The following is a 115,343-nucleotide window of genomic DNA, read 5'->3' on the forward strand; positions in this document are numbered from 1 at the left end:
CACCGACTGGGTGAACTCGGTGGCGTTCGACCCGGACGGCAAGCGCCTGGCCGTCGCCGGTGACGACAAGACGGTACGGATCTGGGATGCGGACACCGGCGGCCTGATCCGCACCCTCACCGGCCACACCGACTGGGTGAACTCGGTGGCGTTCGACCCGGACGGCAAGCGCCTGGCCGTCGCCGGTGACGACAAGACGGTACGGATCTGGGATGCGGACACTGGCGGCCTGATCCGCACCCTCACCGGCCACACCGACTGGGTGAACTCGGTGGCGTTCAGCCCGGACGGCAAGCGCCTGGCCAGCGCCGGTGACGACAAGACGGTGCGAATCTGGAACGCGGACACTGGCCGCCGCCCGATCCGCACCGACACCGGCCACCAGGGGGCCGTGTACTCGGTGGCGTTCGACCCGGACGGCAAGCGCCTGGCCACCGCTGGCTACGACCACACAGTGCGGACCTGGGATGTGGACACCGGCCGTCAAATCGGCGCCCCCCTCACCGGCCACACCAGCCAGGTGGTCTCGGTGGCGTTCAGCCCCGACGGCAAGCACCTGGCCAGCGCCGGTGACGACAAGACGGTCCGGATCTGGGATGTGGCTATCGCCCGCCCCATCCGTACTCTCACTGGTGGCACTCGCCCGGTGCGGTCGGTGGCGTTCAGCCCGGACGGCAAGCACCTGGCCGCCGCCGACGACGGTGATGGGACGGTGCGGATCTGGAACGCGGACACCGGCGGCCAGATCAGCACCCTCACCAGCAACAACGACTGGGTGTCCTTGATGGTGTTCAGCCAGGATGGCAAACGCCTGGCCACCGTCGGCGTCTTCAACACGGTCCGGATCTGGGATGTGGCCACCGGCAACCTGGTCCGTACCCTGACCGGCCACACCGGCGATGTGGAGAGTGTGTACGCGGTGGCGTTGAGCCCTGACGGCAAGCGCCTGGTCACCATCACCAACATGAGGGTGCGGCTCTGGGATGTGGCCACCGGCCGCCTAAACGGCGTCGAAGTGGCCTCCATCCGGGTGTTCTCGGTGGCGTTCAGCCCGGACGGCAAGCACCTGGCCGTCGCCGGTGACGGTGATGGGACGGTGTGGATCTGGGATGTGGTCACCCGCGGGACGGTGAGCTGGGTAGCGGACACTGGCTTTCCGACCCGCAGCCTCACCGGCCACCAGGGCGTCGTGCACTCGGTAACGTTCAGCCCTGACGGTAAGCGCCTGGCCAGCGCTGGCGCAGACCAGACGATGCGGATCTGGGATGCGGACACTGGCGGCCTGATCCGCAGCCTCACCGGCCACACCGGCGCGGTGAACTCGGTGGCGTTCGACCCTGACGGTAAGCGCCTGGCCAGCGCTGGCGCAGACCAGACGATGCGGATCTGGGATGCGGACACTGGCGGCCTGATCCGCAGCCTCACCGGCCACACCGGCGCGGTGAACTCGGTGGCGTTCGACCCTGACGGTAAGCGCCTGGTCACCGTCGGCGCAGACCAGACGATGCGGATCTGGGACGTCGCCTTGCCGCCTGATCTTCTTCGAGCGGTCTGCGACATCGCGGTTCGTTCGTTCACGCGTCAGGAATGGCAGCAGTACATCCCCGATGAGCCATACCGGCCCAGCTGTCCCGCTTCCTGAAAGGGCGAAGGCCGTTTGGAGTTCCAGCCGGCCGGCTTCGGCGGCGGCATCGTTCTTGACGCGGTCGAGCAGGGCGATGTCCAGCCGCTCGGCACCGGTGCGGACGGCCCGCTGGCAGCCACGGTTGATGAGGGTCATTAGCGAGCCGATGTGGCCGGTGCTGCGGGCGAACAGGTAGTCAGAGAGGTCATCGGCGATCATTCCGGGGTAGTTGTCGGCGAGCACCACGCGCTGCTCGATCGCCAGCAGGGTGTCCCGCCAGCCTTGGCGACCTTCCTCGGTGTTGATGAGGAACGGGTCCATACCCAGACGGGTGGTCCGTCGTCCGGTCTGGGCGAGGACGGCGTCCTCGTAGCTGTCGCCCTCACTGAACAGGCCCTTGGACTCGAGCCCGACTCCGGCCATCAGCAGGGTGATGGGGAACTCGTTGGCGATGAATTTGAAGTGGTTACTGACCTCGATCCCGTTCTTGTTCCGCCATTTCAGGAAGTGGAGGTCGTCCACGATGAGGACCTTCGCCTCGCAGGAGACGATCGTATCGAGGGCGTAGTAGCCGAACTCGGCGGCGGTGCCCCGGCGGCGTCCTGGGTGTCCGTAGAACTCTAGGACGGCCCGGTTGAAGTCGCGCATGCTGGTGTTGCTGGTCAGCCCGACCCGGCAGACGGGCCACCGTTCGTGGCCCGCGTCGGTGAACCCGCCGTTCTCGGCGATCTCACGCTTGTGAAACTTCTTGGCGAAGGTGAGCATGGCGGTCGTCTTACCCAGGCCGGGGAAGGCGTCGATGGCGATGCCGCCCTTGACCTTGTCGCCGTCCTGGTCGTTGCTGTCGACGATGTCCCAGAGGTCCTCCAGCAGTTCGTCCATCTGAGGGGTGGCGATCGGTCCGATATTGGCATGCAGTTTCCGGCGCAGCTGGTTGTGTTCGGCGAGCGCGGCCTCGCTCAGCGCTTTCAGCTGCTGTCGCGTCAGATGGTCGGGCTGCCGACGGGCCGGAGCCTCGACCAGCCGTTTGAACCCCTCCTTCCGGGACAACGTCAAGTGATCGAGCTTCAACCGCAGATCGGCTTCCGCAGCCGAGGTGGAGCCCAGCTCAGTCATCGGCATCCTTCCGGGCAGTGGCGTAGAAGTCCTCGTCGAAGTCGGCCAGGCTGCTGTCGTCGGAACGGACGTCTTCGATCCCGTCCCAGGCCCGCTGCGCGTGCGGGACCAGGTCGAGCTCGATCTCGTCGTCGTCATCACCGCCGATAGCGGGTTGAGGCGCATCGGGTTCCGGTTCTTCGGCGCCGAGTGCCTTGCGGACCGACGCGAGTTCGGAGACGGCCGGCTCCTTAAGCTCCGGCAGGTTGATGGCGGCCTGCTTCCGGGCCAGCCGCAGTGCCATCCGCCGTTCTGTCCGGTCGAGATCCAGGCCCATGTTCCAGCGTTTGAGCAGGTCCGCAATCGCAAGCCTGTCGTCTGGATAGGTGTACTTCGCGGCGGCGAGCCGGCGAGAGAACTTCAAAGCCTCGAGGCTGAACGGGGTCTCCAGCATGGGGGCGTGTTCCCAGTCCAGCTGATGCCAGGTCCGGGTCTCCGGATGCCGGAAATAGATCTTGGTGATGTCGTCGAGATCGATGTGGACGGGCCAACGGCCCTTGGCGGCGCCCAGGTAGGGGCTGGTCTTGCCGCGAAAGTCGTTGATGCCGTTGCCGTTGTAGCGGCATCTGTTGATCTCCACGCCGTAGCGGTGGATCGGTACGTACTCGACTTTGAGGAACTCAAATCCCAAATCCCGGTCCCGAGGAACCTCGACATATCCCGAGCGGGCGCCCCCTGCTCGAACATCATCGCGGGCGACAACTCCAACCCAGGCAGCCGCGGATCGACCAGGCCACGGTGGGGCCGGTGGTGATAGATGACCGCCACCCATTCCCGGATGATCGCCTCGAGCTCGTCCAAAAAGAAGAACGCTTCTCCTGCCGGGTTGAGGCCGCGCGAGTAGACGTCCGGGCCCTTGTAACCGGGAAGCGCCTCCAGCAGGCTCTCTCGCATCGTCCGGAAGAACCGCTCGATCGGACCCTTGTCCCGGCCCGTCCGCAACCGGGCTGGCTGAATCGAGATGCCCATCCGCCGGCAGACACTGGTCACGTGCTCGGAGACATAGACCTTGCCATGATCGATCACGATGGTCTCCGGCACCAGCGCTGGGCCCGCCAACTGCGGCACCTCGTATCGGCTGTAGGCGTCCCGGTCCACCAGCACCCCGCGCGGAACGCCGTGGTCGGGCCAGAGCGCGTGGGCTGGCCAGCTCTTGTCCGCCGCGCGCGGCCGGAACGTCTGGAAGAGGCTCGCGCTGACGTCAACGGCCTTCGTCGAGACCGGCGTGACCCGCAAACCCGTGATGCAGCGGGTGTACCAGTCCATCGCCACCGTGATCTCGGCCTGCACCCACCTCAAGGTGATCGGGTCCAGTGCGAACACATCCGAACGCGTCGTGTCCAACAGCAGATACTCGCCCGGCCGGGTGGGTCGCAACCGGTCGTAAGCCGAATCCGGCTGGTCTGCGGCCTCCCGGCGTCGCTTCGCGCTGCCCCGGAACGTTGGAACCCGCCGGTCCAGCTCCTCAAGCAGACGGTAGGCCGTGGCCCGGCTCGGCATCTTCACCGTATCGGCCCCGAACCGAGTGGTCAGACGAGCCGCGGTGCGTTCGATGATGATCGCCTGCGTCGGACGCGACTGTTCGGTGTGCTCGGCCATGATCTCCAGGGCCATCTCCACCCAGCGTGGATCAGCACGCTCCAATTGCCCCTCGCGGCGGGGCTGCATGCCCGCTGCCAGAGCGGCCGGACCGAGATCCTTGTATTCCGAAACCCATCGCTCCAACGTCCTGCGCGTCACGCCCAGTTCGGCAGCTTTGGCGGCGTAGCGACTGGTGATCGGCAGGTCCGGGTCGAAGCCCTCGCGGGGCTCGCCGAGGCCAGCCGACTCGGCCGAGCCCAGCCGATACCCCGTTAGGACTTCCTCCAGGTGCGCGGTCTTCTCCTCGACCTTCGCGCTGAGCCGGGGTGAGCCTGGCCAGCACCGCCGCGACGGTCTCATAGGGGTCGCTCGCCGAGGGACCGTCATCGTCCGGAATGATCCGCGCTCTCCCGGAGAACAGCAGCTCACGCTGGGATGCGCGCCGAACATTGCCGCGGGCGTCCTTCAAGACCAGTTCGTTGCCGGTTCTGTGCGGCACCAGTTCCACGACCTCGAACGTCTCCCCGTCCCAGATGAACCGCGTTCCGACTCTGAGGCGTGCCCCCGCACCACTCACTTGATCCTCCCCAGGACATGGTCGCCGCTCAATACCGAGTCCAAGTCAACGATGCAAGTCTGGTTCCAGAGCAGATGCAGAAGGTGGGCACGAACCAGCCGCTCTGGCCAGCCGGCGATTGCTTCCAACGCTTCGTTGAACGTCCCACCTGCGAGATCGGCGGAGGTCAATGCCCCGAGCAGGTCCCGGTCGAACAACCACTCCCGCCGACGGCAGACCGTACCGAAACCCTGGCCGGACCAACCGGACGAACCGTGGCAAGATCAACGATCACATTGTGGACCGTGCCAGACCAATCAGCCCCGCCGCAGGTAAATGATCAAAGAAGACGACGCATGGCGTGAGACGGAAATGACACCGAGACGACACTCAGCCTGAGAAAATGACACTCAGATTGAGACGCTACACGAAGACCACGGGGCGGTCAGTTCGTCCGGGTGTTGGGGAGGTGCTCGCCCAGGTAGCCGATCCAGATCTTGCCGGTGGTGCCGCCGGAGTCGTCGTGGAAGTACATCCGGGGCGCGGGATAGCCCACGGGCCGCAGCTTGACGTGGGACTCCATCAGGACCTGCCCGCCGGGGTTCACCTCGGGCGGGACGGCGAAGGTCCGGCGATCGCTGAACTTGGCGCGGGTGACCACGCTCTTCGACTCGCGCATGGACAGCATCCCGGTGGGGATGGTGAGGCGCCCGGGGGAGCCCTGGGCGCACCAATCGTAGAAGCCGCCCGCGAACTCCCCTCCGGACCGAGCCCTCGCGAAGTCCTCCAGGGCGCGCAGGGAGTCCCAGGCCTTCGCCGCCCAGGTCCGCGACTGGGCCGGATGATCCAGGTCCAGCCGGGCCGCCGGACCGTCGGTGTCGCCGACGACGATGTGGCGCAGGCTCTGGCGGGCCTCGATCAGGACCTCGATCAGGCTGGCGGGTTCGAAGACGGGGACCTCCGCGTTCACGCCGTACACGGGCTGGCCCGCCTCCGCGAGCCTCGCCTCCAGCCAGCGGACCCGCTCGGTGAGCTTCCTCGCGTTCGTGACGGCCTCGGCGTACTCCTCGGTGAGCAGCCGGTGCTCCTCGCGCAGGCTCCCGGTCTCCGTGGCCGGTCGCTCGCTCCCCTCCTCCGCGAGGGATCCATCGCCGCGACGTCCGTTGATGTGACGTCCGTTGATGTGCCCCCGGGATTCGACGACGTCGCCGTGCCCTCCCGTGCTGTCGCTCCGGAGGTGCGTGAGGTCGCCATGCCGTCCGGCGACGATGTCACGCTGTTCCGCGACGATGTCGCGCAGGCCGGAAAGGTGCGCGCCGAGCGCGCGGATCTCGCGCAGCACCCTGTCGGAGTCGGCGCCCGCGGCCTGTGACGACGTGGCGAGCCCCAGTGCCGTCTCCAGCTCCCCGCGCAACTCCTTGACCACCATGTCCGCCACCACCTGGGCGATCTCCTCCGTACCTGACGCAGGGATTCCCGCTGAGGTGGCCGTTCCTGTCTCCTCGGGCTCCGTGGTGGCGGTGGGCTCCTCCGAGCGGGGACCGGGTGCGGAGCCCTCGGCGGTCCTGGCGACCGAGGCGGGGGTGGCGGGAGCGGGGAGCGCGACGGGCGCGGGACGCCGGGTCATCGCCATCATCCGCCGCCGCAGCTCCTCACGGGCGGCATCGGCCCTCGCGGGCCGGGGTGCGGCGGCCTCGGCGATCTCACTCAGTTCGGCGCGTCCGGCGAGCACGCGGTAGACGACGCTGAGCGTCCGCCGGATGTCGTCGGGAAGCTCGCGACGGGCGGTCGCATCGACCGCTCCGGTGGCGATCAGGTCGAGGGCGGCATCACCCTGTTCCCGGATCATGGCGGCGCCCATGGGCGGATGCCTGCGGGGGTAGGGCTCCCCGGCGGGGTCGAAGGGGGCGAGATAGGTGCGAATCCCGCCGCCGAACACCCCCAGCTCCTTGCCCATCGCCTTGTTGAACCGGTTCTGGGTGTGCAGGTCGGCGAGCCGTACGACCAGGCCCGCACCGGTGACCGCGCCGGCCAGATAGTCGGCATGGGCCCGCGCGGCCTCCGGGTTCTGCGGATCCACGGAGAGGACGAGGATCGGCGCCCTCCGGAGAGGCTCGGTCATCACCGGGACGAACCGGTCCAGGTCGTCCTCATGGAGAACCAGCGGGCCGTCCTCCAGGTGGATGCCGCCGTCGCTGATCCGCGCGGTGCGCAGGTACGCGGGGAGGAACCCGGGCACGCTCGCCGTCGGCGGTTCTCGCCTTTCCGTTCGCCCCGGATCGCGCTTTCCGTTCTGGTACGCCCCTGGTTCATGTCGCCCTTTTTCGGGTTTTCCATTCTGCTGCGACACCGGTTCATGTCGGTCCGTTGCGTGCTTTCCGTTCTGGTACGGCGCCGGCCGGTGCTCTTCCTGGTCGCGTCCCTCGTGCCGGTCCACGGTGACGATCACCCACCCGGTCATGCCCGCCACCGACTCGGTGTAGGTCACCCGGGTCTTCAGGTGTCCTTTCCCGTACGGCTCGTCCAGCGTGTATCGGCCGCAGTCGCCGCGCCGTTCCATCGTGAGCCGTGCCCGGCCGGCCTCGGCCTCGACCATCGCCCGCGCGGCACCCGGGGGCGGAAACCCCTTCTGCTCGACCCACTCCGAGAAGGTGCGGCGCAGCCGGATCGAGATCGGGGCGACCGGGTCGCGCAGCACCGCCTGGTATAACCGCGTTACATTCGACGCCATAGTCACGACACCTCATATGTCATCAACCTGGGGGATGTACGGCTCACTTCCGATAAAAGGACGTCAGTCGTACGGGGTTGGATGTCAGCCGGGCTCCGCAGGTTCCAGCGGGGGCAAAGTGTGCCGTAAATGCTGTTTTAATGCGGAATTAGGCTGTATATGACGTAAATCGGGTTCAAGGGCTTCGCGCGCTGCCGCAATCAACCGACTTTGTCACACCTCAGTGTGACGACATACTGACGCGGTGTCGCGGCCTTTCCCGAGGTCGCAGCTGAGCGACCATCCGGAACGGCCGCCCGCGCGGGGCCTTTTCCCGGTCGAGAAGAATCCAAAACGGACCCCGCAGTTGGCGGCATGGAAACCCATCGGGGCGCGGACCGGAGCGGGCTGGTCTGATTTGTGCTGGCCTGACCAGGCTGAGCTGGGTTCCAAGTGATTCACTGGCGGGGGCGGCGCCGTTCCAAGCGCACGCCAAATCGCTCGTGACACTCTCCGTCGAAGCGGCGAAAAGTCCGTGGAGACAATGGCCGGAATCCAACCTCTCTTGCGCCGGAATGTCGCGGACCGTAGGAAAAGGCTCCGGTCGCCGGCCAACGAGCTCACATCGGGATTCCGTGTGCCGTCTCACGTTCGTGAAGGGAGTTCGATGCGGGTATCGAAGATGGTCTTGGCGGCCCTGGTCGCGGGGTTGGCGGCCGGTGCGGTGGTGGTGCCGGTGCACGCGGCCGGTGCCAGTGCCGGTGCGGTCGTGGCCGGTGCGGGGGCCGTGGTCTCGGCGTACGACGGTGAGAGTGTCTACCGGGGGCTGATCCTGGGGATCGGGCCGGTGGCTGAGAGGTTCCCCGAGATCGTGCGTCCGGCCGGTGGGGTGACGGCCAAGCAGGAGGAGTTCGCCTCCGCGGTGGTGGCGGCGATCTCGAAGAAGGACCCGGCCTTCCTCGAATCGTTCGGCAGGGAGATGACCAGCGGCGACCGGGTCAGGATCGACCGGGCCTTCACCAGGGCGCAGAACCTCACCAAGGACGTGCTGGCGGAACGGTTCGGCTTCAAGGCCGACGCCACGGCCACCGACCAGGTGAACGGCCTGGCGGTCTTCGTGTACATGGTCTACCTCGGCAACGTCTACGAGATCGTCAACGTGTACAAGATGGCCAACGCCGTCCGCGAGTCCAATGTCTACGAGATCAGGCACTGGACCGAGGCCCTGGTGAGCGACGACCTGGCCAGGCTCGACCGCGAGCGTTTCGTGGACCTCGTCGCCGAGCGGCTCGCCGCCTGATCTCCGGCCCCCGCGCCCGGTTCCGCGCCGCATCCGGCGCGGAACCGGGCCTTGAGAATCCACGGAGATTCCGTTGACCGAAACCGCCATGGCCAGGCGCCTCGGGTGGGCGCTCGTCGGCATCGTCGCCTTCTGGGGATCAGTGATCTTCTACGTGGTGCACACCCAGCTGCCGAGCAACGCCCTCTCACTTCCCGGGCAGGAGCAGCTGAGGCTGACCATCACCACCCTCACCCCGCAGGGGTGGGCATTCTTCACCAAATCGCCGCGCGAACCGCAGATCGGCGTGTGGCAGACCGCGGGCACCGGTGGCTGGCAGGACGCGCGACTCGGCCCGCACTCGGAACCGCGCAACGTGCTGGGCTTCAACCGGCGCTCCCGGGCACAGGGGCTGGAACTCGGCATCATGCAGACCTCGGTTCCCGCCGACGGATGGGTGGCGTGTGACGGCGGCGACGTCGCCTCATGCCTCGACCGCGCCCCCAGCGCCGTGACGATACGCAACATCGCGCCCAACCCCATCCACTGCGGCTCGGTGGGCCTGATCCAGCGCGAGCCGCTGCCGTGGGCGTGGGCCGGGAGCGAAACGGCCATGCCCGCCAGGGTCGCCCGATTGGAGGTCACATGCTGACCAGAGCCGGTCTCGCCGTCGCGCGCCTCGCGCGGGTCTCGCCATGGACGAACGTCTACGGCCTGGCCCGCACCCTGATGGCGCTCGGCACGCTGGGAACCCTCCTGTTCAGTCACAGCACCTCGCTCTTCCGCCCCGCGCAGGGAATGTCGGGCTTCCCCAACTGCTCGGGCATCGCCCAGGTCAGCGTCTTCTGCGTGGTCCCGAGCGACCAGCTGGAGATCGCCCGTTTCCTCTCGATCGGCCTGCTGCTTCTCGTGGTCATCGGCTGGCGTCCGAGGTTCACCGCCCTGGGCCACTGGTGGGTCACGGTCAGCCTGATGGCGTCGGCCACCATCCCCGACGGGGGCGACCAGATCAGCGCGGTCGTCACCCTGCTGCTGCTTCCCGTCGCGCTGCTGGACGGGCGCAGGTGGCACTGGGGCCCGCCCGTCGACGTGAGCGGACGCCCGGCCCTGTCGTTCTTCGCCTGGACGACCTTCTTCGTGATCCGCCTGCAGGTCGCGGGACTCTACTTCCAGGCGTCGGTGGCCAAGCTGAGCCACGCGGAGTGGGCCGACGGCACGGGGCTGTGGTACTGGCTCACCGACCCGTTCTTCGGCATGCCGAGCTGGATCAAGCCGTTGCTCACCCCGATCCTGATCAACCCGATCGGCGTCACCCTGATGACGTGGGGGCCACTCGTCATCGAGTTCGCGATCGCGCTCGGAATGATCGCTCGCCGACCGGTCCGGCCGTACCTGCTCGCCGCGGGTGTCGCCTTCCACATCTCGATCGGGGTGCTCATGGGCCTCGGAAGCTTCATGTTCGCGATGCTCGCCTGCCTGGTGCTCCATCTGCGCCCGGTCGACGTGCCGTTCCGGCTGCCCGGCCGCCTGCGGGTCCTCGCCCGGCTCGACCGCGTACGGTCGACGTGGCCGGTCCTCGCGCGCCGTACGGGCGCGACCGCGGGTGCCGCCTCCGCCGTTCCGGATGAGGTGACGGCCGTTCCCTCACCGCAGGAGGCAGGGGTCGCACCACAGGAGGCGGTGGTCGGCGCCGCGTCCCCGGAGGCGATCACCGCTCCCGATCTCCGGGACGAGGCCGGGCGGGCGTCTCCCGGCCCCGCTCCGGCCCATGCGGGCCCGGCTCCCGAGGGGCGGCCGTGATCCCGGTGGGAACGCCCGCCCGCTTCCTGGTCTACGACGGCGACTGCGGATTCTGCGCGAACGCGCTGCGCACCCTGCGCCGTGTGCTCCCTGACTGGCCGGACACCTTCGCCTGGCAGGCCCTCGACCTCGCACATCACGGGCTCTCGCGGGAACAGGTGGCCGGGGCCGCCTGGTGGATCGAGCAGGGGAAGGCTCCGGCCGGTGGCGCGCGGGCCTTCGCCGCCCTGCTCGTCTGGCAGCGCTCGCGCGGGTGGCGCGTGCTCGGGAGGCTCATGTCGGTCCCCCCGGTGTCCTGGGCGGCACACCTGGTCTACGCGGTGGTGGCCAGGACGCGGCACCGCCTGCCCGGTGGCACCCCTCTGTGCTCGGTACGCGGCGAGAGCCCGGAGTGGCGGGCCAGCCTGTCGGCGAGATCGGCGTCAGAGCGCCCCTCGCGCCGCGAAGAACGGTCGTGACCGGGCCGGGCGTTGCCGACCCGAGTTCGAAGGGGCCCTGTTCCGGCCGGTCGTACCGGCCGGAACACGAGTGGGTTCCAGGCTGAGCCCGGCGGGCCCCGGTCGCGGCGCGAGGTGCGTTCGCCGCCGGGGACCGCTCCGGTCTCACGACCGGGTTTCATCCATCGTTCACGTTTGTGGAAGGAGTTCGATGCGGGTGTCGAAGGTGGTTCTGGCGGCCCTGGTCGCGGGGTTGGCGGCCGGTGCGGTGGTGGTGCCGGTGCACGCGGCCGGTGCCAGTGCCGGTGTGGTCGTGGCCGGTGCGGGGGCCGTGGTCTCGGCGTACGACGGTGAGAGTGTCTATCGGGGGCTGATCCTGGGGATCGGGCCGGTGGCTGAGAGGTTCCCCGAGATCGTGCGTCCGGCCGGTGGGGTGACGGCCAAGCAGGAGGAGTTCGCCTCCGCGGTGGTGGCGGCGATCTCGAAGAAGGATCCGGCGTTCCTCGCCTCGTTCGGCAGGGAGATGACCAGCGGCGACCGGGTCAGGATCGACCGGGCGCTCACGGCGGCGCGGAACCTCACCCGCGACGTGCTGGCCGAACGGTTCGGCTTCAAGGCCGACTCCACGGCCGCCGATCGGGCGAACGGCCTGGCGACCTATCAGATCGCCCCGATGGCGGGCTATGTCTACGAGATCGTCGCCGTCTACCAGGTCGTCAACGTGTACAAGGTTCTCAACATGGTCCGGGAGTTCGGCGACACCGCCGGGCAGGAGGGGAACGCGCTCGTGCTGGACCCGGACATGGCCCGGCTGCAGCACGAGCGTTTCGTGGATCTCGTCGCCGAACGGCTCACCGCCTGAGCGGCGTGCCCTTCGTCCTATCGTCCCCTTGTCGCCGCGTGACTCGCCCTGCGGGTCTGCCTGAGCGGCTTATGGCCTGAGCGGCTCACTGTCTCGGGCGGCTCATCGACCGAACGACGGCCCCACCCGCCGGGCAGCGCCCAGCGGGCCCGGGGCCGTTCCCGCCTCGCCGTTCCCTCGGGACAGCGCCGCCGCCCGGTCCCGCCAGGCGGTGAGCCCGTTCCTGTCGGCCTGCCCGGCCAGGCTCAGGAGATGCCCGGCGGCGCTCTCGTGCTCGCCCAGCGTCGAGGCGAGCAGGGCGAGGAACCAGTCCACCGGGCCCGCCAGGGCGATGGCCGAGCCCACCGCGATGCTCCCGCCGTGCGGCAGTAGCGCCGCGTAGCTCTCCCGGCAGGCCGGCAGGTCGCCGACCGCGGCTCGGGCCTCGCTTTGCAGGCAGGTCATGGTGAGCCAGGACCAGTCGCCCGGCGGCTTGGGCCAGCCGTTCTCGACCGTTCGCGCGGCCTCCTCGACGCGGCCCTGGGCGCACAGCCGCAGGATCCCGGCGTCGTGGTCCATGGTGGTGTGGATGCCGGTGATCGAGTCGATCAGTGACTCGGCGTCGGCCATGGAACCGCGCCGGTGATGCAGCAGGATGCGTCCGGTGGCCACCACCGCGCCCGCGTACCACATGCCGAGCCGTCCGGCCTGCCGCTCCGCCTCGTGATACAGCGCCTCGGCATCGTCGAAACACTCGGCCAGGACCAGCCGGTTGGCGCGCCACATGGTGTGCTGGAAGCGTGGCCAGGGCAGCGGCAGCCGTTCCAGCATCGCGTCGCAGCGGAGGGCGGCCTCGTCCGCGCCGGCCACGTCGAACAGCTGCAGCCTGTGATGGGTCAGCAGGATCCACCCGAGCAGCTCGTACTCCGGCATCCGGGTCCGCACGGCCAGTTCGACCAGCTCGGTGGCGATCTCGATCAGCTCGTGTGGGTGGGCCGCCTGGGGCAGCGATAGCTGGCGGGCGTTGAGCATCCGCATGAGCAGGTGCGGATCCCCCAGCCTGCGCGCCATCGCGACGGCCTCGGCGGAGAAGGAGTCGCAGCGCGGGTCGTCGCTTCCGTCGTAGAGCTCCTGCGCGAGCCCGCCGAGCAGCCGCGCCCGCTCGGGACCGTCCTCCTCCGGCAGCGACCGCAGGGCCACCTCGAAGCGGTGCACCAGCCGAAGCTCCACCTCCTCGTACGGGTTGCGCAGGGTCCAGGCCGACGGGGCGTCCAGCGAGGTCAGCACGCGGGCGATCAGCGTGGGGCCGCCCCGATCGACGGCGCGGTCGGCGACGCGGATGGCCCGTGCCCGCGCCTCGCGGGCACCGAGTGGGTCCCCGGCCTGCAGCAGTGCCTGGATCTGCCGCAACAGGAGTTCGACGTGGTCGAGCGGGTCGCCGGCGGAGGAGCCGTGGGCCTCCACCGCCCGGCCCCACCACAGGGCCGCCTCCTCGTACGCGAGCCGGAGGGACGCCTGCTCCGCCACGGCGCGGGCCCACCTCGTCGCCTCACCGTACGCGGCGGGACCGGCCTCGATCGCGTGATGGGCGATGACGGCCACGTCCACGGCGGGGCGGGCGGCGAGGGCCTTCATCACCTCCCGGTGGATCCTCGCCCTGCGCAGCGGGGGGATGTCCTCCAGGAGGGTCTCTCTGACCAGGTCGTGCGCGAAGGCCATGCGACGGTCGCGGGCCAGCAGCAGCCCGGCGTGCGCGGCCCTGTCCAGCGGGTCGTACACCTCACCCCGGCATGCCTGGGCGACGACGTCGGGATCGAAGTCCCGGCCGAGCACCGCCGCCCTCCTGAGCACCGTGCCGACCTGCGGGCCGAGCGCGGCCACCCGTCGCCGGATCAGGTCGGCGACCGCGCCGGGTACCGCGTCCAGGGTGCCGCCCTGGGCGAGCATCCGCACGGTCTCCCTGACGAAGAAGGGGTTGCCGCCGGTGCGTTCGGTCAGCGCGCGGGCGGCGCCCCCGTCGATCTCGACACCGATCTCCGCGGCGATGGCCCGTACGGTGTCGGAGCCGACACCGGTCAGGCGCAGGCGGAGGGGGTTGTGGCGGGCGAGCCGACCCAGCACGCCGTCGAGGGGGAGCAGGTCCGCACCCTCGCGGAACGCGGTGACCACCATGACGGCGGCACCTCTCGCCGCGTGGCTCCCCGTGTCGTCCCCCGAGCCGCTCCCCATGTCGTTCTCCGCGTCGCCGATGAGCGTGACCAGGTCGCCGAGCAGGCCGAGCGAGGCCGCGTCGGCCCACTGCAGATCGTCCAGGACGATCACCGTGGGCCGGGTCCGCGCGGTCTCCCTCACCCAGTCGGCGACGGCCTGGTGGCGGCGGAGCCGGGCGGCCTCCGCCGAGCCCGTGGGCGTCTCGTCGTCCATCAGCCCGGCGAGGGCATCGAGGTCCGGCGGGGGGCAGACGCGGGCGAGTGCCCGCAGGATCTGTAACCACGGCCAGAGCGGCGGGGCACCCTCGGTCTCGGGACAACGGCCCCACAGCACCAGACGGCCGGACTCGGCGTACCGGTCCCTGAAGGCTTCGAGCAGCCACGTCTTGCCGATGCCGGGCTCACCGCTCACCGTGGCGATCGCGAGACCGCCGTCCCGCGCCGGCAGGCCCTCCAGGGCGGCGAGCTGCCGGTCCCTGCCGTGCGGGACCCGGCGGGCAGGAGAGATCGGAACGGGAACCTCGGGGGTGGAGGGGAGCAGGAGCCGGTCGGACTGCCGCAGGATGTCCGCCTCCAGCGCCCGCAGCCCGGGACCGGGATCCAGGCCGAGCCGTTCGGCGAACAGGTCCCTGACCCGGCGCAGCACGGCCAGCGCGTCGGCCTGCCGCCCGGTGCGGTACAGGGCCAGGGCCAGCAGATGCCAGAGCCGCTCGCGCAACGGGTTCGCGTCCGCCTCGGCCTCCAGGCCGGTGATGACGGCCTGCGGACGGCCGAGATCCAGCCGGGCCTGGGCGTGCCGCTCGACCGCGACCAGGCGCAGCTCGCACAGGCGGTTGACCTCACCGGCCGCCCACAGCTCACCGTGGAACTCGCCGTACGGCAGGCCGCGCCAGAGCCGCAGCGCCTCCTCCACGCGGGTGAGCGTCTCGGCGGCGGGACGTGACTCCGTCCCGGACACCAGCTCGGTGAACCGGACCGCGTCGACGTCGGTCGCGGCGAGCAGGTAACCGGGCGGCCGCCCGACGAGCAGTCGAGGCGGGGTGCGCGGCGGGCGTTCCGGCTCGATGATCCGGCGCAGGTTGGACACGTACGCCTGGAGGGTGGCCACCACGCTCGGCGGCGGGGCGTCACCGTACAGATCGTCGATCAGGGTATCGGTGGAGACGAGCGCGCCACCCGCGACGAGCAGCCGCGCCAGCACCGCCCGCTGACGTGGACCGCCCAGTCCCAGGCGAGCCTCGTCATGATGAACCTCCAGCGGGCCGAGAACCCGAAAATCCATGCCTACCGCCTTCTTACGGTTGGCACAGCAGGTGCGGACCACTGTGACAGGAACGCGAACTGGGGTACATCGAACATCGTTTACCCCCAGTCGGCAAACCGGGTCCGATACCTAGATAAATCATGAAATGTCGGCAGGGTATGGAGGCTCGCCTTGTCCGGCCGCGCGATGTCGCGAACGCCCAGGTGATCGCCCGCGTCCGGTCCGGGGTGTTGTCCGGAGGGGATCGTGGCCGGTTCCGGGTGGTGTCCGGTGGAGATCACGTCCGGTTCGAGGTGTTATCCGGCGGAGATCACGGCCGGTTTCCCGGAAGCCTCCCCGCGGCGATGCCGTCGGTCAGACCGTCGACCAGCTTCCCGCCGATCGTCCCCGCCTCTCGCAGTGATCGCTCGAAGGCGGTGAGCCGCCGGAAGGCCTCGCCGTAGCGGCGCTGCTCGTCGAGGGGAAGCCGCAGCACCTGCAGCCTGCGGACGTCGATGCGGGAGGACGTCGAGGCGTGGGTGCCCGCCTGCCTCGCGTTGGCCGGGGCGCGCAGGCAACCGGCGAGGAACCAGGGATCGAGGAGTGCCGGATCGGCCCGGAGAGCGTACAACTGAGAACCCAGCACCGTGGGGGCGTCGGTCTCGACCCAGGCGCCGAACGCCCGATGGGCGCCGACGACCACCACCTCCCCGGGTGCGGTCAGGGTGAGGCCGCCCGCGTTCTCTCCCGCGGAGGCGTCGGGCGCGGTCAGCCAGCCGGACGACCTGCCTCCGGCCAGCACGTCGGCGACGGTCAGCACGCGTACGGCGTCGTCGGGGGCGTCGCCGGTGCGCACCACGCCGTCGGCCGGTTGCTGCCCGGCTCGCATCGTGAGCGCACCCGCCCTGAGCAGGTCGCCCACGGTCACCGTGCCCTGGCCCGCGGGCTCCTCGCCGCTCAGTTCGAGGGCGGAAAGGGTCGCGGTCAGATCGCGCAACTCGTGGAGGAGGGTACCGAACCGGTTCCACGAGCGCCGCAGGCCCAGGTTCGCGGAGGTCGCCTTCTTCGGGACGTGCCGCGCGGGGGTGAGGTCCACCTCCTCGTCCAGCAGGTCGATCACCGGGACCACGGCGTGATCGGCCGGCCGGTCCCCGTCGGCGTTTCCCGCCGGAGCCCCCGGAGCCGTCTGGGGTGCCTGGCCCGTCTGGGTTGTCTGGATCGTCCGGAGCTCCTGGACGGCCGACACCACGCGCCTGTGCAGGAGGGGCCAGTCGATCGCCGCCCTGCCCGCTCGCTGCGTTCCCCCCGACGGCTCCTGCTGGACGTCGGCCGCGTCGACCAGGAGCACCCCGGCCCCCGCGTCCGTTCCGCCCTCGGCCGGTGCCCGCAGGACCCACAGGTGCAGCGCGACGCTGTGCGGGGGCGCGGACCCCGGAGGCAGGGCGACCACCGCGCGCAGCACGCCGCTGCGGAGCAGCCCCGCCCGGACCCGGCGCCCCGCCCTGCGGGAGGCGACACCGGGCGGCAGCAACAGCACGGCCGTCCCGCCGGGTGCCAGGCGGCTCAGCGCGTGCTGCGTCCAGGCGAGTTCCGGTTCGGTGCGGGGAGGCAGACCGTACGTCCAGCGGGCGTCGGTGGCGAGTTCCTCGTATCCCCAGTCGCGTTCGTTGAACGGCGGGTTGCACAGCACCACGTCGGCGCGGACATCGGGATGGGGATCGGCGCGCAACGTGTTCCCCGCCCGTACGTCGACCCCCCAGGCGCTCTCACGCTCCGGGGAGCGGCCGGCGAGCAGGAGCCGTACGGCGGCGAGCGCCGCCTGGGTCGCGTCCACGTCCTGGCCGAGCAGTCTCAGCGGGGCACCCGAGGCGGGCAAGTCCGCCGTACCGGCCCACTGCCGGGCGGCGGCGAGCAGGAGACCGCCCGTGCCGCACGCGGGGTCGAGCACGGTGCCGACGTCACCGGCCTCGCCGCCGCGCGACAACTCGGCGACCTCGGCCATCAGCGCCGCCAGCGGGGACGGCGTGACATTGATCTGCCGTACGTGGGTGTCGAGCCAACGGCCGAGCAGGAAGTCGAAGGTGTCCCGGGCGCCGTGCTTCTTCGCCAGGCCGACCGCGCGTTCCACCAGGGACCGCTGAGCATCGGAGAGGTCGGTGCCGCCGGGAAGCCATCCGGCGCTGTCATCGGGTCCCGCTTCCTTATCGGTGAGCCTCGCGAGCCGGGCACCGGCGACGGCGATCGCCCTCCCCATCGCGTCGCGGTCGCCGAGCGCCTCGAACTCCGGCCACAGCCGTTCCCGGCTGCCGACCTCGTCGAGCTTGCCCTGCCGCCTCAGCCACTCCTCCACCTGCGACAGCGCGAACTGCGGGCTGGTGTCCGTACCGCCGACCGGCGCGGGGAAGCTGTCGTGGCGGCGGCGCCAGTTGCTGACGGCCGCGCGCCCGACACCGGCGATCCTGGCTATCTCCGCCAGAGTGACGGAGACGGTTGGGTCGGCAGAAGGAGGCATCGTGTCTCCGGGTGAGGGCCAGAAAGGTGACGACCTGGCAGGAAAGCGCGATGACGGCATGTGCCCAGGTGGGCGGCCCCGGCTTTCCAGAAGGTCATTTTGGCAGCCTATCCGTTGACTCAGTTCACCGTGGAGCCAACCCGACCATGGAGGCTCAGCCAAGGGTAATGCCGAGGTCCTCTCCGGCCCATCCGGTTTCGTCCCTCCAGATTGTCGTGATGGTGGAGGCTGCGGACGGCATCCCCGGAGCCCGATGTGACCCCAAAGGTTTCGGCCGACTCGGACCCCGCGCGGGAAGCCCTTCTCCGACATGGGCTTGTGGTGGGCGTTGCTCCGTCGATCGGCTGTGCGTTGATGGCAAAGAGTGAGGTGATGGAAGCTCTGGGTGACGTGAAGTTCGGCGAGTGCTCTTCGCCTTCGTCGATGAAAGCTGTCGCATCCGTCAGGATGACGACTGCGTTTATGTCCTTGCCGCGGTCCTTCTGCCGACGGAGAAACCAGACCGGATCAGGGCGACGATGGATGCCCTGCGGTACGGCAAGGCGCCAACTGTTCACTGGAGGACGGAGCGGGTCGCACGCAGGCATCTCATCGCTCAGGCGGTGGCCTCCTTGGAGTGTGCGTCAGTGGTCGCCGTCAGCCTGTACGGCGCTGCGAGCCGCTCGGAACGCGCCAGGCGTCATGCGCTACTCCGACTGCTGCCTGAGTTGTCCGAACGTCAAGTGGGGACAGTGGTCTTCGAGTCGCGCCGGGAGCAGGACGCAGGCGACAAGGCGATTCTTACGGCTCTGCGCCGAAGTGGGCGTATCGCCACTGAGATGTCGGTCAGCTGGGAACGAGCCAGCTCGGATGCCGCGCTGTGGACGGCCGATGTCGTCGCGGGGATCGTGACCGGATGGCTGGGTGGAGATCAGCGATGGTGGCCGCTGTTTGAAGGCCGCGTCACATTCCTGGAAGCGTCGGAGACGTGAGGGAAGAAAACGCAAGCGCCGGGCTCCCGATTCCATCGGGGGGTTCCCGGCGCCACTTCCGTGCCCCAGAGGACACGACACGGTCAGTATCCGCCCGCTGCCCCTCAGTCGTCAAGCCGGATGATGTGATCAAGGGACAGGGTGAGTCCGGCCTATCGCGCCAGTTCCTGAAGTAGGGCGATCCACACGGTCTGCTTCGCCGTAGGCGGGTCATCGCGCAGGTGGTGGCCTTGCAGCGTGCGTCAGTGATCGCCGTCAGCCCATATGGTGCCGCGAGCATGAGGGATGAATCGACGGGACGCGGTAATCCGGACGCGTTCGGAGGGACTACTTGGTGTGGACGATCCCGAAGAACGATTCACCGACCTGTATGACCGGCACTACCGCGGCGTGCTCGGCTACGCCCTGCTGCGGGCCGAGCGCGACGCGGCCGAGGACGTCTGCAGCGAGACGTTCCTCGTGGCGTGGCGGCGGCTCGCGGAACTCCCCGAGCCGGCGTTGCCCTGGCTGCTCGGCGTGGCCCGCAACCTGCTGGCCAAGCAGCGCGACTCGCGCACCCGCCGCCAGGCCCTGGTCGATCGGATAGCCGCCCTCACCACCGCACGCGACCACGTGGCGTGGGATGTGGCCGAGCACGTCATCGACAGGGAGAACGCCCTGGCCGCGCTGTCGGCCCTGCCCGAGCAGGACGTGGAGGCGATGGTGTTCGCCACCTGGTACGGCCTGCCGCCGGAGCAGGCCGCCACCGTCATGGGGTGTTCGGTCCGCACGTACAACGTCCGGCTTCACCGGGCGCGCAAGCGCCTCACCCAGGCGATGCGCGTCGGCGGCCCACGCCGCGTTCGCAGTCTCGAATCCTGATCCGCACCCCTTTGGAGACCCCTTTCATGGATGACCGCACTTTCGCCCGGCTCAAGCCCGGTGAGCTGGACGAGCTGACCGAAGACGGCTACCGCCGCCGCCGGGCGGGCGACCTGGCCCGCGCCTTCGCCACTCCACGTGCCGAACAGGCCCGGCCCGCTCACCCGGCCCGGCCGCGCCTGCGGTGGCCGCACTTCCTGATGGCCGGCACGGTGGCCGCCGGGCTCGCGGCCACGGCCGTCGTCGTCACGACCGGCGGCTCCGGTACGGACCCGGCCGGTACGGGCCCGAGTGGCGCGGTGGTCGCCTCCACGACGCAGGGCACGCCAGAACGCGTGGCCGACGCGCGCACGTTCCTGCTGGCCGCAGCCTCGACCGCGCGGCGGGAACCGGCGCACTCCGGCCGTTACTGGTACGTCAACGAGCGCACCCTGCAGAAGGTGGACAACGCCCCCGGCGAGTCCACGGCCAAGACCAAGGCGGAGTCGGCCGAGTTGCCGTACGAGGCCTACCGGGCCGACACTCGCGAGACCTGGCGCGCCATGAAGGCGGGCGAGGCCGGCCGGAGGGCGAGCAACCAGGACGTGAAGGTCACGTTCGGCTCCCCGCAGGACGAGGCCGCCTGGAAGGCGGCGGGGTCGCCCATACTGGCGGACGACAAGCCCAGGACCGCCGACGACACCTTCGAGCCGATCCTGTCGATCGACAACCCGAGCCTGAACCTGCGGAACGTCACCAAGCTGCCCACCGGCAAGGACGAGCTCAAGCGCCACCTGGACGACCTCTGGAAGCGCAGCCCCAACTCCGCGGACTTGGGCAAGGCCGTCTACCTGTGGCAGACGGGCGTGGACCTGATGACCGCGCCGATCACGCCGGGCACCCGGTCCGCCCTGTTCAAGGTGCTCGCCGACCAGCCGGGCATCACCTCGCAGGGTGAGGCGAAGGACGTGCTGGGGCGCACAGGGGTCGCCCTTTCCTCCTCGGCGGCCGACGCGCTCACCTTCCGCCTGGTCATCGACCCGGGTACGGCCGAACTGCTCGAGTACGACGTGGTGCAGAAGGATGTGCCGCTACTGCGCGTGGCGCTGGCCGACATGGGCTTCACCGACAGGCTCGGCGAGCGCCCGAAGGACTGATCTCCCGCATGACCGTCATCCCACACCCTCACCGTGACGGTCACGGCCCCGCCCTCCTGATCGGCGAGCCGCTCGAACCTCAGGCGTGCCGCCGGTCAGGAGGGCGTCGGTCGAGGAGGAGATGAGGGGTTCGTGTGCGGACCGAAGCAGCGGGGTGGGCGGTCCCAGCGGATCATGGGGTCACCGGTCGTTCAGCTGGAACCACACCACGCGGCCGGTGAGGATCTCGTACCAGCCCCAGGCCGATGACAGTTCTCTGACCAGCCAGAGTCCGCGTCCTCCGCCGCTTTCGGGGGAGACGTTCGCGCGCAGCAGGGGGCGGTGCCCGGTCGCCGATCCGGCGTCGATCACGTCGATGTGGAGCGTTCCATCATGGTGGGCGACGGCGACGGTGATCCGTCCGCCGGCGCAGCGGCCGGAGTCGGATCCGCCTTGTTCATCTCATCCCCGGGCGAGATCGAGCGGCGCGTCGAGGTTCGCATGGTTCGCCAGACGCTCCTTGTTCAAGACATGCCCCTGCGTTTCTGGGTTGTTCTGGACGAAGCCGTCATCCGTCGTCCTGTCGGCGGACCTGAGGTGATGCGCTCCCAGCTCAAGCGGTTACTCGACATAACCGACCTCCCCAACGTCACCATCCAGGTGCTGCCTTTCGCAGCTGGAGTCCATCCCGGCACGAACGGCGCATTTGAGATCATGGAGTTTCCCGAACCTGCCGACCCTGACGTGGTGTTCATGGAGAACTTCACGGGAAGTCTCTATATAGAGCGAGAGACGGATGTTTACCGATACGGACTTCTTCGGGCGAAAGCGCTGGATCCGGACGAATCTCACCGCTTTATCGCTGAGGCGGCTTCCCAGTTCGAGTAACCACTCCACGAAAGGCAATGTGGAATGTTCACACCGGAACTGTCCCAGGTGATGTGGCGTAAGAGCTCACTCAGCGGTAACGGACAAAACTGCGTTGAGATCGACGTCTGGCGTAAGAGCTCACTGAGCGGCAACGGCTCCGACTGCGTTGAAGTTGGCGTCTGGCGTAAGAGCTCCCTCAGTGGCGCTGGCCAGAACTGCGTCGAGGTAGGTGTCTGGAACAAGAGTTCCCGTTGTGGTGCTGGTCAGGACTGTGTCGAGGTAGGTGTTTGGAGCAAGAGCACTCTGAGCGGTAACGGTCCCGACTGCGTTGAAGTCGCCCTCGCCGAGACCTCCCAGGCCGACTCTGGTCCGGATGCAGATCTGCTCGTCCTGGTCCGTGACTCCAAGGACCCCGAAGGCCCCGTGCTGGCCTTCACCTCGGCCGAATGGGATGCCTTCCTCGCCGGCATCAAGAGTGACGGCTTCGACAACCTCGCCGTGCGTCACGAAGCATGACGTGAGTCGGTAACGTCGGCTCCCGGCCGGATTTCGGCCCGATGCGTCACTGTCGCGTGGCGGAGGGCGGGATCTTCGCCGGAGCCGACCGAAGCTCCTCTTCGATCATGTCGACGAGTGCCCTGGCCGCCTGGCGCAGTCGGGTGTGGCGGGCAGTGAGATCTTCGGTGAACGTCCGGGCCTTCGGCCCGACCCACACCGACTTGCCGGTGAGCTGGCCGTGGGCCGGGTCGAGCGCGGCCTCAAGGAGGGCGACTCTCGCCTTGAGCTCCACCAATGTCTGTTCCAGCACCTGGCGCCGCGGGTTGGGCACCAGACCGTCCGGGCCAGGATTCATATATCCCTCTTCGGATGCCGATACATCGGGCGGACTATTGGACATTATTGGATCTACAGCACCCGGGCCAGCTCTGGAGGAATGTGTGACACGTTTTGTATGGCGCGGTGTTTTGGTCTGCATGTTTATGGTGCTGATGGTGTCCGGATGTGGGGATAGTGACCCTACGGCGGCCGAAGCGGGGGAGACGCTTAAATCGCACATCACTGAATTGATGAAGGAGCGCTATGCTTCGGATGTCCGAATCACTGATTCCGGTGGGCGTGATATTCCCTGTGGAGAGGGCATGGCCAAGCGTACGTTTGCGGCTACAGGCAGGGACTCGGGGGCGCAGCGTGATGGAGATAACCTCAATGATCTTTTGCTGGGTGCGCTCTCTCGCGTCGCCCCCTACCGAATTGCCGAAGATCGTGGCAACGCTCCTATCCGACTCGCCAATGATAAGTACAAGACGGTGATCATCTTGGAGTCTCCAGGCGACGGCCAGTATGGGGTTCGAGGCGAGACCGAGTGTCTGCCGATCTCGTAAGTTAGCTATCGAAGGCCAGGGCTCGTTCCCGCCCTCGCTTGTTGCGGCTTTCAAATCGGTCCGCCATCTCGTTGGATAGTCCCCCTAGCGAAGTTTTGTCATCGCTGCCCATCCCGTTGGCAATCATCCACCGTTCGAACGCCTTGAGTCCTTCGTCCCCCTTCGCGACCAACTCGGAAGGTGGCCTGAGGTTGCCCTTGGCATCGGTGAGGGGGACATCGGGCGGCTTGATCAACTCGGAGAACGGTTTGAGGTTGCCCTTGGCGTCGGTGATGGACGCGCGGCCGGCCTGGAACTCGGCGGGTGCCACCTTGGGGACGAAGCCATTGGCCATGAGTATTTGCGCGTACATGTGCTGACGGCCGAGGGTCGCCACCCTCTCCGCCGCGTTGGTCCGGTCCATCCGGGTCTCGGGGTCATCTTCGATGAAGGCGCCGTGGCCCGAGAGAGTAGTGCTAAGTCCGAACCAAAAATAGTTCATGGCTTTGAAGGGGACGATGTACATGCTCGCGAGTCCGATGGTGGTGTCGCGGAAGAAGTTGAACGTGTCCTTCGCCTGCTCGTCGATCGAGTCCAGGTTGCCCTGGACCTTCTCGACGGCGGCGAGTTCGAAGCCGCGTACGTTGCCCAGGGCCGTGAAGACCCGGTCCAGGTGGTCGACGTCTCCGGTGCGCCGGGTCTTCTCAGAGGCGTCGGCGATGAGCTTCTGGGAGAGGCCGCCCATCGCCTGGTCAAATGGGAGAAGGTTCGCCGGGGAGTCGGCGAAGGTCTTGAGGAAGCGGTAGGTGTCCTTCGGGCTCAGGGTGAACGCCGACGTCATACCGAAGGCCGAGGTGAAGGGCTTCAGTGCGCTCTCCTCGGTCATGTTGGTATCGCCGATGTTCGCGCCCTCGGTGATCTCGGCGGCGTAGGCGCCGGCCAGAGTCGACATGAAGATCCTGGCGTTCGGCGCGACCTCCATCGGGGTGGCCGGAGAGTCCGCGGTGCCGTCGGTGTCCTTGAGGTCTCCCATGATGGTCATGACGTTGAAGGCGAACTTCACGGCCTCGGGGCTGTGCGGTCCCTTGTCGTAGGCTCCGCCTGCGACGGCGAGCATCCGGCCGAACTCCGCGCCGACGTCGAAATTCATGCTCCTCGGCACCTGCCAGGGAGATTTCGATTTTTCTATCTCCAGCCAGGGGAAAATGGCGATCTTGGTGGCTCCCAAACGGTTGAGTTCGGCGAAGACGTCTCGGAGGTCTTCTCGGGACATCGCGTTGAACAGGCCCCTCGCCGCGTCGGGGTTGTTGGCCAGGGCCGGCAGCAGTGGGCCGAGGTCGGTCTCCCAACGCCGGGGGCGGGAGCCGTCGCCGACCGGCTTGCCCACCCTGCTGCGCGCTATCTCGGTGAGCCACGCGGTGGGGAACATACCGTGTCTGAGCAGGGACGCCAGCTCGTGGGTCGGTGCCTCCTTGAGCTTGTCGGCCTGCCAGGCGGAGCCGAGGACGGCCGGTTGCGCGCCGATCGCCGTGGTGAGGGCGTCGCTCATGACCTTCCGGTGTTTGTCGGCCGCCTTCTTGTCGTATCTCTCCAGGCGGTTGATCATGTCGATCATGCCCTTGGGGCCGAGGGACCGGAAGAACCCGGCGGTGAAGTAGCCGTCCTTTTGCTTGTCGGCGAGCTTGTCGAGGATCCGGTCATAGGCGGCGTCGGGCGGGCCGGGGGACGGCTTGGGGAGGTGCCTGAACTTGTCGGCGAGTTCGACGCCCTTCTTGGCGTTGCCCGCTGGAGACTTTCCCGTCTTCTCGTCGTAGGGCAGCAGCCCCCACTGGAACGGGTCCTGGACCTGGCCGCCGGTCCACGCCGAGCCCTGCTTCGGGATGTGGGGGCGCCTCCCACCATCAGGGGGAGGTCCTGGTCGATCGTTTCCAGGCGTTGACGCAGCTTCGGCAGTTCGTCGCCGATCCAGCCGCCGATCTCCCCGATCGGCCGCAGCCCCACCGCCGACACCTCCGCCGCCGCGAACAGTTGCCGGATCCGCCCGGACTGCTCGCCGATCACATCGCGACCGCGCTCCAGCGCGGTGATGAAGCCTCGCATCAGATCTGGATCGATTCCGCTGAAGTCCGGCGACGTGGGCCCCATTCCCGGCGACATCGACTCCACCATCTCCTCAGCCTGTTTTAATTTTTTTCACTCTAGTTCCAGGCTGAGTGATTTTCATCTGGCGGAACAGGACGCCCAAGGCCCCGATGACCTATCCTTCGGGCGTCATGCGCCGTCACTGTGCGGTGATCGGCTCTCCTCGGTGCGAACTCGGTTCAGGAAGGCGCATCCCGGCTCTCGACAGTGCGACGACGTCGGAAATCCCCTCGGGAACATTTCCGGTCTCTCGTTCAACGAATTTCGGTCCGCACGCTGGATTCGCGGGGTTAATTTCCTTTTTCCGCCAAGGTGAGATACGGGCGATGATTCGGAGGAGCCGGCGCGGCGGTTGCGGTGGATTCGGGCTCGCGCGTGAAGCACGGTTTCGTGGAGAAAACGACCAAACGACGTCCCGTAACTCCATTGAGTGGATTTAGTGGGTTTGTTACGGTGCTTGGATGGCTTCTCATCGTGCCCTGCTGCCACGGTCGACACCGGCCGCCTCGGGGATGTCGTCTCGCTCGATCATCGCGCTGCTGGACCGGCTCGAAGCACAGTCGGCCGAGTGCCACTCCATCATGGTCGTACGCCACGGTCATGTCGTCGCCGAAGGATGGTGGGCCCCGTACTCGGCCGAGCGCCCGCACCTGCTCTACTCGGTGACCAAGTCGTTCACCTCGGTCGCCGTGGGGCTCGCGATCGCCGACGGCCTGCTCTCGCTGGACGATCGGGTGGTGGAGGTGTTGCCCGACCATGTTCCGGCCGACATCTCGGACCAGGGACGCCGCGTCACCGTTCATCACCTGCTGTCCATGACGGCCGGACACCGTACGGACAGTCTCGACGAGGCGTGGCGCCTGGAACCGGGCGACCTGGTGAAGGGCTTCCTGCGCGTACCGTTTCCCGAAGCCGAGGGGACACGGCACGCCTACGACAATCCGACCACCTTCGTCCTGGCCCGGATGGTGGAACGGGTCACGGGCCGCGGCCTGCCGGAATTTCTCGATGAGCGCCTTTTCGCGCCGATGGGCGTCGACCATGCCGAATGGGACCGGGTGGCGAGCGGCGCCGCCTTCGGATTCCAGGGGCTGCACCTCACGACCGAGGCCGTCGCCGCCTTCGGCGAACTGCTGCTGCGCGGCGGCCTGTGGGGCGACCGGCGGCTCATCCCGCGCGAATGGGTGGAGCTCGCGACCAGGCAGCACATCGAGACTCTGCAGATCGAGGGCTGGTCGGAAAACCTCGACGCGCTTCGCGGGTACGGCTACCAGTTCTGGATGTCGCGTCACGGTTACCGCGCCGACGGCGCCTTCGGCCAGTTTTGTCTGGTCGTCCCGTCACACGATCTCGTGATCGCCGTGACCGCCGCGGTAACGCAGGGTGAGGCGATACTCGACCCGCTGTGGGAGTGTCTGCTGCCTGGCCTGGACCAGGCGGACAGCACTCGGGACGACGAGATCCTCGCCGATCGGCTGCGGCGGCTGTCACTCGCGCCGGTGCCGGGTTCGGCAGAGCCGAGGCGTTCGGTCAAGGCGGGACTCGACGCCTGTGCCGAGGATTCGCCTCTGCCCGAAGGAACCACGGTGACCGTCGATCCCGTGGACGGTGGGTGGATCGTGGGGCTGGGGCCGTCCCTCGACGTCGAGGTCGGCCACGGCGAATGGCGGGAGAGCGCGCCGCTGGGCCGGCCTGTCGTCGCGACCGGCGCCTGGCAGGACGACACGTTCGTCGCCGATCTTTACGTCATCACCACCCCACACCGGGTCCGGCTGGTAGTCGACGCCGAAGCGGGCACAGCGGTCGCGACGTGGAACATCGTGCCCCTGACCGGCCCCAATCTGGAGTGGCATCTGCGCTCGCCGCTGATGACGCGGCCCGACGTCGCGTAGCTGACATCGGGCGGGCCCGCAGGTGCCGGCCTGGTCCGGACTTGATCGATCATCGATTTCGGCCGTGACGGATCCGACCGCGGACCTCAAAGGGCGCTTTTCGCGCGTAGGTGCCGGCGTACCGCGTCAGCGGCCCGATCGGCGTCGGCGGGTTCGCTGCGCTGGGGCGCGTTGAGGAAGTCCGTCCCGCGCAGGGCGTGGGAGGCGGGGCGGGGATAGAGCCAGGCGTGGAAGTGCTGGACGCGGTCGCGGGTGGAGACCAGGTGGACGCGTTCGGCGTCGGTGGTGGCCCGCATGGCGGTGTCCAGCGTGTGAAGCAGGACGCCGAAGGACGCCGCCTCCTTTGACGTCATCTCGGCGAAGTCGGTGTAGTGCCGCGTGGAGACGATCTTCATGGTTCCCGGCCTGGAGGACTGGGCGGGGCCGTGGTGAACGAGCCAGGAGTCGTCGCGGTGGACCCATCCGCCTGGCGGTTCGTCGGTAGCGGTGTTCAGTCGGCAGTAGGGGCAGGTGGGCGCGGGGTCGTTCATCGGGGAGTCCTTCAGGTCAGCGCGGTGTGCGCGGCCGGGCCGCCGAAGGCGATGGTGCCGAGTTTGAGAAACAGCAGCGCCACCTCCCGCACCGTACGCCAGGACGCCTCGCCGCCTTTGGGAGCGTCGGCCGGATCGCCCACGGCCTGTTCGTCGGCCACTGTCGCTCTTTTCCCCGGTCGTGCGGATCGCCCGGTGTGAGGGCCCTCATCAGGACCCGGGTGACCGTCCGCGAGCAGGTCTGGCACACTCACGGACAGATACATCAAATGGGTTTGATGTATTATCGCGACATGGTGACCCCGGTTCAACCCGTCCCGGCCTTTGTGCGACTGGCCTGCCATCCGCTGCGATGGCGGCTGCTGAGCGAGCTGGCCACGAGCGACTACCGGGTACGCGAACTGGTGGACCTGGTGGATCATCCGCAGAACCTGGTCTCCTACCATCTGCGGCTGCTGCGCGACGGCGACCTGGTCACCACGCGGCGCAGTAGCGCCGACGCCCGCGACAGCTACTACCACCTCGCCCTGGACCGCTGCGCCAACGCCCTGGCCGCCAGCGGCCTCGCGCTGCACCCCGCGCTCCACCTCGCCCCGGTCCCACCTCGGCCGTCCACGGCGCTCGCGCGCCCGCCCGCCGTCCTGTTCACCTGCACCGGTAACAGCGCCCGCTCGCCGATCGCCGAAGCCCTGCTGCGCCACCACGGCGGCGACCACCTGGAGGTCGTGAGCGCGGGCAGCCACCCCCGGCCGCACCTGCACCGCGACGCCGTCCGGGCGCTGCGCGAGGGCTACGGCATCGACCTCGAAGACCGGCGCCCCCGGCACCTGGACACCCTCGCCGGGCGCCACTTCGACCACGTCATCAGCCTGTGCGACAAGGTCCGCGAGGTCTGCCCCGACTTCGGCGACCGCTCCCGGCGCATCCACTGGAGCATCCCCGACCCCGCCGCCGAACAGGCCGGATACCCCGCCTTCGTGCGCATCGTGGCGGAGATCGACACCCGCGTCCGCTACCTGTTACCCGTCCTCACACCGTGAAAGGCCCGGCCATGACCGCACCCGACCAGCTCGCCGCCGTCCGCTATCTCGTCGACGACGTGCCGGCCGCCGTCGGCTTCTACACCGCCCACCTCGGCTTCACCCTGGGCCTGGACGCCGCGCCCGCTTTCGCCGAGGTGGTACGCGGACCGCTGCGGCTCCTGCTGTCCGGACCTGCCAGCTCCGGCGCCCGCGCCACACCCCCGGGCACCCCCGCAGGTCGCAACCGAATTCACCTCATCGTCGACGACCTCGACACCGAGATCGACCGGCTCCGCGACGCCGGTCTGTCCTTCCAGGGAGACGTGGTCGCCGGCCCGGGCGGACGGCAGATCCTGCTCACCGACCCCGCCGGCAACCTCGTCGAACTCTTCGAGCCCGCCCGCGCTCAAGCCGGCGACTTCGCCCCTCCGCCGGGCAGTCCGTACGGCTCGCCGCAGAAGTAACGGTTGAACGCGTCAACGGCGGCGAGCAGCATGCGCGCGACCGCCGGATCGTTGCGCTGCACGTTGACCGAGAGCGCCATCCGGCGTTCGCCCGTGGCGTCGGCGAAACCAAGGGGCGTGTAACCGGGGATCGAGCCGGTCGCGCCCCACATCTCGCCGCAGGTGAGTCCCACCGACTCCAGCCCGAGCCCGTACCGGGGGAAGATCGGGGCCTGGGGCGTGGTGACGCCGGTGCGCATCTGCGCCAGCGACTCCCGGCTGACGAGCCGGCCGCCGAAGAGCGCCCGGTAGAAGCGGTTCAGGTCGCGGGCATCGGATACCACTCCGTACGCCGCCCAGGCGAAGGACGGGTTCAGCCGGGTGATGGGCCGCAGCGAGCCCGGCTGCCCGGGTCCCGCCCTCACGGTGATGACCAGCGAATTCACGATCTGCTCCGGCGGACTGAGGAGCGCGCCTGCAGGGGATCGTGTTCATGGCGGCGCGGCCTCGGGTGGGGAGAAGAAGGGGAAGAAAAGAGGGCGCGGTCCGGAGACCGCGTCCTCAGGGGCATGAAGCTCCGGGTAAGCATGTGCTCGCTTTCGCGACTCCCCGAAAATACTCCGCATCGCGCTGATCGGCCGCGATTTTTCGCGAAGCCGCAGTCGCCGTCGCGGCCGGAGGGGGCTCGTGGCAGTCCCACGCGGCGGAGAGAGGCCGGACGAGCCAGAGGAGGGTCCGCTGATCTGGTCCGACGGTTACGGCAGTACGGCGTTCGCCCAACGGGTGATGTACGCCGGGCCCGCAGGCCGAGCGCTCATGGCTTCGGGTCTCATTGGGGAGATCGCCGGATCCGGATCTTGGGGGCGGTGGCGGTAAATGAGGCTTTCGCTCGGGGGGTTTCGGTCTATATATTTTGGACTGCACTATTCGCCGGGATAGGGGCCTCCCGGGCGGATTTCGACGTGCATAAAAACGGGGCGAGAGGTAGTCATGCGATTACGGGGAATCGCCGTGTCGGTCGCCGGGTGCTTTTTGTTCGCTACCGGTTGTAGCGGGGAAGCCGATGCCGGATCGTCCACGGTGACGCGTCCGCCGCGGATAATGCAGGCGGATGCGAACGGGGCCGTGGTGTTCGATCCCGTGACGATGACGATCACCGGATTCGACCGGGTACGGGGACGGGTGTGGCAGGACCGGGAGCTCGCCGAGACGGTGAGCGGCGTCGTCTGCCTGGACAGGTGCCCGGTGGCCGTCATCTCGACCACCGCCGAGGGCGGGGGCGGGCAGGCGCCGGACGAGCCGGATGCCGCTCCGTACCGGTTCACCGAGCAGGGACGATCCTCCTTCCCGCTCTCCGGCTCGCGAGAGGTACGGGTGCTGACCGCCGTCTCGCCCGAGGACGCGGTGGTCGAGGAGCGCGACGCCGACGGCCGGACCCACCTGAGGATCATCCGCCCGACCGGGTCGGAACGCGTCGCGGTGCCGTACTCCGACTACGGATGGGTCATGTCGCCGGACGGGAACGCGGCACTCGCCTTCACCACGCAGCGGGATCCGAAACAGGGACGGTTGCTGCGGTTCACCCGTGACCCCGACGGCTGGAAGCCGGACGGCGCCGGTCTCGAATGGGGCACCGTGAGCGACGTCTGTCTGGCCGGTCAGGGGGAGACGGCCCTGGTTACCGGGGCGCAGGCGGCTCTGGTACGGGGGATGTCCGAACGGCACCCGCTGGAACCCGCGCTCGCCCAGGCCGCCGAGTGCGCGCTCGGGACGAGCGCGGCAGCGCTGGTGATGCGCTCGATGGACATGCAAGGGGGGTTCCGGACGGTCGTGCATGGTTTGGGACCCGACGGCCGCTCGACATGGAAACGGGAGCTCGCCACCGAGGCCGGCGTGACGGCGCATCCGACCCAGCCCTACATCGGGGTCTCCGACGGCAGGACCTTCACGGTGCTGGACGCCGAGGGCGAGGTCGCGCGGAGTACGGACGGGGTCGCCACGGCGAGGTTCGTCGCGGACGGGCGACTTGTCGTCGTCACCCCGGACGGGGACGTGGAATGGATGTCGGCCGAGCCCGCCGACCTGGCCCAATAGCTTCTGAATTCTCGACGACGGTGTCTTTCCGTCCCGTCGCGGATGTCGCTGCACGGCTGTCTGTGCGCGGCCGGATGTCCGGTTTCCACTTCCCTCTTTCCCGCTGATTTTCCCGTACGGCCCGAGTCCAGGTGAGGAGAGAGATGTCGAGCAGGCGCACCACCGGTGTGCTCATCGGTGCCGCTCGTGGTCCTCCCGAGGGGGTTCGCCCTTCGACTACCGCAGCGGTCACATTCACACAGGGTGTTCAAAACAGGAGCAGAAATGTTGAAGAAGTTTTCCACCGGGGCTCTCATGGTCGGCGGACTGGCGATGCTCACCGTCGTCGGCACCGCGGGCGCGGCGCACGCCGCCTCCCGTTCCGGGAGCTGCAGCGCTTCCGGGATGATCGCGGATGCGGCGATCCACTACACCACCAGCTCCACCTCCGGGAAGACCACGCTCGACAAGTTCACCTGGACGATCTACGGAGAGTCGGGGTCGACCCAGAACAACGTCAAGGCCGTCCTCATGCGCGATGTCAGCCTGAGCACCGACACCGCGCACTACACCTGGTCCACCGGGAGCGCGAAGAACGGCGCCGGCTCTCACACGCCCAGTTCGACCGTGTCGGTGTCGTCGAGCTGGAAGCTCTACGGCAAGTTCAAGTTCACCTTCGACCGTAACAACAACACCGACCCGATCTGCAACCTGGAGACCAGCCGGTCCTAGGGATGATCCGGCCGGTGGCGCGACGCTGACGGTCTTCCCGGCGGGCGGGCGGTGCGGATTCGGCCCCGCCCCCCGCCGGTCGGTTTCCAACGGCCGCGGCCTTTTCCCGGCGGACTCCTCTTCGTCGGGTCTTCGTCGGAGAGAAAACCGGTTTACCGCTCATACCGGTCTCAGTACACTCGCCACTGATCATGCGCCGCCGCGACACCGTGGCGTGCGCGTCTTGACCAGTGAGGGGAGCATGCCGTGCGTCATCGCACCGCCGTGGTCATTCCCCCGTCACGCTTCGACGTGATCCTGGTGTCTTCGTTGGTGCCCGACGCCGGCCGCGCGGCCGACGTCGACCGCCCGTGACGAACCTCTGACCTCCAGACCCTCGCCGCCGAGTCGGCCCACAGGACATGTCCCCGTGTGGCCACGCCGTGCCAGGGGCCTCTTCGCGACCTGACCCCAGGTCGTCCCGTCCGAGAACGTCCGGGAATCGCGCAGTCCTGTCCGGAATCATGCCGAAAGGCCATGGGCCGTGCGCACCAACCCGCACCGTCGTATCACCGACTCGTTGACCGGCGTCCGCAACCTGGGCATCCTCGCCCACGTCGACGCGGGCAAGACCACCGTCACCGAACGGATCCTGTACGTCACCGGCGCCACCTACAAGCGTGGCGAGGTGCACGAAGGGACGACCGTCACCGACTTCGACTCCCAGGAGCGCGACCGTGGAATAACCATCTTCGCCGCGGCAGTGAGCTGCGTCTGGAACGACCACCGAATCCATCTCATCGACACCCCCGGCCACGTCGACTTCTCCGACGAGGTGGAGCGCTCGCTGCGAGTGCTCGACGGCGCGATCGCGGTGTTCGACGCCGTCGCGGGCGTCGAACCGCAGAGCGAGTCGGTGTGGCGGCAGGCCGACCGGCACGGGGTGCCGCGGATCGCCTTCGTCAACAAACTCGACCGCTCAGGTGCCGACCTCGACGCGGCGGTCGCGTCGATCCGCGAGCGGTTGCGCGTGGTACCGCTCGTGGTCCAGCTGCCGATCGGGCGGGAGGACGGGTTCACCGGCGTGGTGGACCTGGTGCGCATGCGTTCGCTGGTCTGGGCCGGCGGCCGTGACACGTTCGAGGAGGGACCGGTGCCGGACGTCCTGCGCGAGGAGGCGAACCGGCGCCGCCGCCTGCTTGAGGAGGCGGTGGCCGAACTGCACCCGGTCGCGTTCGAGGAGTTCTGCGCCGAGTCGGAGATCTCCGCGCCGACTCTCGACGCCGCACTGCGCGACCTGACCCGTACCGGGGAGGGCGTGGTGGTGCTGTGCGGATCGGCCTACCGCGACCGGGGGATCGAGCCGCTGCTGGACGCCGTCGTCGCCTACCTGCCCTCGCCGCTGGACGTGCCGCCCGTACGCGGCACCCGGGGCGGCAGCCTGGACGGTTCGCGGAACGGTGCTCCGGACGACAACCGGAACGGTCTCTCGGACGGTTCCCGGGACGGTGCGGTGCTGGAGCGGGCCGCCGACCCGGCGGCGCCGTTCGCCGCGCTGGTGTTCAAGGTGAACTCGACCGCGACCGGGCGGCTGTCCTACCTGCGCGTCTACTCGGGGACGATCCGGAAGGGAGACACGGTGCTGGACGCGGGCGCGCGGCGTACCGAGCGGATCGGCCGGATCCTGCATGTGCAGGCCGACCGGAACACGGAGGTGGACCTGGCGACGGCCGGGGACATCGTCGCGGTGGTGGGGCTGAAGGCGGCCCGCACCGGCGCCACCCTGTGCGCGCCCGAGGCACCGCTCGTCCTCGAACCGCCGACGGTGGCCGATCCGGTGGTCTCCGTCGCGGTCGAGGCGCGCAGGAGTGTCGACACCGGACGGTTGGCGTCGGCGCTGGCACGGCTGGTCGAGGAGGATCCCTCGCTGGTGGTGCGGACCGACCCCGAGACGGGCCAGACGTTGCTTTCCGGGATGGGCGAGCTGCATCTGGAGGTCGCGGTGGAGAAGATCCGTCGTACCCGGGGGCTGGACGTGGGGGTCGGCCGGCCGCAGGTGGCCTACCGGGAGACGGTCGGGCGCGGGGTGTCCGGGTTGCTGTACCGGCACGTCAAGCAGGACGGCGGCGCCGGGCAGTTCGCCCACGTCGTCCTCGATGTGGAGCCACTGGAGGACCTCGCGGACACCGTCGGCGCCGGCGCCGGTGACAGCGGTGCGGCGGGCTTCGTGTTCCGCTCGACCGTCGTCGGCGGGCGGGTGCCGAGGGAGTACGTCCGGGCGGTGGAGGCCGGATGCCGGGACGCGCTCGCCGAGGGGCCTCTCGGAGGTCATCCGGTGACCGGTCTTCTGGTCACGCTGACCGACGGGGCCACCCACCCCAAGGACTCCTCGGAGATGGCGTTCCGTGCGGCCGGCCGGTTCGCGCTGCGGGAGGCACTGCGGGCCAGTGCGATGGTGCTGCTGGAACCGGTGGTCGAGGTCACGGTCACCGTGCCCGACGACGCCGCGGGCGGGGTGCTGGGCGACCTGTCGGCGCGACGCGGCAGGGTCTCCGGTTCGACCGCGCGGGCGGGGACGGTGGTGATCACCGCGACCGTGCCGCTCGCCGAGCTGTTCGGGTACGCGACCAGGCTGCGGAGCCGGACCCAGGGCCGGGGGACCTTCACCACCCGGGCCACCGGGTACGCCCCGGCGCCGAGCGCGCTCCCCAACGGGACGCCGTCCCGGTAGAGGCCGGTGGAAACCGGGAGGAGCCGACGACGGCCCCGCCTCCGGGCGGGGCCGCCGTTCGGACTTCCGTCCTCCGGCCGTGCCGCCCATCCCGCCGATGACCGCCCGGTCAGGGGAGTCGGCTGCTCCCGGTCCGGGAGCAGCCGAAAGGCCGGTCAGGAGAGCTGGCGGGTGGCGAGGCGGGCGAAGAGCCCGTCCCGGTCGGCGAGGAGGTCGTCGTAGGTGCCCTGCTGGACGATCCGCCCCTCGTCCATCACCACGATGCGGTCGGCGGCCACCACCGTGGAGAGCCGGTGGGCGATCACCACCCGGGTGGCGTTGAGGCGGCGGGTGCTCTCGGCGACCCGGCTCTGGGAGGGGTTGTCCAGCGCACTGGTCGCCTCGTCGAAGAACACGATGCGAGGCCGGGCGACCAGCGCGCGAGCGATCATGAGGCGCTGTCGCTGACCGCCCGACAGCGTGCTGGTGCCCTCGGAGAGCACCGTGTGCATGCCCATCGGCATCGCCCTGATGTCGGCGGCGAGCCCGGCCATCTCGGCCGCCGCCCAGGCGTCGTCCACGGTGTGGACGCCGCTGCCGACGATGTTGGCCTGGATGCTGCCCGCCTGCAGCGCGCCGTTCTGGAGCACCACCCCGCACTGGCGGCGGACTGCGGAGACGTCGAGTTCCGCGAGATCCTGGCCGTCGTAGAGCACGGTGCCCGAGAGCGGGGTCTCGAAGCCGAGCAGCAGCCGCAGCACCGTGGACTTGCCGCTCCCCGAGGGGCCGACGAGGGCCACGAACTCACCGGGCTCGATCGAGAGGGCGACCCCGTCGAGGGTGAGCGGGCCGTCCTGGCCGTAGCGGAACGACACCTTGCTGAGCCCGAGCCGTCCCGACAGGTCGCCGGGGTCGGCCTTGGTGCCGTCGGTCTCCGGCCGGGCCTCCAGGATCGGCCTGATGTTCTCCAGCATCGGCACGACGCCCATCGCGGTGACGGCGGCGGCGGTGAACTGGAGGCTGGAGGCGAGCAGCAGGCTGAGCGCGGTGAAGAACGGCAGGAACGTGGCCACCGAGACCTGACCCGCCATCGGCCCGGCCACCACCGCGAACACGATCCCCGTGCAGACCAGCGGGAACCCGGCGTTGAACGTGGTCACCGCGTTCTGGATGCGGCGGGCCGAGGCGGTGAGCGAACGGCCCCTGGTGGCCTCACGCGTCCACTCGGCGAACGCCCGCTCCTCGGCGGCGGCGGCCCGCAGCTTCGGCATCGCGGTGAGCATCTGGAAGACCCTGGCCGACATGGTCCGCTCGTGCTCGTAGGCCTGTCGCTGCCAGCGGAGCTGCATCCGTCCCGCGACGATGGCGAACCCGAGGCCGAACAGCATGAGCGCCGTGGCGACCAGGGCGAGGCGCACGTCGTAGAAGTAGACCAGGACGAGGTTCGCCGATCCGGTGAGCAGCCCCAGCGTGGCCGTGGTCAGCATCCCGGAGAGCATCTCCTGCGCCGAGCTGATGCCCAGCACCGTGGTGCCCAGTTCGCCGGTCGAGTAGCGGGCGAAGAAGCCGGCGGGCAGGGAGAGCAGCCGGGTCCACAGGCCCGACTGCAGGGCGGAGGTGGTGCGGCTCTCGACCCGCAGCACCGCGATGTTCTGCACCACCGACAGGGCGGCGATCACGAACCCGGAGCCGATCACGAGCAGGGAGCCCTGGACGATGAGGTCGAGCTCGGCCCGTACCGTGAACACGCCGAGCACCTTGCCCGTCATGATCGGGACGAGCAGCCCGAGCAGGGAGACGAGCACCCCCATGGCGGCGAAACGCAGCAGGTCACGGTGGTTGCCGCCGTCGAGGAGCCCCAGGCGCAGCAGCGCGCCGACGGTCTTGACCGAGGCGGGCAGCGGCCGGTACAGCACGTGGGCCCGCTTCTCCAGGCCGCGGGCGACGGTCGCGGTGACCGGGGTGAGCACGCCGTCGTCCACCATGACGTAGCCGTGACCCATGGTGAGCAGCGCCACGGGACGGCCGGTGGAGGTGCTGCCCACCATGGGTCCCAGGTCCTGGGTCCACCACGGGCCGTCCAGCCGGACCATCCTGGTACGGACGCCGGAGGCGAGCGCTATCGCCTGCAGGTCGCCCATCGGCCGGTCCTGGCCCCCGCGCCGTACCGGCGGCCGTACCTCGAACCCCTGGTGCGCCGCGACCAGCCGGGCCGCGGCGAGGGCGGGCGGGTCGTTGGCCACGTCGGCCAGCTTGACCTGGACCTCGGTGTCGCGCAGTACGGCGTCGAAGCTGCGTACTGCCTGCGTCAGTACGGTGCTCTCGCGTTCGCGCAGTCCGGCGAGCGCGGCGCGTTCCTCCTCGCGCTGCCGCTCCAGGCGGTCGTCGACGGTGTCGAGCAGCCGGATCGCGTGGGCGGCGAGGAACTCGCACAGCACGCCCTCGTCGAAGACCGAGTGCAGCGAGCGGGTCCGCAGCCGGATCCTGGTGTGGGCGAGGAGCCAGTCCCTCTCGGTCAGGCAGATGTCGCTGTCCGCGCCGAACACCAGGCCGTCGCTGTTGCCGATGCCCACCTCGCCCTCCTCGACGCGCACGCAGCGCACGCCGTCGACCGACCGCAGGGCGCGGCCCGCGTCCAGTTCGGCGGTCCCCTCGACGGGCAGCGGGACGAACTGCCGGGGCGGCAGGGTGGCGGGCAGCGCCTCGGCGAGCAGTTCGATGCCTCGGCCGAGCCCCTTGACCAGCCAGGCGGCGGCCTCGGCGGGCAGGTCGTGCAGCACCGCGACCGGGACGTCGGCCAGCACGGTGCCGGGCACCGGACGGGCCACGATCACGTGACGCGGGCCGGAAGGCGCTCCGCAGGCCAGGACCATGCCCGCCTCGGCCCGGCCGAGGAAGTTCCAGCGTCCGTTCAGTTCGCCGTCGACGGTCCTGACCGCGAACAGGTCCACCAGGCCCGACTCGACGAGCAGCATCCGCCCGGGGTTGTCGAGGACCGTGAACCGGTCGGTGCCGAGGTCCAGTGGGATGGCGATCCCGGAGAGCGCGGCGGGGCTCACGGTGCTCCTCCGGTGTCGAGCAGCGGGACGATCCTGGCGGGGCTCACGGTCGTCCTCCGGTGTCGAGCAGCGGGACGGTGATCCCGGTGATTCCGGCGGGGGCTCACAGTCCTCCTCCGGTGTTGAACAGTCGCGTGTAGATGCCGTCGGCGGCGAGCAGGTTCTCGTGGCTGCCGCGCTCGGCGACCCGGCCGCCGTCCAGGACGATGATCTCGTCGGCGTCGCGGATGGTGGACAGCCGGTGGGCCATCAGCAGGCAGGCGCAGCCGCGGCGGCGCAGGTTGTCCATGATGACGTGTTCCGTCTCCGGGTCCAGGGCGCTGGTGGCCTCGTCGAGGATGAGCAGGGTCGGCTCGGAGGCGAGCGCGCGGGCGAGTTCGAGCCGCTGCCGCTGGCCGCCGCTGAAGTTGCGGCCGTCCTCGCGGACGAACGAGTTGATCCCGCCGGGGCGGGCGAGCACGGCGTCGTAGACGGCGGCGTCGCGGAGCGCGGCGAGCACCACCTCGTCGGAGACGGCCTCGTCCCACAGGGTCAGGTTGTCGCGGACGGTCCCGGCGAACAGCACGATCTCCTGGTCGACGTAGGCCATCGAGCCGGCGAGCACGGTACGCGGGATCTCGTCCAGCGGGTGGCCGTCGAGCAGGATCTGCCCGGAGCGCGGTTCGTACAGGCCGGTCAGCAGGCGGCCCAGGGTCGACTTCCCACTGCCGGAGCCGCCCACGATCGCGACCCGGCTGCCCGGTGTCATGCTCAGCGAGAGGTCGGTGATGATGGGATCGGTCAGCGGGCCGTACCCGAAGGTGACATTTCGCAGTTCGAGGCGGCCCTCCAGGCGGGTGCCGATCTCCGCCGCGTCGCCGCTGCGCTCGAAGCAGCGGGCGATCGGGTGCCGTTCCACGTCGTGGATGCGCTTGGCGTCGGCGCTGAGGTCCTGCAGACGGCCGCCGAGGTTGGTGAGCTGGGTGACCGGCCTGCTGAGCGCGGCGAGCAGGGTCTGGAAGGAGATGAGGATGCCGATGCTGAGCACGCCCTCCACCACCCGCAGCCCGCCGATCAGCAGCATCAGGCCGGTGTTCACCGTGGCGAGCAGGGGCGGTACGACGACCAGCACCGCGGTGGGCACACCGAGTCGCTGCTGCGCGGAGACGACCTTGGCGAGGAAGCCCGCCCAGCGGGTGAAGGCATCGGGTTCGGCGCCGGTGGCCTTCACCGTCTCGATCATGCTGAGCGTGGCGAAGGTGGTGCCGGTGAGGTTGCCCCGGTCGGTGCGCAGCGCGGTGACCGCGTCCTTGCGCGCCCGCGCGACCCAGCGCAGGACGAGGATGTTCAGCGCCGCCATGCCGACGCCGATCACGCCGAGCAGCACGTCGTAGCGGACCAGCAGCGCGGCGTAGAACACCACCAGCACCATGTTGATCACGGTCAGCGCGAGGTCGCGGGAGAGGATCTCGGCCACGGTGTCGTTGGTGGAGATCCGCTTGGCGACCTCGGCCGGGCGGCGTTGCAGGAAGAACTCGATGGGCAGCCGGAGCAGGTGCCGGAAGAAGCGGGCCGAGCCGACCAGCCCGACCCTGATCTCCAGCCGCAGCAGGTAGTACTGCTGCACCGAGGTGAGCACGAAGATCGCCACCGCGGTGAACGCCATCACGATCAGCAGCGGCGGCAGGATGCCGGGGGAGTTTCCGGTCAGCACCCGGTCGATGAACACCCGGTAGTAGGCGGGGCCCGCGATGCCCGGCAGGAGCAGCAGCGCGCTGGCGAGCAGCACCAGCGGCAGGGCGCGTCCCGACGGCAGCCGCCACTGCAGCAGCGCCTTGCTGAGCTTGGCGCGTTCGCCGCCCGGCTTGAAGTCCGGCCCCGGCTCGAAGGTGAGCATGATCCCGGTGAAGCCGGAGTCGAACTCCGACCACTCCATCAGCCGAGGGCCCGACGAGGGGTCGTTCACCGCGACCATGGTGCGGCCGAACCGGGTCACGAGCCCTTCGACCACGATGAAGTGCTGGAACGCCCAGAAGATGATCACCGGACCGGTCTGGTCGCGGAGCAGTTCGGCCTCGACCTGGAAGCCTTTGGCGATCATCCCGTAGGAGCGGGCCGCCGCGAGCATCGAGGACGCCTTGGACCCGTCCCTGGACACCCCGCAGCGACCGCGCAGGTCTTCGAGCGGGACGTGCCTGCCGTAGTGGCCCAGGACCATCGCGAGCGCGGCGGCACCGCACTCGACCGCCTCCATCTGGATCACGGTCGGCACCCGGTGGCGGTTCTTCCTGCGGGGGCGCGGGGCCTGCGGCTGTTTTTTGGGCGCGGGCTTGGCGGGTTTCGCGGGGTCGAGTGTGGTGTTCGTCATCGGCGCCTCCTCCGCTTCGTGACCGCGGGCTTGGCGGGCCTCGTCGTCGTGTTCGTCATCGGCGCCTTCCCCGCTTCGCGGGGGCGGCTTTCGCGGGCCTCGTCGTCATGTCCGTCATCGATGCCTCCTCCGCTCAGCGCCCGAGCACCAGGTCGAACGGCGTCTGCTCGCCCAGGTGGATGGAGGCCGAAACGGTCACCTGGGAGTCGAGCTGCACGGGTGGCCCCTGCGCGGTCGACCAGGTGTATCCCGAGTGCGTGCCCGGTTTGGGGATCAGGTCCACGATGATCATCAGGGGGGCCTGGACGGCCGCGTACCTCTTGGCGGCGAGCTCGCCGCCCACCAGCCCGGCCAGCGCCTCACCGGTGAGGGGGTAGCGGCTCACCGAGGTGACCTGGCCGCGCAGCAGCCCGAAGGCCGCGGCGGGTGCGGTGGACACCTCCAGGTCGACCGGCCGGCCGGGGGCGATCCACGCGGCCCGGTCGGCGGGCACGAACACCATGGCGACCAGGCGGTCGTCGGGCAGGTCGGTCCGCTCGACGGTGGCGATCGTGGTGCCGACGGCGACGACCTGGCCGTCGTTGACCGTGGTGCCGACCACCTGGCCGGTGAACGGGCTCGCCACCTGCTGGATCTTGCCTTCGGCGTCCTGCAGCTCCGCGACGGACTGGCCGACGATCACCCGGTCGCCCGGCCTGACCAGCACGCGGCGGGCCAGGCCCGAGTAGTGACTCTGGATGCGGGCCGTACCGCCCGGGTGGGTGAGGACACCCGGGGCGGCGACCGAGATGCGCAGCTCGGCGGCGAACGCCCAGACCAGCCCGCCCGCCATCACGATCATCACGACGAAGACCGCGATCCAGCCCCGGGGGGTGGCGAGCAGGGTGGGGGAGTCCAGCTCGTCGGGTTCGCGCATCCGTTGCAGCGCCTGGTAGCGGAATCTCATCGCGCTCTACCCCTTCGTCCGGGGCCGGTGGCGGGATCTCATCGGGGTCTACCCTTCCGTCCGTGGCCGGGAGCCGAGGACGAGTTCCCCGACGGTGCCCTCCAGGAGCGGGTCGCGTCCCGAGGCGGTGGCGAAGGCCGCGGCGTCCCCGCCGCCCAGGCCGCACACGGCGAGGTCCATCGCGGTGGCCACCAGGTAGAGGGTCTGGTAGAGCACGCCCACGTGCTTGAGCACCAGCGGGTAGGCGACGGTCTCGTACTTCCACATCACCCGGCCGAACCTCGCCGTCACCAGCAGCACGACCTGCGGGTCCGTCTCCATCATCGCGGCGTTCCGCGACTCCTTGACCAGCACGTCGGTGGCCTTGCCGGGTTCGGCGACGAGTTCCAGCTCGTGCCGGTCGGTCGCGTAGTGCCACAGCCCGGCGGGCAGTCCCTCACACGCGGTGACGAGCGGGTAGACCTCCAGCTCGTGTACGGACCCGCCGCTCGGATACGGCCGGTTGGCGAGCCGCTGGCCGTCGCTGCCCGTCATCGTGCCCCGCCTGCGCAGGCTCCGGTAGAGCAGCTCGCCGAGCTGGGCGAGGGTGATCGGCGTCTCATCGTCGTGGGCGCGGGTCGAGCCGCGCCGTTCGAGGATCTCGGTGAACGACGGCTCCGTCGCCGCTATCTCGTCCAGATCGGGCACCGGCAGCGCGACCGTACGCAGGCCGGAGGGTGGTGGGGAGACCGGTTCTGGAGGGAAGCGGTCTCCGAGGGGGTAGGTCCCGCCGTAGCCGCCGACCGTGGCGGGGAAGCGGGTACGGGAGTGGAAGGCCAGGTCGGCGGGGTGCCACTGCGCGTAGGAGCGCTCGGTCGTCTCCAGGTCCTCGTCCGGGCCGCCGGGTGCGAGCAGGCCGGCGGTGGCGAACAGCCGCAGCAGCGGGGCGGGCGTCCCGGTGTTCCAGGTCGCGAGTTCGCCGAGCAGTCCCGTGGCCCGGGGCATCAGCTCGACGGCGAGGTGATGGCCGGAGGCCCGCAGGGTGAGCGTGCCGTCCACCACCCGCGCCTCGGCGAACCGCGACAGCCGCACCGGTCCTGCGGGGGCCGCCACCGGCAGCGTCGAGCCACGGCCGACCGGATAGAGCCTCGCCGTGACGTCGCCGTCCACCTGTACGGCGTGCTCGATCAGTCCGGAGGTGTTGAGCCTGCGAAACAGCATGTGCCAGCGCAGCAGTCCCGCCTCGCCGTCCGCGGTGGTCACCGCGGCGGCGAGGGCGGCGTCGTCCTGGTCGCCCTCGGCGAGCAGCTTCAGCGCGGTGCCCTGTCCCTGTGACAGGTTCTTCAGTTCGCGGACTGTGGCGGCGAACCGGATGTGCTCGCCGGAGAACGACGCGTCTCGGCGGAGCCGGGAGACGATGATGGGGTTCATGGGCACCGTCCGTCTCAGAAGAACACGTTCCAGGAGTTGATCTCCTCCTGGGGGGTCGGGCGGTCGAGCCAGCCGAGCCGTACCGGCGCGTCGTAGAGGCGGCCGGGTGCCAGACGGCGCCAGAAGTGCCGCAGGCCGGGCGCCATCACCTTGACGACGTTCAGGTCCAGGTCGGGGCGGGTCTGGTCCACGACGATCACCTCGGAGCCGGCCGCCTCGATCGAGTCCACGCACCGGCGTACGCACTCGGCCAGGTCGGTGGGGGCGGGCGGGCCGACGGTGGTGAGCGGCTGGTCGGGGTCCGGCAGCAGCCAGGGCTCGCGGTCGATCACGGCCCCCTTGCACCAGGCCAGCATCTCCGGGTCGTCCACCCGGTAGAGCGTGTTGCCCTCCTCGTCACGCCGGTCCACGCTGGGCAGGAACTGGTTGAGCTCGGTGAGCGCGCGGAACGCCGCGATGCGCGGGTCGGGGTGGCTGCCGAAGCCGACCATGATGTCCTCGACCTCGTGGCGGCGCCGGGAGACGGCCGCGTACACCGGGATGTCCACGTCGGTGGTGAGGTCGAGCATCCACAGGTCGCGGTCCATGTTCGCGTAGAAGTCCCGCAGCTCGTCCACGTAGGGGTCGTTCAGCGAGTCGAGGTCGAAGCCGGGGCGGTGCAGCCGGTTGTACCACCACAGCGCCACCGAGTCCCGTTCGACCAGCTCGCAGATGCCCTGCAGGATCGCCTCCTCCAGGGTGTTGCCCGCGGCGCTGCCGTTGGAGTCGGCGATGCAGAAGAAGTGGCCGTAGAGGTCGGGGTGGCCGTACCAGGCGTAGGCGGCGGGAACGAGCCGCTCCTCGTCCTTGGTCAGCGACCAGGCCCGCGACCAGTCGAACGGCACGTTCTCCTCGAACGGGTCGGGCACCTGCTGCAGCCGGTGCGCCGGGTCGGCGTTCCACTCCTTGCGACCGGCCCGCTGCTCGTCGGAGAAGAGCAGCATCCGGTCCGGGTGCACGGCCGTGGCCGGGTCCAGGTCGGCGTACGCGGCCCGGATGACCGGCTCGTCTCCCCGCCAGACCCCCGAGTACCGTTCGATCGCCTCGCAGACGGCGCTCACCTTCGCCTGGATCTCCGAGCGCCCCTTGCCGCCGCTCTGGCCGCGCAGGTTGCGGCGGAGCAGGTCCATGCTGTCGTTGACCATGGCGAAGTTGTGTCCTGCGGCGTAGCTGAAGGTCAGGCCGCTGGAGTCGGCGCCGATCGAGATCAGCTTGGTGATCGCGCCGAGGTGCGGGCTGATGTGCCGCTCCAGCCGCTCGAATGTCTCCTGCGGCTGGTTGACCCGGTAGCCGCCGTCGGTGACGTGGCTCGCCAGGCTCGGAGTGAGCACGATCTTGGGGTCGCCGTCGGGCGGCGTGCCGCACGAGGGGCACTGCGGCTGGCGGATCAGAATGTGCCCGCCGGTCTCCATGGTCGCCAGGTCGAGGGTGACCATCCGGCCGCAGAGCGCGCCCGGCTCACCCGTCGCCACGATCCTGGCGACCTCGGCCGCGAGCATCCCGGCCAGCGCGAGCGGCCCGGCCGCGATCTGCGCGCGTACCGGGTGCAGCGGCGTCCGCTCGCCCCGCTTGCCGGCGAGGTAGCGCTCCAGCTGGCGGTTGCCGCTGAGCCGCTGCGCCAGGCACGACCAGCAGCCGGTGTGGTCGGGGTCGAGGTAGGGGCCGAGCCACGGGCTGACGCCACCGGGCTTGGCGAGCAGCCAGGGCAGCCCGGAGGCGAGCTGCAGCGCGTTGCGGTGCTCCAGGGCCGGGTCGAGGTAGTCGTCGACGAGCACGACCGACACCCCTTCCGCGGGCACCTCGCCGATCGCGCCGGTGCTCACGTTCAGCCCCAGCTCGGTGAGGGCGGCCGCGACCGGCGCGGCGTCCACCCTCTCGACGGCCGAGACGGTGACCGGTGTGCCCCTGGTGACGGCCGCGGGATCGATGCCCAGCGCGTCCCAGTAGGCGAGCACCCTCTCCGGCAGGTCTGGCCTGCCCTCCGCGAGGTGTCCCGCCGCCTCGTAGCGGCGCAGCGTGGTCAGCACCGTGGTGAACGGAACGCGCCCGGACAGCTCCTGGACGATCTCGCTCACGGTCCTGCGACCGTCGAGGTAGGGCAGCACCGCCGCGGCGGCCTTCCCCGGCACGAGGAAGTCCTTTCCCTCCGCGTACAGGAAGACCCGGGATCCGTCCACGACCTCGACATGGAAATGAGCCTTCAGCCGTGGACTCTCCATTGCCAACCGCCTTTTTTATATCAAGCTCTCGAAACCCTCTTCAATGCGGATTCAAACACGAGAGGACCACTATGGTGAATGCGCAAAAAACTGTACGCATCGCGCGGCCGATACTTAGGTTTCGGGCGCAGGCGCCTCAGTATCGCCGCATCGGCGGTGGTGGGAGCGCACATCGGTCGCCGAGAAAGACGGGTAGGGCGCCCGTTGAGATCTGTATCGGGAGAATGGGACGATGAGGTATGGCATCACTTCTTCACCGGGACAGAGAATTGACTGTCTTCCGGGAGGCCATTGACGGGCTCCGGTCAGGAAGGCCGGTCGTCGCGTCGATCCTCGGGGAGAACGGGATGGGCAAGAGCTCCCTGCTCGGCGCCGTCACCGAAATGCTTCCCCAGCGCAGCCGGGTGTTGCGGGCCCGCTGTCATCCCAGCGAGAGTCATTTCGCCTACGGCATGGTGAGGCAGCTCTTCGACCCGGTGCTCTCCTCGGGGGAGCGGACCCGCAAGCAGTTCGACCGGGCCTCCGACGGCGACGGTGCCGCCACCCACGACCTGCTGCTCAACCTGTTCCACATCACCCGCGAACTGGTCGCCGACCATCCCGTGGTGATCGCGATCGACGACCTGGCCTTCGCCGACACCCCCTCGCTGCGATGGTTCTCCTACATCGCGCGCCGCCTGGACGACCTGCCGGTGATGATGGTCGCCACGCTGCCGGGCAGCACCCCGGCCGCGTTGGGTGCGGACCTGGGCAATCTGCCGTACGCGCGGTCCGTCCAGCTCAGACCGTTCTGCGCCACCTGCACGGCCGACTTCGTCGCGGAGGCGATGGGCGCGCCGCCCGACGTGGAGCTGGCCGCGCTCTGCCACACGCTGTCGCAGGGTAACCCGCTGGTGCTGCGCGAGCTGACCGGCCGGATGCGGCAGGCGAGGGTGAGCCCCGGCGAGCCCGACATCGACCAGGTGCTGGAGATCGGTACGGCGGCACTGTCCGACACCGTGCTCGAATGGCTGAACGACCACGACCCCGTGGTCTCGGAACTGCTCACCCAGCTCGCCGTGATGGGACCCGACACCGACACCACCGTGGCGGCGATCCTGCTGAGCCAGGGGGAGCCGCAGATCCGCCAGGCCCGCCGCGCCCTCGTCCAGGCGGGACTCATCGCGGAGGGGCCACCCGTACGGTTCCGCAACCCCCTCGTCCGCGCCGCCGTACTGTCGCGCGTCGACAACCAGACCAGACTCGGCCTGCACGAACGCGGGGCCGCGCTGCTCGACAGGCTGGGCGCGCCGGCCGCGCAGACCGCCGAGCACCTGATGCTCACCGACTCCGACTGGGGCATCCCGGTGCTGCGCAGGGCGGCCACCGAGGCGGTCGCGGCCCGCCGGTACGACGACGCGACCCGATACCTGCGCCGTGCGCTGGCCTGCACCGACGACTCCGCCACCATCCACGAGCTGACGTTGCAACTCGGCATGGTCGAGCTGCGCCACGACCTGGACGCCTGCGTCCGGCACGCCGAGGCGCTGGCCACCACCGCGCCGGATCCCGCCCGGCGGGCCAGGTCGCTGCTGAACCTGGCCAGCCCCGCGCTCGCCGCCGGCACGGTGGGCGTCAGGCCGTTCGTCACCGCGGCCCACGAGCTGGCGACGATGGCGGACCCGCCCAGGGAGCCGCTGCTGCGGCTCACCGCGCAGGGAGTGCTGTCGGGATACCGCGCGGGGTTGCGCAGGTCGCTGCGGATGGCTGTGGCGGGCACGCCGGACGCGGCGGCGAAGGAGTTCTCCGGGGCGCTCGCGGCGATGGTCGCGGCGGGCGGGCGATACCCGGACACCGCGAGGCGGCTGGCGACGCGGGCCACCAGGGACCGATCCCCCAGGGACCGGCCGGTCGGCACCGGCCTGGTGGGTGCCGCGCTCGCGTTCGGCTGGACGGGACGGCCGGAGGACGCGCTGGACGTGTGCACCAGGATCCTGCGGGACGCCCGCACCTGGGACCAGCCGGATCTGCACGCGCTCGGGCTGCTGCTGCGCTCGGACGTCGACTACCGCAGGGGCGAGTCCGCCGACAGCCTGCGGGACGCGCTCGACGCGCGGGAGGGAGCCGAGCTGATCGGTGCGCGGGTGCTGGCCACGGCGGCCCGCGCCTGCGGCGCGCGGGCCCTGATCCGGATGGAGCGGGTGGACGACGCCAAGGCACTGGTACGCGAGATGACGATCCCCGCCGACGCCCACCCCCTGGTCAAGAGCATGGTCCTGGAAGTGCAGGGGCTGATCGCGGCGGCGGCGGACGACCACGCCACCGCGCTCGGCCTCTTCCTCGACTGCGGGCACCGGCTCTCCGCCCGAGGCATCACCAACCCCGCCTGCCTGCCCTGGCGTGCCCACGCCGCTCGGGCGTACACCGCGCTGGGCGAGCACTCCGCGGCCCGTACGATCGCCGCGGGGGAGCCGGGGAGCCGGGACCACGCGCCGGACGCGCGTCCTTCGCACGCCCGGATCGTGCTCACCCCCGCCGAGCAGCGGGTCGTCGAGCTGGTACGGCAGGGCATGAGCAGCATGGAGGTCGCCGAGCGGCTCTGCCTGAGCAAGCGCACCATCGACACCCACCTGGGGCGCATCTACCGCAAGCTGGGCATCCGAGGACGGCACCAGCTGGCCACCGCCCTCGACCTCTGACCTGCTCCCGCTCGGTCTTCGTCGCTTCGGTTCGCTTTGACTCGCTGAGCCGTCTCGCGCACGGCTACCACCCGGTCGGCCTCCGGTCGGCGCGATGCCACCGGTCCGGCGGGTGTGCCGATCGGCCGGTCTTCGGTCAGCGTGGTGCCACCGGTTCGACGGCCCTGCCGATGCCCAGCCTCGGCTCGGTGACCAGGTAGAGCCCTGACGCGTCGCCGGGGCCGCCGAGGTCCGCGCTCCGGTCGCCGGTCTTTTCCGCGACCAGCTCGCCGGCGAGCACCATCGCGTCCAGCGGGGCCGCGCCGCCGACGCGGGTGGCGTCGTCCAGGTCGGTCAGGCCGGAGGTGATCGAGGCGAAGGCGCCGTCGGAGGGAGCCGGGGCCTCGCCGCCGCGCTTTCTCATCAGTTCCGGGTACTGCCCCCTGGCCAGGCGCTGGGCCAGCCAGAAGTAGCTGTTCTTGCCCCGGTACTGCTCGTAGAACCCGGCGACCATGGAGAACATCCGGCCGTAGGCGTTGCGGTAGTGGGACTCGTGGAATGCCAGCGCCTCGCGCTCGGTGACGTCCCCCGCGTGGGTGGACAGGATGCTCGCGGCGGCGAGCATGCCGCTGTACATGGCCAGGTGCACGCCGGTGGAGAGCAGCGGGTCGAGGAAGCAGGCGGAGTCGCCCGCGAGGAAGTAGCCGGGGCCGCAGAAGCTGTCGGCCGAGTAGGAGAAGTCCCGCTCGACGCGGATCTCACCTTCGAGGCGACCGCCCGCCACCAGCTCCGCCACCGTCTGCGACTCCGCGACCAGGGCGAGGAACATCGCGTGCTGCGAGGGGAACTCGGGCCTGCGGGCGAGGAACTGGTCCCGGTGGGTGACGAAGCCCACGCTGTAGACGTCACCGCTGAGCGGGATGACCCAGTACCAGCCATTGGGGGAGGAGATCACGTTGATGCCGCCCCGGGGAGTACGGGGCAGCAGGGCGCCGCCCCGGTAGTAGCCCCAGATGGCGACGTTGCGGAAGACGTCGTGCGGTCGCCGGTTGCGGAAGTGCTGGGAGGAGAGCACACCGGCGCGACCCGAGGCGTCCACCACGAACTCGGCGGGAGCCTCCCGGAGACGCCCGTCGTGCGTCCACTCCACGCCCACGGCGCGGTCGCCGTCGAAACGGACCTTCTTCACCTGGGCGCCCTGGACCACCTCGACGCCCTCGTCGGCGGCGTGCCTGAGCAGGACGTCGTCGAAGTCGGCGCGGTCCACCTGCCAGGAGCGCACCTGGTCGCCGAAGAGGTCCGGCCAGTTGATCGCCCAGTCGCGCTCCGCGCCCCAGCGGAGCAGCAGCCCCTCCTTGACCTGGTAGCCGCGGGCCTCGATCTTCTCCCTGGCGCCGACGAGGTCGATGATGGCCCGGCAGGAAGAGGAGATCGACTCGCCGATGTGATATCTGGGGAAGAAATCCCGTTCCAGCAGGCGGACCCGGGCGCCCGCCCGGGCCAGCAGCGCCGACGAGATCGCTCCAGCAGGGCCTCCGCCTATCACCGTCACGTCAGGCGTCATGAAATGCCTTTCCCCTGCGAGAATTGCCAACTCTGGAATCATCGCAAGGGTGAGGGAAACTTGTTAATACGTATTTATGCTCATCATGATACGCATTTCCTGACTAATTCCCGCTGGTGAGGCCGAAGACCCCGCCCAGGGGGTCGGCGAACAGGCCGGACTCCAGCCGACGGGCCCCGGCGGCGAGCGCCGCCGCGACGGTGATCCCCGTGCTCCCGGTGCCTTCGGTGTTCCCCGCGGCCGTCTCCGTCGTGGTGCTTCCGTTGTTTCCGGTGTCTTCGGTGTTCCCTGCGGCCGTCTCCGTCGTGGTGCCCCCGCCGTTTCCGGAGCCCCCGGAGCTTTCGGCGTTCTCGGCGTTTTCGACGTCCCGGGCCTTCTGGATACCGAAGAACGGCACCCAGCCGGTCCTGGACGAGGAGCGGATCACCGCAGGCACGTCACCGTACAGGCCCCGGTAGAACTCCTCCGCCGAGTCGGGGCGGGCGGTGTGCAGCTCGCAGGCGCACAGGGCACCGGGCTCGTCCACCAGGACCACGCCCTCGTCCCTGCCGCCCTCCCAGAAGCCGACCGCCGCGCCCGACGGGTCGACGGCCAGGCAGAGGCGGCCGTCCTCACCCGCCGGCACGGGACCCATCACGACACGGCCGCCCAGGCGTCCGACCTCCGTCCGGGTGTGGTCGAGGTCCTTGGACGCCAGGTAGACGTTCCACGACGAGCCGGGCGCCATGCCCATCGGGCTGGGCCCGAGGCCGCCGATGATCTCCCCTCGCAATGTGATCAGATGGTAGCCGCGGTCGTTCTCCCTGGTGAACTCCCAGCCGAACAGGCCGCCGTAGAACTGTTTCGCGCCGGTCAGGTCGACGGTGATGTGGTCAACCCAGCAAGGTGTTCCGGGGCCGTACGCGGTCCGCCGGGGCATGGCGTCTCCTGGAGCATGTCGTCGATGAGTGTCGCGGCCTCCTCCGCGCCGCCGAACTCCGGCATGAGCAGCCGGTAGCGGGGCGCGTCGGCCAGGTCCGAGGTGTTCGGTGGCCAGACGTGCGGCTGGAAGGCCCAGGGCTCCAGTTCGCAGCGGTCACCGTCCTCCTGGCAGATCCTGACCAGGGTGGGCGGGGCGAGCCTGGCGGTGATGGGGACGATCGGGCCGAGCAGTTCCGGACGGACCAGAACGGACTCCCCGGCCGGCGTGGGCTCGGCCCGCCGCCAGGTGCCGGGGTCGGTCTCCGGGCCGATCAGGCCGCCGGTCCTCGCCGACTCCAGGGCGCTGCCGCGCAGGTCCAGTGGTACGTGGAAGGGGAGCGTCTGGCCGGTGGCCCGGTCGACCACGAGAAGCTGTCCCGACACCGGCCGCCAGGAGCGCCCGGCCAGCGCGGTCGCCACGGCGGCACCGGGTGAGCAGGCGGTGCCGATCAGCGCGACCGTGGAGTCGCCCTTCACCATGACGATGGCGCGCATCACCAGGAAGAGGTGGTCGAGCACGGCGAACGGGGGGAGAGGGGGTGGCATGGTGCTCCATCCGCGGAACACGCGACGCTGCAGCAACATCCCGTCTGGACGGTAGACCAGCAGCTCCCCGTCCGACGACTTGCCGGTGAGAAGCTTCACGACCAGCTGTGGTTCGCCGCTCTCCACGAGGTGCGGGCCGAACAGGAATGCCAGGTCGCCTAGGTTGAGCTCGGTGAGAACCATGACGGTCATGCCGAAGAAACTCAATAGCAGGGGCAACTAACCCCCCTTACGGGTGTCTAACTGTAAACGCTCGTACAACAGCCTCAAACCCGATCTACTCTCTCAGATAATGTCAGTCCCGCAAATACCGCTTTTGCCGACATTTCTGGCTGCTCCAACAGGGGAAGGTGCCCCGAGTTAAGGATTGTCCGAATATGACATTCGGGCACCATCTGTCGCAGCGTCTTCGCATTGGCCACGAAGGTGGGCATGTCCGAGTCACCGATGATAACCATGGTGGCGGCCCTGATCCGGGTCAAATCCTCAGGAGGATGCCGGTGCGCGCTGAGCGCGGCCATCGCCCCCGTGTCCAGCTCGGCCCAGGAGTGCCCGCCGATCACCGCCCGCAGTCGCGCCCGCAGCTCGGGGTGCGCCTCGGTGCCGCGGAAGATGTCAGGAGGGGAGCTCATCCACAGCTCGGCCATCTGTTCCCGCCCGCCGCCCGCCCTGCGCACCATCATGAGCTCCATGTAGCGCCGCCGGGCGGCCGGGTCGGGCGGCGCGCCGCCGAGCGTCGGCGCCGCGAGCACCAGGCGTCGCACCACCTCGGGCGCGTCCAGGGCCATCTGCAGCGCGACGCTGGAGCCGAAGGAGAGTCCCACGACCCGCTCCGCCGCTTCGGCCTCGGCTATTTCGGCCAGCCTTAACGCCAGCGACGGCAGGGTCACGCCCGGCTGCAACGGTTCGGAGTCGCCGTGGCCGGGGAGGTCCACGCCGATGTGCCGCCAGCCGGGCAGCAGCTTCCACAGCGGTTTCCACAGCGTGAGGTCCATGGTGTAGCCGTGCACCCACAGCACCGCGGGACCCGCTCCCGAGCTGACGACCCGCAACCCGTTCACGCCGGCTCCCCGAAGGTCGCGCAGAACTCCCGGTAGGCCACCACCGCGACGTCCCTGCTGTCGAAGCGGGGCACCGCCCGCGGGTTCAGCCGCTCCCAGATCACCGCGTCCTCCTCCAGCGCGCGCTCACTGCCGTGGATGAGCAGCGGCAACTCCCCGCGCTGCTCGGCACGGACCCCGATCGCCACCCGCGCCACGCACCCGCCCCTCTCGTACGGCACGGCGGCGGTGACGATCACCTGCTCCCACCCCGGCGGCCCGAACCGGGTGACGACCACGCCGGGACTGTAGGCGCGGGCCAGGAACCCGGCCCGGGTGACCTGCTGCCCCGAGGTGCTCCCCGGCTTCGCCCCCATGACGAACTCGCCCTCGATGACGAGCTCGCCCTCGTCCCCGTCCCGATGCGCCATCCCGCGCAGCCTCGGCACCTTGTGCACCTCAGTGAAGTGGTCGACGTCAAAGGCGTTCTCCACGACCAGTGCGGGATCGGCGGCGAGCGGTCTGGTCACGGCCGCCGTGAGCGGGTGGGTCGCCTCCAGCTCCTTGAGTGCCCTGGTGAGTCCCCGATCGTCCTCAGGGCCGTCCGAGAGGCGGACGAACACGGCCTCACCGGAGACGATCACGTGGTGCTCGCGTACCGACAGCCGTCCGGCCGCGTCGCCCAGTGCGATCCTGCGGCCGTGGAACGGGCAGACCAGGCAGCCGCCGGAGAGCCGCCCCCCGTAGCCGAGATGCGCGCCCCGGTGCGGGCAGTCGGCGTCGAAGACGCGGAGCCCCGTCTCGGTCCGCACCGCCACCAGCCGCCGGGTGCCGATCTCCAGGGGGGTCACCTCGGCTTCCAGCTCCGAGGTGAAGGCGGGCAGGTACCAGCCGGAGTGCGGTGCCGTCGAGTGCGCTTGGGGTGCTGTCGACTGCTCTGGATATCGTGATTTTTCCGGGTGTGATGCCGCCGACCGCGCTAGATGTCGCGATTTTTCCGGATGCGGTGTCGTCGACCGCGCCGACTGTTGTGGATCTTCCGAATGTGATGCCATCAGCCCATCGCCTCCAGGAGCCGGTCGGCGGCGATCACCCCGCTGGCGATCGCCCCCTGAACCCACGGCAGGCGCGTCCCCGAGACCGTGGCCTCGCCCGCGAAGAAAAGCGTGTCCGCGACCGGTTCGGCCCAGATCACCGGAGCCCACTCGGCGCCCAGCAGCGGCGCGGTGAACGCACCCCGGCTCCACGGGTCGGACCCCCAGTCGGCGACCTCGGTGCCCACCACCTCGGCCCGCGCGGCCCAGGGCAGGGCCACGGAGAGGAGAGGCGCGAGGCCGGAGCCGGTGGTCGCGGCGCGCACGTAGGCCGCCGCCGCGTCCCTGGCCACGATCAACGCCTCGGGACGCCCCTCGCGGCAGCTCACGAAACCGCCGACCCCGTCCGCGTCGAACACCGACGCCGTCTCCGGCGCGGGCACGGACAGGGTCGCGACGACGCAGCAGCCGTCCCCACCGGCGAGGGCACGCGCGGCCTCGACCTTGGGCTCCGGCAGATCCTTGACGGTGAGCGCGCCGTGGGTCACGACCGAGGGCGGCACGGTCACCACCACCCGCTCCGCTTCCATGATCCCGGCGGGCGTCTGCGCGGCGACCCGCCCCGGCGACCAGCCGAGCACCTGGACGGGGCAGTCCGTACGCACGTCGAGCCCCGCGGCCAGCCGCCCCGGCAGCAGGTCGAACCCGCCCGACACCACGAACTCCCCCCGCCCCGCGGTGTCCCCCCGATGGGCCTCGGCCACGCCCCGGGCACTGAGCCGCTCCGGATCGGTGGCCCAGATCTGGCGGAACCACTCGCTCGCCACCGGGTACGGCCCACCCCTGTCCACGAGCCAGTCGTTCACCGACTCACCGATCCCGGCGCCCTCGGCGTTCAGCCTCGCCTCCAGCGCCCACGGCGGATGCGGCGTGCGGGCCAGCGCCCCCATAGGACGGCCCACCCGCCCACTGACCACCCGGGCCGCGGTCGGCCGCGGCGCCGTCTCGGTGTCCACGATCCCGTGGACGGGGTTCAGGTCCCCGTGGACGATCTGCGCGCCCAGCTCCAGCGAGGGGCCGCCGTCCGCAGGACGAAACGTCCGTATCCGCCCGCCCACCCGCGACCTCGCCTCGACCACCGCCGTACGTACCCCGGCCTCGGCCAGCCGGGTGGCGCAGGTCAGCCCGCTCACCCCGGCGCCGATCACAAGCACCTCAGTACGCATCCCCGCCCCCCGGGTCCACCGGAAGGGAACGCGAGGCCATCGGGAGGGAGCCCGGGTCCACCGTGGGGAAGTCCGGGACGCCCAGGTCCGTCCCGAAGGAGGGCAGGTTGCCCGGGTCCGCCGGAGGGGAAGCCGGATCGCCCAGGTTCACCGGGAGGGAGCGCAGCCGCCGGGGGATGAGGGTGGCGGCCCAGGCCGGCTTCTCGTCGGCGAGTGACGCGGCCGGGAACCGCCCGGCCAGCCGGGCGAGCAGCACCGCCCCCGTCTGCCGGACGAGCTGCGCCGCCAGGCAGAAGTGCGGCCCCCCGCCGAAGGCGAGGTGCGGGTTGGGCGTCCGGTCGAGCAGCAGCTCTCCCGGCCTGTCGAAAACGGCCGGGTCCCGGTTGGCGGCGGCAACAACCGCGAGCACCCTCGCCCCCCGGGGCACCTCGCCGCCGGGCAGTGTCACGTTCTCGACCGCGACCCTCGCCGTGAAGGGGATCGGCGCTTCCAACCTCAGCAACTCGTCCATCGCCGTACGCGCGAACTCGTCCCCGCCCCCGCGCAGCGCGGCGAGCGCCTGCGGCCGGGGAAGCAGCCAGTACAGCGCGTTGCCGATCGCCTCGGCGAGCGGCTGCCACCCGCCGACCACGGCGAGCCCGAGCACCCCGAGCATCTCCGCCCGGGTGAGCCGGTCGTCGGCGGCGAACCGGGTCAGCGGGCTGGGCGCGGCGCTCGCGCGACGCTCGTCCAGGAAGCGGCTCAGCTCCGACATGGCCGACCTGCCCAGCGCCGCCACCTGCGGCCCGGCGAGCGGATCCAGGTTGATCGAGGCCGCCTGGGCGAGCTGCTCGAAGACCTTCCTGTCGCTCTCCGCCAGTCCGAACAGCCGCAGGAAGACCGAGGTGGACAGCGGGCCCCCGATCTCCCTGACCGCGTCGACCACGCTCTCGCCCGCGAGCCGTTCGAGAAGGTCGTCCACGTCGGCGGCGACCCCCCCGGCCACCGACGCGATCGCCGCGGGGCCAAGCAGCAGCAGTCCCGGCGCGCGCAGCCGCGTGTGGTCGGGCGGGTCCGTGGTGAGCATCGACGGCGGCAACTCCTCGCCGCGCGCCCGCCCCTGCTGTCCGGCGCTCGCCGAGAACCTCCGGTCACGCAGTACGGCTGCGCAGTCGGCGTGCCCGGTCACCAGCCACAGCCGCGACATCACGTCGTGGTGGACGGGGGCGCGGGAACGTAGCCAGTCGTAGGCTGGATAGGGATCGGCCCGTCCCGCGGGGGAGAAGGGATGGGGGAGGTGGGCGGGGAGACGGATCTGAGTGCCTGCCGTCACGCGTCGGTTCCCTTGCTGTCGCTTGCCTGATCAGCCGCTATCCCGATCGACGGCCCGTCTGGTCAACGGCCTGCCCGGTCAAGCACCTGGACGGGATCCCCCACCTGGACGAGCCACCGCCTGGATGGGATCACTCACCTGGACGAACCACCTTGTCTGGACGAATCACCTGCCTTGACGTGATCACCCGCCGGGACGCGTCCCCACCTGAACGCGTCCCCACCTGGACGGATCACCGCGCACGCGCGGTGCGCCAGCCGAACGTCAACGCGGTGAGCAGCAGGCCGCCGGCCGCCCACAGCCCGAGGACGAGCGCGATGCGGCCGAGCTCCCAGCTGCCCGCCGGCTCCACGACCGTGAAGCTGTCCGGCAGGAACACCGAACGGAACCCCTGCGCCATCCACTTCACCGGGAACAGCGCGGCCGTGTTCTGCATCCACGCGGGAAGCTGGTGGAAGGGGTAGAAGACTCCGGAGATGAACTGCAGCACCATGAACACCGGCGTCACGATCGCCGCGGCCGAGCGGCTGTTCGGGATCGCCGCACTGTAGGCGATCCCGGTGAGCGCGCACGTGACGGTGCCCAGCGTCAGCACCCAGGCGAGGGTGAACCAGCGCTGCGCGGTGCTGGGCAGCGGCAGCCCGAACGCGGTCACCGCGATGCCCAGCAGCAGCACCATCTCCACCACGGTGGTCACCACGACCTTCACCAGCTTGCCGATGAAGTAGGCGGCCTTGGGCATCGGCGTCATCGCGAGCCTGCCGATGAGACCGGTGTCCCGCTCGATCGCGATGTTGATGGCGAGCCCGGAGAAGGCGGTGCTCATCACACCGGCGGCGACGATGCCCGCCATGAAGACCTGCCGGAAGTCGGTCTCGGTGCCCTGCACCTTGCCGGTGAAGATCGCGCCGAACACCACCAGCAGGATCACCGGGAAGAACAGGGTGAAGACGAGCGACTGCCTGTTGCGGAAGAACGACTTCAGCTCGACCGACGACCGGGCGGCACTGGCCCGCCACAGGTCGGGCAGCAGACCGCGACCGGGCGCGTGGACGGATTCCATGACGCTCACGTGTTCTCCTCCGGCTGCTCGCGATGCCGGTCGATGAGGTTGAGGTAGATCTCTTCCAGGGTGAGCCGGTGCACGGTCAGCTCGGGCAGCTCTGTTTCGGCCCAGGCACCCAGCAGGCTCACCAGCTGGGTCGGCTCCGAGGTCAGAACGGTGACCGGGTCGCCCGCGCCCGTCGGACCCGGTTCGAGCACCGCCCCCCGGGGCAGGTCGGGAAGTTCCCGGCCGGCGAGTGACTCCGATCGCCGGAACGACACGGTGGCCGGGGTCGTTGCCCGCCCGCCCAGCTCGGCCGGCGGCCCGCAGGCCACCAGGCGCCCGCCCGCGATCACCCCCACCCGGGTGGCGAGCGTCTCGGCCTCGTCCAGATAGTGGGTCGTCAGCACCGTCGTGCAGCCGCGCCCGGAGAAGAACCGCACCAGCTCCCACGCCTCGCGGCGGGCGACCGGGTCGAGCCCGGTGGTGGGCTCGTCAAGGAAGATCAACTCTGGGTCGCCGATCACGCCGACCGCCACGTCCAGGCGGCGCTGCTGGCCGCCGGAGAGTTCCGTGGTCTTCTTCTTCTCGTACTGTCCCAGGCCGACCATGTCGAGCACCTGCGTGGGCGGCAGCGGCCTGGGGTACATGGCGGCGAAATGTCTCGCCACCTCACCCACGGTGAGATCGGGGTAGGAGCCGGTGGACTGGCCGACCACCCCGATACGCGCTCGCCATTCCCGACGGTCCCTGGCCGGATCCTGGCCGAGGACCTGTACGTCTCCACCGCTCCGCCGCCGTACTCCCGTGAGAATTTCCACGGTCGTGGTCTTCCCCGCGCCGTTCGGCCCGAGCAAGGCGAACACCTCACCGGGGTGCACCCGCAGGCTCAGATCGGTGAGCACCGTGTGCTCTCCGTAGCGCTTGTTCAGGCCGGTGACGGCGACCGGATCGTTTTCCGCGGCGGCGGAAGCCATCGACTTATTCCTCCGATGGAGACGTTGACGGGAACGGCATGGCGATTTTAAAAATGGCGCCGGAAATTATGCCGGAATTGCGCCGGAGATCAGGTGCAGCAGCAGCAGGGGCAGCAGCAGTAGTAGCAGGCGGCCGCGTCGGCGGCGCCGGCCGCGATGTCGGACAGGTCCCCCTCGCTGAGCTCGGCGGCGTCGACCACCGGCGTCTCAGGGATGTGGAACTCGAACTGCCCGGTCGCCAGGCCCACCTCCCACAGACCCACCTGGACGTCCAGGTTGCCCTCCTCGTGCCCCTCGGGGATGTGCCGCACGATGACGATCTCGGCGTCCTCCGGGACGACCAGCCCGGACTCGGCCAGCGCGGCACGCGGGTTCGCGTTCAGCCGGGCCGCGTACTCCTCATCCGACCAGGCGGTGATGAGCGTACGGGTGTAGGCGTTGATGAACTCCGCGCGCTCCTGCGGTTCGAGAGCCATGCGATTCTCCCTCTCGGGTGTTTGCCGCTGCTTTCTGCGTCGGCAACTGAAATGGACTGTCGCATGTCGGGCGGCGCTTACCAAGACTTAACTTATGTGCCATTCATGTAAGTATTGATACCTTCTTCTGTGCGGTGTTACATTAGCAGCATCCCACAGTACGGATGGAATCATCAACAATACTCAATACGTATATCCGGCACCCGTGAATACGTAATGCGGATACTTAAGTACGTTGAACGGAGGCGTCGGTGACCACCACAGGCACGCGGTTTCCCCCCGGCCCGTCCAGCCCCGTGGACATGGGACGCATGCGCAGCGACCCGCTGGGGTTCGTGACCGGCCTGGCCCGCCGGTACGGCGACGTCACCGCTCACCACGCGAACGGCGAGACCGTCCTCATGGCGCACCGCCCGGATCTCGCCCGGCACATCCTCAAGGACAACGTCGGCAACTACACGAAGAAGAACACGCCGGACGACCACATGCTGCGCCCGCTGCTCGGAAACGGCCTGCTCACCAGCACCGGCGCGGAATGGTCACGTCAGCGCCGGCTGTGCGCCCCCGCCTTCCGCCGGGGCGCGGTCGCCTCCTTCGACGAGATCATCACCGACGAGACCGCCGCCCTGCTGGAACGCTGGCGCGGCCCCGCCGAGACCGGCGCCCCCCAGCCGATCGACCACCAGCTCACCTCGCTCACCCTGTCGATCCTGACCCGCGCGGTGCTCGACGTGGACCTCGGCGGGACGGGCGACGGGTTCGGCCGGGCGGTGGACGACGTCAACCGCTTCATCGGCCACTACGTACCCGACCCCGATCCCGATCCCGCCGACACCGTCCGCAGGCGGCAGGGCTACGTACGCGCCCGCGCCCTCCTTGACATGATCACCCGTACGGTGATCGCCGCCCGCCGCGCCTCTCCCCAGGATCCCCAGGCCGTCGGCACCCTGCTCGACACCATGCTCGGCTCCCTGTCCGACACCGACCTGCGCGACCAGGTGCTGACCCTGATCATGGCGGGCCACGAGACCACCGCCAAGGCCCTGACCTGGACCCTCTACCTCCTGGACCGCCATCCCGAGGAGGCGGAACGGATCCGCGCCGAGGTCGACCACGTCCTGGGCGGACGCCGGCCCACGGCCGCGGACCTGCTCGACCTGCCACTGTGCGGCCGGGCCGTGCAGGAGGCGATGCGCCTGTACCCCCCGGTCTGGCTGATCTCCCGCCGCGCGACCGGTCACGACGAGCTCGACGGCCATCCGGTGGCGCCCGGCACGCTGGTGTGCGTCAGCCAGTGGGTCCTGCACCGCGACCCTCGCTACTGGGACCGCCCGGATGCGTACGTACCCGACCGCTTCGACGGCGCCGACCTGCCGAGCCACCTGTACCTGCCGTTCGGCGGCGGCGAGCGTGTCTGCATCGGCCGGCACCTGGCGCTCACCGAGGCGACGCTGGTCCTCGCGATGCTGGCCCAGTCGGTACGGCTCACGCTGGAACCCGGCTTCCCGGTGGAGCCGGAGGCGCTGGTGACGCTACGGCCGAAGCACGGCATGCGCATGACCGTGAGCCCCCGATGACCACCGTCCCCACCCCTCCGCCCCCGGCCACCGCTGCTCATCCGACCGACAACGGCCACGACACCCCTCCGCCACCGGCGGCGACCGTCACCGGCCACGACACCGCACGGCCCGTTCCCATCCGGCGAGCCCCCGCCACCCCCGCAGCCTCGGCGCCGAACGCCGGTTCGTACAACCCCGCCGCCACCACGGCGGGTGGGATGGCAGGAGAGCTGGCACGGTTGGAGGCCCAGGCGGCGCTCTCGTTCGACGAGGAGCTGAGCCTGCTGCGCGAGCTGGGACTGACCGCGTCGAACGGCCCGCTCGTCGAGGTCGGCGCGGGGTCTGGCGCGATCACCAGGCGGTTGCGCCGGGCCATGCCCGACCTGTCGCTCGTCGCCGTGGACATCGACCCCGACCTGCTCGCCCACGCCGAGGGTGCCGGTGCCGAACTCATCGTCGCCGACGCCGCCGACCTGCCGCTGGAAACGGCGAGTGTGGGATACGTACTCCTCAGGTACGTCCTTCAGCATCTTCCCGACCCCGCACCGGCCCTCGCGGAAGCCCGCAGGATCCTCCGCCCGGGTGGCCGCGTCCTGGTCACCGAGGTGGACGCCTCCTGCTGGGGCCTGGCGGACCCGACCTACCCGGAACTCGCCGGGATCCACGCCAAGATGGCGGCGACCCAGCAGGCCGCCGGCGGTGACCGCACGATCGGCCGCCGTCTCACCCGCCTGTTACGTGACACCGGCTTCACGGAGGTCGCCCTTCGCCCGTTCGCCACGACCAACGACACCCGACCGACGGATGACTTCGCCCCCCACCTCGGCCCGGGACGGCTGCAGCCGCTCCTCGCGGCCGGTGTGCTGTCGCTTCGAGAGTTCGCCCTCGCCGCCGACCGCTGGAACCGGTTCCGCGCAGACCCCAACGCCTGGGTGATGCTCCTCGGGTTCACCGCAGCCGGTACCGCCCCCGACGCGCCCACAGACGGCCGTCGCCCCACCGAAGGAATCCAGTGAGCACCAACGTCAAGATCTTCATCACGATTTTCTGCTACATCAGCGGCGTGATGGGCATCGTCACCGCCGTCTTCCAGGCGAGCAGCACCCCCGCCAACACTCCGGGAGCGATAGGCGCCGGGGTGATCGGCGGCATCTTCCTGGTGGCCGGCATCGCCCTGAGCCGCAAACCCCGCTACTAGGGAGGTCTGATGGCTCGGCAGGGCTCGGTAGGGCGCTGCCGGAGCATGAGGCATGCCATGGCGGCGCCCTACCGAGTAGCGCTTGCCGGGTAGCGACCGGTGAGCCGGTCGAAGCGGGTCGCGACGGCCCGCCGCTGCTTGAGCCTGCCGAAGCGGCGTTCCACCTGGCCGTGCGGCGCGTCCGGATCGCCGGATGACGGAGCCAAAAGGGCTGGTTCGCCGGCCCGCACGTCACTCGATGGGGGACCCCGTTCACTTGTCGAACGACGTCGGGGCCGTGGGGGAGCAGCCGTGGGTCACGAAGTAGATCTCAGCGGAGATCGACCCGCTCGGGGCGGAGAGGTCGTGGAAGTCACGGGTCACGGCCGTGCCGAAGGTGCCCGGGTACGCCTCGAGGATGGCCGCGTTGACCCTGGAGGCGAGCTGAACGCCGCCCCTGGCACCGTCGTCGGAGCCGAAGGTGAGAAGCATGCCGACGCGCCGTCCGGCGAGTCTGTCCCGGTGCCTGCGTAACTCCTGGCGGACCTGTGCGGCCAGTACGCCGTCACCGGCGCCGGGGGTGACCCGGAACGAGAGCGTGACCGGTTTCGCCCGGACGCCTCCGACGAGACCGGTGCAGGGGGACGGCGAAGGGCCGGGCCGGGCAGGACTCTTCTCTTCGGGTTCCTTCTTGACCGGGCCCTTCTCCTCCTTGGGATCTTCGGTCCGGAGCTCTCTTCCCGAGGCCTCCTCCAGGGGCTTCTCGGCGAAAGGCCCTTCCGCCGGTGGCTCTTCGCTCGGAGGCCGGGTCGAGTCGGGCGGGGACTGGAGGGGGTCCGGTTGGAACCGGGTGCCGTCCGTCACGAGGTCGGTGGGGGAGGAGGGCGGCGCCTGCGCGCCCAGCATGATGATCGTGAGTCCGAGCAGCAGGTCGGCGAAGAGCCAGCCGGCCAACAGGGTCGTGGTGGAGGTTCTTCTGCGGGTGGTCATTGCGAGGTTCGGACTTTCCGCTGTGAGTCCGGCTCGTCGCCGCCGCTGTCGTCTGTTCCATCGGTGCCGGTGCCGGTTTCGGCGTCGATCGGGGAGGTGTGTGTTCGGGCGACGGCGGACCAGCTCTCCAGCGCCTCCCGGATTTCCGTACCGGCGCCCTCGAAGGTCCGGTGAAGCTCTCTGGCCGTGCCCGCGATGGTGTCGGTGACCCGTGCGCCGAGCTGGTCGACCGCCTTCTCCGTCGACGAGCCGACGGAATCGATCGAGATGGCCGCGCGGTCGACGGCGTGGCCGATGTTCGCCGTCACGCCGACCAGCTCGTCGATCCGGAGGTTCAGGCCGGAGACGCTGCCCTGGACCGACGTGATGGATCGTACGAGTTCGTTGTTGAACGCCTGGCGCATGTCGAGGGTGGTCCGGGAGATGGTCGTCGACAACTGGTTCCCGACGTCGGTGACGGCCTGGCCGGCCGTGGATCCCGCGGTGTCGATCACGGCCGAGAAGCGGGCCACCGCCGCGGCGAGGTCGTCACAGGTGCTGTTGACGGCTGCCAGGTGCCCGCCCAGGTGCTCGACGGCGTCGCGCACGTCGATCGCGCTACCGGCCAGTGCGTCCGTGGTCTTACGGGTGGCCTCCAGGGTGAGGGTGAGCGCCTCGACCAGCTCGGTGTGCACCTTGCGCGCCGTGGTCCCGACGAAGCCGATGTCGGCCGCCGCCTTGCTGAGCTCGGAGCCGAACCGCTCCGGTGCGGAGAGGCGGACCTGTCCGAGCACCAGGCTCGCCCCGGTCAGCGCCCTGCGGAGCCGGACGCGGAGGGCGCGCAGCTCCCGCTCCGAGGCGTCCTCCCTGGTGTTCCGGGTGACGTTCTCGAACACGGTCCAGCAGATGAGGCAGAAGATGGCCGCGAGGGTACAGAGCGCGATGTTGTCGAACTTGAAGAATGCGGGCAACCTGCCGCCGAAGCCCTGCTGCCACATCTCCAGGAAGGGCCGCCGGGCCGCCTCCAGGCCACCGGCCGCGAGGAGGTCGCCGTAGGCGCCGGTCGCCATCATCAGGCCGAGCCAGGTGATGAAGATCGGTACGAAGACGAGGGCGGGACCGACGGCGCCGCCGAGCCCACGTCGCCATCCCGGCCTCCTCGGCGAGGACGTGGTCTCCGCCGGTTCCCCGTCCACCAGGATGGTGTCGTCGGGGGAGAAGGCGGCGAACAGGTCGACCTCGCACCAGTGCCCGGCCATCTCGGGATCGGCGACCGCGTCCGCGAGATCACGTAGCTGGTCCTGACGGGCCGCCAGGTGGGGGTGATCGGCAAGCTCGCGAAGCTCGCAGGCGGGCTCCAGATCCGTCACGGACAACCGACATCCTCTCCTGATGGCGTTGACTGCCTTTTCGGTAATCCGGATGGACCGATTCACGCCTCCGGGAGAGTGATCATTTTGGCATACGGCGCGCATGTCGGCGGAGGGAACGGTCCGTCGCGGAGAAGATCGCGCCGGACCGACGGTGGCGGACGCGGACGGCGTCGTGCGGTGAGCACCGAGCGCGGGTGTGGAGAACTCGATTCACGGCACCGGGTGAAAGAGAGTGACCGGACCGAGGAAACGGAGTTCACGCTTGGGTACGAAGACGGATCCGGACGACGCGGAGGTGATCAAGCGTGCCCGGCGTGATCCCGCCGCGTTCTCGGTGCTGTTCGACCGACACGCCCCCGCCCTGCATCGCTATGTGACGCGGCGCCTGGGGGACTCGATGGCCGACGACATCGTCTCCGAGACGTTCCTCACCGCCTTCCGGCGGCTCGGACGCTACGACACCGACTACCCCAATGCCCGTCCCTGGCTGTACGGCATCGCGGCCAACCTCATCGGCAAGCACCGCCGTGCCGAGGTCAGGGCGTACCTCTCGCTGGCCAGGACCGGGGTGGACGAAGTCGCCGAGAGTTACGCCGACCGGGTGGAGGCCCGGGTGGCGGCCTCGGCGGCGCAGCGCGATCTGGTGAGGGCGCTCGCCACGCTGTCGCCGAAGGATCGCGAGGTGCTGTTGATGATCGCCTGGGCGGACTTCAGCTACGAGGAGACGGCGCGAGCGCTCGGCGTGCCCATCGGCACGGTGCGCTCACGCCTGCACCGTGCCAGGAGAAAGACCCGCGATGCCCTGGGCGGGGTCGACCCGTCCGCCGTCTCGGATATCGCGAACAACTCGGAGGAGAAGACCGGCCGTGGATGACCTGAAGCTGCTGAGTGAGCTGCGGGCGGACGCGCCCGAGCCCGACGCCGACCGCCTGCGCGCGCTGCGGGCGCGTTCTCTGCGGCCCCGCCGGTTCCGTCCCGTACTCTCGCTGCCGATGGTCACGACGGCGGCGATGACGGCCGCCGTGGCGATCGCGGCGGTGGTCGTGGTGGTGAACGACGACGGCCGGCCGGTCGTGTCGCCGCCCGCCATCGTGCAGGTGACGCCGGTGAGCGCGCAGGTCGTGCTGCGGCAGGCGGCTCTGACGGCCGAGAAGCGCCGTCCCGAGGACACCTCGCCCCGTCCCGACCAGTGGCTGTACCGCAAGAGCGTCGTCATGCAGCCCGCCGACGGCGCGGTCGAGACGCAGGAGTACTGGACCCGCTACGACGGCACCGAGCAGGCGACCCGGCTGGGCTCGCGCCCGATGCAGAGGCGGACGATCGAGCCGGACCCGGGTGACGACGACCTGTCCCCCCGGCAGTACGCGGCCAGGCTGGCCAAGCTGCCCACCGACCCGGACGAGCTGCTCGCCCACGTCAAGGGCGACCTGCACTGGAGGGACAAGCCGGTCGAGGAGCGCGGTCTCCACGAGCACCCGGACGCACGGGCGTTCCGAGTGCTGTCGCTCTACCTCGGCCAGGAGGAGTACATGCCGCCCAAGCTGGAGGCCGCGATCTTCCGCGCCCTCGCCAGGATCCCCGGAGTCCGGGTGGACCTCGGCGTACGCGACGCGGTGGGCAGGTCGGGCATGGGCATCGCCTACGAATCCGGCTCTCCGGGCTCCGGCACGCAGCGCGACGAGAACGGCGAGGTCGTCGCACGCTCCTATGTCGTCCTCGACGGCACGACCTACAACTATCTCGGCTCGCGGACGGAATACCTGCGGGACTACCTCATCAACGGCGAGGTGGCCTTCTCGAAGGGGAGCGTCTTCGCGACCGCCGAGGTCGCGGCGGGAGTCGTCGACGAACCCGGACAGGTCCCCGAATGATTCGACCCCAGGCAATCGACGCTGGCCGGATCCCCGTGGAATTCACATTAGGGGGTGATGCTCGACGGGTTCCCGAGGGATTCGAGACCCGGGGTTCCAGAGCGGCCGGAGCGTCGCCATCCGGCAGCGGGTGTGTCGTCAGTCGTTCAGGGCGACGGTGACGCCGTCGGAGAAGACGGAGTCGTGGAGTTCGATCGCCTTGATCTTGAAGTTCTTGGGGACGTCGAAGAGCAGGATCCCCTTGACCGTGTTGCCGGGGTTGATGGTGTTGAGGAAGGCGTTGGAATTCTTCAGCCCGAGGGCGGCGGCGCCGGAGTCGGTGTCGTACTGCCTGCCCCGGGCGTCGATGAGCTTCTGTGAGGAGTCACTGAACAGCTGGGACTCCTCGCCGATGTTCTTCACGGTGACGTGCACCAGGACGTACTGCCCCTGGGCGTCGGAGCCGAGGTATTCGCCGCCGACTCGCTGGACGCCCTTCTCGACCTTGGTGACCTTGAAGGAGAACTTGCCGTCCATGACGGTGTCGCCGAGTCCGGCCTGCTTGGGTTCGGTCTTCTTCGCGGGTGCGGCGGCCTCGGCGACCGTGGTGTCGGCCGAACCCGTGGAGTCCTCACCGTTTTTGCCGCCTCCGCCGAGGAGGCCGCCGATCACCACCAGACAGGCCAGCACGGCGGCGCCGACGAGGAACGCGCGCAGGCAGCCGCCCCCCTTCCGCTGCACGATCACGGGCGGGGGAGGGAGCTGGGAGTAGCCGTACTGCGGCTGCTGAGGGTTTCCGTGCATGGCGGGTCTCGCTCTCCGATGGCGGTGTGCTGTGCCATACCAGTGAATCATGTGTGAACTCAGCGCACAACTAAAATAGCTGTGACTCGTCCAAGTGATGTGTATCGCTGTCGGTGGACCTCGTTCACACCCTGATCGGATCGAGGCTCGATGGGCCTGGGACCACCGGGCTTCCGGTCTTCGCCCGTCGGCCCGATGTCATAACGATCGAGAGCCGGCCCCGGGCTTGGATTCGGTCCGGGAGGTTTCCCGAAATGGAGGTTCCGTAATCGCTGTTCTCCTCGGTGTCGGCGGTGGGTCCGTATTATTCGTTCCGTGCTCTCAGCCGGTGGCCCCGCACCTCGCCATCACCACAATGTCGATGGGCGTCTTCCCGCTCGGCCACCCTGGTGGAACTTCCCGCTCAGCCTGATCTGGGCATTGGCCCCGCTGTACACCGCCGGATTCGTGACCCCCTTCATCATCGGACACGCCGCGGTGCAGCTGAAAAGCCGGATCGCCGGATTCGCGACCGGCGTCTACGGTGTGATTCTGCTCGCGTTCGTCGTCATTTCCGGGATCTATAGCGACAATGACCCCGCGACGAAGGAGGCGCCGGTCGAGGTGATCACGGGAATCATGATCGTCGTAAACTGGCTGGGCGGTACGGTGCATGCGTTCGCGCTTCGGTCATCCGCATTCCGAAGCCGGTCGATGATCCATCCCCCTCCGGGGGACTGGCAGTACAACCCCATGCCTCCGCCTCGATACCGGGCGCCGACGCATCCGACCTCCCCTTACCGGGCTCACCCGACCCCACCGCCGACCTCGCCGTACCAGGCTCCCGCCTCTCGGGCCTACCAGGCGTACCCGAGCCCGGCCCCGGCCCCACCTCCGTCATCTCCTCCCGTCTCGATCTCCCCCTTCTCCCCGTCCCCCCGGTATCCGGCGAACACCGCGTCCGGCTCCCTTCCCTTCGGGGAGATCGGGCCGTACCGACTGGACCGGAAGATCGGTGCAGGAGGACAGGGCGCGGTCTACCTCGCGTACGGCCCTGGCGGGCTGCGGGTGGCGGTCAAGGTGCTGCACAGCCGGATCATCGGTGGCGCGGCCGAACGAGAGAGCTTCGTCAGGGAGGCCGCGATGGCGCAGCGGGTGCGTCCTTTCGCCACGGCGAAGGTGATCGACGTCGGCGTGATGGGGGACGTGGCCTACATCGTGAGCGAGTACGTGCCCGGCCCTTCACTGGAACGGCTGGTGCGGAGGGAAGGACCGAGGGACGGCGACAGTCTGACCCGGCTCGCCATCGGGACGGCCGGGGCGCTCGCGGGCATTCACGCCGCGGGCATCGTGCACCGGGATTTCAAACCGGCCAACGTCCTGCTCGGCCCCGACGGCCCCCGAGTGATCGACTTCGGGATCGCGAGAGCGTTGGACCAGGTCACGATGACCTCGGGTGTCCTCAAGGGCACCATGGCCTACATGTCTCCCGAGCAGATCTCCGGCGAGCACGTCGGTCCGGCCTCCGACGTCTTCAGCTGGGCCGCGACCATGCTCTTCGGCGCCACGGGCAGGCACGCCTTCGACGCCGGCTCCACGCCTCTCGTCTACCGGAAGATCATCACTCATCACCCGGATCTGTCCGTGCTGCCGACGGCGCTCCAGGCTCCGCTCGCCGCCTGCCTCGCCAAGGATCCTGGAGGTCGGCCGACGGCCGCCGAGGCGATGACGCTGGTCACCAGCTGACCCTGGACAGCGCCTCGGCGTACAGGTGGATCGGCTTTGTCGCCCGATCGACGACACCGGGCAGCGGAGGCAGGTCGCGTACGAACGGCAGGAGACGGTGGAAGACCTCGTCGGCGCGTTGTGGACGCCGCTCAGGGGCTTTCTCCAGCAATGCCATCACCAGCTCGCCGAACTCCTTCGGCGCCGCGGCTCCCAGCGATGCCGAAGGAGTGCTGAAATGTCCGCTCGTCTCGGTGACGAAGCCTGCCGGATGAACGACCCGACGGCCGGTGAGCATCTCGTAGAGGATGCAGCCCACCGAGTACAGGTCGGTCAGCGCGCTGGTCGTCCCCTCACGAAACTGCTCGGGAGCCATGTACATCTCGGTTCCCGGAGCACCCATCGTCCCGGTGATCACCGAGAAGTCAGGAGACCCCTGGACTGTCGCGACCCCGAAGTCCAGGACGACAAGGGTCGCATCGCGGCACAGCATGAGATTGCCCGGCTTCAGGTCCCGGTGCACGAGCGAGCGGGCGTGGGCGGCCGACAGCACGGCACACAGCTGCGCGCCGATCAGGGCGGTCCACGAGAGGGGAAGCCTCTCGTGCGCGTCGAGCACGTGCGTGACGGGCCATCCGTCGACGAACTCCATCACCAGGAAGAACCCGTAGTCGTCCTGCCCGAAGTCATGGACGGCGGGCACACCGGGATGACGGAGCAGGGCCATGATCCGCGCCTCGCGCCTGAACCGCCGGATGGCCTCCTCGGTGACCCTGTCGCGCCGGACCCGCTTCACGGCGACCTTGCGGTTCAGGTGAAGGTCGACGCCCTGCCAGATCTCCCCCATACCGCCCCGGCCTATCGGCTGCCGCAACTCGTAGCGCTGCGCGACCATCATGGGTCCCTCCCTCATCACCGGACCAGAAGACGTGTGGGCTCGCCGAGCACGGAGGCCGCGGCGGAGAAGTCGGCCAGGCGGGCGGCCAGTGTCTCGACGGCGAGTTCGCGCGGTAGCGCGGTGTTGAACGTGAGCCCGTTGGGTCGTTGCCGAGGAGCCGCTCATGGTGCGGCGTTGCCAGTCGACCGCACCCTGTGACAGCACCCACTGGTCGCGACCTAGACTCCCGCCTCGTGCGGTTCCTCCAGGGCCCGGCCATAGAAGAACAACCCGTGGTCAGACCGATCCTCCTTCGCGCCAGGGGCCGGCCGGTGCCGTGTGGTGGTGGCGTATCCGCAGGATGTCGGCGAAGTCACGCTGTCGTGGCGGGATGCCGTGCACCAGCATCACCTCCTTGGCCGCGACCTCGTCGGCGATTTCGAGCAGGCCCCGCCTGTCGGCGTGTGCCGACAGGCGCATCATCTCGACACGGGCCCTGAGGGGAATCCTTCTCTCCACGCCGTGGTCGTCAATGGGCAGATACGAGGCGCCCCCCTCGGCGAGTCTGAGCAGTCTGGCACCGCCGGACTCCTCGTCCTGGTAGCCGGAGAGGAACAGCGCGCTGTTGGCCTCGGGCAGGATGCGGGCCGCCCACTGTACGGCCGGTCCCCCGGTGAGCATGCCCGACGTGGTGATCACCACTCCGGAGGTGAACGTGTCGAGGTCGTCGGGGCGGTTGGCCCGTGCCACGTTCTCGCCGAGGATGCGCAGCGGGGAGCCGCGGTCGGCGGTGATGGATTCGAAAGAGGAGGTGACGTCCGCGGCCATCCCGTCGAGCAACACCGGCACATGGGACAGCCTGTCTCGCATGATCAGCGCGAGTTCCTGGGCGCGGCCGAGCGCGAAGGCGGGAATGAGGACCCGTCCCCCCGCCGAGTAGACCTCCTCGACGGCCCGGACCAGGTCGGTGACGCGGGTCTCCCGCGCGTCGTGGATCTCGCCGCAGCAGGTGGACTCCATCACGAGCAGGTCCGCCTCGCGTGCCACGTCCGGGATCTCGTAGCCGTCCACGGTCTCCTGGCGGAACCCGGAGATGTCGCCGGTGATGACGACGCGCTGGTCACCGGCTTGAACGACGACTCCGGCAGCCCCAAGGATGTGGCCTGCCGGGAAAAGTTCAAGCGTGATGTCTCCGATCCGGCGTCGTACGCCGTACGGGACTTCTTCGCAGCGCTGGGCTGCGGCCTCAACGGCATCGCGCTGGTAGAGGGCCTCGCCACTCACCCCCCAACTGCTGTAGGTACGCTGCCGCCGGCCCATCAGCTTCGCGGAGTCGGCCCACATGGCGGGCATCAACTGTACGGTCGCCGGGGTGGCGATCACTCGCAGCCGTGGCATCCGCTCGACCAGCGCGGGGACATACCCGCAGTGGTCCGTGTGCGCGTGGGTGACCACCACGGCGTCGATCGGTCCGCTCAGAGCCTGATCGATGTCACGTGGTGGCTGAGCCGGATCACCGGGACGCAACCCGGCGTCGACCAGCAGACGGGTGCCACCGGCTTCGATGAGCACGCACGAGCCACCGATCTCGGTGGCGCCCCCGAGGGGCAGGACGCGCAGATGAAGTTCCCGGGTGACGGTCACCCGGGGCTCCGGCGCGCTGTCCGGAGGAGCCACGATCGCCTGGAGTGCTGCGACAAGCGTTTCGGACTCGATGCCCGCAGCCTTCGCCGCGAGCGCGACGAGCGGAACAGGAGGAGTGGTGGAGGTCTGGCGATTACGCGGATCCCGGCTTTCTGGTCCGCGCTCGGAGATGTCGGGTGGCTGCTGCAAGGCGGCGAGGAGACTGGCCGCGGTCGTATGCGGATCACGGAGACGGCGCTGGAGAGCGGACACCTGGACGCCCAGTTCCTCGGCACGCTTCTCGGCGTCTCCGAGGGCGGCTCTGGTGCTCCGGAGTTCCGCGACCGCATGCTCGTTCCGGCCGTTGGCCCGCTCCAGCCGGACCCGTAATTCGTCGATCTTCTTCTGGTGTCGCCGCAGCCGGGTCTGCTGGAGGTGGCTCATCTTGTCCAGCCGTTCTGCCAGCCGGAGCCCCGTCCGGACGACATCGTCATCGGCCGATGAAAGCAGCACCGCGAGAACGCCTGACTCCGATTGGTCGCGGGGGATCCGTGAATCCCCGCGGAGGCGGGCACGAAGCTCAGGGAACCTGAGCAGCGCATCGATGAGCATCTGCCGCCGGGCGGTGACGAATCGATCGGTGTCGTGTTCGTGTTCCCGCCCGGCCAGAGCCGGGCGGGAGAGGAACACCTCGGCCGCTGCGCGGAGTATCGGCAGCAGTGGATCCGACGTCATTGTGATTGCCCCATCCGCCGGGTCGCCTGCATGAGGACGGGTTCGCGTTCGAGCTTGCCATCGGCGCGGAGCACGAGCGCGCCCAGGGTACGAAGCACCTCGACCAGATCCATGGTGGAGGCGTAGTGTTCCTGTCGCAAGAGAGCCTCGGAGAGTGGGTGCCCGTCCTCGTCCGCTCCTGCCAGGGCGAGAAAGCCCGCGATTGTCTCCGGATCGTCGGTGATCTCTGTCTGCCGTACGAGTTCATTCCACGCAGCGCTCAGCGCCCTGCTGGAGAGGACCCCCGTGGCCCTCACGAACTCACCCGGTGCCCGGTTCAGGTGCGTCCGGCAGGACTCCAGGGCGTGCTCACGATCGGTGTCGGGCCTGCTCAGCTCCTGGATCACCTTGCTGATCAGGACCGGCCATCCGCCGGTGACGCGCAACAGGGCTCCTTGACTGGCCTCGTCCTGAAAACCCAGTCCTTCCTCGTACATCCACTGCCGTACGCCGGGCCGGTTGAACGGCTGCAATTCCACGAGGTTGGCCGCGCCGGCCAGGTCATCGGTGCCGTCTCCGGCCGTGTCCGTTCCTCGGCCGATCGTCAGCCACTGAAGGGCGTGCTCCGGAGGGGCAATCATGACGATGGCAAGGGTGCCGCCGCTGGACAGAGAGACCGCGCGGGAGGCCGTTCGTACGATATCGGTCACTTTGGTGAGCGAAAAGCCCGAAAGATCGGTGATGATGATTTTGTGGCCCAAACCGCTACTGGCCCGCTGCACCGCCCCGTCGAAGGTGAGACCGCTTTCGCCGACCCGCCACACCTGTGCCTGGCCGTGCCGTCTGGCCTCCTCCTGGAGCGCGACGGCCACTCGGTCGATCTGCAGTGCCTTCGAGCCGGTGATCAGATGGAGCATGTTCTGCCGGCGTAGCAGCCAGGAGACCTGGCTACCGGTCAGCGGCGATCGCTCACGCCGCCCCAGGTAGGCGGCACGGTAAGACTGGGCGTCGAACGAGTCGGCCTGCTCGAAACTCTCAGCCTGTTCCAGGACCGCCACGACCTCGTCGGCACCGCCGAGCAGGTTGAGGATGTGCGGAGTGCGCAGCCGGTAACGCTCCCGGTCGGCGGCGAGAACGCCGAGGTTGACACACTCTTCGAGGAGCCCGCGGAAACCGTCGCTGGATGAGTCCTTGAATCCCTGCGGCCACCATTCCTGGCAGGCGGCTCGCAACTCGCCCGCCGTCATCGTGGCGTCGGTTCCCGCGTCGAGAGAGTTGAACGCCACGGCGTAGGCGATGACCTTGTAACGCTTGTCCAGGTTGAGGGTCCACTCGAAGCGATCACGGAACCCTCGGGCCAGCTTTTTGTCCCGCCAGACGGCGTCCACATCCTCACGAGTGATCTCGTAGGGCAGTGCCGTCTGCAGGGCGGGAAGCCGTCGCAGGCGGGTCAGTAAGGACTCCGCGAAGAGCTGGATCAGGGCAGGCGCGTTGTTGGCCTCGGCGATCACCCGAGAGGCGAGGGTGGGGGGGAAACGTAGGCCGAGCGCGGCCAACGGCCTGGTCAGCAGATTGAACGCGTCCTGCGGATCGAGCGGTCCGATCGCGATGGGTGTTCCGAGATGTGCCAGTGGCTGGTTCGGCAGGCTCTCGAAGCGAGCGGTCTGGTGCAGGCCGGCGAAGACGACCTTTACCCTGTGGTCGGTCTCGTTCATCAGGTTACGCAGGGCGATGACATTGCTGAACGACGCGCGGCGGGCATCCTCGTTGAGGAACTCGTCGGCCTCATCCAGCAGGATCAGCAGTTGCCGCGTGTGGTCGTTCTTGATCCACTTCTCCACGCCGCGGCAGATTTCCTTCGCGTCAGAGAGGGTTCTCGCCGACTCGGGAAGAATCTCGGCCGCGGAGAGTTTCCTGGCGAGCATGGGCCAGAGCGACTCGACCGGCGCCACCCGCCCGATGTCCTGGATGATCTCAAAAATGATCTTTCGATCCTTGTCGGTCTTCTGGATGTGCCGCTCGGCCTTGCGAAGCAGCGCGGACTTCCCGAGCTGCCTGCCGCCGTAGACGAACGAGGACCCCGTCCGGCTGGTGACCTCCTGCAGCTGGTCCGAGCGTCCATAGAACATCTCTTCCGGCACGTCGCCCGTGGGCGCGTACGGGTTGGCGGAGCTGAACGGCGCGAGCAGGCTCACCGTCGAGGTCCAGTTGGCCTCGGGCAGGCAGGCGAGGTAGCAGATCGCGGCGTGATCGACGACGGCCGCCACGGGGGTGGGGCGCTTGCGACCGGCCGCGGCCAGCTGACGCCGCTGCTCCACCGTGAGGACTCCGAAATAGAAGACCAGGACGGTCTGGCCCTCCGGCTGGTCCTTCAACCATTCGATGACCTGTTGTGGACCGGGGGACTTCCAGACAAGGAGCAGCCGGAGGCGGTCGCCTGACGGGCTCATTCTGGACCCGAAGGAAGGCAGCAGGGCGTCGCCGATCGTGCGCACCTGGTTCAGGGTGACCCAGATGCGATTCTGCTCCTCGCTGGGATCGGCATCCTGCTCTCCCTCCAGACCGATCATCTGCAGCACGGCCGCGATGGCGGATCTCAGATTTCCCGCACCCTTCGGTCCCTGCGCCATGGCCTGCCAGTTCCGAAGTCCGTATTCGGATACTCCGTGCCGCCCTCTCGGCATGTCGGAGATCGACAGTCCGGTCTGCGCCAGGATGCCGCTGAGCCGGGGATCGGCGATATCGTTTCCGAACTTGAGTGCGTCCTTGAGTTTCTGGAACCAGTCGGCGCTCTCCGGTCTCCGCTGTCGCCCCGTCGAGCGGGAGGAGGTGTCCTCGAAGGCTTTGGGAAAACGTGGAAAGAAGCGGTCGAGGTGATCGACGGCATCAGAGAGTTCGGGCAACTGCTTTCCAGCCTGTGCCTGTGCCGTGAACTCCTGGGCCGTGGTCAGGTCACCGGCTTCGATGAAGGATCTGATCCGCTCCTGGGCCGCGGCGACGTCGGAGTTCTCGGCGCCGAGGTCCGTCAGTTGCTCCAGCTCCGCGGTGATCCTGGCGTCGCGGATCCCGATGGCCTCCTGCTTCAGCCGGTCGAGAGCGCCGGAGATGACACCGAAATCGTCCCGCTCGTCACCGGCGAGTGTCTGGAGCGTTCCGGAGAAGCGGGTGGCGACGACCTCGGGGAGCACACCGTCACGACGCCATTCGGCGACCTGATCGTGAATCTCCTCGATCCGGTCGTTGCGCGCATGCCGAGCCGAATCAACGAGTTTCTCCCTGCGTTGCCGGAGTTCCGCCGCGAGTGCGTGGTCCTGGTGCGTCAGGACGGAGAGGATGGCCCGGGTGCCCTCGTGGTCGCCGAGATCGGCACGTGCGGTGAAGGCAGCCCGCCAGTCCCGGCCGTCCTCACCGCACAGGGGGAGGAGCCGGCTCAGGGAAGGAGGGGCGTACGGGGTCAACGTGTCGGCGTCGACCCTGATCTCGGGGGAGAACAGGAGATCGCCGTTGAGCACGTTGGCGATCGCGGGTTCGGACTCCGGTGGAGAGCTTCCGTCGAGCAGGGACAGGGTGTCGTGAATCAGCGTCGCGGCGGCCACGGCGGCGGCGGCCAGTGGTTCCGCCGAGGCGGCGAGCCTCGTGAGCTCTTCCTCGGCGCGAGCCCTGTCGTGATTGACCACCGTGCGCAGGTCGTTCAGTTTTCCGACAACCGAGGGGACGCCGGAGGTGTCGGTGCGTAGCGCCTCCACCTCGCGGACGGCTGTCACCCAGGCCGCCACGCTGTCCAGGGCCTTGTTGACCTTCTCTACCAACTTGATCCGCGCGCCGGAGTGGATGCGGTTGCTCCCACGGTTCGAAGTCTGTTTCTTGGCCTCGGTGTCGATCATCCGGTCGATCACCTGAGCGGCGCGGAGTTTTTTGAGTTCAAGGCCCGCTTTTCGCGCCTGAGAGGTGTCGTTGTGGGCCGCGATGGTGAGAATGCTACCCAGCGGTGAGCTTTCCTGAAGCAGGGACTTCCACACCTCGGTGGCACGTTGGAATTTGATCGTCCGGGACGGGCCGTCCTCAAGGAGCTTCGCCGCGACCGAGGAGGCGTGTTTTTGGCTGCTCTCGGCCTGTGAGGTGTTCCGCATTCTTCCGGACAGCCCCGGTACGAGATAGGCGCCGTCCTGAACCACCTTGGCGAAGGCGTCTCCGTACGCGGTCAGTGCCGGGAAATTGGAGACCACGGGGGAGAGGTCCTCAAGCAGCCGGGCGGTCTCCGGCGTGGGATGGACCAGACCGGCGCGCATCGCCGCCGCCCAGCCGAGCAATTGTCCGGCGGTGTCATCGCCGAGTGCCTTTGACGTCACTTCCGCGGCCGATTCGGTGAATGCCGCCGACAGCCGTCCGGCGAACTCGCTCATCTCGGCGGCCATGGCGGCACACCGCCGCACGTTGATCTCGGCGCTGGGACGGCCCGCTGCCGCCCGGAGCCAGGCCGCCAGGCCCAGCTGTTCGGCGCGGATCGCCTTGGCCTCTGCCGCCACCAACTCCGGGGGAAGGTCCTGCACATGGTCGGTGGACGGCTGCGAGACGGGGACGGGATCGGCCAATGTCCTCTCTGGCCGCTCCTGTTCCTCTGGGCCGACCTCCACGGCGGCGATTTCGGCCGCGGAGGCAACGGGGGCGAGGGGAACGGCTCCCGCGACATTGGGTTTCCGTGGCGACGTCTCCTCCGGCTGCGTCAGGTTGGCCTCCAGAAAGGCGTCCAGGTCGGCCAGATCATCCTGATCTTCCGGGGTGACTTCCTGAGGCGTCGGCGGCGTCGTTGGCTCATCCGTCGCGGGGGCCGTTCCTCCGTCGTCCTCATCGGGCTCGTCCTCTTCGGAGAACTCGCTCCCGGCCGGAGGGCGCGAGGCGATGTCCGGCCGCTCGGGAACCACCAGGAGACCCTGCGCCGCGGCCGCGGCCACGAGGGCCCAGCCGGTCGGCGCCTCCTCCCTGAACTTGTCCTGCAACTCGACCGTACGGAGGAAAGCATTCGGATCGCCCGCGAGATCGATGAGCTCCACGAGTGTCGCCAGGATCGGAGACCCGTCAAGTGAGGCCCCACGAATCTCCTCCAGCGGTTTTTCGAGGCCGGCCGGGCCCTCGATATGAGCCAGCGCGAGTATTCGGCGACGCTGGGAACTCGCCGCCACGACATGGTCGAGGGTCTGCTGAAGGGCGGCCACCGTGCCGTCGTCGGTGATCGTGGAGTTGGCCGCCGACGCGAGCCTGTCCCGCAGTCCGTCGAAGCCGGTGACGCTCCGCGCTATCACTTCGAGGTCGCGGTCAAGGGGCCGGCGTGCGTCCGCGCATGCTCGCTGCACGTTTCCGGCGGCCTCGGCGGCCCTCAGCAGCGTCTGGCGAAGACGGCTCATCTCTTCCTGTAACGCCTCGATGGAGTCCTCGGCGGCGGAGGGCGTCTCACGTGTCGCGGATTCTTCGTGTTCTGTGGTCAACTCGAACTCTTCGGGCTCGTAGTGGTCGGGCGCTTCGATCGCGGCGGGATCCGGATCCTCGACTGTCCCCGAGGGGAGGGCCCAGATGGCCTTGCGAAGTTCGGACAGCGAGATCGGTGTTTCCGGAAGATCGGAATGCAGGGAGCGCAACTCCTGCCAGGCGGCGTGAATCTCTTCGGCGACATTCGAGCCCATGCGCTCGGCGGAGGGGACGAGCAGGGCGAGTGCCAACGGAGACAGCGGAACGTCATACCGGCAGATGTGCGCGACGACGAGATCGGCGAAGTTGTCGGTGAGGTCCCTCATGTTCGCCAGTGCCTCGGCGAAGGAAAGCGCCGAGGACAACGTCTCGGCCATGGAACCCGGCCGCAGCAATCTCGCGCAGGCGTCCGCGGTGAGCTCGTCGTGGTTCTCGAATCCATACAGGAAGGGCAGGCTGAGGACGTGGATGAGCGAGGTGCTCCGCCTCCTGTCGTTACCCCGGAGTATGTGCACAAGGTTGGTCGCCGCTGATTTGCTGATCGACCGCATATCAGACAGCCCCACATGGCGCAGCATTTTCTTGCGCAAATCCGGAGGATACCTGGCGGAACTGGACAGGAGATCTTCCACGGTGACCCTAGCCGCGATCTCCGCCACGACCAGGTCGATGTCGTTAAATGCTTTTTGTGTCCCGATATAACCCAAAGGTGCAGTGTGGTGGTTATGTCGGCCCTTCTTGGTGCATCGCTGCACTGTCGGCACCTTCGCCTTCTGTGTTGCCGGTCCTATATCGTATGGTCACGTGCCGTTGAATTCCGTGTTTAGCAATAAAATGCGGTCATCTGGGAGAGAGGGTTGGACCGCACGGGACAGAATGCGATTCGGTGTGCGCGCGGCCCGTGGCCGGCGAACAAAATTCGGACGCCTGTCCGACCAGTCGACGACCAGGCGGATCCGCCCGGTGATGGTCACCCTGTGTTGGTGGCGGGGTGCCTCTGTCGTTTGGCGCTCCCGGTCGGGTTCGCCGTTGGTGCGGGTCGCCGAACTCTCCGAGGGCAGGGTCGGCAGGGCGAGAAGCGGCGCTCGGCCGGTAACCCGATCAAGGGTGCGCCGCGTCACACTGTTGAATATTAGACCGCTTCTGCCTGCATGTGAACTAAGCGCACTGATATTTTTTATGTGGACATGCAGCACATGTATGGCGTACAGTCCAGTTCGCGCCCTTGACGGAACGGTCCCAGGGCGATCGACTTTGCAGGTCCTTTACCCCCGCCGTCCCCCGACCGGTAACCCCTCCCCCGATGATCACATCTCCTCGATCACGGAACGACGGCCCGAGCGCGGGAACGGCGAGGGAGCCCGTCGGCGAGGAGTGAATGGTGACGAGCGCGCCCCCCTGAGCGCGACAGAGGAACGGCCGACCATCGGAGCCCTGGTGGAGGTCCGCGGCCAGCGCTGGGTGGTCGGCGAGGTCGACGACGTCGCCTCGCTCGGGGCCGCCGAACTGGCCGACGCGGTGAGCAAGAAAGCGGACAGGGCCGAGCTGGTCGCCCGTGAACAGCGCCGCAGATGGCTCGCCACCGACCAGGTTCACGGCTCCTTTGACCGCCACCCGATTCACTGGCCGTTGGCCTTTCCCGAGGTCTTCGCGAGCCATGTCACTGAGATCTCAGAAAACGGGGAGTCCCTGCGTCAGCCGAAAGCGGATGGCCCCGGCTTTGACGCGATCATCGGGAACCCGCCTTTTCTGGGAGGTCAGAAGCTCACCGGGACGATGGGGGTCGCCTATCGGGAGTATTTGGTCGAGGCGATAGGCCGTGGGGCTCGGGGAAGCGCCGACCTGGTCGCCTATTTTCTGCTTCGGGCTCATGACCTGCTGAACAAGGGCGGGCAGGCCGGGCTTATCGCGACCAACACGCTCGCTCAGGGGGACACCCGTGAGGTAGGACTCGACCAGCTTGTACAGGGCGGGGTGGCCATCAGGCAGGCGGTGAAGAGCAAGCCGTGGCCGTCGAGGAGCGCGGTGCTTGAATACTGCGTGGTGTGGAGCAGTCGGGTTCAGCCCGGTGCCGGTGCCGGTGCCAAACGTTTCGCAGATGGGGTTGAGGTCCCGGCGATCACACCTTCGCTTGACCCCATGTCCCGGGTGACGGGCAACCCCCGCCGACTGCTGGCGAATACGGGGAGGTCGTTCCAGGGCTCAAACATCCTTGGCCTTGGCTTCACGATGGAACCTGACGCCGCGCGAGCGATGATCGAGAGGGACCCCCGCAACAGAGAGGTTCTTTTCCCCTATCTCAATGGGCAGGATCTGAACTCTCGTCCGGACACCTCAGGAAGTCGCTGGGTCATCAATTTTCGGGATTGGGAAAAGGGTGCGGCTGAAACGTATGCCCAGGTTCTGGAGAAGGTGAAACCTGAGCGCGACGCGAACAAATACAGCAAGACGGCACGTGATCGATGGTGGCTGTTTGAGCGCGCGCGACCGGAACTTTATGGTGCTATCGCGGGATTACGGCAGGTGGTCGTGATCACGCTAGTAAGCAAGGTTGTGATGCCGGTGATGGTGCCGACTGGGCAGGTGTTCTCGCACATGCTTGGTGTCTTCGCGACTGATGACACGGCGATGCTGGCGCTGCTGTCGAGCGCACCGCACTAACTGGTGGGCGCGTGCGCGTGCGTCGTCGATGAAAGCGGATCTCCGCTACACCCCCTCAGATGTCTTTGAGACGCTGCCCCTCCCCGAGCTGACAGAAGAGATGAGGAACCTCGGCAATCGGCTCGACACCTTCCGCCGTGACCTCATGCTCTCCCGCCAAGCCGGTCTCACCGCGACCTACAACCTGGTCAACGACCCCAAGTGCGAAGACGAGGACATCGCCGAGCTTCGTCGTATCCACCAGGCCATTGACGAGGCGGTCTGCCGGGCCTACGGCTGGGATGACTTGATCCCCCAGCTCGACCACGATCACCACAGTGTGGGCCGGGAGATCCGCTACACGGTCGGTCCCGGCGTACAGCGGGAGCTGGTGAACCGGCTGCTGGAGCTCAACCACGCCCGCTATGCGGAAGAGGTCGCCCAGGGCCTGCACGACAAGGCCGCCAAGAAGAGCACCCGGAGCAAGCCCAAACCCAAGGCGATCACCGACCAGGAGGACCTGTTCTGACAGGGGGGCAGGCGCTTGGCCTCCGCGCCTCTGAAGATGCCTTAAAGCGCTTGTCCGATCACTGCTGGTGAGGCACGCTGGGGAGTGCCGCGCCCCCGGTGGGCGTTGGAAGTGAGGCCGGGACTACCGATGGAATCGGGCGCCCGGCCTTCGCGTTCCCCCCTCAATCGAGGAGGATCAGACGGACTCGCTCGGCCAAGAGTTCGAAGCTGGACGTTTGTCCATCCAGCCACCATGTGGTGGCTCCAGCAACGGCGTCAGCGTTCCAAAAAAGCGGCTCTTCCGTTGGCTGCTGCCATGTGACCTTGATGTTTTCCGACAGGGCGATCAGAGAGCGCCCTGTCGGTTTTGGTGTCTTCGGGGCGGTTAGAAAATGATGTCGAAGTCGCCGTTTTTGATGCCTTGAGTGAAGGTAGTCCACTGGATGCGGGGGAAGACGAGGGTGCCGCCGTCGCGGTTCTTGGTGTCGCGGACGGCGACGTGGTTGCCGACGAAGGCCGTCTCGACACAGCTTGCGCCTTCGCCGCTGAGGCTGCTCTTGTGCCAGCGTGCTTGGGAGAGGTCAGGTTTCCGCATTCTGTGTCCTCGGTGGGTGGGGGTTAGGGGAGGGTGTCGAGGTTGCCGTTCTTGATGCCTCCGATGAAGGCGTTCCACTCGGTACGGCTGAAGATGAGGGTGCCGCCGTCGCGGTCTTTGGTGTCGCGGACGGCGACGTCGTTGCCGACGAAGGCCATCTCGACGCAGCTCGGGCCGCTGCCGCTGAGGCTGCTCTTGCGCCAGCTTGCGCCAGATAGATCTGGCTTCTGCATATCTTGCTTCCTTCCTCTATCGATCTTCGCGTAGAGATGTGAGGAGTGCTGCCGTATCTGTGGGGCTGAGTGCTATCGCGCGAAGATGCTCACAGATGTGGTTGTACTGTCGGATATCGGCCTCTTTTTCAAAGAACAGATCGCCGGCCATGCTGTCAATGTGAATTACGTCGGAGCCCTCAGCGTCGAACTTCAAGACGATGAAGCTGCCGGGCATTCCGGGGTGGGCTCCGGCGGAGAACGGGATGACCTGGACGGTGATGTGCGGGCGCTGGGCTTGCTGGAGAAGGTGTGTGAGCTGGGCGCGCATGATGGCGTCACTGCCGACGGTTCGGTGCAGGGCGGCCTGGTCGATGATCGCCCAAAGTCGCAGGGGTGCCTCGTGCTCAAGAAGAGCCTGGCGCTGCATTCTGGCGGTGACGAAGCTGTCGACCTCTGCTTCGGGGGCGGTTGGTAGCACGCCTTGGATCACCGCCTGCGCGTAGTCCTCGGTTTGCAGCAGGCCAGGGATGAACAGCGACTCGTAGTTGATGGCCTGCTGGGCCTCGGCCTCCAAGCCGATGTAGGCGCTGTACTTGTCGGGAAGATTTGCTTCGAGGCCGTGCAGCCATCCGCGCTGCTTCGCTTCCTTCTGCAGCGCCACCAGGTCGGTGCGTTGGCTGCCGGTGACGCCGTAGGCGTCGAGCAGGGTGTTGAGTGTTCGGAGCTGCGGTTTGGTCTTGGCCGTTTCGATTCGGTGGAGCGTAGCGAGGTTGACGTCGGTCTTCTCGGTCACCTCGGCCTGGGAGAGTCCGGCTTCCTGGCGGAGGCGGCGTAGCTCGGCTGCCAGGCGCCGTAGACGTACCGTCGGCGGTTGACGCTTGGTGCGTGGCAGGGGTGTAACCGCTCCCAACTCATCTTTCTCCTGCATCTTCAGCACCTTTCTGGACTATGCGGGCAGTGTAAGAACCTGCATTGCATTTACTTACAGTGATGATGCATGCTCTCTCCGTGAGCATTCCAGGCGGGGCTCCCGCCGGAAGGCAAAACGAAGGATTTCCCCAGACGGCCGGGCGGACAATTTTCCCTCTCGGTGCGGCCCACCCCGTATCGGGTGCCCGCCCGGCCTCAGCGGTACGACCGGCGATACAACTGCGACGCTCCCCGGCCGTACTCCCATAGGACCGGCACCGTGCCCCCTCGTCCCCCGTGAGGGAGCGCGGCGTCCCCGGCCGCGCGAACGGTGCCGGTCCTATGTCCGACGTACTGACCAGGAGCGAGGGAAAATGACCGATGTCGCCAGCAGCACGCAGTACCTCAAACTCTCCCTCTTCCCGACCTCGCCCTACTACGCCCGGGTCCACGTCCGGCGCGTACTGGAGAGCTGGCGCCGGGACGACCTGATCGAGACCGCCCAGCTCATCGTCTCCGAGCTGGTCTCCAACGCGATCACCGCGCACGCCGCGTGCCCCGAGGCCGCCAAGGCGATCCCGCACGCCGACCCGGACCAGATCTGGATGGACGTCTACCGGATGGGCGAGACCGTTGTACTCCGCGTCTGGGACGCCAGCCCGCTCACCCCGGTCGTCCGCGATCCCGGCCCCGACGACGAGAACGGCCGCGGCCTGCACCTCGTCGAGCTCCTCGCCACCGACTGGGGTTACTACCGCCCCACCCCCGGCGGCAAGATCGTCTGGTGCACCCTGGCACCCCCACCTCCCGAAGAGCGGGAAGGAACGATCCAACCGCACCGATGAGAGAACGGCCTTCGCCGTTCGTCCTCCTGGCCCAGGACGAGAGGCTCGCCAGGATCGGAAAGCTCACCCGTGGAGACCTCGCACCCGGTATGCATGAGGTCTCTGCGGCCGACCGTGCCGCTGTCGCGACGATCCGGCTCTCCTACGTCAACAGGTGATCGACTTGGCCATCACGGCAGACCACATCCGCGCCGTCATCGGCGACTACCTCGACGCGTACCCCGAGGACAAGCAGAGCCTCGCCCCGGCCCTGGAACTGCTCGACGACGGCGCGGACATCACGACCCGCAAGGAGTTCCGCGGCCACGCGACCGCCGCCGCGATCCTCGCCGACCCCGACGGGCGGATCCTGCACATCCGCCACCTCGCCCTGGACTGCTGGCTGCCGCCCGGCGGTCACCTGGAGGCATCCGACACCACCCTCCTGGACGCGGCCCTGCGCGAGCTCTCCGAGGAGACCGGCATCCTCACCGCCGCCGTCACCCCGGCCGGGGAGCGTCCCCTGCACATCGACATCCACCCCATTCCCGCCAACTCGGCCAAGGGCGAGCCGGACCACCGGCACATCGACTTCCGCTTCCTCCTGCACACCGACGGCGCGATCGGCCGGCTCCAGACCGAAGAGGTCACCGCCGCCGCCTGGCACGAACCCGACAGCATCGGCGACCCCATCCTGAGACAACGCGTCATCCAAGCCCTTCGCTGAGCCGCTCCGGCCGAGTTTGGTGAGTGCTCTCCGCTTTCGTTAAGGGACACGCACATTGGTCCGTAAAGCATCGATGCTGTCGACCGAATCGTTCAAGGGCGGTGAGTATAGACATGGCGGCCGACATTTTCCCCCATATTTTTGGCCGACCTACGATGGTTGAGGTCGATGTAGCTTTTGGGGTGGGAGAACAAGGCGCTGATTCATTTCTCTCTTCCCGTTAATCCCGATGGGTAAGGGCCTCCATGCGGCCCAAAAATACGGAAGGTGATGCATCTGTTACGTATGTGACATGCCCGATTATCCGGTGACTGTGACCTCTCTCTTTACTTGTGAATCCGTCGCATGTGAAGATCACTCCGGCCCAAGACCGTTTACCGGAAAGGTCGGAGTGAAACCGCAGAAACCAAAACCCGGAGTTCTGTCCCGTAACCATTGCCGAGCCTCACTGATGGTCGCGGTAGGGATGTCCGCCTCCCTCCTGGTGACCCCCGCCGCAGCCGCCCCCACCCCCGCGCCCACCTCTGCTGTGCCCGTGTCGCGACCGGCCGCCGCTCCTGACCCGGTGGAGGTGGCCCAGCAGGAAGCCAAACGGCAGAACAAACAGGTCGAGATCGAGACCCTGCACACCGAGAACTCCACCACGGTCACCACCGGCGACGGTAAGACACTGGGCACCTATGTCTACAGCCGGCCCGTCCGCGTCAAACGAGACGGCATCTGGAAGAAGATCGACACGACGCTGATCGTGGAGAACGGGGTCGTCAGGCCCCGGATGGTCAAACTGGACATCAGCCTGTCCGATGGTGGTGACACCGATCTGCTGACCGCCAGAGGCGAGACGCTGGGTACCGAAAAGGACAAGGCCGGAGAGGTGAAGATCTCCGCACCGGGCCAGTTGCCCACGCCGAAGCTGTCGGGCAACCGGGCGGTGTACGAATCCGTCTACGGCCGGGGTGTCGATCTGGTGGTCACCGTGACGGAGACCGGGTTCCATCAGGAGATCGTGATCCGGGAACGGCCTGCAGGGCAGCTGAAGCTGCCGGTCTCGGTCGATCTGCCCGCAGGGATGGAGTACGGAAAGACCTCCGCGGGCAAGGCCGCCGTGCTGGCCGGTGACAAGCCGGTGGCTGATCTGGCCTCGGTGCGGATGCTGGACGCCACGGCGGCCGAGGCTCCCGGGTCCGGTCGCATGGGTGCGGCGACGGCCTCGGTCCAGGACAAGCCGGGCGGGCCGGTCGTGGTGTTGTCCCCGGACGCGGGATTTCTCGCCGACCCTCAGGTCGCCTACCCGGTGACGCTGGCCGCGGCAGATTCGGAGTGGTACGGCGCTGGTTATCCGGACGACACGTTCATCAACAACAAGACCTGGGGTACGGGTGGCCCCAACCAGCACATGTTCAAGCTGCTGGTGGGCAACGGCGGCAACGCCGTCTCCAACGGTCCGACCAACGACCCGAGCACTGTGTGGCGCAGCTATCTGCGCTTCGACCTGACCGGCGCCCCGTTCATGGGCCGGCCGATCCTCAACGCCGACCTGCGGCCGTGGAACTACCGCTCCCACGCCTGCGGCGACGAAAAGGGCGACATCGTCGTACGCCGCATCACCAGCAACTGGTCGATCAACTCGCTGAGCTGGAGCAACCAGCCCACGGTGACCACCAGCGGACAGGGCACCAAGGGCAGCGCCGTCGGTGATCACTGTTCAGGAAACCTGACGTCCCGAGACGTGTACTACACCATCGAAGACATCGTCCGGGATTGGGCCGCCGGCCAGCCCAACTACGGTCTGCGCGTGGGGGCCTTGCAAGAGGGCGGTGTCATCAACTGGCGCGAGTTCCGCTCGGCCAACTACACCGACTTCGACGGACACCCCCCGTACCTCTACGTCAAGTACGAGGAGCCCACGCCAGAGCCCGAGATCAAGGGCATCTTCATGCCCTATAAGGAAAACCCGACTGTCGGAGACGCTCTGGACGACACGTTCACCTCTGAGACGATGCCGGTCGCACCGCTGGTAACCGAGGAACAGTCTCAGGCAGAACGCGAGAACGCCGACGCCTACTTCATGGAGGACTCCTCCGTCGGCTTCAATGTTCCCGACGATATGACCCGGGAAGAGTGGCTGGACTCCATCGGAGCCGTGCACACTCCAGAGCCTGACCCGTCTCCATCTCCCGCCGGGCCGGATACGGCGCCGCCGACGATTCTTGGGACAAGTCCAGAGGGTGATGATGTCGACGTGGCGATCAACACTCAGGTGAGGACCTCCTTCGATGAACCGGTCACGGGGGCTCAGGTAACGGTAAAGGATTCCGTAGGTGCACCTGTTCCGGGCACTTCGAAGATGGAGATATCGAGCACGGTGCTGGCTTTTACACCGGCACAGCCGTTGGCCCTGAACACCCGCTATACCGCTGAGGTGAGCGGCGCCAAGGACATAGCGGGCAACACCATGCCAACTCCGCACACATGGTCGTTCACCACCGGACAGGAGCCTGAGCCCACTCCCACACCCACGCCGACGGATCCGCCGGTCGAGCACACGATCTCGTTGCCGGTACAGACGGACACCTGGGTCGATGATGAGGGATCAACAGGTCCCGGCGGACCGACACTGTGGGTAGGGGCGTACCAGGGGATCATCGAGCGAACTTATCTGAAGTTCGACACGTCGTCTCTGACGGGTAAAACCATCACCAACGCCAAGCTGGAGCTGTGGAACACCGATGTCTACGGCTGCGGCAGTGGCAACTCGGGCATCAAGGCGCAGAGAGTTACTACCGCCTGGAATGCGAACACGCTGACCTGGGCCAACCAGCCTGCGGCTGTCAGTGACGGTGAGGTGATCGCCACTGATCCAGGCGGATGTGTCGGTGAGCAGCCTGACGGTGTCACCTGGACCTGGCAGGTGACCGGCGCGGTGCGGGCATGGGCATCGGGCCAGAACAACCACGGTCTGCTGCTTCGCGGGGTTGACGAATCCTCCTCGGCTCCGCTGTACGACCGCGGTTATCAGTCAGCCGAGACAGAGGACGAGGATGCTCACCCGCCTGTGCTGAAGGTTACCTACACCGACGGTACGGGCCCTGGTGCGACACCTACCCCGACGCCCACCAGCGGGCCGGACAGGACTGCGCCGACCGTGATAGAGGTGAGCCCGGCTGACGGGGACGAGGATGTTCCAGCCAACACACCGATAAAGGTGACCTTCAGCGAACCGGTCGCCGAAGCCCAGATCACACTGACGGACCTCATATGGGAGGAAGAAGTAACAGGCAGCGCGGTGGCATCCTCTGGTAACACGGTGCTGACCTTTACGCCAAGTGCCCCATTGAGCTGGAGTTATTACGAGGCAGAAGTGAGCGGTGCCAAGGACGCGGCGGGCAACACAATGGCGGTCCCGTACACATGGGGATTCATCGCCGCCGACTCGACGCCAACACCGACGCCGACGGCACCTGCGTGTACGTATCAGACATGGAGCGCCAGCAAGTTCTACTCACAAGGCACCAGGGTCACTTGGAAGGGCCATTCCTGGGAAGCCATATCCTCGTGGCCGTCCGGGAAAGAGCCCGGATCGAGCGGATCGAGCGGAGACTGGCGGGACCTGGGCGCTTGCAGCGGCGCGCCCTCCGGTGCCTCGACATCAGCGCGGACAGAAAGCCGGCCCGCTGTGACGAAACGTGATGTCAGACCAGCCATCGGCGAGCTGTGGACGCGCCCGTTCACCACGAAGGACGGCAGTGCGGTCACGTCAACGACGACGCCGCATCTCATGGCGAAAGCGTCCGATCCACTGCGGCGTCGCTCGACTATGGAGGTGGAGCTGGTTCACGACCCCAAGGTGCCATCACAGGGACGGGGATTGATCTGGTCCGGGGCCGTCACAAACGTGTTCTCTGGATCCACCGGAACCCTTCAGGTGCCAAAGGGAAAACTGAAGGCCGGTTGGAAGGTGCGCTGGCGCGCCCGCGTAACCGCTGAGGGCTCATCCGGTACCTGGTCGACCTGGCAGGATATAGGTGTCGAAACAGCTGAGCCGACGAGGTCACGATTACTGGTTACGCCGCTCGCGCGGGCATCCACCGACACTTCACTACAGAACCAGGCCGCAGCCGCGCAGAAGTTTCCCTACGAACATGTGGATTGGGACGACTGTGAATCCATGGTGAAAGAACCGAACCGGCCAGGGATGCAGGGGCAGCTGAACCGGCAGGCGTTCCAATACAAGAATTCGTTCAGCATGTGCTATGCCATGTGGATCGGTGAGAGGGACGAGGACGACGAGGTCGATCGCTCAACGCCTCTCCTCAGCAGTGTCAAGTGGAGTGCCCGGCTGACGATGCTCGTCCACACCTACGTGGGTAAGGCGAAGAAAAACACCCAGGCGCGGGACATGCCGGCCGGGGTGAACAGTCGCCAGTTTAAAATATTTACGCGTGTCGATCAGGTCGAGCTGATTGACAGTGACTGGAGCGATCGGCTCGTACGAATCGGTTTCGGAGAGAAGGGAAGGAGTTGCACCTCCTCCTTCAAGCAGGGAGGAGTGGCGAGAGACGGGAAGAATGGCCGTGAGGCCACGATAGCCCAGTGGCGTGACGGCGGTATTTTCGAGATGACTTTCAATGTCCCATGGGATGGCCTGCCGCACGACGACAAGATGAGCACTTGTTCACTGAATCCATGGATCAAGTACACGACCAACCCCGAGGTTATGGACAGCTACTTCCAGCTGAATCCCCGTAACGCCAAGGGGAGGAACTGGCTACAGTCGATCACTTGCGACAGTGCCGACTGGATCAAGGCATACAGCGGTGGCTGTGTCGTGGACTCCGTCCGTCCAGTCTTCATCCTCAATGCCAACGAGATGAAGAATGGCAAGTACAAGGTGAAGGAAACTGCAACACATATTTATGACGCGCTTTATGATTCCAGTAACACAGATCCGGCCCGTGGAACGAACAAAAATATCCCTGGCCGCTTCGACCCAAAAAAGTACGGATGTGACGCATCGGGTTGCCTGCACAGAACGAGACAGGAGACGTTGGTCAACGGAAATCGGACGGAAGCGATCCGGGCTTGTCGCGTGGTGAAACCCGGCTACAAAAAACCGGACAGTTGCGATGAGTTCCCCTTCGCCAGCACCCACGAGGGAGCAAAACGGCCTGGAAAGAACTTCTCGGCGAGAATCGTTGCTCTGGCCGACAACTGTGCTGCGGGCACCAGGCTCGGGGCATGGTACAGGCGTCACCGCATCCGTGAAAACACGCCTTTCTGGGTTGACATCATCGCCTTCGGAGCTTCGCTTCCTCAAAGCGGCGCTACCGGAATAGTGGCGACCGAAGCCACCCCTGAAGAACTCGAAGAAATCGATGGCTGCACCATCGACGGCGTCGGAGACAATGTGGCTGGACCCATCGTCCCCTAAATTCGTAGTGCGGTGCGGGGAAGGCGAAGCCTGCCCCGCACTGTTCATGTCCCCCTGGTCGACCATGGAGAACAGAGCCCACTGATGAGTGTGATCTTCAACGCGTACGAGGACGTCCGTGACATTTTTCCCGATCCGGTATCCGTCACCTGGGTCAAAGGGGCGGACATCGACCGCGTGGTCCATGAGTTCGGTGGAGACTCCGTGGAGGTCTCCGAGATGACGTGGAGCGTCGACAATGAGGTGCTGGAGAGCGTCGGCGGGATTTTCCTCATCACGTCGGAGGGCGGTTGGACGGTGATCATCGAACCTGCGAGCTGCAGGGGTGCTGACTCCGGACTACTGGCCGACCTGTCGGAGTATGGAGAGGCCCTCAACCTCTTCTGGACGGTCAACCATCTGGCATATCTCTCCTACGCCGCCGAAGGCCGGGAGGTGGCGTCCTTCGAGCCTCTCGCCCCGGAGTCGATTGGCGACTCGCCGGACGCGGTGGCCTGGCTACGCGGTCTTTCCGTAACAACTGAGCAGTGGCAGAAGGACTGGAAGGCCGCCGCCTTCGCGGTGGGAGAGGAGGTTTCCGGAATCCGTCTCGATCGGGCCTGGCTTGAACGGCAGCGCTGGAAAGTCGTCACCCGGCAGGGAGAGCCGGTGGAAGACGACTCCGAGGAGGACGGGCAGGTCGTTTTAGGGCCGTTCAGCCAAGGCGATCACGGCCTGTTCCTGCGGGAGGACATGCTCGGGTTTCTCGCCGGCGACTTCACAGTCGCGTGCATCGCCGCCGATCCTGTGCCGGGAAACCTCCGAAGGATCGTACTGATCACGTCGCAGGAGGCCCTGCGGAAGGCGGGGATCGCCGATCCCCGAGTGGACGAGGCACTCATGGCAATCGCCGATGGAAATGGAAAGCGAGGCAAGCGAGGTCAGCGTATTCAGCAGTTCCGCGACGAGTTCGACAGCATGGCCACGCGGTATCGAGAGAAGGCACAGGAGGTCGCAGGCCAGGAGGGTACGTCCCTCTCCCTTACCCGTGATACGAAGGCCGGGCGGCTGATGATCGGCTACCATGCCGTCCGGACGCTGGCGGCGGCACTGAATCCAGATGTCGAGCGGGCTGTGCAGGACGTGCTGACCGAGGCGAGGGTGCTGAGCCCTGTGTTCCCGAACGAGGAATACCCCCTGATGATGGAGACCTTTGACGCGATCCAGCGCTTCATCCGTACGGGGGAGACCGGACTGTGAACCTGACCAGGTGGATGAGCGCGGTAGGACGGACAGATTGAGCTTCCCCCAAGGCCGGGTAGTTAAGGCTTCGTTGGGAGATGCAAGCGGATCGTCGAGGGCTTGTGTCCTAGCCGGAACGTAGGCAACGCGGCTTCGTTGAGGCAGGTAGTCGACCAAGACGTCCTGCACGGAGCCGCGTTGTTCTCGTATTCTGCCTCCCCACTCGCCCTGATGACACTTTCCCCGGGAAATCACCGTGGCCGCGGGGCGGTTCGCCGCCGGTCATCTGGGCGCCCTGACCCCGTTCTTGCCCTTCGAACTGGTGGACGCCTTCCTGCAGGAGCATCGGGCACTCCAACGGCGGCTGCGGGACCTGCCGTCCGGTGTCGGGGTCTACTTCCTGCCGGCGATGTGCCTGTTCCCGGAAGTTAGATACCGGTTGGTGTGGCAGAAGATGACCTCCGGGCTCGGCGACAGCGTGCCCGCGCCAAATCCACGGGAGTGCCCGGCTCGGAACGCCCTGCCGGCGGCGAGTCTCGTCGACACGCTCAGGCTCGTCGTCGCCCCGGCCGTGACCGGTTCAGGACGGCGGCTGTTCGACCACCCGAGCCGACCCGTCGGCTTTCGACTCGTCCACCACGAGGTGACGGCGAAAGGCCTGCTGCTGCTTCAGTACGAGACCGCCGGCGCCGCCCCGACAGCGGAATACGAGGGCGTCACGGCCTTCGTCCAGCACGGTGACCGAAACCGAATAGTTCCGTGCCGCTGTCGCGGCGATCCGACTCTCCTACGTCAACAGGAGATCTGTCTCCGCGCCACCCCTTCTCGAAGAAATTCAACCAGAAGGAGATCGATGTGAGCACGGAATTCGACTTTTATAAAAGGACGATTCGCTCGCTGTTCAATGAGCCGGTCTGTGTCACCTGGACGAAAGGAGCTGATACTGGTTTCATTGCACGACAATTCGGCGGAGACGAAGAAGGTGTGAGCGAGGGGGAGTTCAACGATGTTTTCGAGGCATACGAGATGGACCTTGACGAGGGGGTGGTCCTCATCTCTCCAGCGGGGGAATGGACGCTGGCCGTGGAGGCGACCAGATATCTGGGCATCAAGCGCTCAAGCCTTGAATCGCTCTCAAGATCCGGCGAGGCGTTAAGCCTGGCGTGGAACGGTGAGGCACAGTTCGGTTATGCCGTCAACGGACGTTTATCCCGTCAGTTCGACCCATTTAACCAAGGCGCCGCTCACGCCGAGCCGGAATATCTCCATTGGGCGAGCGGCTATGGCGTCACGGTCGAAGACTGGCAGGAGAACTGGCTGGCCGCCGCCTTCACTGTAGCCGAGCGAATCTCCGGCGTCCGGATCGACCAGAGCTGGAAAGAACGGAGTCATCTGATACTCCGCATCGGCGACGCATCCGAGGACGAACAGGTCCCGGACCGTCCCGACCTGATCTTAAAAGAACAGATGTGGGAGACGGCCTCTCGTCACCCGCGCATCGCGGTCATCGCGGCCGACCCTTCCCCGGAGCGTATGAACGAGGTGAGCTTGATCACGGCCGAGTTGGCCGTAGGTGCCGCCGGCCTGGAAGGTCCTTTGATCGACAGGGCTCTCGGGGCGATCGGCCAAGGTTTTTGGGGTGCTCCGGTCAAGGAAATATACGATGAACTTGCCGTTATGGCAGCGGATTTCCTGGCGGCGGCCAGTGTCGCCCTGGAAGATGGCGTCGACGTTCTCATGCCGCCTATGAATACCGCTTGGGGGCGACTGTACATAAAACATTACGCGGTGAAGTCATTAATGGCGACCGTGGGGCTGGAAGGCCATTTCGGGCTGTCGCCAAGTCTGGAATACGCTAAGTTGGCGACCGCGAGCCGGCGCAGGTTAGGCGATACCTATGACCTCCTTTGTATGCTGCAGGCCATTGACTTCTATGTGGCCAACGGCGAAAATGCCATTTCGGGTTAATCGTTAATTTTCCGTGGCCGACAGAGAAAGCGATGGCGACATGGTCGGGCTGCTGCCTCTGGAGAATCAGTGGGACCTGCTGCGGGAATTCGGGCTGAGCAGTGGATTCGCTGGGATATGGGTCGAAGGCGACGACCCGGAGGAGTTGGTGCGACGGCTACGGGTGGATTCGGGCTCGCGCGTGGAGTGTGGTTTTGCCGAGGCGATGACCAGGTACGAGCGGTCCTTGGAGGACGAGATCGTCTGGATCGGATCCCATGCGCCGGGCTGGACCCACATCCTCTGGCTCAGTGGCTTTCATACGACCGCGGAGGCGAAGGTGCTCAGCACGGGAGGACGACGGTTACTCACCATGTTCTACAACGGAGGACTGACCGAGCTCGACCACCTGTACCTGTATCAGGACGGCGCGCTCGTCAATGAAATCGATCCGCCCTACATCGACGGCGCCCCGGTGAGCGTGCCCGAATATGCGGTGTATGCGGAAGGGCTTGAGCTGGAGTTCGACATATCCAGCACACAGGAATTGCATCTCCTTCTCTGCATGGCCGGGCGGATCACGGGACGCTTCCTCGACCGTGAATGGTTCGCGTCAACCCGGACCCTTTATCATGTTTCCGCCGAAGCTTGGGATTCTTAAAGGCGCCCGAAATCATATGAGCACGAGGGTCCTGTATACGGGTCAAGGGCCAGGCTTTTCGGTGCCGACCTCGATCTTTCGTGCGGACGGGCCCCTCTGGCCCCGTACTCGATGATCCGCGCTGCCGGTATCGTCGTCCGCGTTCTATACGGGGATGACCCTGGGGAGGCGGGGGCTGTCGTAATCTGGGCGAAGCCGGGATCGGGCAGGTCGGGCGGAGTCCACGGGCCGCTCTTGCTCCCGGCCCGCTCGTAGTCGTGCCGGTAGAAGGCGAGCACCTTCGTCTTCACCTCGTCTCCCGGCACGACGATCATGTCGCTGCCGTAGAGGTCGACGAAGGATTCGCGTTGGGCGGCCTGAATCTCTCGGGCCCGGGCGAGCTTCTCGGGGTTGCGGAAGACCAGCTCCGGATTCCTCAGCTGCAGGTCTCGTACGCCCGCGAGGGCGTCGGAGGCGTCCTCGGCGGGGAAGGCCGCCGATGCTCCGCTGATCATCCAGTCGTCACCCACGGGGACGATGCCGCCGACCATGACGACGCCCGGGGTGAGCTGTTCGACGCCCGCCGGGCCCATGTTGGAACGGATCCGGTAGGTCAGCTCGTCGATGTGGTTGACGGCCACGCAACCGTCATCGCCGTACGGCTCCTTGATCTCGAAGGCACCCTGTACGTAGTCCGTCCACGACAGCACGAGCGCCCGGTCCTCGCCGGTGAGTCGCTCGGCGAACATCTCGACCACGGTCTGCCCGCCGTCGAGCCGCTTGGTGAAGATGAAGGAGTCCAGAGCCGCCGAGAAGGTCATCTCGTCGTCGACGACGCCGCCGGGGAACGCTTCAAAGATCATGTCCCTGACGGCCCGACCGAACCGGGGTGACCATGCGTACTCCGACAACTCGCCCTTGAGATCCCCGGCCCGGCTCCATCGCGTCCATGACGTCCTCACAGTCCATCGGCGACCCCCCCAAGATACCGATGAGGTGCCGCGCCTACGCCGAGTCTGAACCCGTCTTGACGATTGGCTGTGAGGTTCTACCGCGAAGCCCTCGGGCTGGATTTGCCGCCACTTGAAGGTGGCCGGCGGCGGCGGTGAGGTGCCCGGCCGACCACTCCGTACCGATCCGAGCGGATCGAAGGATTACGGAGTGGCCGCCTATTGTCACGCGGATATCATCTGGGCCGGCGTTGGGCTCGGATCACTTGAACGCCATCCCGTTGATTGTCCAGGATGTTTCCATCGAGATCGTCTCAGTGGTCCAGCCAGAATTGGAGCTTGAGGAGAGTAAAACTGATGATTTTTGGCGTGAACTCTTCGTGGCCGAGAGCTTTGCGGTGGATTCTGACCTGCCAGGTGCTGTTCTCCCTGCCGAGGTCGAATTCTTCGCCGTAGGACACGTCTCCGGAATATTGTTCGACGGTGTGAATTTTTCCGGAGGTCAGATGCACGCTCCCGGACCAGGTCCTGTCCCAGGTGTTGATAACAGGTGGCGGCCCGTCCCAGAGCTCATATTTGACCATGCATCTTTCGCTGCTGATCTCTTTGATCACGATCCCGTCGTCGCCGGCGCCGATCCAGCCTTCCGTATCGGTGGGAATCTCATTAAGAACCCAGTTCTTTTTAACGTCTGCGACGCCGGACAGATACTTTTCTATCTCGTTCCGATCAAGGATTTCGGCGATAATGTTTGCCATGATCTTCCTGACGCTTCTGAGGTTAGGGGAAGAGTGAGAGGCAGGGCCTGCCTGAGTGCTGATCGGCAACCGGACAGGCCCCTTGGTAAGGCTACTGAATATCAACCCAGAACTGATCGTTGTTCAGGATTCGATTGTTTTGATACCAGGCGTTCATTACGGTTCCATGCATCTGATTCTCTTCGGATTCTACCGGCCAAACCGAGAAGTTGTGTGGAGGGGTGGCGCGTGCTGCGCCTTGTAGGGTCGATGCGAACGGGAACTCGTCGCAGTCGGTTCCCTCGGGCATCTTTATTTCATTCTTGCAGACGGCTTTGGCGGTAGTGCGAATTCCCGTCTTGGTCGGTTGGTATCCATTGCGATTCAGCAGATCCTCTTCCCTCCAACTTCCGCCTGGGATCTTCTTTGGCTGGGTTAGGTCCGGATAAGACTTTCCTCCTGGTATGGGATATGTCTTTGTTCCGGGAGTGAGTGCGCGTTTAATGTGGTCATACATGTTCGGGAATTGTATGACCTTTCCTTCCGATGTGATGGCGAAATCATTCCTGGTCATTGTGAATGACGGGACGGCTGCCCTCTGGACGCACCCACCGTAACCATACCAATCGATCTGAGGGGACGTGTCGCAGCGGAATGTTCCCGGTCCATAGATCGGCGTACTGGAAAGCGATCCGTCAAGTGGGTGTTTGACAACCACTGCATAATTAACTGTGCAGTCGCTTATCTGGTGATACCCTTCCCCTTGGTTTGCGGTGAAGAAATCACTTCTGTGCCATTCGGGTCGCGAGCCTGCGTTTTTCCATTGGGATACAGGGTAGTACTCGTTCATTCCAGTTGAGGAGTTGTGGGAGCAGTCGTTACTTCTCTTCGAGCTCCAGCGGGTGGTGAAGGCAAATTGGGGATTCTTGTCGCCCTCGATCTTGTCGATGGAGATGTACTTGTGGACCTTGAATTCGCGCTTTTCTCGCGTCCCTTGAAGGTATGTAAGCTGGCGCCCCCACACCCTGCCGATTCTCGTAGGCCAGAGGGGGATGCTTACATCCCAGATGACTATCTGGAAGCCGGAGGATGCGCAGTAGGAATAGGGGCTTGTTGTAAGCGATGAGTCACCGATAATCGCCACATTGTAACAATCTTGGAACTTTAGCGTCGGCGTGCTGGCCCTCGTCCCGCTGGGGAGTTGTCGCTTGACGACCACCGGGTCAGGGGCTGCCGCCACGGCGGCGGTTCGGAGCCCTGCCTCGGAGGTGTCGACGATGAGGTCATGCCAGTCGCTCCAGGTGCCCTCGCTGCCTGCGTTGGCGACGCGGGCTCGCCAACGCACCTCTTGAGCGGCCTGCAGACGCCCCTTGGGGACCTGCAGCGTCACCCGGGAATCGCCGGGCTTCGCGGAGGCCTGACCTGACCAGATCAGTCGCTTACCCTTGGAGGCCCCACCCGACTTGGCGAGCTTGTGTGCCACTTCAACTTCCACCTTCGCCTCGCCCTTACGCCCAGCGGGGAGCCAGGTGGTCAGGTGAGGTGTGAGCGCGGAAGCGGTGGTAACGCCATCCACAGAGTGGCTGTCGTTCACCGCCAGTTTCTCGATCGCGGGAGCAGAATCAGCAGCAGCGTTCGTGCGCAGCTGCTGCGCTGCCACACTCGCCACCGCGGCGCCGATGGGGGTGTTCATGTCGGTTTGGATCTGGGCGGTGGTCTGGGTGCGGTTGTAGACGCGGACTTCGTCGATCAGGCCGCTGAAGTACTCACCCCAGGAGGTGTTGCCGCCGATTCGTAGCGCGCCGCCGTCGTCGATGACCGGGCCGGTCAGCGAGGACTGAGCGACCTGGGCGCCGTTGACGTACAGCCTGACCGTGCTGCCGCCATAGGTGACCGCCAGATGGCTCCACTGATTCAGCGGTAGCGGGCTCTCGCCCGCAAACCCGCCGCCGTCGTCGCTGGTCTGCAACCAGCCCGCGGGCGTGACGCCGTTGGAGGCGTACAGGCCGTAGGAGCCGCCTTCGGCGTGCTCCTTCATGATCACTGTGCGCCAGGAATCTATCGCCGTGGGCCGCACCCATGCCGAGAGGGTGAGCGCGTTCGTCAGGCGTAGCGACGCGGCATGTTGGACGGTGACCCAGCTGGAGGAGCCGTTGAACGACAACGCCTTGCCGTACCTGCCGTTCGTCCAGGTGGTGTCACGGGCGGCCCCGGTGTTGTTCTGGCCGGAGGAGTCGCTGACGTTCGTGCCCGTGCCCTCTTCCATGGCGTAGGCCGCTACCAGCCCCGGCACCGGAGTCGGCGTGGGCGTCGGAGTGGGGGTGGGGGTGGGATCGGGATTCGGTGTGGTGGAACCGATGGGGGTGTTCATGTCGGTTTGGATCTGGGCAGTGGTCTGGGCGCGGTTGTAGACGCGTACCTCGTCGATCAGGCCGTTGAAGTACTCGCCCCAGACGGCGTTGCCGCCGATCCGCAGTGGGCTGCCGTCGTCGTGGAGGCTGCCGCTCAGAGCGGCCTGGGCGGCCTGCTGGCCGTTGACGAACAACCGCAGAGCAGCGCCGTCGTAGGTGAGCGCCAGATGACTCCAGGTGTTTATCGACAATGGCGAGATTCCGTTGGCCGTTGACGAGTCATTCGGACTGGTTTGCACCCAGCCGGAGGGAAGCGCACTGCCATTGCCGGCGTACAGGCTGTAGGAGGCCCCATCGGCGGCCAGCTCCTTTGTCACCAGGCTGCTCCAGCCGGTCACCGTGGTCGGCCGCACCCATGCCGAGAGCGTCATCCCGGTCGTCAGGCGTAGCGACGCGGCGTGCTGGACGGTGACCCAACTGGAGGAGCCGTTGAACGACAACGCCTTGCCATACTTGCCGTTCGCCCAGCTGGTGCTCCTTCCCGTACCAGGGTTGTTCTGTCCGGATGAGTCGGCCACATTCGTGCCCGAGCCCTCATTCATTCCATAGGAGGCCACCAACCCCGGTATCGGGGCTGGTGTGTCCGCGCCTGTCGTGAACGACCAGGTGTAGGGCGCCATGATGTTGCCCGAAGCATCCTTGGCGTTACGGACCTCCACACGGTACGCGGTCTGGGCGGTGAGTCGGGATGCCGGGGTGAAGGTCCATTCGACGTTGTCGTTGCCGGCTTCCGTCGCTCCCTGTACGGGCGCATCAGCCGGATCCTTGACCGTGAGTTGCACCTCGGACACCGTCTCGCTGAACGTCACTCTCACTGCGGTGTTCGCTGACACGTTCGTGGCGTCCCGGCCAGGCTCGGTTCCGGTCACGGTGGGTGCGTCGTTGTCGGGTCCACCAGTGGTGAAAAACCACGAGTGCACCGTCATCTGATTGCCGGCGTAGTCCTTGGCCCCGCTGACTTCAGCGGTGTAGCCGGTCGCGGCGGTCAAGGGTGCGCTCGTCGTGAAGGTCAGCGTCATGTCCGCCGCGTCCATGGCCGCGGTTCCGGCTACTTCGGCGCCTTGCGTGTCCTTCAGCACAATCTGGGCATCGGTCACTGGTTCGTCGAACACCACCTTGACCACGCTGCCGACTGGAGCGCTGCTCTGCCCGTTCGAGGGAGTGGTGCTCGAGACCTTCGGTGGTGTGGTGTCTTCGACAGGCAGGGGATTGGGGTCGGGCAGCGGTTCATCCGATGGTGGATCATCGTCGCCGTGGAGGCCGTCCACCAGTTCCTGATCAGTAAGGTCATCCGGATAGTGCGCGTCCAGAAGGCGGGTCTTGGCCGACCTGCCTTTCGCTATCGCCTCGGCCATCGCCTCCTCCGGCGACAGGGCTTTCGGCGGGGGAAGCTGATCGTGATAGACGTTGCCTGACTCCACCCATGCCTTGTCTTCTTCATACGTGGTATCAGGTGGCGTGGGGCCGTCATAAGAGCGGGGCACCACGAGATACTTCGGGGGTGCCGGGGTGTACTGGACAAAGAGGACAGGGCCGCGAGGATAGCCTGAGCCCCAGTAGCCGTACTCCGAGGAGCGGTACCAGCGGTAGTTGGTGATGTCGTCCTCGCTGACGGCGCTGAGGCGGACACCGTAGTCCTTGGCACCGTCCATCCAACCCTGGACCATCTCCTCGATGGAGTAGTACAGCTCGCCTTCACCGCGGGTGCAGTCGATGTCGTAGGCGCCCTTGTTGGCCTCGGACGCCTGGCTGGTCACTGCGGGCTGGTTGTTCCAGGTCATCGTGTTGATGTTCCAGTCTGTGATGACCGGACGGGCGATGATCCCGGAGTTGATCTCCGAGGCGCAACTGTTGGACTCGTGGTTCCATAGCCGCAGGTCGGCATTTTCGACTGTGCCGCCCACGAGCGGGGTGTCGGCGATGTTGAAGCGGATGTAGGCTCGCCAGGTCACGGTGCCGCTGTTGGACTTGCCGGCGATGATCCGGTCCAGGCTCTGGTTGCTGGAGCTGCTGGGGTAGCTGTGGCTGACCATGGTGTCGCCGTCCAGGCCGGTGCCGGTCCAGGTGTCCGAAGCCGCCGCCAACGTGACGGGATAGGTGACCGCGGGGTCGGCGAGGAACTGGGCATCCGGGGAGATCACCAGGGCTTCGCCGGTGCCGCTCCGCTCGGTGGTCATGGCCGCCGAGCCCACCAGGCCCTTTTCGGGATCGCTGACCGCGGCCGCGTCCATCATGTGTGCCGCGGTGATGTCGACGAGTTCCTTGCCGCCCTTGTCGGACAGCAGGGCCAGGTCGCCGGAGGCGTCCTGGCCGTAGTGCATGCCCTTGGGCAGGTCCACGGGGATACGGATTTTCAGCTTGTCGGCGGGCCGTTCGCGGATCACGACGTCTTGCCGGAACCCGGTCGGGGTGACGGTGACGACCAGATCGGCCCTTGCCGTAGACCGACGGGTAGGTGGCGGTGTTGTCGACCAGGATCGGCTTGGGCAGCTTGTCGGTGGAGGCGACTGCGGCCTTGCCCTTTTCGTTCTTGATCTTCACTAGGGCGGTGTCGCCGCCCGCCGACAGGGTCACATCACCCTTGATGGCCTTGGGCCTGATGGCACCGTCTTCTTCGACCAGTCGAGTGTCGATCGACTGCCAGGCCCCATCCTTCTGCACCCTGATCGGGGTCGAGTGCACCTCGGCGTGGAAAGTCTTGCTACGACCGTTCGCAGGTCAACGCCGTCGCGAACTTCTGCTTCCTCACCCAGGACACCAACCTCATGATCGGGAAGCGTTCCCCCCAGGAGTACTTCGCGGAGGCGGAGGAGAAGCACCCCGGTGTGCTCGCCTCGCAGTGGATCCCGTCCGACCCCAACCTGTGGCGGGTCGAGCGCTACCCCGACTTCCTCGCCGCCCGGCGTGAGCTGCTCGCGCAGGCCGTGCAGTCCTTCCTCACCGAACTCCGCGACGGAGCCTCCGCGGTGGCCGCCGCCGAGCTGCGGCCGGTGACGATGGTCGCGGACGAGCAGGACGACGTCCGGTCGGCACAGGTCAAGGCGATGGCCGAGGAACTGGTGCGGCTGGGGTGCGCGGAACCGGCCCTGGACAGTGAGATCGCCGACCCCGTCACCGGCCGCGCGCTCGCCGTCGCCGAGGCGTTCTGGCCGGACGGGCTACAGGCGGGGCAGGGGCGCCCGGTGGTCCTGGAGCTCGACCCGGACGTCGCGGATCTGCCCCGGCTGGAAGAGCTCGGGTATGAGGTGTTCACCTCGGTCGATGCCCTGCTCGGCTACGTCACCCGTCGCAACGAGAGCGCCTCCGGGACCTCTGGAGGCCCTGCGGTCTCGGCGTCCCCCGCTGCCGGGGACGAGCCAAAGGCCGGGACGGAGGCGGGCACCGAGTTCAACGAGGCGATGCGCTCCGTCTACGACAGGGCCCGCGCCGAGGCGAACTACCACGCGACGTACTTCCTGAGCATGCTCGCCGAGCACGGCAGCCTCGCCACGGCCCGCAAGTTGCTGCACGCCCCGGCGGTGTCCGACGGCTTCGCCGCCCTCTGGGAGCGCGGCCGTCTCGACCTGACCGTCGAGGCACTGGTCGTCCAACCGCGCTTCGCCGACCTCTTCACCCCGGCCGAGATCGAGATCGCCCGTCACCGCCTCGGCCAGTTCGGTTACCAGTGATCCCTGCATGTGCTGAATCAGAGCAACGTCGGACCGGGGTACTCGGTACATACTCTCGCGGAGCTGTTCGGCTCCCGAGACGACGCGCTCGGTGCCGCCGGCCCGGTTGATCCCCGTCAGGGATCCAACCGGGCCGATCAGCACCGAGTTCTTGGCTGATCCGGCGCGGAGTCCACAAGAGCGTGCAGGCTCTGGAGACTGACATCCGCAGATGGAGCAGCCAGTGGAACGAGGACCCCAAGCCGTTCGTGTGAAAGAAGAGCGCGGAAGAGATCCTCGATTCCCTCGTCCGGTACTGCCGATGAATTTCAGGCGCAGGATACTGGCTGGCCAGACGGATGTCGTTCGGCAACAGCTCATCGGGTAGACCCTGCCGGAGGTTGCCCGGCGGGAACGAAGCGACGGGCCGCCTGGCGTCACCAATGCTCCATCCGGCCATCAACCGTCCTGAGAAGGTCAGAGGTCAGGCGCTGTGGCGCTCTTCGCAGCGGGTTCCTGCGGATAGTGCTTCAGCGTGACCTCGTCGTGCAGTCGTGTGCCCTTGCCGCCGAAGCCGGCCAGAGTGCGGGTGATCGGCGTGGGGACATGGCTGATCAGCCGCGCTCCCTGGATCAGGCCCCACAGGCCCAGGCGGGTGTCGGGGATGAGCCGTTTGGCGGCGCCGACCGCGTAGGTGCGGCTGCGCCGTACATAGTCGCCGATCTCCCGTTCGTAGGCCGGGAACGCCCGGGTGTGGTCGCCGCGGGCCTCGGCCAGCTCGCCGGCCAGGACGTAGGCGCCCACGACGGCCAGGCTGGTGCTGCCGCCGACCGCGGGGCCCGGGCAGTAGCCGGCGTCGCCGACCAGGCTCACCCGCCCCCGGGACCAGGTGTCCATGCGCAGTTGGGTGATCGAGTCGAAGTAGAACGTCGAGGCACGGTCCAGCTCCTCGCCGAGCAGGCGGGGCACCTCCCAGCCAAGCCCGGCGAAGTGCCGGCGCAGCAGCTCCTTCTGCCGGTCGACGTCCCGGTGGTGGTAGTCGAGCTCGGCGGCGGGGCGGAACAGGAAGACCGCGCGGGCGTCGTCCATGTGCGCCCCGCCGTACACGCCCACCATTCTGTTCACGCCCGTGATCCCGTCCATGCGGTCGCGCAGGCCCAGATAGTTGGGTATCGACATGACCGCCAGGTAGGCCCCGATCCAGGTGGAGAAGCGCGACTCCGGACCGAAGGTCAGGCGCCGGACGTTGGAGTGCAGTCCATCGGCCCCGATCACCAGGTCGAACCTGCGGGCGGGGCCTCGCTCGAAGGTGACGTCGAGGCCGTCGGCGTCCTCGGTCATGGCGGCGATGGAATCGCCGAAAAGATATTCCACGTCGTGCCGGGTGGCGTCGTAGAGGATCTCCCCCAGGTCGTCCCGCATGATCTCGACATGCCGGTCGGACACGATGCGCATCAGCTTGCCGACTTCCAGTTCGTGCGGCCGGTCGCTGTTTTCCGAGCGGAACGAGAGCCACTCGGTGCCGGTCTTCCTGGCCTGGACCGGCTTGGTCAGGCCCATCCTGTCGATGATGTCCATCGCCGGACGGAACAGGTCGACCGCGTGTCCGCCCGCTTTGCGCAGTGCGGGAGCCCGCTCGACCACGGTGACGGTGAAGCCGTAACTGTTGAGCCAGTAGGCCAGAACGGGGCCGGCGATGCTGGCACCGGATATGAGGATCCGCATACGCCATTTCCCTACTTAACGGAAGGTAAGGTGGTTACTTAACGATAGGTAAGCAGAATTCGGGGCGGAACGCAAGGTATTACTTAACGATAGGTAAGCGATACTCTTGGTTCCATGGCGAGGGCTTCGGACACCAAGATGCGCATCCAGGCGGTGGCCCGCGAGCTCTTCCTGGAGCAGGGTGTGCAGAACACCAGCCTGAAGCAGATCTCCGATCGGCTCGGCATCACCAAACCGGCCCTCTACTACCACTTCGAGTCGAGGGACGACCTGGTCAGAAGTATCATCCAGCCGCTCATAGACGAGCTGGATACATTCGCGACCGAGCGTGAGCCCGGAGACGAGCGGCGGCTGCTCGAAGACTACTTCGAGCTCATCTGGCGGCATCGGGAGGTGTTCATGGTGATCCTGAACACGCCTGTCATGCTGGTCGAGCTCGATCTGATGGACCGGATGTGGGCGTGGCGCAAGCGGCTGACCACGCTCCTGCTCGGCCCCACCCCCTCCACCGCCGCACAGATCCACGCGACCGTGGCGCTCGGCGGCATATCGGACTGCGTGATGGAACACGCTGACCTTCCGTTCGACGAGGTCAAGACCGCCGCCGTGGAAGCCGCGCTGACCGTCCTCGCCATCTGAACCGGTGAGGGTCCTGCTGGGGCGGCCGAGTCATGCCTTCCGCGCGCACCGCTGAGCCGCCGGTCTCGTTACCGTGCTCAGGCCCGCCTTGCCGACCCTGACCGCGATCGGAGGCCGACACGACACCGTGGGAGAACTCGTACCGGCCGAAGGGCGATGGCGGGGATATCCGCCCGGATGTTCGCCGACCCCATGGTGCGAAGCCGGGTTTCACGAACCGGTCGTCCCGCTCCTGCCCGAGCTGCCGGCGGTGGCCGCGCTGACCAGGGCGAGTGCCGCTCCCACCCACATCACCGCGGAGATCGAGACGCTGTCCACGATCCGGCCGCCGGCGAACGAACCGAGCGCGATGGAGACGTTGAAGGCGCCGACGAAGAGCGCCGTGCCCATCTCGCCGCCGCCCGATCGCATGATCCAGAGCTGCAGGGTCACCCCCACCCCGCCGTAGCCCAGGCCCCACACCATGAGCACGACCAGAGGGAGGCCGATCAGGGGCAGCACCGCCATGGCGAGTGTCATCAGCAAAGTCAGCGTGATCAGGACCGGCTTGGGACTCCGCGCCGCCCATGCGCCCGCCACGAAGTTACCGGCCACGCCCGCGGCACCGTACAGGAGGAGGGCGGTGCCGACGAGGGCGGGGCCGGCGTGCGAGACCTGCTCCAGGAACGGCCGGACGTAGGTGTAGGCCGCGAAGTGGCCGGACACGATCAGGACGGTCAGGACGAGGGCGATCCTGAGCGGGCCGGAGAGCCACGTGAACCGCCCCTCCGACGCGCGAACTTCGGTGGTCGACGGTTCGGACGCGAGGGCCGAGGGCTCGGTGGGCGATGCTTCGGACGTGCGGACCGGAGTTTCCGTGGGCGATGCTTTGGACGCGCGAGCCGAGGTCCCGGGGGACGACCGCTTCGACGCACGGGGCCTGGGTTCACCGGGCAGGGACGGCAAGGTGGTGGCCAGCAGCGTGAGCAGGACCAGAGCCAGCATCCCCATGGCGACGAACGCGGCCCGCCACCCCGCGAACGACGAGACGAACGTCGCCACGGGCACCCCAACCACCGACGCCACCGACACCCCGGCCAGGATGATCGACGTGGCCCGCCCGACTGACCCCTCGGGCACCAGTCGCAGGCCGAGCCCGGCTGCGAAGGCCCAGAATCCGCCGATGCTCACCCCGGTCAGCACCCGGGCGGCCAGCATGACGGGGTAGTTCGGCGCGAACGCGCCGACCAGGTTGGCCACCGCGAGCAGTGCCATCAACCCCAGTAGCGTGACGCGCCGGTCGAGCCGTCGGGTGGTGATCGCCAGCAGGGGCGCGGAGACGGCGGCGACCAGCCCTGGCACCGACATCATCAGCCCTGCGGTCCCGTCGGAGACACCGAGGGTGACGGCGATCGAGGTGAGGAGGCCAACAGGCAGCATCTCGCTGGTCACGATGGTGAAGGTGCCCAGCGCGACCGAGGAGACGGCGAGCCAGCGCGCCCGAGGGACGGCGGAAACATCGGTCATGGTCATGTCGGCCAGCTTTCTGCCGGCCACCGGCAGGAACAATGGCGAAGATCGAAGGCTTGGTTTAGGTGAGCTAAGCGATCAGGTAGAGGCGGGCATGGAATTCAGGGAGCTGGAGTGCTTCGTCGTGCTCAGCGAGGAGCTGCACTTCGCGCGTACGGCCGAACGTCTCTACCTGTCACCCGGCAGGGTGAGCCAACTCGTGCACTCGCTGGAGGTCAGGCTCGGCGGCCGGCTCTTCCACCGGACCAGCAGGCGTGTGCGTCTCACGTCCCTGGGCGAACGTTTCCTGGCCGACCTGCGCCCTTCCTACGACGGCATCGCGAACGCGGTCGGCCGGGCCAAGGCGGCGGCTCGCGAGGTGACAGGCGTGATCAGGCTCGGCTTCCTGGCCACCCCCACGGACGTCGTCACCGGCAGCGTTCGTGCCTTCGAGGACCGCTACCCGGGGTGCGAGACGGAGTTGGTGGAGATCCCGCTCTCCGACCCCTTCGGCAAGTTGCGGGCCGGGCAGGTGGACATCACGTTCACGCTGCTGCCGGTGGACGAGCCCGATCTGGCGACCGGTGAAGGACTGAACCGGGTCTCGTACCAGCTCGGCGTCTCCTCACGCCACCCGTTGGCCACTCGTACGAGCATCGACGCGGAGGAACTGGCCGGCGTATCCCTGATCGGCCTGGACGGCCCGGCTCCACGCACGTGGCGCGAGCGGGTGGCGCCGCCCGCGACGCCCTCCGGCCGCCCCATTCCCCTGGCCGGTACGGTGTCCACCAGCCAGGAAGGGCTCACCCAGGTGGCGCTCAACCGGGGCGGCATGTTGTTCTGCACCCCCACGGCGGCTCACCACAGGCGCCCGGACGTCAGCTTCGTCCCCGTCATGGGGTTGCCTCCCTCGATCCTCGGCCTGGCCTGGGTGAAGGCGGCGGAGACGGCGGCGACCCGGGCGTTCACCGAGGCGGCTGCCGGGCACGCGCTCGGAACGGCGGCCTTGAAGGAGTGTCGAGACGGACCTTCGTCACCGTCCTGATCGGTGATTCGTCCATCTCGTTGAAATCTCCGTCTTCGAGCCCGCCCCAGCCGGTTTTCTTCGACAGGGCCAGGGCGCTCAGGTGGATGGCTCTGGAGTCGGACACCGGAGTCCGTCACCTGGTTCTCGACCACCGTCAGAACGCGCAGAACGCGGCGGATCGGCGAGTTCTGAGCGGACCGGCAGGGCGGACCACCCCGATTCGCCTTGGAGCATCGGCACCACCTCCGGTCCCCGGTGCGGTTTCTGCCTGGTCTCCCGCTGATGCTCGGACTCCGGCCCGCACCGGTGAACGGTCTCGTGGTCGACCCTCGTACCGGGGAGATCCCGGCTACCTCCGGGCACGTGCGGCCCGAAAACGGGTAGCTCTGGCCTCCGTCTCGCCGTCTCGTACGTCCACCCGACGTCTGGATAGGATGGGCCGATGTCCTGGACGCTCGAAACTCCGGGTGGCGAGTCGCTTGACGTCAACGCGTGGAACTGGCGACCGACTCTGGAACTACTGGAGAGATCCGGCCTCCTCGACGCCGACACGACCGAAATGCTGGGTTACAACATCGCCGTGGAACTGACCGGCGAGCAGGCCCAGCGGATCGCCACGTTCTTGGACCTCTACCTGGCGGCCGCTCCCGCCGAAGGCCGCGTCCTCCTGGACGGATCGATCATCACGGAACCCGACACCTACGAGTTCCACCGCGACGACCTCGGACGCAACTATTCCGCGACGGTCGCGTGGCTGACTCGCTTCCGTGATTTCTGCCGCACCGCGACGGACGGGTTCACCGCCTACTGAATCAGTTGATTTGGCCGATCAGCGTCAGGACGGCGCCGATGCTCTCCTCGACACCGAGCAGATCTTCATACCAAGCCGCGCGGAAGCCGAAATCCTCGTTGTCGGGGTCGTATTCATCGGGGGAGATCGCAGAGGTCCACATTGTCCGTCATGCGGATGGCGGGGATCCGTTGGGCGAGCTTTTTTGCCCAAGTTCTGGGGATGGCTCTCGCCACAGGATGAACACTGCAATGGTGCCGATGGTGACTGTAAAGGACAGGATATAAAGGATGGTCATGGCTACTCCCTGGGGCGCCAGGGCGAAACTTGCTCCGATCGCGATCATCGAAGTTACCGGGAAGATCGCACGCAAACCCCAGTAGGCGAACCGCCCGCGCGGTAGAGGGTGGTCTTGGACGTAGTGCTCCCAGCCCATATTCTCCCGGCCGACGCGATCTTCGATTCCGGTCCGGAGATAGGCCGCGATGCGGGTGATCAGGTGGGCTTTGAAGAGCCAGATGATCCCCAGGGCAAGCGACAGCAGTGGGTAGATCAGGATGATGGCTGCATTGCGGACTTGAAAGCCCGCCGACAACACCGCGCCGAAGGACACCGTCGCCACAGCGGTGGTCTGAAATTGCAGCGATGTGAGGCCGACGATCTCTGAGCGCAAGGAGGTGTATTCGGCTGCCTTGAGCTGGGTGGCTTCCCATTGTGGCGAGATCGGCCCTGTCGTGGGCAGTGATCCCGCCACCTGTGTGATGCCTGACTGGGGGGCCGTGGATGCCTGTCGACCTAGTCGCTGCAAGAGCAGTGCGAGCCCAGAGCGCCAGGAAAAGGTGTGCCGCATGATATCCACAATGCCACATATATCGCCGTTGTGATGAAAAGTCGATCGGCCAAGGACGCCCCACTTTTCGGAGCGTTACAACAGGTGATGATTTCCTTATGCTCTAACTCTCTGCTTTCGCGACGTCACGCTACGACCAAATGGAGATACGGATTCGCGAACCAAGGTGCCCAGCAGATTCTGGATAGTCAGCTACATAAGCTGACAGAAGAATGGAAAAGTGCTGAAGTTGACCCGGAAGAGGGTGAAGTTGGGTGCGTGGGATGGTCACCGGAGGAAAATGTGGGCTTCACGGGTCCTTTGGAGGTCGAGGTGTGGCGGCCGGGCGAGCACCCCTTTTCAGTGGAGGGTCTGGGTGCCGATGACGGAGAGCAGGTTCAGCTTGTCGTGGCTCTCGCTGCCGGGAACGGCGGTGTAGACGAGCAGCGAGTGGGCCTGGTCGGGGTCGATCAGTCGCTGGCAGGTCAGCTCCAGGGCCCCGACCTCGGGGTGGACGAAGTGCTTGACCTCGTGGGGGCGTATCCCGATCTCGTGGGCGTCCCACACGCGCCGGAACTCGTCGCTGTGGGCGAGGAGCAGGTCGGCGAGATGCGCGGCTCGGGATCCGGGGCCGCGCAGGGTGGCGATCTCGCGCAGTCCTGAGGCGAACATCCGGGTGAGGAACGGATGTTCTTCCGGCGCGTAGAGTTCCCGGACGGCCGGATCGGTGAACCATCGGTATCCCAGGCTGCGGGCGGGCCCGGTGTAGCGGGTCGTGTCCCCGGTGAGCGCGACGCCCATCGAGGTCTGTCGCAGGGTCTCGCCGAGCTCGGTGACGATCTCCGCGGGAGTGTCGTCCAGACGGTCGAAAATGCGCAGCAGGCCGGGGCTGATGTGCTCGCCGACCCCGCCGCGGGCGGGTGGGTTCTGCCCCGCGAGACGGAACAGATGGTCTCGCTCGTCGAGCGAGAGGTGCAGGCCCTGGGCGATCGAGGCGAGCATCTGGCTCGACGGCCGCGGTCCGCGTTCTTGCTCAAGGCGGGAGTAGTAGTCGGTCGACATGTGGCACAGCGTCGCGACCTCCTCGCGCCGTAGCCCGTTCGTCCGGCGACGGGGACCGCGCGGGAGGCCGACGTCTTCGGGTTGCAGCACTTCTCGACGGCTTCGGAGGAACTCCGCCAGCCCGGCGCGATCGATCATGGCATTCCCTCCGCTCGCGGTGCTGCTCCGTTTCTATCGTCCTCGCGCGACGGCAACCACGGACCGTCGATCCCCCTCTCGGAGGTCTCGGAGGTTTCCGAGGTGGGCGAGGCCGCATCCACGGATCGGCGGTCCCTGGAACATCCACGCCGCCTCCGAGACCGTGGATCCGAGACGACAACACAAGGAGCAGAGCAATGTCGCGTCAGGCAATCGACATCACCATTCCGGACTTGTCGGGAAAGCGTGCGCTCGTCACCGGTGCCAGCGACGGAATGGGGTTGGGAATGGCCGCGCGACTCGCCGCGGCCGGCGCGGACGTCGTCATGCCCGTCCGCAACCTTCGTAAGGGCGAGAACGCGATCGCCGCGATCCGCCGGAGTCTCCCGAACGCGAAGGTCTCGCTGCGCGGTCTCGACCTGTCGTCGCTCACGTCGGTCCAGGCCCTCGGAGAGACTCTCCGTGAGGAGGGGCGGCCCATCCACATCCTGATCAACAACGCGGGCGTGATGACCCCGCCGAGCCGGCAGACCACGGCGGACGGCTTCGAACTCCAATTCGGCACCAACCACCTCGGCCACTTCGCCCTCGTCGCACACCTCCTCCCGCTGCTGCGCGCCGGCCGCGCTCGTGTCACATCGCAGGTCAGCATCGCCGCGAGACGCGGCGCCATCAACTGGGACGACCTGAACTGGGAACGCGACTACAACGCCATGCGCGCCTACCGGCAGTCCAAGATCGCATTCGGGCTCTTCGGTCTCGAACTGGACCGCCACAGCAAGACCCATGGATGGGGCGTCACCAGCAACCTCTCCCATCCCGGAGTGGCCCCCACCAGCCTCCTCGCCGCCCGCCCCGAGCTCAGCCGCGACAAGGACACCGGCGGCGTCCGCCTGATCCGCGCGCTCTCGGCTCGCGGCATCCTCGTCGGCACCGTCGAGACCGCGATGCTGCCCGCGCTCATGGCCGCGACCGACCCCGACGCCAAGCCCGGCGTCCTCTACGGCCCCAAGGGCCTCGGCGACCTGGGCGGCCCACCGGCCGAGCAGCGAATGTATTCTCCGCTGCGTAGCACGGACGACGCCGAGCGCGTCTGGCGGATCTCGGAGCAGCTCACCAAGACCGTCGTTCCGACCACTTGACCCACACCGAGGCCCTACGGGGGTGCGCATCAGAAAGATCGTCTTCATTCTGGCGTTGGGCGCGGTCGCCTGCACTCCCGACGCCTCTCCGGCAAGGCAGGAAACCGGCATGCCGGCCTCGTCCTCGCCCGCCACCTCGGTAACCGTCGAGTGTGAGGCAACGGTCGGCGGAGAGCAGGTTCCCCCTGCCGGGTTTGAGATCATCGGTGGTGCGGTGGCACTGCCGACGAGCCGTGATCGTTCAAATGCCTTGCAGGTCGGCGAGGTGAAGCTGCCTGACGGGAAGACGGGGTTGTTCGCGAAACAAGGGCTGCTCGTACGGCGAGGCGAGCTCGTCGAGTTGATCGTTCCGGAGAATCTTCGGGGCCGGTTCTGGATGAAATGGGGCAGGCCAGAGCCGCTGGGCGACCAGGTGATTGTCGATCGTTGCGACGCGGACAAGGAATGGCTGGCATTCGCGGGTGGCTACACCGTCCGGCGTGCTGCCTGTCTTCCGGTAGATGTTCGAGTCGGGAACGGTGAGCTGCGACAGGTGCACATCGGTATCGGGGCGCCGTGCCCGGGACAACAGCCCGCGCCCGAGGCCGATTCGGGCTCTGGCTGAACCGGCGGCTCGCAGGTAACCGGGACGCCGGGCTGTCGCGAGGTCGGGTTGGCGGCAGCGGTGTAGAGAGTTCTACATAAAAAATATCCCCATATATCCGTCAATGTCGTTTATGTCTGCTTAGGCATTGAGAGACATGCCGAAAACGGGGCTAAGTTTGTTTCAGTGAACGACTGAGGCATGAACTCCGCGAGAGGTGTCGGCGGGCGTGGTAAATGATCAGGAAGGCATGTTTCCGGACTTAAGGGATAGATGGCAAGGACTTAATCTGTCATCCGAAATCGCCGCCGGACCGGTCGAAAACAAACAGGAAGCCCCTGATCTAAACGGCGGGCGGTTGTGAGCAAGCGGACGATCATCGGAGCCCGCTACGAGCTGGACCCTCTCTCGCGTCGCTCGGGAGGAATGGGCGAGGTGTGGTTCGGCTACGACAAGCGCCTCGACCGGCCGATCGCCATCAAGTTCATCAGGATCGACAAGCTGCCCGACGGCCGCGAGGACGAGGAACTCGCAAGACGCTTCGTGCGCGAGTCACGGATCACCGCCCGGCTTGAGCACCCGGGGGTCCCCACGGTCTACGACTGCGGATCGCACGAGGACGACCTCTACCTCGTCATGCAACTCGTCAACGGCGCCCCCGTCTCCTCGCTTCTCGACGAGACACAGGTGCCCGTCGCCTGGGCGGTGGCGATCGCCGCGCAGGTCTGCTCGGTGCTGGCCGTGGCCCACTCCAACTCCCTGGTGCACCGCGACCTCAAGCCCGCCAACCTGGTGCTCTGCCCCGACGGCACGGTGAAGGTGCTCGACTTCGGGATCGCCACCGCGCTGGCCGGTGCGGAGACGACCCGGCTCACCAGAACGGGAGAGGTACTCGGCACACCGGCCTACATGGCACCGGAGCAGGCGATGACCGGAATCGCCGGTCCGCAGAGTGATCTCTACTCCCTCGGCGTGATCCTGGACGAGATGCTCGCGGGCGAGAACCAGTTCGCCGCCCCCACCGCGCTCGCCTCGATGCGCAACCACACGGACGTCCCGCCCCGGCCGCTGCGCGCCAGAAGGCAGGGCATCCCCGAAGGTCTGGAGCGGCTGGTCCTGTGGCTGCTCGCCAAGTCGCCCGAGGAACGGCCGGCCAACGCGGGGGTGGTCTACGAGCGGTTGCTGGACTTCTGCCGCGAACTGCCGCCCTTTCCCGGCTATGTGAACCTGGACACGCCTCACCCGGTGCGCATGTACGCCGCGGTCGTCGGACGCGTCGCCCCCATGGGGGCGAACCGGAACCGTCGGCCCGCCGATCCGGTACGGCCGCCGCGGATCAGGCTCGCCGCGGAATCGGCGCAGATCGGAGGGGACGATCTTGAACGCGCCCGCAGGGACGCGAGGAAGCTCAAGGTGGAGTCCCGTTTCACCCAGGCGGCGGATGTGCTCGCGGAGGTGATGCGCCCCGCCGAGGGTTCGTTCGGCTCGGCCAGCTCCGAGGTGGTGGACCTGCGGATCGAGCTCGCCGAGGCGCTCTTCCTCGGCGGGGACTACCGTCGGGCGGCGCCCGAGTTCCGTCGGCTGGCGATCGACGTCGCCCAGGTGGAGGGACCCGGCAACAACCTCGCGCTGCGATGCCGGCTGATGGAGGCGAACTGCCACGCGGCGGTGGGGGAGATGAGCCTCGCCCTGACGCAGTTTCGTGAACTCCTCGCCGACGAGAGGCGATTCGGCGCCGACGAGGAGCGGATCCTCGAACTCCGGCGTCAGATCGGGCTGGTGGAACTCGGCTCGGGTAACCGGGCCCAGGCCAGGCGCACGCTGGGCGACCTGCTGGGCGACCTGGAGCGGAAGTACGGCCCGCAGCACGCGGAAGCCGGTAAGGTCCGCGCGATCCTCGAAGGTCTCGACGATCGATGACGCCCTCGCGATATCGACCAGAGAAAGGAGGATTCGTCGGAGGCGAGTCCATGGCCGGGACCGAGAGGTAGGGCCTGCCGGGTGCCGGGTGCCGGGTGCGGGGTGCGGGGTGCGGGGCGACGGTCGGCGGCGAGGCGTGCCTTCGCGCGATCACCCCGGCGGCGACGGTGTGGCACGGGCGTTAACGCCGCTGATACCGGTCGTCGGATACGACTTCGATCATGCGAATACTGGTGGTGGAGGACGAGCGGGACCTGGCCGACCTGGTGGCCATGGGGCTGCGACGGCACGCGATGGCGGTCGACGTCGCATACGACGGCGAGGCCGCGATGGAGCGGCTCACCGTCAACGACTACGACGTGCTCGTACTGGACCGGGACCTGCCCGGGATATCCGGCGACGTGATCTGCCGGGACCTGGTGCGAGCCGGGGCGCGCACCCGCATCCTGATGCTGACCGCGGCCGCGTCGATCCCCGAGCGGGTCGCGGGCCTGGGATTGGGCGCCGACGACTACCTGCCCAAACCCTTCGACTACACCGAGTTGGTGGCGCGGGTACGTGCCCTGGGGCGGCGCAGCCAGGCAGCGCTGCCACCGGTGCTGGAACGCCACGGGATCGTGCTGGACCCGCAGCGGATGCAGGTCTCCCGCGACGGCCGCTTCCTGAGGCTGTCGTTGAAGGAGTACGCGGTGCTCGAGGTGCTGATGCGGGCGAACGGGACCGTGGTCAGCGCCGAAACGCTGCTGGAGTCGGCGTGGGACGAGCACGCCGACCCGTTCACCACCGTGGTACGCGTCATCGTCAGCCGGTTGCGCGCCAAGCTCGGCGACCCGCCGTGCATCCACACCGTGCCCGGCGCCGGGTACCTGCTGTGATCCGGCGTACGCCCCGGAGACACCCGGCGAGCCCGGTGTACGGCCGGAAAGGCGCGGCATGCCCGGCATATGGCCGGAAAGGCGCGGCATGCCCGGCATACGGTCGGAGAGGTACGGTGCGCCCGGCGTGCGGTCCGGGAACGTGCGGTGCCGGAGGTCCGCTGTGAGCGGGCGCGCGGCCCGGAAGCTTTTCGGCACGGTAAGGATGCGCCTGACCCTGCTGTACACCGGCCTGTTCCTGACCACCTCGACGATCCTGCTCACCGTGGTGAACCTGCTGCTCAGCAACACGCTGGAGAGCCGGGTCAGATCCGTCACGGAGAAATTTCCGCCCGTTGGCCGATTCCCCCAGGGGGTTCCCGCGCCGAGGGCGCCGGACTTGCCCGACCTCCCGCCACAACCCGAGGTCGTCGACGTCATGAACACCCTGTCCGGCGCGGTGCTGCGCTACCAGTGGACGGTGAGCGCGATCGTGATCGCCCTGCTCACCGTCGTCTCGGTGGCCGCGGGCTGGTGGCTGGCCGGACGGGTGCTGAGCCCGCTGCGGCACATCACCGCAACCGCACGCCGTCTCTCCCTGTCCAACCTGCACGAACGGATCGGGCTCGCCGGTCCCCGCGACGAGCTCACCGACCTCGCCGAGACCTTCGACGCGATGCTGGAACGGCTGGAACGGTCGGTCGACAGCCAGCGCCGATTCATCGCCAACGCCGCCCACGAACTGCGGACCCCGCTCTCCGTCCAGCGGGCCGCGATCCAGATCGGGCTGGACGACCCGCTGCCGGACCGACTCGTCCCGGTACGGGAGAAGCTGCTGACCGCGAACCGCCGGACCGAGCGGCTGATCGATTCACTGCTCCTGCTCGCCCAGGCGGAACACGGCCCGGACGGCATGGAGCCGGTGGCCCTCGACGCACTGGTCCGCCAGGCGATCGAGGAGACGACCGCCGACGGCATCGACGGCATCGCCATCACCTCACAGACCCGGCCGGTCGTCGTCGTGGGTGACCCGATCCTGCTCGGCAGACTCCTGACCAACCTGCTGCAGAACGCGGTCCGCCACAACCGTCCCGGCGGGACCGTGCACGTCGGCCTCACCGCGACCGGCGTGCTGACCGTACGCAACACCGGCTCCGAGGTGCCGGCCGAACGGGTCGACGAGCTGTTCCAGCCGTTCCGCAGGCTGCACTCCCGGACCGGGAGCGCCGACGGTGCCGGTCTCGGTTTGTCCATCGTGGCCTCGATCGCCCACGCCCACCACGCCACCGTCACCGCCCGGCCCAACCCCGGCGGCGGCCTCGAACTGACCGTGATCTTTCCCGTCCTTAGTGGCTGACATGAGTCTCCTCGCCCGCAACGGCCGACCGTTACAGCGTTCGATCACGACTCTTCTCGCCCGTAGCAGCCGACCGTGAGCTTCCCCGTACGCGGCAGGGCCGCCCGCGGCACAGAAGAAGGAGCCCGGCGGTCGCCGGGCTCCGTGAGCGGGAATGGCCTACTTCAGCAGGGTGAGGGCCTTCGCGACGCCCGGGTCGCGTCCGGCGGACAGGTCCGCCGAGGTCATCGGGGCCTGGTGGTCGGGGGCGACGCCGATGGTGTTGACGACCTCCCGATTCGCTCCGATCTCGTGCTTCTTGGGCAGGATGAGGGCGCTGCCGTCATCGAGCAGATAGGCGGCTCCGGGACCGGACACCGCGCCGGCGGTGCGGGTGCCCACCAGGGTGCCGAGACGGAGATCCTTGACCGTGCTCGTGAAGGAGTCGCACGCCGAGGCGCAGTTGCGGTCGGTGAGCGCGACGAGGGGCAGGCCCAGCAGCGGCACGGTGTCGTCGCTCCGGTTGGCGGTGCAGCGGCCGTGCACGTCGCACCAGTAGCTGGTGACCTTGCCGTGCGTCCAGGCACCGAGCAGCCTGGAGACCTCCTGAGGGCTGCCGCCGCCGTTGCCGCGCAGGTCGAGCACAACCCCGCGCAGGGTCGCCTTCTCGCGCAGGGAGGCGATGGCCGCTAGGACCTTGTCCGCCGCGCCGGGAAAGAAGCCCGGCAGTGCGACGTAGGCGACGGAGCCGGAGAGCAGCTTGGAGTCGACCTTCGGTTCAGAGCCGGAGGAGGGGGCGGGGGTCACCGAGACGTCGACGGTGCCGCCGGTGGCGGGACGGCGCAGGGTGAGCCGGATCGCCTTCCCCGCAGGGGGCCTGATGAGCCCGTCGAGGACTCCCTGGGAGAGCACCCCGTTGACGAAGAGCGGCACCCCCTCGGCCGAGACGAGTTCGTCGCCCGGCCGGATCCCCGCCTTTGCGGCCGGGCCTTCCGGGCGCACGTCGGTGATGAAGAGCGGCGGGGTGGCCGCCGGATCGATCACCCCGGGAGGGCGAAGGCCGGAGAGGCGGGCGCCGAGCGACGCTCCGCCAGGGGTCGGACGGTCCCAGTTCGCGTGGTTGTCGTCGAGGCTCTGCACCATGCCCCGCATCGTCGCCTCCGCGACCGCCTGCCGCACCTCGGGGTCGGCGGGCAACGTGCCGACGACCTTCTGGTAGACGGCGCGGAACGCGGCCCAGTCGGCGTTCCTGTTGCCGGTGAGCGCCGGCATCGTCGCGTTCGGCCGGTCGAGCCCGCGACGCTGCAACTCCTGGGTGAGCGCGGTGAACGCGGGCACCAGCAGCGCGCGGGGGTCCAGGACCGGGCCGCTGTAGTAGTTGGCGAAGACGCAGTGGTACGCCTGCTCGATGATGGTGACGGTGGTCGGCTTCAACGGCGGAGGCTCGGACGGTCCTGAAGGTCCTGAAGGTCCTGAAGGTCCTGACAGGGACACGCACGCCGGTGGCCGGCTGCCGTACCCACGGTCGGCGCTCGCGCCGGTGGCCCCGGAACCGATGAGAGCGGCGAGCGCGATCGCGATGACGAACGATTTTCTGCTTCTCATGCCGCCGAGCTTCGCGATCATGCTGTTGCCCGGATGTGAACGCGAACGTTAACACCGCCGTAGCGGTCCCTCCGGTAGGAACACTGCTTTTGGGAGCCCGGCGCCGGTCGCGGGGAGATGGGACCGGCCGCGACCCACGACGACCGGTCGCAATTGACCGTGACCGGCCGCGACCGGTCGTGTCGGCTCAGCCGAGAGGGTGGCCGATGGTGGCATCGACGTGACCGGGGATCGGGTCGTGCCGGTCGCCGACCGACGGGGTACCGGTCGGTTCGAACATCAGGATCGAGGCGCCCTCGGCCGACGACGGCCGGTGCTCGACACCGCGAGGTACGACGAACACCGCCCCCTGCGGCAGCGTGACGACCCGTTCACCTCGACCCGTTCCTGCATCGCTGATGTCGGCCTCGGCGGCGGTGCCGGTGTCGACGGCGATATCAGCGTCGACATCGCCGTCGCGCAGGGCGATGGACAACTCCCCGTCGAGCACCATGAAGAACTCGTCGGTGTTCTCGTGGACGTGCCAGATGTGCTCGCCGGACACCTTCGCGATCCGGACGTCGTAGTCGTTCACCCGGGTGACGATCCGCGGGCTCCACAGCTGGTCGAAGCCGGCCAGCGCGGTCCGCAGGAGGACTGGTTCGTCGTTCATGGGGCCATCGTGGCGGTTGGCGCCCGTATGGCGTGAGTGCTAGGAATCGCATATGTCGCATGGATCCTCGCAGGCAACGGCGTATCGGCCCCACCGGGTGACCGTGATCGTCGACAACGGCTCGAACCCGTTCGAGCTGGGCGTGGCGACCGAGCTGTTCGGGCTGCGCCGTCCCGAGATCGACGTGCCGTGGTACGACTTCACGCTCAGCGCCGCGCTGCCCGCCGTCCGCATGCACGCCGGGATGTTCACGCTGTCGGACGTGGCCGGGCTCGACGCGGTCGACGGGGCCGACACCGTGATCGTGCCCAACTGGCCAGATCCACTGGTGCCCCCGGCCCCAGAGGTGCTGGACGCCGTCCGCCGCGCAGCCGGGCGGGGCGCCCGGCTGGTGAGCTTCTGCACCGGCGCCTTCACCCTGGCGGCGGCGGGAGTCCTGGACGGTCGCCGGGCCACCACGCACTGGCGCTGGGCGAAGGCGTTCACCGCCCGCCACCCCGAGGTACGGCTCCAGCCCGACGTGCTGTTCG

91 protein-coding genes and 2 pseudogenes (1 of these 93 running past the window's edge) are annotated in these 115,343 nt (G+C 67.8%); 46 read left to right on the forward strand and 47 right to left on the reverse strand.

Features of this window, described 5'->3' with window-relative positions; all coding sequences use genetic code 11:
* Together ACIBH4_RS13455 and ACIBH4_RS13460 are read left to right on the forward strand one after the other, a co-directional pair.
* The coding region (locus tag ACIBH4_RS13455) for a WD40 repeat domain-containing protein (RefSeq protein WP_399172073.1) at positions 1 to 1,642 on the forward strand (1,642 nt) is incomplete at its 5' end.
* Positions 1,643 to 1,657: 15 nt separating this feature from the next.
* Positions 1,658 to 1,783: a hypothetical protein gene (locus tag ACIBH4_RS13460; protein WP_362763843.1), complete on the forward strand. Its 126-nt coding sequence runs from the start codon at positions 1,658 to 1,660 to the stop codon at positions 1,781 to 1,783.
* A gap of 312 nt (positions 1,784 to 2,095) precedes the next feature.
* On the opposite strand, the pseudogene ACIBH4_RS13465 reads toward ACIBH4_RS13460, so the two are convergent.
* From ACIBH4_RS13465 to ACIBH4_RS13485, 5 genes and pseudogenes are all read right to left on the reverse strand, one after another.
* Positions 2,096 to 2,746: pseudogene (locus tag ACIBH4_RS13465) on the reverse strand (AAA family ATPase); the annotation flags it as partial.
* Positions 2,733 to 3,173: a hypothetical protein gene (locus ACIBH4_RS13470; protein WP_362512962.1), complete on the reverse strand. Its 441-nt coding sequence runs from the start codon at positions 3,171 to 3,173 to the stop codon at positions 2,733 to 2,735. The gene ACIBH4_RS13470 and the pseudogene ACIBH4_RS13465, both read right to left, overlap by 14 nt.
* A complete protein-coding gene (locus ACIBH4_RS13475) occupies positions 3,140 to 4,720 on the reverse strand; it encodes a hypothetical protein (RefSeq protein ID WP_362512958.1) in 1,581 nt (526 codons plus the stop codon). Before ACIBH4_RS13475 ends, ACIBH4_RS13470 begins: the two co-directional genes overlap by 34 nt.
* Before the next feature lie 213 nt (positions 4,721 to 4,933).
* Complete coding sequence (locus tag ACIBH4_RS13480) at positions 4,934 to 5,134, reverse strand: hypothetical protein (RefSeq protein WP_362763567.1); 201 nt, start codon at positions 5,132 to 5,134, stop codon at positions 4,934 to 4,936.
* Positions 5,135 to 5,361: 227 nt separating this feature from the next.
* Positions 5,362 to 7,647 carry a hypothetical protein gene (locus ACIBH4_RS13485; protein WP_362763570.1) on the reverse strand — a complete coding sequence of 762 codons (2,286 nt, stop codon included), beginning with the start codon at positions 7,645 to 7,647 and terminating at the stop codon, positions 5,362 to 5,364.
* Between the two features lie 646 nt (positions 7,648 to 8,293).
* Between ACIBH4_RS13485 and ACIBH4_RS13490 the strand changes: the two genes are divergently transcribed.
* The 5 genes from ACIBH4_RS13490 (at position 8,294) to ACIBH4_RS13510 (ending at position 12,004) form a co-directional block, all read left to right on the forward strand.
* The gene (locus tag ACIBH4_RS13490; RefSeq protein WP_362512952.1) at positions 8,294 to 8,926 is read left to right on the forward strand and encodes a hypothetical protein; all 633 of its coding nucleotides are present in this window, start codon (positions 8,294 to 8,296) and stop codon (positions 8,924 to 8,926) included.
* A gap of 73 nt (positions 8,927 to 8,999) precedes the next feature.
* Positions 9,000 to 9,557 (forward strand): SdpA family antimicrobial peptide system protein, encoded by a 558-nt coding sequence (locus ACIBH4_RS13495; protein WP_362512949.1) that lies wholly within the window; start codon positions 9,000 to 9,002, stop codon positions 9,555 to 9,557.
* Positions 9,551 to 10,705, forward strand: a complete 1,155-nt coding sequence (locus ACIBH4_RS13500) for a sporulation-delaying protein SdpB family protein (protein WP_362763573.1) — start codon at positions 9,551 to 9,553, stop codon at positions 10,703 to 10,705. The genes ACIBH4_RS13495 and ACIBH4_RS13500 overlap by 7 nt, the downstream gene beginning before the upstream one ends.
* Positions 10,702 to 11,163 (forward strand): DUF393 domain-containing protein, encoded by a 462-nt coding sequence (locus tag ACIBH4_RS13505; protein ID WP_362763576.1) that lies wholly within the window; start codon positions 10,702 to 10,704, stop codon positions 11,161 to 11,163. The genes ACIBH4_RS13500 and ACIBH4_RS13505 overlap by 4 nt, the downstream gene beginning before the upstream one ends.
* Positions 11,164 to 11,353: 190 nt before the next feature.
* The gene (locus ACIBH4_RS13510; protein ID WP_362512940.1) at positions 11,354 to 12,004 is read left to right on the forward strand and encodes a hypothetical protein; all 651 of its coding nucleotides are present in this window, start codon (positions 11,354 to 11,356) and stop codon (positions 12,002 to 12,004) included.
* Positions 12,005 to 12,106: 102 nt separating this feature from the next.
* On the opposite strand, the gene ACIBH4_RS13515 is transcribed toward ACIBH4_RS13510, so the two are convergent.
* Entirely contained in the window at positions 12,107 to 15,475 is a 3,369-nt protein-coding gene (locus ACIBH4_RS13515; RefSeq protein ID WP_362763579.1) for a BTAD domain-containing putative transcriptional regulator, read from the reverse strand.
* A gap of 292 nt (positions 15,476 to 15,767) precedes the next feature.
* The gene (locus tag ACIBH4_RS13520; protein WP_362512934.1) at positions 15,768 to 17,948 is read right to left on the reverse strand and encodes an N-6 DNA methylase; all 2,181 of its coding nucleotides are present in this window, start codon (positions 17,946 to 17,948) and stop codon (positions 15,768 to 15,770) included.
* Positions 17,949 to 18,352: 404 nt separating this feature from the next.
* Between ACIBH4_RS13520 and ACIBH4_RS13525 the strand changes: the two genes are divergently transcribed.
* From ACIBH4_RS13525 to ACIBH4_RS13535, 3 genes are all read left to right on the forward strand, one after another.
* On the forward strand, positions 18,353 to 18,919 hold the full coding sequence (locus tag ACIBH4_RS13525) for a hypothetical protein (protein WP_362512931.1): 567 nt from the start codon (positions 18,353 to 18,355) through the stop codon (positions 18,917 to 18,919).
* Positions 18,920 to 19,255: 336 nt separating this feature from the next.
* Positions 19,256 to 19,780 carry a sigma-70 family RNA polymerase sigma factor gene (locus tag ACIBH4_RS13530; RefSeq protein WP_362512927.1) on the forward strand — a complete coding sequence of 175 codons (525 nt, stop codon included), beginning with the start codon at positions 19,256 to 19,258 and terminating at the stop codon, positions 19,778 to 19,780.
* Positions 19,781 to 19,806: 26 nt separating this feature from the next.
* Positions 19,807 to 20,916: a CU044_5270 family protein gene (locus tag ACIBH4_RS13535; protein WP_362512923.1), complete on the forward strand. Its 1,110-nt coding sequence runs from the start codon at positions 19,807 to 19,809 to the stop codon at positions 20,914 to 20,916.
* A 180-nt stretch (positions 20,917 to 21,096) separates the two neighbouring features.
* Here ACIBH4_RS13535 and ACIBH4_RS13540 read toward each other — a convergent pair whose 3' ends face one another.
* On the reverse strand, positions 21,097 to 21,267 hold the full coding sequence (locus ACIBH4_RS13540; protein ID WP_362512920.1) for a hypothetical protein: 171 nt from the start codon (positions 21,265 to 21,267) through the stop codon (positions 21,097 to 21,099).
* 6 nt (positions 21,268 to 21,273) lie between these two features.
* On the opposite strand from ACIBH4_RS13540, the gene ACIBH4_RS13545 reads away from it, so the two are divergent.
* Both ACIBH4_RS13545 and ACIBH4_RS13550 read left to right on the forward strand, forming a co-directional pair.
* Positions 21,274 to 21,783, forward strand: a complete 510-nt coding sequence (locus ACIBH4_RS13545) for a DUF5753 domain-containing protein (RefSeq protein WP_362512917.1) — start codon at positions 21,274 to 21,276, stop codon at positions 21,781 to 21,783.
* Positions 21,784 to 21,807: 24 nt separating this feature from the next.
* On the forward strand, positions 21,808 to 22,281 hold the full coding sequence (locus ACIBH4_RS13550; RefSeq protein ID WP_362512914.1) for a DUF397 domain-containing protein: 474 nt from the start codon (positions 21,808 to 21,810) through the stop codon (positions 22,279 to 22,281).
* A gap of 46 nt (positions 22,282 to 22,327) precedes the next feature.
* Here ACIBH4_RS13550 and ACIBH4_RS13555 read toward each other — a convergent pair whose 3' ends face one another.
* A complete protein-coding gene (locus ACIBH4_RS13555; RefSeq protein WP_362763581.1) occupies positions 22,328 to 22,618 on the reverse strand; it encodes a hypothetical protein in 291 nt (96 codons plus the stop codon).
* 85 nt (positions 22,619 to 22,703) lie between these two features.
* Here ACIBH4_RS13555 and ACIBH4_RS13560 point away from each other — a divergent pair, with 85 nt between their 5' ends.
* On the forward strand, positions 22,704 to 23,147 hold the full coding sequence (locus ACIBH4_RS13560; RefSeq protein ID WP_362512908.1) for a hypothetical protein: 444 nt from the start codon (positions 22,704 to 22,706) through the stop codon (positions 23,145 to 23,147).
* Between the two features lies 1 nt (position 23,148).
* On the opposite strand, the gene ACIBH4_RS13565 is transcribed toward ACIBH4_RS13560, so the two are convergent.
* Positions 23,149 to 24,741, reverse strand: coding sequence for a hypothetical protein (locus ACIBH4_RS13565; RefSeq protein ID WP_362763584.1), 1,593 nt, complete (start codon positions 24,739 to 24,741; stop codon positions 23,149 to 23,151).
* Positions 24,742 to 25,729: 988 nt separating this feature from the next.
* Between ACIBH4_RS13565 and ACIBH4_RS13570 the strand changes: the two genes are divergently transcribed.
* Positions 25,730 to 27,160, forward strand: coding sequence for a serine hydrolase domain-containing protein (locus ACIBH4_RS13570; protein WP_362763587.1), 1,431 nt, complete (start codon positions 25,730 to 25,732; stop codon positions 27,158 to 27,160).
* 86 nt (positions 27,161 to 27,246) lie between these two features.
* On the opposite strand, the gene ACIBH4_RS13575 is transcribed toward ACIBH4_RS13570, so the two are convergent.
* Together ACIBH4_RS13575 and ACIBH4_RS13580 are read right to left on the reverse strand one after the other, a co-directional pair.
* Positions 27,247 to 27,690: a hypothetical protein gene (locus ACIBH4_RS13575; protein ID WP_362763590.1), complete on the reverse strand. Its 444-nt coding sequence runs from the start codon at positions 27,688 to 27,690 to the stop codon at positions 27,247 to 27,249.
* Between the two features lie 11 nt (positions 27,691 to 27,701).
* Complete coding sequence (locus ACIBH4_RS13580) at positions 27,702 to 27,851, reverse strand: hypothetical protein (protein ID WP_362512893.1); 150 nt, start codon at positions 27,849 to 27,851, stop codon at positions 27,702 to 27,704.
* 132 nt (positions 27,852 to 27,983) lie between these two features.
* Between ACIBH4_RS13580 and ACIBH4_RS13585 the strand changes: the two genes are divergently transcribed.
* A complete protein-coding gene (locus ACIBH4_RS13585) occupies positions 27,984 to 28,730 on the forward strand; it encodes an ArsR family transcriptional regulator (protein WP_362763593.1) in 747 nt (248 codons plus the stop codon).
* Positions 28,731 to 28,741: 11 nt separating this feature from the next.
* Positions 28,742 to 29,176 (forward strand): VOC family protein, encoded by a 435-nt coding sequence (locus tag ACIBH4_RS13590; RefSeq protein WP_362512887.1) that lies wholly within the window; start codon positions 28,742 to 28,744, stop codon positions 29,174 to 29,176.
* Here ACIBH4_RS13590 and ACIBH4_RS13595 read toward each other — a convergent pair.
* The gene (locus ACIBH4_RS13595) at positions 29,119 to 29,601 is read right to left on the reverse strand and encodes a serine hydrolase (protein WP_362512884.1); all 483 of its coding nucleotides are present in this window, start codon (positions 29,599 to 29,601) and stop codon (positions 29,119 to 29,121) included. The genes ACIBH4_RS13590 and ACIBH4_RS13595 overlap by 58 nt on opposite strands.
* A gap of 694 nt (positions 29,602 to 30,295) precedes the next feature.
* Here ACIBH4_RS13595 and ACIBH4_RS13600 point away from each other — a divergent pair.
* The 3 genes from ACIBH4_RS13600 to fusA all read left to right on the forward strand — a co-directional run bounded on the left by ACIBH4_RS13600 (position 30,296) and on the right by fusA (position 34,670).
* Complete coding sequence (locus ACIBH4_RS13600) at positions 30,296 to 31,249, forward strand: hypothetical protein (protein ID WP_362512881.1); 954 nt, start codon at positions 30,296 to 30,298, stop codon at positions 31,247 to 31,249.
* Positions 31,250 to 31,513: 264 nt separating this feature from the next.
* Entirely contained in the window at positions 31,514 to 31,960 is a 447-nt protein-coding gene (locus ACIBH4_RS13605) for a hypothetical protein (protein WP_362512879.1), read from the forward strand.
* A 523-nt stretch (positions 31,961 to 32,483) separates the two neighbouring features.
* The gene (gene fusA, locus ACIBH4_RS13610) at positions 32,484 to 34,670 is read left to right on the forward strand and encodes an elongation factor G (protein WP_362763596.1); all 2,187 of its coding nucleotides are present in this window, start codon (positions 32,484 to 32,486) and stop codon (positions 34,668 to 34,670) included.
* Positions 34,671 to 34,825: 155 nt separating this feature from the next.
* On the opposite strand, the gene ACIBH4_RS13615 is transcribed toward fusA, so the two are convergent.
* The 5 genes from ACIBH4_RS13615 to ACIBH4_RS13635 form a co-directional block, all read right to left on the reverse strand.
* Complete coding sequence (locus ACIBH4_RS13615; protein ID WP_362512873.1) at positions 34,826 to 37,708, reverse strand: NHLP bacteriocin export ABC transporter permease/ATPase subunit; 2,883 nt, start codon at positions 37,706 to 37,708, stop codon at positions 34,826 to 34,828.
* 103 nt (positions 37,709 to 37,811) lie between these two features.
* On the reverse strand, positions 37,812 to 40,055 hold the full coding sequence (locus ACIBH4_RS13620; RefSeq protein ID WP_362512869.1) for an NHLP family bacteriocin export ABC transporter peptidase/permease/ATPase subunit: 2,244 nt from the start codon (positions 40,053 to 40,055) through the stop codon (positions 37,812 to 37,814).
* 133 nt (positions 40,056 to 40,188) lie between these two features.
* On the reverse strand, positions 40,189 to 41,001 hold the full coding sequence (locus ACIBH4_RS13625; protein WP_362512866.1) for an HlyD family efflux transporter periplasmic adaptor subunit: 813 nt from the start codon (positions 40,999 to 41,001) through the stop codon (positions 40,189 to 40,191).
* 48 nt (positions 41,002 to 41,049) lie between these two features.
* On the reverse strand, positions 41,050 to 42,411 hold the full coding sequence (locus ACIBH4_RS13630) for a SagB family peptide dehydrogenase (protein ID WP_362763599.1): 1,362 nt from the start codon (positions 42,409 to 42,411) through the stop codon (positions 41,050 to 41,052).
* 14 nt (positions 42,412 to 42,425) lie between these two features.
* Positions 42,426 to 44,669 carry a TOMM precursor leader peptide-binding protein gene (locus ACIBH4_RS13635; RefSeq protein WP_362763602.1) on the reverse strand — a complete coding sequence of 748 codons (2,244 nt, stop codon included), beginning with the start codon at positions 44,667 to 44,669 and terminating at the stop codon, positions 42,426 to 42,428.
* A 239-nt stretch (positions 44,670 to 44,908) separates the two neighbouring features.
* On the opposite strand from ACIBH4_RS13635, the gene ACIBH4_RS13640 reads away from it, so the two are divergent.
* Positions 44,909 to 47,347 (forward strand): AAA family ATPase, encoded by a 2,439-nt coding sequence (locus ACIBH4_RS13640; RefSeq protein WP_362512856.1) that lies wholly within the window; start codon positions 44,909 to 44,911, stop codon positions 47,345 to 47,347.
* Positions 47,348 to 47,483: 136 nt separating this feature from the next.
* On the opposite strand, the gene ACIBH4_RS13645 is transcribed toward ACIBH4_RS13640, so the two are convergent.
* The 10 genes from ACIBH4_RS13645 to ACIBH4_RS13690 all read right to left on the reverse strand — a co-directional run bounded on the left by ACIBH4_RS13645 (position 47,484) and on the right by ACIBH4_RS13690 (position 57,506).
* The gene (locus tag ACIBH4_RS13645) at positions 47,484 to 48,890 is read right to left on the reverse strand and encodes an NAD(P)/FAD-dependent oxidoreductase (protein WP_362512853.1); all 1,407 of its coding nucleotides are present in this window, start codon (positions 48,888 to 48,890) and stop codon (positions 47,484 to 47,486) included.
* A 103-nt stretch (positions 48,891 to 48,993) separates the two neighbouring features.
* Complete coding sequence (locus ACIBH4_RS13650; RefSeq protein ID WP_362512850.1) at positions 48,994 to 49,809, reverse strand: VOC family protein; 816 nt, start codon at positions 49,807 to 49,809, stop codon at positions 48,994 to 48,996.
* Complete coding sequence (locus ACIBH4_RS13655) at positions 49,743 to 50,588, reverse strand: hypothetical protein (protein ID WP_362512846.1); 846 nt, start codon at positions 50,586 to 50,588, stop codon at positions 49,743 to 49,745. Before ACIBH4_RS13655 ends, ACIBH4_RS13650 begins: the two co-directional genes overlap by 67 nt.
* A gap of 74 nt (positions 50,589 to 50,662) precedes the next feature.
* Positions 50,663 to 51,457: an alpha/beta hydrolase gene (locus ACIBH4_RS13660; RefSeq protein ID WP_362763605.1), complete on the reverse strand. Its 795-nt coding sequence runs from the start codon at positions 51,455 to 51,457 to the stop codon at positions 50,663 to 50,665.
* Positions 51,454 to 52,491, reverse strand: a complete 1,038-nt coding sequence (locus ACIBH4_RS13665; protein WP_362512840.1) for a Rieske 2Fe-2S domain-containing protein — start codon at positions 52,489 to 52,491, stop codon at positions 51,454 to 51,456. The genes ACIBH4_RS13660 and ACIBH4_RS13665 overlap by 4 nt, the downstream gene beginning before the upstream one ends.
* Entirely contained in the window at positions 52,491 to 53,696 is a 1,206-nt protein-coding gene (locus tag ACIBH4_RS13670; protein WP_362763608.1) for an FAD-dependent oxidoreductase, read from the reverse strand. The genes ACIBH4_RS13665 and ACIBH4_RS13670 overlap by 1 nt, the downstream gene beginning before the upstream one ends.
* Positions 53,686 to 55,008 carry a cytochrome P450 gene (locus tag ACIBH4_RS13675; protein ID WP_362763611.1) on the reverse strand — a complete coding sequence of 441 codons (1,323 nt, stop codon included), beginning with the start codon at positions 55,006 to 55,008 and terminating at the stop codon, positions 53,686 to 53,688. Before ACIBH4_RS13675 ends, ACIBH4_RS13670 begins: the two co-directional genes overlap by 11 nt.
* A gap of 232 nt (positions 55,009 to 55,240) precedes the next feature.
* Complete coding sequence (locus tag ACIBH4_RS13680; RefSeq protein WP_362513020.1) at positions 55,241 to 56,071, reverse strand: ABC transporter permease; 831 nt, start codon at positions 56,069 to 56,071, stop codon at positions 55,241 to 55,243.
* A gap of 5 nt (positions 56,072 to 56,076) precedes the next feature.
* Positions 56,077 to 57,030: an ABC transporter ATP-binding protein gene (locus ACIBH4_RS13685; protein ID WP_362512830.1), complete on the reverse strand. Its 954-nt coding sequence runs from the start codon at positions 57,028 to 57,030 to the stop codon at positions 56,077 to 56,079.
* A gap of 89 nt (positions 57,031 to 57,119) precedes the next feature.
* Positions 57,120 to 57,506, reverse strand: coding sequence for a hypothetical protein (locus ACIBH4_RS13690; protein ID WP_362512827.1), 387 nt, complete (start codon positions 57,504 to 57,506; stop codon positions 57,120 to 57,122).
* 251 nt (positions 57,507 to 57,757) lie between these two features.
* Here ACIBH4_RS13690 and ACIBH4_RS13695 point away from each other — a divergent pair, with 251 nt between their 5' ends.
* Genes ACIBH4_RS13695 through ACIBH4_RS13705 form a run of 3 tightly spaced genes read left to right on the forward strand, consistent with a single transcriptional unit; the run spans position 57,758 to position 60,263 of the window.
* A complete protein-coding gene (locus tag ACIBH4_RS13695; RefSeq protein ID WP_362512824.1) occupies positions 57,758 to 59,083 on the forward strand; it encodes a cytochrome P450 in 1,326 nt (441 codons plus the stop codon).
* Complete coding sequence (locus tag ACIBH4_RS13700) at positions 59,080 to 60,081, forward strand: methyltransferase domain-containing protein (protein WP_362512819.1); 1,002 nt, start codon at positions 59,080 to 59,082, stop codon at positions 60,079 to 60,081. Before ACIBH4_RS13695 ends, ACIBH4_RS13700 begins: the two co-directional genes overlap by 4 nt.
* Positions 60,078 to 60,263: a hypothetical protein gene (locus ACIBH4_RS13705; protein ID WP_362512816.1), complete on the forward strand. Its 186-nt coding sequence runs from the start codon at positions 60,078 to 60,080 to the stop codon at positions 60,261 to 60,263. Before ACIBH4_RS13700 ends, ACIBH4_RS13705 begins: the two co-directional genes overlap by 4 nt.
* A gap of 252 nt (positions 60,264 to 60,515) precedes the next feature.
* On the opposite strand, the gene ACIBH4_RS13710 is transcribed toward ACIBH4_RS13705, so the two are convergent.
* Both ACIBH4_RS13710 and ACIBH4_RS13715 read right to left on the reverse strand, forming a co-directional pair.
* A complete protein-coding gene (locus ACIBH4_RS13710; RefSeq protein ID WP_362512812.1) occupies positions 60,516 to 61,232 on the reverse strand; it encodes a hypothetical protein in 717 nt (238 codons plus the stop codon).
* On the reverse strand, positions 61,229 to 62,587 hold the full coding sequence (locus tag ACIBH4_RS13715; protein WP_362763614.1) for a hypothetical protein: 1,359 nt from the start codon (positions 62,585 to 62,587) through the stop codon (positions 61,229 to 61,231). The genes ACIBH4_RS13710 and ACIBH4_RS13715 overlap by 4 nt, the downstream gene beginning before the upstream one ends.
* A gap of 259 nt (positions 62,588 to 62,846) precedes the next feature.
* Here ACIBH4_RS13715 and ACIBH4_RS13720 point away from each other — a divergent pair, with 259 nt between their 5' ends.
* Both ACIBH4_RS13720 and ACIBH4_RS13725 read left to right on the forward strand, forming a co-directional pair.
* Complete coding sequence (locus ACIBH4_RS13720; RefSeq protein ID WP_362512805.1) at positions 62,847 to 63,458, forward strand: RNA polymerase sigma factor; 612 nt, start codon at positions 62,847 to 62,849, stop codon at positions 63,456 to 63,458.
* Positions 63,451 to 64,455: a CU044_5270 family protein gene (locus tag ACIBH4_RS13725; RefSeq protein ID WP_362763617.1), complete on the forward strand. Its 1,005-nt coding sequence runs from the start codon at positions 63,451 to 63,453 to the stop codon at positions 64,453 to 64,455. The genes ACIBH4_RS13720 and ACIBH4_RS13725 overlap by 8 nt, the downstream gene beginning before the upstream one ends.
* 138 nt (positions 64,456 to 64,593) lie before the next feature.
* On the opposite strand, the gene ACIBH4_RS13730 is transcribed toward ACIBH4_RS13725, so the two are convergent.
* Positions 64,594 to 65,238, reverse strand: a complete 645-nt coding sequence (locus ACIBH4_RS13730; RefSeq protein WP_362512798.1) for a DUF4352 domain-containing protein — start codon at positions 65,236 to 65,238, stop codon at positions 64,594 to 64,596.
* 315 nt (positions 65,239 to 65,553) lie between these two features.
* Between ACIBH4_RS13730 and ACIBH4_RS13735 the strand changes: the two genes are divergently transcribed.
* A complete protein-coding gene (locus tag ACIBH4_RS13735; RefSeq protein ID WP_362763619.1) occupies positions 65,554 to 66,963 on the forward strand; it encodes a protein kinase in 1,410 nt (469 codons plus the stop codon).
* Here the strand turns inward: ACIBH4_RS13735 and ACIBH4_RS13740 are convergent.
* The 3 genes from ACIBH4_RS13740 to ACIBH4_RS13750 form a co-directional block, all read right to left on the reverse strand.
* Complete coding sequence (locus ACIBH4_RS13740) at positions 66,953 to 67,840, reverse strand: serine/threonine-protein kinase (RefSeq protein WP_362512792.1); 888 nt, start codon at positions 67,838 to 67,840, stop codon at positions 66,953 to 66,955. The genes ACIBH4_RS13735 and ACIBH4_RS13740 overlap by 11 nt on opposite strands.
* Positions 67,841 to 68,116: 276 nt before the next feature.
* Positions 68,117 to 70,177, reverse strand: coding sequence for an MBL fold metallo-hydrolase (locus tag ACIBH4_RS13745; RefSeq protein WP_362512788.1), 2,061 nt, complete (start codon positions 70,175 to 70,177; stop codon positions 68,117 to 68,119).
* Complete coding sequence (locus ACIBH4_RS13750) at positions 70,174 to 76,209, reverse strand: hypothetical protein (RefSeq protein ID WP_362512786.1); 6,036 nt, start codon at positions 76,207 to 76,209, stop codon at positions 70,174 to 70,176. Before ACIBH4_RS13750 ends, ACIBH4_RS13745 begins: the two co-directional genes overlap by 4 nt.
* A 784-nt stretch (positions 76,210 to 76,993) precedes the next feature.
* On the opposite strand from ACIBH4_RS13750, the gene ACIBH4_RS13755 reads away from it, so the two are divergent.
* On the forward strand, positions 76,994 to 78,280 hold the full coding sequence (locus tag ACIBH4_RS13755; protein WP_362512782.1) for an Eco57I restriction-modification methylase domain-containing protein: 1,287 nt from the start codon (positions 76,994 to 76,996) through the stop codon (positions 78,278 to 78,280).
* Between the two features lie 28 nt (positions 78,281 to 78,308).
* Positions 78,309 to 78,788: a hypothetical protein gene (locus ACIBH4_RS13760; protein WP_362512779.1), complete on the forward strand. Its 480-nt coding sequence runs from the start codon at positions 78,309 to 78,311 to the stop codon at positions 78,786 to 78,788.
* A 366-nt stretch (positions 78,789 to 79,154) separates the two neighbouring features.
* Here ACIBH4_RS13760 and ACIBH4_RS13765 read toward each other — a convergent pair whose 3' ends face one another.
* Genes ACIBH4_RS13765 through ACIBH4_RS13775 form a run of 3 tightly spaced genes read right to left on the reverse strand, consistent with a single transcriptional unit; the run spans position 79,155 to position 80,507 of the window.
* Positions 79,155 to 79,364, reverse strand: coding sequence for a DUF397 domain-containing protein (locus ACIBH4_RS13765; RefSeq protein ID WP_362512774.1), 210 nt, complete (start codon positions 79,362 to 79,364; stop codon positions 79,155 to 79,157).
* Positions 79,365 to 79,387: 23 nt separating this feature from the next.
* Positions 79,388 to 79,597 carry a DUF397 domain-containing protein gene (locus ACIBH4_RS13770; protein ID WP_362512771.1) on the reverse strand — a complete coding sequence of 70 codons (210 nt, stop codon included), beginning with the start codon at positions 79,595 to 79,597 and terminating at the stop codon, positions 79,388 to 79,390.
* A 16-nt stretch (positions 79,598 to 79,613) separates the two neighbouring features.
* On the reverse strand, positions 79,614 to 80,507 hold the full coding sequence (locus tag ACIBH4_RS13775) for a helix-turn-helix transcriptional regulator (protein ID WP_362513017.1): 894 nt from the start codon (positions 80,505 to 80,507) through the stop codon (positions 79,614 to 79,616).
* A gap of 355 nt (positions 80,508 to 80,862) precedes the next feature.
* Between ACIBH4_RS13775 and ACIBH4_RS13780 the strand changes: the two genes are divergently transcribed.
* From ACIBH4_RS13780 to ACIBH4_RS13815, 8 genes are all read left to right on the forward strand, one after another.
* On the forward strand, positions 80,863 to 81,333 hold the full coding sequence (locus ACIBH4_RS13780) for an ATP-binding protein (RefSeq protein WP_362763622.1): 471 nt from the start codon (positions 80,863 to 80,865) through the stop codon (positions 81,331 to 81,333).
* Positions 81,330 to 81,491 carry a hypothetical protein gene (locus ACIBH4_RS13785; protein WP_362512765.1) on the forward strand — a complete coding sequence of 54 codons (162 nt, stop codon included), beginning with the start codon at positions 81,330 to 81,332 and terminating at the stop codon, positions 81,489 to 81,491. The genes ACIBH4_RS13780 and ACIBH4_RS13785 overlap by 4 nt, the downstream gene beginning before the upstream one ends.
* A 5-nt stretch (positions 81,492 to 81,496) precedes the next feature.
* Complete coding sequence (locus ACIBH4_RS13790) at positions 81,497 to 82,039, forward strand: NUDIX domain-containing protein (protein ID WP_362512762.1); 543 nt, start codon at positions 81,497 to 81,499, stop codon at positions 82,037 to 82,039.
* Positions 82,040 to 82,610: 571 nt separating this feature from the next.
* Entirely contained in the window at positions 82,611 to 87,470 is a 4,860-nt protein-coding gene (locus tag ACIBH4_RS13795) for a DNRLRE domain-containing protein (protein ID WP_362763625.1), read from the forward strand.
* An 84-nt stretch (positions 87,471 to 87,554) separates the two neighbouring features.
* Positions 87,555 to 88,709: a DUF6461 domain-containing protein gene (locus ACIBH4_RS13800; protein WP_362512755.1), complete on the forward strand. Its 1,155-nt coding sequence runs from the start codon at positions 87,555 to 87,557 to the stop codon at positions 88,707 to 88,709.
* A gap of 238 nt (positions 88,710 to 88,947) precedes the next feature.
* A complete protein-coding gene (locus ACIBH4_RS13805; RefSeq protein ID WP_399172094.1) occupies positions 88,948 to 89,550 on the forward strand; it encodes a transposase domain-containing protein in 603 nt (200 codons plus the stop codon).
* The gene (locus ACIBH4_RS13810) at positions 89,547 to 90,659 is read left to right on the forward strand and encodes a DUF6461 domain-containing protein (protein ID WP_362512752.1); all 1,113 of its coding nucleotides are present in this window, start codon (positions 89,547 to 89,549) and stop codon (positions 90,657 to 90,659) included. Before ACIBH4_RS13805 ends, ACIBH4_RS13810 begins: the two co-directional genes overlap by 4 nt.
* 13 nt (positions 90,660 to 90,672) lie before the next feature.
* Complete coding sequence (locus ACIBH4_RS13815) at positions 90,673 to 91,299, forward strand: hypothetical protein (RefSeq protein ID WP_362512749.1); 627 nt, start codon at positions 90,673 to 90,675, stop codon at positions 91,297 to 91,299.
* Here the strand turns inward: ACIBH4_RS13815 and ACIBH4_RS13820 are convergent.
* From ACIBH4_RS13820 to ACIBH4_RS13830, 3 genes are all read right to left on the reverse strand, one after another.
* Positions 91,296 to 92,141 carry a hypothetical protein gene (locus ACIBH4_RS13820; RefSeq protein WP_362512744.1) on the reverse strand — a complete coding sequence of 282 codons (846 nt, stop codon included), beginning with the start codon at positions 92,139 to 92,141 and terminating at the stop codon, positions 91,296 to 91,298. The two genes, ACIBH4_RS13815 and ACIBH4_RS13820, sit on opposite strands and share 4 nt — an antisense overlap.
* A gap of 401 nt (positions 92,142 to 92,542) precedes the next feature.
* Positions 92,543 to 92,986, reverse strand: a complete 444-nt coding sequence (locus tag ACIBH4_RS13825) for a hypothetical protein (RefSeq protein WP_362512741.1) — start codon at positions 92,984 to 92,986, stop codon at positions 92,543 to 92,545.
* 91 nt (positions 92,987 to 93,077) lie between these two features.
* Entirely contained in the window at positions 93,078 to 97,760 is a 4,683-nt protein-coding gene (locus tag ACIBH4_RS13830; RefSeq protein ID WP_362512738.1) for a LamG-like jellyroll fold domain-containing protein, read from the reverse strand.
* 318 nt (positions 97,761 to 98,078) lie between these two features.
* On the opposite strand from ACIBH4_RS13830, the pseudogene ACIBH4_RS13835 reads away from it, so the two are divergent.
* Positions 98,079 to 99,044: pseudogene (locus tag ACIBH4_RS13835) on the forward strand (hypothetical protein); the annotation flags it as partial.
* A 456-nt stretch (positions 99,045 to 99,500) separates the two neighbouring features.
* Here the strand turns inward: ACIBH4_RS13835 and ACIBH4_RS13840 are convergent.
* A complete protein-coding gene (locus ACIBH4_RS13840) occupies positions 99,501 to 100,748 on the reverse strand; it encodes an FAD-dependent monooxygenase (protein ID WP_362512732.1) in 1,248 nt (415 codons plus the stop codon).
* A 114-nt stretch (positions 100,749 to 100,862) separates the two neighbouring features.
* Here ACIBH4_RS13840 and ACIBH4_RS13845 point away from each other — a divergent pair, with 114 nt between their 5' ends.
* On the forward strand, positions 100,863 to 101,387 hold the full coding sequence (locus tag ACIBH4_RS13845) for a TetR/AcrR family transcriptional regulator (RefSeq protein WP_362512729.1): 525 nt from the start codon (positions 100,863 to 100,865) through the stop codon (positions 101,385 to 101,387).
* A 210-nt stretch (positions 101,388 to 101,597) separates the two neighbouring features.
* Here the strand turns inward: ACIBH4_RS13845 and ACIBH4_RS13850 are convergent, their stop codons facing one another.
* On the reverse strand, positions 101,598 to 102,923 hold the full coding sequence (locus tag ACIBH4_RS13850) for an MFS transporter (protein ID WP_362512725.1): 1,326 nt from the start codon (positions 102,921 to 102,923) through the stop codon (positions 101,598 to 101,600).
* Positions 102,924 to 102,990: 67 nt separating this feature from the next.
* Between ACIBH4_RS13850 and ACIBH4_RS13855 the strand changes: the two genes are divergently transcribed.
* Both ACIBH4_RS13855 and ACIBH4_RS13860 read left to right on the forward strand, forming a co-directional pair.
* Complete coding sequence (locus ACIBH4_RS13855; RefSeq protein WP_362512722.1) at positions 102,991 to 103,920, forward strand: LysR family transcriptional regulator; 930 nt, start codon at positions 102,991 to 102,993, stop codon at positions 103,918 to 103,920.
* 424 nt (positions 103,921 to 104,344) lie between these two features.
* A complete protein-coding gene (locus ACIBH4_RS13860; protein WP_362512719.1) occupies positions 104,345 to 104,713 on the forward strand; it encodes a hypothetical protein in 369 nt (122 codons plus the stop codon).
* Between the two features lies 1 nt (position 104,714).
* Here the strand turns inward: ACIBH4_RS13860 and ACIBH4_RS13865 are convergent, their stop codons facing one another.
* The 3 genes from ACIBH4_RS13865 to ACIBH4_RS13875 all read right to left on the reverse strand — a co-directional run bounded on the left by ACIBH4_RS13865 (position 104,715) and on the right by ACIBH4_RS13875 (position 106,721).
* A complete protein-coding gene (locus ACIBH4_RS13865) occupies positions 104,715 to 104,855 on the reverse strand; it encodes a hypothetical protein (RefSeq protein WP_362512716.1) in 141 nt (46 codons plus the stop codon).
* A 6-nt stretch (positions 104,856 to 104,861) separates the two neighbouring features.
* Complete coding sequence (locus tag ACIBH4_RS13870) at positions 104,862 to 105,446, reverse strand: hypothetical protein (protein WP_362512713.1); 585 nt, start codon at positions 105,444 to 105,446, stop codon at positions 104,862 to 104,864.
* A gap of 435 nt (positions 105,447 to 105,881) precedes the next feature.
* Positions 105,882 to 106,721 carry a helix-turn-helix transcriptional regulator gene (locus ACIBH4_RS13875; RefSeq protein WP_362512710.1) on the reverse strand — a complete coding sequence of 280 codons (840 nt, stop codon included), beginning with the start codon at positions 106,719 to 106,721 and terminating at the stop codon, positions 105,882 to 105,884.
* Positions 106,722 to 106,918: 197 nt separating this feature from the next.
* On the opposite strand from ACIBH4_RS13875, the gene ACIBH4_RS13880 reads away from it, so the two are divergent.
* The 5 genes from ACIBH4_RS13880 to ACIBH4_RS13900 all read left to right on the forward strand — a co-directional run bounded on the left by ACIBH4_RS13880 (position 106,919) and on the right by ACIBH4_RS13900 (position 112,577).
* Positions 106,919 to 107,863 (forward strand): SDR family oxidoreductase, encoded by a 945-nt coding sequence (locus ACIBH4_RS13880; protein WP_362763630.1) that lies wholly within the window; start codon positions 106,919 to 106,921, stop codon positions 107,861 to 107,863.
* 22 nt (positions 107,864 to 107,885) lie between these two features.
* Entirely contained in the window at positions 107,886 to 108,467 is a 582-nt protein-coding gene (locus tag ACIBH4_RS13885) for a hypothetical protein (RefSeq protein ID WP_362763633.1), read from the forward strand.
* A gap of 339 nt (positions 108,468 to 108,806) precedes the next feature.
* Complete coding sequence (locus ACIBH4_RS13890) at positions 108,807 to 110,366, forward strand: serine/threonine-protein kinase (RefSeq protein WP_362763636.1); 1,560 nt, start codon at positions 108,807 to 108,809, stop codon at positions 110,364 to 110,366.
* A gap of 221 nt (positions 110,367 to 110,587) precedes the next feature.
* A complete protein-coding gene (locus ACIBH4_RS13895; RefSeq protein ID WP_362512697.1) occupies positions 110,588 to 111,241 on the forward strand; it encodes a response regulator transcription factor in 654 nt (217 codons plus the stop codon).
* Positions 111,242 to 111,404: 163 nt separating this feature from the next.
* Positions 111,405 to 112,577: a HAMP domain-containing sensor histidine kinase gene (locus ACIBH4_RS13900; protein WP_362763639.1), complete on the forward strand. Its 1,173-nt coding sequence runs from the start codon at positions 111,405 to 111,407 to the stop codon at positions 112,575 to 112,577.
* Between the two features lie 159 nt (positions 112,578 to 112,736).
* Here ACIBH4_RS13900 and ACIBH4_RS13905 read toward each other — a convergent pair whose 3' ends face one another.
* Together ACIBH4_RS13905 and ACIBH4_RS13910 are read right to left on the reverse strand one after the other, a co-directional pair.
* The gene (locus tag ACIBH4_RS13905; protein WP_362763642.1) at positions 112,737 to 114,161 is read right to left on the reverse strand and encodes a S41 family peptidase; all 1,425 of its coding nucleotides are present in this window, start codon (positions 114,159 to 114,161) and stop codon (positions 112,737 to 112,739) included.
* A gap of 187 nt (positions 114,162 to 114,348) precedes the next feature.
* Positions 114,349 to 114,813: a cupin domain-containing protein gene (locus tag ACIBH4_RS13910; protein ID WP_362512687.1), complete on the reverse strand. Its 465-nt coding sequence runs from the start codon at positions 114,811 to 114,813 to the stop codon at positions 114,349 to 114,351.
* A gap of 52 nt (positions 114,814 to 114,865) precedes the next feature.
* Here ACIBH4_RS13910 and ACIBH4_RS13915 point away from each other — a divergent pair, with 52 nt between their 5' ends.
* On the forward strand, positions 114,866 to 115,343 hold the 5' portion of the coding sequence (locus ACIBH4_RS13915) for a helix-turn-helix domain-containing protein (protein ID WP_362763645.1). The gene runs 605 nt beyond the window's last position; 478 of the gene's 1,083 nt are visible here — the first part of the coding sequence; it begins with the start codon at positions 114,866 to 114,868; its stop codon lies off the right edge, out of view.

It is taken from the genome of Streptosporangium sp. NPDC050284 (genome assembly GCF_044459525.1).
Taxonomy (GTDB): Bacteria; Actinomycetota; Actinomycetes; order Streptosporangiales; family Streptosporangiaceae; genus Streptosporangium.

Coding starts and splice junctions, on each gene's coding strand:
- ACIBH4_RS13625 (WP_362512866.1), bottom strand. CDS start 41,001: ATGAGATTCCGCTACCAGGCGCTGCAACGGATGCGCGAACCCGACGAG.
- ACIBH4_RS13770 (WP_362512771.1), bottom strand. CDS start 79,597: ATGCAGAAGCCAGATCTATCTGGCGCAAGCTGGCGCAAGAGCAGCCTC.
- ACIBH4_RS13875 (WP_362512710.1), bottom strand. CDS start 106,721: ATGATCGATCGCGCCGGGCTGGCGGAGTTCCTCCGAAGCCGTCGAGAA.
- ACIBH4_RS13740 (WP_362512792.1), bottom strand. CDS start 67,840: ATGATGGTCGCGCAGCGCTACGAGTTGCGGCAGCCGATAGGCCGGGGC.
- ACIBH4_RS13620 (WP_362512869.1), bottom strand. CDS start 40,055: ATGACGAACACCACACTCGACCCCGCGAAACCCGCCAAGCCCGCGCCC.
- ACIBH4_RS13515 (WP_362763579.1), bottom strand. CDS start 15,475: ATGGATTTTCGGGTTCTCGGCCCGCTGGAGGTTCATCATGACGAGGCT.
- ACIBH4_RS13645 (WP_362512853.1), bottom strand. CDS start 48,890: ATGACGCCTGACGTGACGGTGATAGGCGGAGGCCCTGCTGGAGCGATC.
- ACIBH4_RS13765 (WP_362512774.1), bottom strand. CDS start 79,364: ATGCGGAAACCTGACCTCTCCCAAGCACGCTGGCACAAGAGCAGCCTC.
- ACIBH4_RS13585 (WP_362763593.1), top strand. CDS start 27,984: ATGGTGACCCCGGTTCAACCCGTCCCGGCCTTTGTGCGACTGGCCTGC.
- ACIBH4_RS13475 (WP_362512958.1), bottom strand. CDS start 4,720: ATGAGACCGTCGCGGCGGTGCTGGCCAGGCTCACCCCGGCTCAGCGCG.
- ACIBH4_RS13630 (WP_362763599.1), bottom strand. CDS start 42,411: ATGAACCCCATCATCGTCTCCCGGCTCCGCCGAGACGCGTCGTTCTCC.
- ACIBH4_RS13570 (WP_362763587.1), top strand. CDS start 25,730: ATGGCTTCTCATCGTGCCCTGCTGCCACGGTCGACACCGGCCGCCTCG.
- ACIBH4_RS13550 (WP_362512914.1), top strand. CDS start 21,808: ATGTTCACACCGGAACTGTCCCAGGTGATGTGGCGTAAGAGCTCACTC.
- ACIBH4_RS13655 (WP_362512846.1), bottom strand. CDS start 50,588: ATGACCGTCATGGTTCTCACCGAGCTCAACCTAGGCGACCTGGCATTC.
- ACIBH4_RS13490 (WP_362512952.1), top strand. CDS start 8,294: ATGCGGGTATCGAAGATGGTCTTGGCGGCCCTGGTCGCGGGGTTGGCG.
- ACIBH4_RS13825 (WP_362512741.1), bottom strand. CDS start 92,986: ATGGCAAACATTATCGCCGAAATCCTTGATCGGAACGAGATAGAAAAG.
- ACIBH4_RS13905 (WP_362763642.1), bottom strand. CDS start 114,161: ATGAGAAGCAGAAAATCGTTCGTCATCGCGATCGCGCTCGCCGCTCTC.
- ACIBH4_RS13500 (WP_362763573.1), top strand. CDS start 9,551: ATGCTGACCAGAGCCGGTCTCGCCGTCGCGCGCCTCGCGCGGGTCTCG.
- ACIBH4_RS13775 (WP_362513017.1), bottom strand. CDS start 80,507: ATGCAGGAGAAAGATGAGTTGGGAGCGGTTACACCCCTGCCACGCACC.
- ACIBH4_RS13865 (WP_362512716.1), bottom strand. CDS start 104,855: ATGTGGACCTCTGCGATCTCCCCCGATGAATACGACCCCGACAACGAG.
- ACIBH4_RS13785 (WP_362512765.1), top strand. CDS start 81,330: ATGAGAGAACGGCCTTCGCCGTTCGTCCTCCTGGCCCAGGACGAGAGG.
- ACIBH4_RS13910 (WP_362512687.1), bottom strand. CDS start 114,813: ATGAACGACGAACCAGTCCTCCTGCGGACCGCGCTGGCCGGCTTCGAC.
- ACIBH4_RS13730 (WP_362512798.1), bottom strand. CDS start 65,238: ATGCACGGAAACCCTCAGCAGCCGCAGTACGGCTACTCCCAGCTCCCT.
- ACIBH4_RS13635 (WP_362763602.1), bottom strand. CDS start 44,669: ATGGAGAGTCCACGGCTGAAGGCTCATTTCCATGTCGAGGTCGTGGAC.
- ACIBH4_RS13745 (WP_362512788.1), bottom strand. CDS start 70,177: ATGACGTCGGATCCACTGCTGCCGATACTCCGCGCAGCGGCCGAGGTG.
- ACIBH4_RS13840 (WP_362512732.1), bottom strand. CDS start 100,748: ATGCGGATCCTCATATCCGGTGCCAGCATCGCCGGCCCCGTTCTGGCC.
- ACIBH4_RS13820 (WP_362512744.1), bottom strand. CDS start 92,141: ATGATCTTTGAAGCGTTCCCCGGCGGCGTCGTCGACGACGAGATGACC.
- ACIBH4_RS13575 (WP_362763590.1), bottom strand. CDS start 27,690: ATGAACGACCCCGCGCCCACCTGCCCCTACTGCCGACTGAACACCGCT.
- ACIBH4_RS13590 (WP_362512887.1), top strand. CDS start 28,742: ATGACCGCACCCGACCAGCTCGCCGCCGTCCGCTATCTCGTCGACGAC.
- ACIBH4_RS13680 (WP_362513020.1), bottom strand. CDS start 56,071: ATGGAATCCGTCCACGCGCCCGGTCGCGGTCTGCTGCCCGACCTGTGG.
- ACIBH4_RS13800 (WP_362512755.1), top strand. CDS start 87,555: ATGAGTGTGATCTTCAACGCGTACGAGGACGTCCGTGACATTTTTCCC.
- ACIBH4_RS13605 (WP_362512879.1), top strand. CDS start 31,514: ATGTTGAAGAAGTTTTCCACCGGGGCTCTCATGGTCGGCGGACTGGCG.
- ACIBH4_RS13685 (WP_362512830.1), bottom strand. CDS start 57,030: ATGGCTTCCGCCGCCGCGGAAAACGATCCGGTCGCCGTCACCGGCCTG.
- ACIBH4_RS13780 (WP_362763622.1), top strand. CDS start 80,863: ATGACCGATGTCGCCAGCAGCACGCAGTACCTCAAACTCTCCCTCTTC.
- ACIBH4_RS13760 (WP_362512779.1), top strand. CDS start 78,309: ATGAAAGCGGATCTCCGCTACACCCCCTCAGATGTCTTTGAGACGCTG.
- ACIBH4_RS13665 (WP_362512840.1), bottom strand. CDS start 52,491: ATGGCATCACATTCGGAAGATCCACAACAGTCGGCGCGGTCGACGACA.
- ACIBH4_RS13485 (WP_362763570.1), bottom strand. CDS start 7,647: ATGGCGTCGAATGTAACGCGGTTATACCAGGCGGTGCTGCGCGACCCG.
- ACIBH4_RS13845 (WP_362512729.1), top strand. CDS start 100,863: ATGGCGAGGGCTTCGGACACCAAGATGCGCATCCAGGCGGTGGCCCGC.
- ACIBH4_RS13880 (WP_362763630.1), top strand. CDS start 106,919: ATGTCGCGTCAGGCAATCGACATCACCATTCCGGACTTGTCGGGAAAG.
- ACIBH4_RS13670 (WP_362763608.1), bottom strand. CDS start 53,696: ATGCGTACTGAGGTGCTTGTGATCGGCGCCGGGGTGAGCGGGCTGACC.
- ACIBH4_RS13520 (WP_362512934.1), bottom strand. CDS start 17,948: ATGCCTCCTTCTGCCGACCCAACCGTCTCCGTCACTCTGGCGGAGATA.
- ACIBH4_RS13470 (WP_362512962.1), bottom strand. CDS start 3,173: ATGCTGGAGACCCCGTTCAGCCTCGAGGCTTTGAAGTTCTCTCGCCGG.
- ACIBH4_RS13860 (WP_362512719.1), top strand. CDS start 104,345: ATGTCCTGGACGCTCGAAACTCCGGGTGGCGAGTCGCTTGACGTCAAC.
- ACIBH4_RS13855 (WP_362512722.1), top strand. CDS start 102,991: ATGGAATTCAGGGAGCTGGAGTGCTTCGTCGTGCTCAGCGAGGAGCTG.
- ACIBH4_RS13640 (WP_362512856.1), top strand. CDS start 44,909: ATGGCATCACTTCTTCACCGGGACAGAGAATTGACTGTCTTCCGGGAG.
- ACIBH4_RS13700 (WP_362512819.1), top strand. CDS start 59,080: ATGACCACCGTCCCCACCCCTCCGCCCCCGGCCACCGCTGCTCATCCG.
- ACIBH4_RS13710 (WP_362512812.1), bottom strand. CDS start 61,232: ATGACCACCCGCAGAAGAACCTCCACCACGACCCTGTTGGCCGGCTGG.
- ACIBH4_RS13690 (WP_362512827.1), bottom strand. CDS start 57,506: ATGGCTCTCGAACCGCAGGAGCGCGCGGAGTTCATCAACGCCTACACC.
- ACIBH4_RS13650 (WP_362512850.1), bottom strand. CDS start 49,809: ATGCCCCGGCGGACCGCGTACGGCCCCGGAACACCTTGCTGGGTTGAC.
- ACIBH4_RS13895 (WP_362512697.1), top strand. CDS start 110,588: ATGCGAATACTGGTGGTGGAGGACGAGCGGGACCTGGCCGACCTGGTG.
- ACIBH4_RS13565 (WP_362763584.1), bottom strand. CDS start 24,741: ATGATCGACATGATCAACCGCCTGGAGAGATACGACAAGAAGGCGGCC.
- ACIBH4_RS13535 (WP_362512923.1), top strand. CDS start 19,807: ATGGATGACCGCACTTTCGCCCGGCTCAAGCCCGGTGAGCTGGACGAG.
- ACIBH4_RS13555 (WP_362763581.1), bottom strand. CDS start 22,618: ATGAATCCTGGCCCGGACGGTCTGGTGCCCAACCCGCGGCGCCAGGTG.
- ACIBH4_RS13510 (WP_362512940.1), top strand. CDS start 11,354: ATGCGGGTGTCGAAGGTGGTTCTGGCGGCCCTGGTCGCGGGGTTGGCG.